Raw genomic sequence first — 111,827 nt, 5'->3', positions numbered from 1 at the left:
CACTGTCGGAGCCGTACTGGATCGACGGTGAGAGCCTGCTGATCGGTTGCAGCCTGGGCATTGCCCATGCCCGAGCCGACGCCGGTGCCGACCCGTTGATGTGGCACGCGCACATCGCGATGCAGCAGGCCAAGGGTGTGCAAGGCTGCACCTTTCATGTCTTCAACGAGCGCATCAACCGCAACGCCCGCAGCCTGGCTGACCTGGAAAGCGAGCTGCGCCGCGCGTTGCGTCGCGATGAGCTGGAACTGCATTACCAGCCGCGCCTGTGCCTGAATTCGGGGCGGATCCTGGGGCTCGAAGCGCTGGTGCGCTGGCGCCATGCCGAGCGCGGCCTGTTGCCACCCAGCGAGTTCGTGCCGCTGGCCGAACAGAGCGGGCTGATCGTGCCGCTGGGTTACTGGGTGATCTCCCGGGCCCTGCGCGACATGCAGACCCTGCGTGAAAAAGGCCTGCCGCCGCTGCACATGGCGATCAACCTGTCATTCCGCCAGTTCCAGGACAATCAGTTGCTGGCTACCCTGGGCCGCCTGATCGCCGACCGTGGCGTGGACGCCCAATGGCTGGAATTCGAGCTGACCGAAACCGCCGTGATGCGCCGCAGCGACCTGGTCAAACAGACCATGGACGCTCTGGGACGCCTGGGCGTGCGCTTCTCGCTGGACGATTTCGGCACTGGCTTCTCTTCATTCGTGCACCTGAACAGCCTGCCCATCACCCTGCTCAAGATCGATCGCAGTTTTGTCGGGGAAATGGAACAGCGCGAGGAGAACCGCAAGCTGGTTCACGCCATGATCAACCTGGCGCACAACCTGAGCCTGGAAGTGGTGGCCGAGGGCGTCGAAACGCCGGAGCAACTGGCGTTGCTGCGCAGCTTCAATTGCGATCAGGCCCAGGGCTACCTGATCAGCCACCCGCTGGCGCTGCCGGAGTTGCTGGATTATCTGATGTTCGATCAGGCCAAAGGGCGGTTGATACAGGGAATGTAAGGGGTTAACTCCCCGTAGCAGCACGGCTTGCCGGCGGGGGCGGTGTGTCAGTCGATGCATGTATTACAGAGACACCGCTCCCGCCGGCAAGCCGTGCTGCTACGGGAGGGTGTTTGCAGGTTGTTAGCCCGTTTAGCCCATCACCACCACACCCGTCGCCTCCTTGCGCAGCAACCGGGTGGTCTTGCGTTCGAACGCCCAGGTCAGTGCCACCGCCGAGCACAGCAGCCCCACCGCCAGCCCCCACCACACGCCTTCGGCACCCTGATGCGCGAGGAAGCCCAGGCTCCAGGCCAGTGGCGCGCCCACGGCCCAGTAACTGGCAAGGCCGATCAGGAACGTGGTCTTGGCATCCTTGAACCCACGAATCGCGCCCATGGCGATGGTTTGCGTGCCATCGAGGATCTCGAACCAGGCGGCAATCGCCAACAGCTTGACCGCCAGTTCCACCACACCCTGGTATTTCGGATCGTTCAGGTCCACGAACAACCCGATGACCAGATGCGGCGCGACCCAGAACAGAATCCCGAAAGTCAGCATCAGCAGACCGCCAAAGGCGATGCCCATGCGCCCGGCGGTGCGCGCCAGCAGCAGGTTTCCCGCGCCGTAATGCAGGCCGATGCGCATGGTGACCGCGTAGGAAATGCCCACGGGAATCATGAACGCCATCGACACCGACTGCAGGGCAATCTGGTGTGCAGCCATTTGCGTGCTGCCCATGGCGCCCATGCAGAAGGCGGCGAAGGTGAACAGCCCGACTTCCACCGCATAGGTGCCGCCAATCGGCAGGCCCAGGCGCCACAGCTCCTTGAGGTCGGGGCGCGACAGCTTCATCAGGTTCTTGTGGATTGGGTAGGCCGCGTACGCCTTGTGATAACGGATATACAGCGCAAGGCTCAGCGCCATGCCGTTGGTGACGATGGCGGTCACCAGCCCGATGCCCATCAGCCCCCAGTGCGGCAGGCCGAACAGGCCGTGGATGAAGGCGTAGTTGAGGGCGAAGTTGAGCACCACGCCCACCAGGCTGATCACCATCACCGGCGTGGCACGCCCCAGCGCACTGGTGAAGCCACGCAGGGCCATGAAACTCAGCAGACCGGGCAGGGCGAGCGGCAGGGTGATCAGGAATTGGCTGGCCATGTGCACGTTGGCCTCGTCCTGGCCGAAGTTGAGCAGGATCGGCTCGAGGTTCCACAGGATCAGCGCGGCCACCAGCGCCATGCCCCACGCCAGCCACAGCCCGGCCTGGGTCAGGCGGGTGGCGCCGGCGTCGTCGTTGGCGCCGCGCCGAATGGCCACCAGCGTACCCACGGCGGCCATCACGCCTACGCAAAAAAACGACACAAAGTTGTAGCTGGCCGCACCCAGGCCGCCGCCCGCGAGAGATTCGGGGCCGAGCTTGCCCATCATGACGGTGTCGGTGAAGACCATCAGCATGTGCGCCATCTGGGATGCAATCAGCGGCCCGGCCAGGCGCAGGATGATCCACAGTTCTTTGAAAGCGTGCTGATGCATGGGCGTGTCGCTCAGGAAAGAGGAGGCATTGATGAGCAGCTCATTGTCGCGATTCGGATCCAGATGCACAAAGGGATAAATCCGATCATTGGCATGAGTAAAACTCATCCTGATGTTTTTGCAGTACAGTGGTCGGTATCGACGATGCTCAAGTAGGAAAGCGCCTCATGACTCGTAGTCTCCCGCCCTTGTATGCGCTGCGTGCATTTGAAGCCGCTGCTCGACACAGCTCGTTCACCCGCGCAGCCGAAGAGCTTTCGGTGACCCAGAGTGCGGTGAGCCGACATATCCACACCCTGGAAGAGCATTTCGCCTGCAAGTTGTTTCGCCGCAACGGTCGCAACCTGCAGCTGACCGAAGCGGCCCGGGAGCTGTTGCCCGGCGTTCGCGAGGGTTTCTCGGCGCTGGAGCGGGCGTGCAGTGCGTTGATGGCAGAAGAGGGCATCCTGCGCATGAAAGCGCCGTCGACCCTGACCATGCGCTGGCTGCTGGCGCGCCTCAGCCGCTTTCGTCATTTGCAGGTCGGCAACGAGGTGCAACTGACCAGCGCGTGGATGGACATCGACGCCGTGGACTTCACCCAGGAGCCGTTCGACTGCGCCGTGTTGCTCAGTCGCGGACACTTTCCGGCGGACTGGGAGGCGACCTACCTGTTCCCGGAATTGCTGATTCCGGTGGGCTCGCCGAGCCTGCTCGATGATGCGCCCTGGGACGCCGAGCGGCTGGCCAGCGCCGAGCTTCTGCACCCAACGCCCGACCGCCGTGACTGGCGAAACTGGCTGGAACGCATGGGGTTGTCGGATCAGATATCGCTGCGTGGCGGGCAGGTGTTCGACACTCTGGAACTGGGCATGATCGCCGCCGCCCGGGGCTACGGGGTGTCGATGGGGGATCTGCTGATGGTGGCCGAGGATGTGAGCCAGCGGCGGCTGAGCCTGCCGTGGCGGACTGCGGTGGTCAGTGGTGAAAACTATTACCTGGTCTGGCCCAAGACCCGCCCCGGCGGAGAGCGCCTGCGCAGGCTGAGCGATTTCCTGCAGGCCGAGGTGCAGGCGATGGAATTGCCGGAAGTCACCATTTTAGAGTGATTGAGATAAACCCGGTCACGTAGCAGCACGGCTTGCCGGCGGGGGCGATCTCAACCATCGCGGGCAAGAGCGGTCAGCTCGGACCGTAGCAGTCCGGCTTGCCGGCGTCGGCGATCTTGATGACGCCATCGCGGGCAAGCGCGCTCCTACAGGATTGAGGTCAGCCACCCGCGCGAAACATCCGGAAATGTAGCCTCCTGTCCTAAGACCCGGTGTAGGACTCAAGTATTCTGTCTGTCAGCCGAATGTGTAATTGCAGAACGTTAGTTCCACATTGTGTCATCGATCCCATCTATTAAATCAGTCCGAATGCGTTTGCTGAGATCAGGACGATCCAGTCGTTCGGCAAGGAGTCTCCATGCCTGCGCCCCGCGCCCGAATTGCCTCACAGCTCGGCATTGCCCTGGCCATCGTCCTGGCCGTTGTCATCAGTGGCAGCACCCTGTTCGCCCTGCGTTCACTGGACTCGGCGAACCTGGCCATCCGCGAAGAACACATGGGTAGCGAAGCGCGCCTGCTCGCCGACCAGCTCACCACCTTTCACAGCACCTTGCGTGACAGCACTCAGCGCCTGAGCGGGTTGTTCGAGAAGCGCTTTAGCAACCTGAGCGTGCAGGCCGATCAGCAGATCGCCGTGGCGGGCGTGCAGACGCCGGCGCTGCTGCTCAATGGCAATGCGCTGAACAATGATTTCGCAGAAGTCGATGACTTCAAGAAGATGACCGCCGGCGTCGCGACGGTTTTCGTGCGCAGTGGCGATGACTTCATTCGCATCAGCACCTCCCTGAGCAAACAGGACGGCTCTCGCGCCATCGGTACGGTGCTCGATCACAAGCACCCGGCCTATGAAAAGCTGCTGGCCGGGCAAGGGTACGTGGGGCGCGCGCTGCTGTTCGACCGCCTGTACATGACCCAGTATTCCCCGGTGCGCGACAGCAGCGGCAAGGTGATTGCTGTACTGTTCGTAGGCTTTGACTACACCGACGCGCAGAAGGCGCAGTTCGACAACCTCAAGAGCTTCCGCATCGGCTCGACCGGCTCGCTGGCCTTGCTGGACGAGCAGAACAAATGGCTGGTGCCGCCGGCAGGCGTGAAGGATCTGGATCAGGCGAGCAATACCTTGTCCGAGCTGGTCAAGACCCCGGGCAAAGGCCGTTTCTGGCAGGACGCGGGCAACGACTTCTACACCATCGCCGAACCCTTCAAGGGCGGGCCGTGGTCGATTCTGGCGGTCATGCCCAAGGACGAAATCAGTGCCGTGACCTGGAGTGTCGGCACACAACTGGGCATCGGCAGCCTGTTGGCGATGCTGATTGCCGTGGGGGCCGCGATCTGGCTGCTGCGCAGCAAGCTGCAACCGCTGTCGGATCTGGTCCGGCAGGCCGAGGCCCTGGGCGCCGGTGATCTGTCTGCGCGCCTGAACGTCGCCCGCGATGACGAAATCGGCCAGCTGGCAGGCAGCTTCAACAAGATGGGGCAAGCGCTGGAAACCATGGTTTCGCACATCCGCACCGCAGCCCAGGAAGTCAGCGGCCGGGCCCATGCGCTGTCCGGCATGTCCGGTGGTGCGTACGAAGGCATGGAGCAGCAGTCTGGCGAGATCACCAGCATGGCCGGTGCCGTCGAAGAGTTCAGCGCGACCGCCCTGACCATTGCCGACAACATGGGCAACACCGAGCGTCTGGCCCAGGGCAATGCCCAGCAGACACGCATCGGTCGCGCGTCGATGGAAGAAGCCTCGGCTTCGCTGGAACAGATTGCAGGTTCGTTGGGCAGCACGGCGGCGGTCATCGACACCCTGGGCCAGCGTTCCCAGGAAATCGGCGGCATTGTCAGCGTGATTACCTCGATTGCCGAACAGACCAACCTGCTGGCCCTCAACGCCGCCATCGAAGCGGCGCGGGCGGGTGAGCAGGGTCGTGGTTTTGCGGTGGTGGCCGACGAAGTCCGCAACCTGGCTTCGCGCACCCGTCAGGCCACCGACGAAATCTCCGGGATGATCGCCAGCATCCAGCAGGAAACCGGCAACGCCATCAGTACCATGGAGCAGGGCAATGCGCTGATGCAGGAAGGTCTGTCGCGCAACGCCAAGGTCGCTGCAGCCCTTGCCCAGATCGACGAACAAAGCCGCTCGGCGGGCGAGCAGTTCGCCTCCATCACCACCGCGACTCAAGAGCAGAGCAACACCGCGACGCTACTCAGTGCCAACCTGCAAAGCATTGCACTGGCCAACAGCGAACAGCGTGAAGTGGTGTCGAACCTTGCGGTGACCGCGCAAGAGTTGAACTCGCTGGCGGCGGATCTGCGCAAGGAAGTGGATCGGTTTCGCTAACGCGCCGATCAAGATCCCGTAGCAGCCCGGCTTGCCGGCGGGGGCGGTGTGTCAGTTAAACAATATTTGCCTGACACACCGCCCCGCCGGCAAGCCGTGCTGCTACGGCCTGCGGCCAGAATCAAAAGCCTGAAGCGCTCATCCCGACGACGGTCGATACTGCAACGCCTCGGCAATATGGCTGCGGGATATCGCCTCCATCCGCTCCAGATCCGCCAGCGTGCGCGCCACTTTCAACAGGCGGTGCGCAGCACGCAGAGAGAGATTCAGGCGCTCGCAGGCGGTTTCAAGCCAGGCCTCGTCCTCTGCCTGCAATGCACAGTGCTTACGCAACCCAGGCAAATCGAGAAAGGCGTTGGCGCATCCCTGGCGTCTGTGCTGGCGCTCGCGAGCCTCGGACACCAGAAGCGCGGCCTTGGCGCTGGTTTCTCCGGCCTGAGGCGGGGCGTTAAGCGAGGTGACCTCGCGCGCTACAGTCAGGTGCAGGTCGATGCGGTCCAGCAAGGGGCCGGAGAGTTTGTTGCGATAGCGCTGGATCTGATCGGTGGAGCAGCGGCAGCGCCCCGTGGGTTCACCGTGATAACCGCAAGGGCAGGGGTTCATCGCGGCCACCAGTTGAAAGCGCGCAGGAAACCGCACCCGATCACGGGCGCGGGAAATCACGATATGGCCCGACTCCAAAGGCTCCCGCAATACCTCCAGCACGCGTCGTTCGAACTCGGGAAGCTCATCGAGAAACAGCACCCCATGATGCGCCAGGGTTATTTCGCCAGGCTGCGGACGGCTGCCACCGCCCACCAGGGCGGGGCCTGAAGCCGAGTGGTGAGGCTGCCGGAAGGGCCGCTGTGGCCAACTGGTCAGCGGCGCATGGCTGGCGACCGACTGGATGGCCGCGACCTCCAGCGCCTCGCGCTCGTCCAGCGGCGGCAGCAAGCCGGGGAGGCGGCTGGCGAGCAAGGTCTTGCCGGTGCCTGGCGGGCCGCTGAACAACAGGTTGTGGGCCCCGGCTGCGGCCACCAGCAGCGCACGTTTGGCGGCGGTCTGGCCCTGTACTTCGCTGAGGTCGGGATACGGCAGGCTTTGCAGGATCAGCCCGTTGGACTTGAACGGCGCAATCGGGGTGTGGCCGTTCAGATGCGATACAAGCTCCAGCAGATGACTGACCGCGATCACTTTCAGGCCCGAAGCCAGGCACGCTTCCTCGGCATTGACCGCCGGGACGATCAGCGTATGCCCCGCGTCCCGTGCTGCCAAGGCCGCAGGGAGCACGCCCTGAACCGGCCGGATCGCCCCGGACAGCGCCAGTTCGCCCAGACACTCCACGCCATCGAGCGCCAGCATCGGAATCTGCGTGCTGGCCGCCAGCAGCCCGAGCGCAATCGCTAGATCAAAGCGCCCGCCGTCCTTGGGTAAATCCGCAGGGGCCAGATTCAAGGTGATGCGCCGGGCCGGAAACTCCAGGCGACAATTGAGGATCGCACTGCGCACCCGGTCCTTGCTTTCCTTCACCGCACCTTCCGGCAGCCCGACCAGCGTCAGGCTGGGCAAACCGTTCGCCAGATGGGTTTCGACAGTGACAGCAGGCGCTTCGACGCCAACCTGAGCGCGGCTGAGAACAATGGCCAGAGACATGATCGATCCTTGAACGGCACCGCTTCCTGCGGCGTGCTCAAGGATAGTCATGAGGGTGGTGAATGGCTCGGGTGCAAGTGGTGCGGCATGTGTCTGCGCACAATGCCTCGCGGGAAAGCAGCCCTATGTGCGGGCAATGGTGCGGCGAAAAGGGGCATTCCTGTCGCTGGGGGATTATTCCTTCACCTGCCCCGCCACCTGCGCCTCAAGCTCCGCCATCTTCGCCTCCAACGCCTCCAGCCGTGCACGGGTACGGGCCAGGACGACCATCTGGCTGTCGAATTCCTCGCGGCTGACCAGGTCCAGTTTGCTGAAGCCGCTCTGCATCAGTGCCTTGAACTGGGTTTCGAACTCGTTGCGTGGCAACGGGGTTTCGCCGTTGAACATCCGCGAGGCGTGGCCGCTCAGGGCATCTAGGAAAGCTTTGGGCGCGAGCATGGTCATTTTCCGGAATCAGTGGGTGGCCAGTGTAACACGCAGCGCCTGTGGGACTTCGCCGGCGGCGCACTGCACGGTTTTCGCGCATCGGCCCGTGCATGGACGCACTGTTGTTGTGCGGATGAAATCGATGATGGCGATGTGGATATCACAGGATCGGGACCGAGGCCCGGCAAATCGTGGTTTGTGACGATGTGGCAAGGTTTCTGCTTAGTGGCATATGACCCATGCACTGATGCAGTCGCTGTGACGAATGCAGTGCGGCAAGCGGAGCAGGGAAGTGTTTCGTCAGAAGCGGTTTTCTGGAGAGGGTCGGGTCTGTTTGAGGCCTTCGACGCGTTACAAAGCCAGACACTGCGCTTAGACTTGAGACGGGTTTGTTTTCCTGGGGCAAGTCCACCAATTCGGGAGAGAGTTTCATGAAGCTAGTCACTGCCATCATCAAGCCGTTCAAGTTGGACGACGTCCGCGAGTCGCTGTCCGAAATCGGCGTGCAGGGCATCACCGTTACTGAAGTCAAAGGCTTCGGACGTCAGAAAGGCCACACCGAGCTGTATCGCGGTGCGGAATATGTTGTCGACTTCCTTCCCAAGGTGAAGATCGATGTTGCGATCGACGACAAGGATCTGGACCGCGTTATCGAAGCGATAACCAAGGCGGCCAACACCGGCAAGATCGGTGACGGGAAGATCTTCGTAGTCAATCTGGAACAGGCGATTCGCATCCGTACCGGCGAAACCGATACCGACGCAATCTAAGCCGCCAAACCCAACGCCCCAGGAGAAAACAATATGACTCTGCGTAAATTCGCAGGGCTAGGAGCCCTGTTGTCCCTCGTAACCCCTGGCTTGGCCATGGCGGCAGACGAAGTGGCAGCCCCTGTACTCAATTCCGGCGATACCGCCTGGATGCTGACCTCCACCGCGCTGGTGCTGTTCATGACCATTCCGGGTCTGGCGCTGTTCTACGGTGGCATGGTTCGCTCCAAAAACGTTCTTTCGGTGATGATGCAGTGCTTTGCAATCACCGGCCTGATCAGCATCCTGTGGATGGTCTACGGCTATAGCCTGGCGTTCGATACCACCGGTATGGAAGCCAACGTGCTGAACTTCAACTCCTTCGTCGGCGGTCTGTCGAAGGCGTTCCTGGCGGGCATCACCCCGTCGAGCATCACCGGCGCTGCCGCTCTGTTCCCTGAAGCGGTGTTCGTCACCTTCCAGATGACTTTCGCCATCATCACCCCGGCCCTGATCGTCGGCGCCTTCGCAGAACGCATGAAGTTCTCCGCGATGCTGATCTTCATGGCGATCTGGTTCACCCTGGTTTACGCACCGATCGCACACATGGTCTGGAGCGGCGTGGGCGGCCTGATGTGGGACTGGGGCGTGCTCGACTTCGCGGGCGGCACCGTTGTTCACATCAACGCCGGTGTGGCGGGTCTGGTAGCGTGCCTGGTACTGGGCAAGCGCAAAGGCTTCCCCACCACCCCGATGGCTCCGCACAACCTGGGCTACACCCTGGTCGGCGCGGCAATGCTGTGGGTAGGCTGGTTCGGCTTCAACGCCGGTTCCGCCGCTGCGGCCAACGGCACTGCGGGCATGGCGATGCTGGTCACCCAGATCGCAACCGCCGCCGCTGCGCTGGGCTGGATGTTCGCCGAGTGGCTGACCCACGGTAAGCCAAGCGCACTGGGTATCGCTTCGGGCGTGGTTGCCGGCCTGGTCGCCATCACTCCGGCTGCCGGTACCGTGGGCCCGATGGGCGCCCTGGTCATCGGTCTGGCCGCTGGCGTGGTCTGCTTCTTCTGCGCCACCAGCCTGAAACGCAAACTGGGCTACGACGACTCCCTGGATGCCTTCGGCGTGCACGGCATCGGCGGTATCCTGGGTGCGATCCTGACTGGCGTCTTCGCTGCACCTTCGCTGGGCGGCTTCGGCACTGTCACTGACATCGCCGCACAAGTCTGGATCCAGTGCAAAGGCGTGGGCTTCACGATCATCTACACCGCGATCGTTACCTTCATCATCCTCAAGGTGCTGGACGTGGTCATGGGCCTGCGTGTCACCGAGGAAGAAGAAGCGGTCGGCCTGGACCTTGCGCAACACAACGAGCGTGGCTACAACTTGTAATCATCGCTTTTGAAAAAAATGCCCGGTTTGCCGGGCATTTTTTTGTCTGGCGTTTGTCGATAGGCATGACCGGGCGCAGAAGGCGCAAGCGCTGGGCGCAATCGGCTTGAACAGGTCGCTACAGAGCCTTGCGCGGGGCTGCGGCGGCAGGATGCAGCCAAGGGTTTCTGGCTTACAGAAAACGTCACTCATTACGCGCTTTGTTTTTTTTTTCAGCGCGTTAGAATGCGCGCCGAAGGGCGGAGAACTGTATGTGGCAACAGACCAGGATCACGCTACGGGCAAGGCCTCGGGGATTTCATCTGGTAACGGAGGAAATCGTCTCACAGCTGCCCTGGCTGCGTGATTGCCGAGTCGGGCTGTTGCATTTGTGGCTGCAGCATACCTCGGCCTCGTTGACCATCAACGAGAATGCCGACCCGGCAGTGCGGCGCGACTTCGAGCGTTTCTTCAACCGGCTGGTCCCACAAGGACTCGAGGGTTATGAACATGACGACGAGGGTCCTGACGACCTGCCCGCGCACTTCAAGGCCAGTTTGCTAGGCTGCCAGTTGACCCTCCCGGTATCGGATGGACGGTTGGCGCTGGGGACATGGCAAGGTGTTTATTTAGGCGAGCATCGCGATCACGGCGGTGCCCGCAAAGTCCTCGCCACCCTTCAGGGTGAGGGGCACGACCGCTGATAATCGGCGGTAGTTGAATTTTTTCTGGCGGTCTTAGAAATTAAGCGCAGCTGGGCTATAACTAATCTGCTTTCGCAAGTCATGAGGTAGAACATGAGCGACGACGACATCGATAACGAAAGTCTTGACGACGATCTGGAAGGTGAGGACGAGGGTGAGGAGCTTGCAGCTGCTCCCGAAGACGATGGCGCGGAAATTGATGACAGTTCCGATGCCCCGGTAACCCCAACCAAAGGCAAGGCCAAGGCTGCGGTCTCGGTTGATGAACTGCCTAGCGTCGAGGCCAAGAACAAGGAGCGTGATGCTCTGGCTCGCGCGATGGAAGAGTTCCTCGCCCGTGGCGGCAAAGTGCAGGAAGTGGAGGCCAACGTGGTCGCCGATCCGCCCAAGAAGCCTGACAACAAGTACGGTAGCCGCCCTATCTGAGGGTGTCTGATGCCTGCTGGAAAAGCCCGCTGTCGCTGCGGGCTTTTTTTTGGGTGGGGTTTGGCATTCAGGTTTTCGGCTTTGAATCGTTACATTGATGCCCTTCGGGCCTATCGCGGGCAAGCGCGCTCCTACATTTGTTGCAACGTGCCGCATCTGATGGGCCGAGTTGGTAGCTTTGGTGCCAGGCATATGATCTTTACGGTCTGCCTCGAAGGCTATCCACTCGGTCCATCAGGCCATGGTACGTTGCAAAAAATGTAGGGGCGCGCTTGCCCGCGAATGCGCCCGAAGGGCATCAACGTAGCGATATCAAGCCAACCCCTAACCCCAACGCGACAACACCTCAGGTAGCTGCGTAAGGCTCTCGATTTCTGCATCGGGTCTTCTGTCGGCTTCCCACACCTTTCCCCCCGGGTTGTACCAGATCGCGCGCAGGCCGGCCTGTTGGGCGCCGGCGATGTCGTCGCCGGGGTGGTCGCCGATGTGCACGGCCTCGAAGGCCTGGGCCTTGCCGCGTTTGAGGGCCTCGAGGAACGGCGCGGGGTCGGGTTTGCCGATGCCTATGTCTTCGGCGCACAAGGCAAAGGCAAAGAAGTCTGCAAGCCCCAGGCGGCGCACGTCCGCGTTGCCGTTGGTGACCACGCCCAGGGTGTAGGAGCGGGTCAGGATCTCAAGGGTCGGCACTACTTCAGGGAAGATATCCAGCTGATGCCGTCCGTGCAGGAACACTTCGAAACTCTGATCCGCCAGGTCCTGCGCCTCGGCCTGTGGATAACCGGCATCCTCCAGCGCATGAAACAACACCCGACGGCGCAGTGCACTGATTCGGTGCTTCAAGCTCGGGTCGGCTTCGACCAGCCGCGAGCGGATTTCCCACAGATGCTCCACCGGCACAGGCCCGAGCTTGGGCGCGTGCTCGGCCAGCCAATCGCGGAGCATGGCCTCTGCGCTGACAATCACCGGTGCGGTGTCCCACAGGGTGTCGTCCAGGTCGAAGGTGATCAGCTTAATGCTCATGGTCAGAAGAATCCTTGCGTTTGGCCCTGGGGTGGGCGCTGTCATACACCGTTGCCAGGTGTTGAAAATCCAGATGGGTGTAGATCTGCGTAGTGGTGATGTCGGCGTGGCCGAGCAGTTCCTGTACGGCGCGCAGGTCCTGGGACGATTCCAGCAAGTGGCTGGCGAAAGAGTGCCGCAGCATGTGCGGGTGCAGGTTCTGCCCCAGTTCGCGCTCGCCGGCGGCCTTGACCCGCAGCTGAATCGAGCGCGGGCCCAGGCGTCGGCCCTGCTGGCTGACGAATACCGCGTCGTCCTGCGGGTTGGCCAGTGCGCGTTGTTTGAGCCACTGTTCCAGCGCCTCCCGAGCCTTTTTACCCACGGGCAGGACGCGCATCTTGCTGCCCTTGCCGAGCACCTGAACCAGGCCGTCGGCCAGATCCAGATTCTCGCAGTTCAGCCCCGTCAGCTCGGACAGCCGCAGGCCTGAAGAATAGAACAGCTCGAGGATGGCCTGATCGCGGCGGGCGATGAAATCATCCTCGACACCGCCTTCAAGCAGTTGCAGGGCGCGGTCGGTGTCCAGCGTGCGGGGCAGTCGCCGCTCGCCCTTGGGCGGCGCGAGGCCATTGGCCGGATCGTGATCGCACAGGCCCTCACGGTTGAGGTAGTGATAGAAGCCGCGCACCGCCGACAGCAGCCTCGCGATGCTGCGTGATGACTGGCCTTGTGAATGCAGGCGTGCCACCAGGCCGCGCATGGCCTGGGCGTCCAGTGCCTGCCAGCTGGTGATCTGCTGTTTTTCGCAGTAGCCCAGCACCGTGCTCAGGTCGCGGCGGTAGGCCTGCAGCGTGTGGCCCGACACTTGGCGCTCACTGCGCAGGTGCGTGCAGTAAGCGTCCAGTTGCCGTTCCATGACTAGCGGACCGAACGCAGGGCGTTGGTGAAGCGCGGCAACAGGCGGCTCAGCACGTCGGCGATGTAGCTCAGGAACAGGGTACCGACCGAACTCTTGTAGTGCTGCGGATCGCGGCTGCCGATGGCGAGCACGCCGTGCAGGCCCTGGTGGCTCAGGGAAACGATGGCGGTCGAGCCCACTTCCTTGCTCTGGTCGGCGCCGAACAGGAATTCCAGTTCGTGCTCACGCAGGGCGCCGCAAACGGTCTTGCCGCCCGACATCAGCCCGCCAATGGCCTTCTGCGCTTCGGCTGCGCTGACCCAGCGGCCAACGGTCATGGGGTTGTCGCTGAACAGGATCAGGCTGACGAAAGGCACCTGAAAGTCCTGGCGCAGGCTGTCTTCCACGGCGATGACGATTTCTTCGAGGCTGGTGGCGTCCATCAGCGCGAGAATCAGGCGACGGGTCTTTTCGAACAGGCGGTCGTTGTCCCGGGCCACGTCCATCAGTTGCGACAGGCGATGGCGCATCTCGATGTTGCGCTCGCGCAGCAGCTTGAGCTGGCGCTCCACCAGCGAGACGCTGTCGCCGCGCTGGTGGGGGATGCGCATGCTGGTCAGCAGCTCATCGTGTTCGGCGAAAAAGTCCGGGTGTTGTGCAAGCCATTTCGCGACAGCCTCGGCTTCAAGGGCGGGCGCTGCGTCATCGGCAGGCGATTCGCTGGGCAGGTCGGTTGAAGTCTGAGGCTGGTCGGTCATTGCATGCTCTCACTCATAGACGTACTTGGCCTTCATAGACCCTGACGGCGGGGCCGGTCATCAGCACGGGCTGGCCAGGGCCGCCCCACTCGATGGACAGGCGTCCGCCAGGCAGATCGATCAGCAGCGGCGAATCCATCCAGCCCTGGCTGATGGCCGCAACCGCTGCCGCACATGCGCCGGTACCGCAGGCCTGGGTTTCCCCGGCGCCACGCTCCCAGACACGCAATTGTGCGCGCTGACGATCCACGACGTGCAGGAAACCGACGTTCACCCGCGCCGGAAAGCGGGGGTGGTTCTCGATTTTCGGGCCCAGGCTGTGAACCGGTGCGTTATTGATGTCGAAAACCCGCAGCACCGCATGGGGATTGCCCATGGACACGGCAGCCAGCTCGACGCTTTCACCTTCGACATCCAGCGTGTAGCTGGTGGCCTGTTGCGGCGCATCGAACGGAATGTCGGCAGGCACCAGGCGCGGCGCGCCCATGTCGACGCTGATCTGGCCATCGTTGCGGATGTCCAGCTCGATGATGCCGCCCTTGGTTTCCACGCGAATCTGTTTCTTGGCCGTCAGGCGCTTGTCCAGCACGAAGCGCGCAAAGCAGCGCGCTCCGTTGCCGCACTGCTCGACTTCAGAGCCGTCGGAATTGAAGATCCGGTAGCGGAAATCCACGTCCGGATTGCTCGGCGCTTCAACCAGCAGCAGCTGATCGAAACCGATACCGGTGTGTCGATCGCCCCATTGCTTGGCGTGCTTGGGCAGGATGTGCGCGTGCTGGCTCACGAGGTCCAGCACCATGAAGTCGTTGCCCAGGCCATGCATCTTGGTAAAACGCAGCAGCATGGGCTTACTCCGGCAGCAGGCTTTCGCCGGCAAACAGCTCAGTCACGGTTTCACGACGACGCACTTCGAACGCCTGATCGCCATCCACCAGAACCTCGGCGGCACGCCCGCGGGTGTTGTAGTTGGAGCTCATGACGAAACCGTAGGCGCCGGCAGAGTGCACAGCCAGCAGATCGCCTTCGGCCAGTGCCAGTTCGCGCTCCTTGGCCAGGAAGTCGCCGGTTTCGCAGATCGGGCCAACGATGTCGTAGGTGCGGGTCGCGCCGTCGCGTGGCTTGACCGCCGTGACATTCATCCAGGCCTGGTACAGCGCCGGACGAATCAGGTCGTTCATGGCCGCATCGACGATGGCGAAATCCTTGTGTTCGGTGTGCTTGAGGTACTCGACCTGGGTCACCAGTACGCCTGCGTTGGCGACGATAAAACGACCCGGCTCGAACATCAGCGCCAGGTCGCGACCGGCCAGGCGCTCACGCACGGCCTTGATGTAGTCGCCGGCCAGCGGCGGCTCTTCGTCGCGGTAGCGCACGCCCAGGCCGCCACCCAGATCCAGGTGACGCAGCTGGATGCCGCAGTCGCTCAGACGGTCGACCAGGTCCAGCAGGCGATCCAGCGCATCGACGAAAGGCGACAGGGTGGTCAGTTGCGAACCGATGTGGCAATCGACGCCGATCACTTCCAGGTTCGGCAACTGGGCCGCGCGGATGTACACGTCTTCGGCCTGCTCGATGCCGATGCCGAACTTGTTTTCTTTGAGGCCCGTGGAAATGTACGGGTGGGTGCCCGCGTCAACGTCGGGGTTCACACGCAGCGAAACCGGGGCGCGCACGCCCATTTCGGCGGCCACGACCTGCAGGCGCTCCAGTTCGTCGGTGGATTCGACGTTGAAGCAATGCACGCCCACTTCAAGGGCGCGGCGCATGTCGTCACGGGTCTTGCCGACGCCGGAGAACACGATCTTGTCGCCCTGGCCGCCTGCGGCCAGCACGCGCTCCAGTTCGCCACGGGAAACGATGTCGAAACCGGCACCCAGGCGCGCCAGCACATTGAGCACGCCCAGGTTGGAGTTGGCCTTGACCGCGAAGCACACCAGGTGCGGCATGCCGCTCAGGGCATCGGCGTAGGCGCGGTATTGCGCCTCGATGTGAGCGCGAGAATAGACGTAGGTCGGCGTGCCGAACCGCTCGGCGATGGCAGACAATGCCACGCCTTCCGCGAACAGCTCACCGTCGCGGTAGTTGAAGGCTTCCATGGCTGATCCCTAGTAGGTCGAATGCTTGTGCGAGTGCGATTTGGTCTGGGCGCCAGGTGCATCGGACTGTTCGTCGTCTGGCAGATACAGTGGACCTTTCTGACCGCAGGCAGAGACCAGGCACGCGACAGCAAGCAGCGCGGCCAGTGAGGAAATCAGGCGCTTCATGGCGAAATCCTTTGGATAAGCATTAATTGCGCCCGAGTATACCCACCACCCGACAGATTGCCTATGCGCCAGGGTTCCCGTCCGGCGGGGCTTTGACGCAACCGCCGGTGTGCCTGCCGATGAACGTGCGTTTTTTGGCGCGGCAAGTCGCCGAAGGGCGGGTATGCTTTGCAATTGGCTGTAAGCGACCGTATCTTGCGTCGCTGCGCCATCAGTAGACACTTTCGAGGTTCCTGCAATGAGTTTGACCGAAGCCCGTTTTCACGACCTGGTCGATGCGACCCAAGAAAAGCTCGAAGATATTTTCGACGAGAGCGACCTGGACCTGGACCTTGAGAGTTCGGCCGGCGTGCTGACCGTGAAATTCGAGAACGGCACTCAATTCATCTTCAGCCGCCAGGAACCGCTGCGTCAGCTTTGGCTGGCCGCTGTCGCAGGCGGTTTTCACTTCGACTACGACGCCGAGGAAAAGCGTTGGGTCTGCGACAAGACCGAAGAGCTGCTGGGCGAGATGCTCGGCCGCCTGGCGCTGAAGCAGGCCGGCGTGGAAATCGACTTCGAAGCCATCGACGGCAACTGATCGTGACCACCAGCACCGCCCCCGTCCGTCCGCCCAAGCCGCTGTTCAGCAACGTCAGCCCGGCGGTGCCTTCGCCGTGCATCAGCGTGTGCCGGCTCGATGAGCAGAAAGTGTGTACCGGATGCCTGCGCCACGTCGAAGACATCCGCGAATGGCGCGCAGCAACCGACGAGCGCCGGCGCGAGATCGTGCGCCAGGCCGAGCAACGTCGGGCACAGTGATGATCTGATGGATGTATTGGCACCTGTGGGAGTGAGCTTGCTCACGAAGAGGCCGGTGCATCCATCGCATCTTCATGGTTAGAAATGACGCCTTCGTGAGCAAGCTCACTCCCACAGGGTCTCGGCGTTCGCTGATATCTTGATCGTTTCAGTTCAAGCCTCATCCATCGCATCATTCAGCGACTTCTCAAGCTCGGCCTTGTAGCGCAGGAACAGGATCGTCTGGCCGCGGGTTTCCGTCAGCACGCCGGATAGATCAAGGTCCGTGATGTAGCAACGATAGCGCTGTGGCTCGCTGCGCCGGTCAAGGATCTGCCGGGCCACGATGCTGAACAGTTGCTCGCCGAATTCCAGCTCCGAAAACTCCATGCCATCGCAGTACAGCGTGACGTTGACCTCACCCGGCGCGGCTTCCTCGACGATGGCCTGCACGTCGTAGAACGGTTTGTCGGTCCGGGTCACGGGCGCCAGCCGCTGCTCGATACGCCGCGCGCGGGCGCTCCCGTCCGGGGTGATGCGGTAGTACAGGGTTTCCAGCGCCTGCGGATCCATCGGGTTGTCCAGCGGCAGCAACGCCCCGCGGCGGTACATCAGCGATTGCAGGAAGCGCTGGATTGGCATCAGCAGGCTGGGCTCGTCGTGCCAGGGCAGGCGCTGGTGCCACAGCGCATTGTGCTCATCGAGTACGTACAGATCGGCCCAGGGCTCGCTGATGCGGTAGAACACCTGGATACATTCTGGCTGGCCGTGAGGAATGATCAGCGACAGATCGCTGTCATCCAACGCCTGCGGGTCCAGATGGATCGGGCTGTAATCGGGCAATTCCTCGCCCAGATAGTCGTACAGCGCCGGCAAGTTATCGAGCGGCACGTGAGTGACCTGGCCCGGCGTCATCTCCAGCACGTGATACTTCTGCTCGATCTGGATCAGGTAACGATGATTCAGCCGCCTGGCCAAGAGCAACTGCGCGGTATTGACCAGCTCCTCGACCCGCTGGGCGATGGCCGGGGCGCGGTTGTGGCAGAAACAGCGCACACGAATCACCGGTCTGGGCTGCGAATCGGGCAGGTGATTGAGCAGTTCGGTCAGGCAGTCGAGCAGTGCGTACGGGCCATCGAAGCGGCTGACCAGCACCTCGTTCCAGCTGTTGAGGGTGATCTGGTCGAAGGTCAGCACCAGGTTTTCCCGCACGCCTGCGTAACTGAGCGAGTCCGTGCGCTCGGTAGTCATCAGGATGTTCAGGTCCTTGTGGTGCTTGAGCGGATCGACGCCCACGTTCACCAGCAACAGGATTTCCGTCGGCACGCTGGGGCGCAACAGCGCTTCTTCACTCACCACGCCCAGTGGCATCGGCAGGCTCTGTTGCAAGGCGCCTTGCAGGTTGAACAGCTCGAATTCGGTCAGGTCACTGGTGCCGGGGTGCAGCGCCAGGCGGGTGCTGCTGTCGATCACATTGTTGCGATGACACCAGGCGAGCAGCTCCAGCAATTCGCGGCTGCGCTTGATCGGCGCGAAATGTTCCCACTCCTGGATGCCGAGATTGCCGTTGTAGAGGCCCCACTGGTACTTGCCGGGCTCAAGCTTGTTGGGCGACTGCACCAGCGTCAGGGTGTCCTCGGCCAGGTCCGGGGCGATGCCGGGATTGACGAACTCGACCTTGCCCGCCTTGCGCTCGAAGGCTGCGTAAAGCCTGCGTCCGAGCACGCTCAGGTCGCGTTTGTTGATCGAGCTGATGACGTTCTGGTTTCGGGCGAACTGGGTCAGGAAGCGGTAGCTGTAATTCAGCTCGCTGACCAGCGCCCGGCGCTCGCTGGCGACCTGGCGCACCTTCCACTGGCTGCGGCTGTCGAGCAGCGCCAGTTGGCGTTCGTCCCACTTCCATTCCCTGGCCAGCTTGTCGAGCAACTGGCGCTGCCAACTGGTGGTGCGCAGGCGCGGCAGGCCGGTGAGTTTCTTGTTCACTTTCAGGTACAGGCTGCGCCGCACCAGCTCCAGCCGCTCGGTTTCGCCGCGGCCCAGCAGGTACTCCTCGATCCGGCGGTAGACCATCATGTACGGGTCCAGCTCGTCGAGGTCGGTGCGGTTGGCGAACACCTGTTGCTTGAGGCGCATGCTCAGGCACTGCACGTTCGGATGTTCGCTGGCGTAGACCTCGGTCAGCAGCAACTTGAGCACTGACTTGTAGGGCGATTCGATCCCCTTGAACAGTTGCCACAACCCTGCGCCGATGAATTCTCCGGGCGGGATGTGGGACATGTTACCCAGGTCGATGGCCTCATCGGCCCGAATGAAGCGCTTGGACAGCAGCGTATGGGTGTATTCGGCGTAGCGGGATTCTTCGTAGACGGGCACCAGCCACCACATTGGCGTGCGCCCGGCCAGCCAGATGGCAGTGCGGTAGAACTCGTCCAACAGCAGGTAGTGCTGGGTGGTCCCGCAGTCTTCGCCGCTCAGTTGTGCGTCGCGCTCGCCCAGCACGAAGCGCTGCGGGTCGATCAGGAAAAAATGCACCTCGGCGCCCATGGTCGCTGCCCAGGCTTCCAGCGCCTGGCATTTCTTGCGCAGCTCCTGCACCTGCTCGGGGGGGAGCAGGGTGTCGTGGCAGATCCAAACGTCCATGTCGCTGTGATCGGCCTGGGCGAGTGTGCCCAGGCTGCCCATCAGGAAGATGCCGTGGATCGGTTGCGGCGCACTGCCGCGCCTTGGTCTGTAGGAAAACGAGCGGGTCAGGCGCTGGGCTTCGGCAAGGGCCTGGGCATCGGGTTCGTAATTTGAAACCCCCGCAGGCGTGGCGCCGGACACATAGCCGGGCAGCAGCGGGTGATTGACGTGAAAGAACAGCGGCAGCAGCGCCAGAACCGATTGCTGACGTGTGGACAGACCTTCATTGGCACGCGCGATCCGCCCTTCATTGAGGGTCAGGAAGCGGTTGCGTAACTGGCTGAGAACCTTGCGGTCGATGCCCTCATCCAGGTCGGGGCGGATTTCGAAACTACGCGTCATCGCGACTCAAGGCCGGCGAGCGGCACTGCTGGGGTGGCGAACTGGACGGCAGGAAGAAGGTACAGGGGCGAGCAACGGTCGTTGACGCGACTGTTAGTGTTTTTTCTGGCGTCAGAATTCTATCGGCGCAGCATCTTATAAATGAAGGGTTCGCGAAACCTTTATTTCACACATCCTGAGCAAAGGTTTCGCGAGCGGGCGACCTCAGGCCGCTTCCTGGGCGGCAGACAGGATAATGAGCAGCGATTGCGCGTGTTCGGCGGCGTCCAGCCCGAGGCTTGTGAGATAACCACCGTCGACCTGAGTGGTCAGGCCTTTGTCAAAGAGTCGTTGGGCGGCAGCGATGGCTGCAGGGGCGGCCACGTGATGGACCTTCAAGCCCTCCTGGGTATTGCGCAGATTGAACAGAGACAGGATTTCCAGTTCGGCAACCAATTCAGGGGTGAACGACATAGAGGCTCCAGACTTTTTCTAATGGATGACGCGGCGAGTGCATCGCAGACGTGACAACCCCGTTTTCGAAGCGGCAGCGGGGCATCTGGAGTGTAGTAAGCGTCTGGGGGTTTTGCAGAAAGTATCTGGCCGGTCGTCAGGTGACGTTTTGGCGCGGGGCATTGTCTTGCTCTCGTAGCAGCACGGCTTGCCGGCGGGAGCGGTGTGTCAGCCAAACATTGTTCAACTGACACACCGCCCCCGCCGGCAAGCCGCGCTGCTACGGGATTTTCGTCGTTTACTCGTCGTCTTCGAGCTTCACGCCCGGTGGCAGCTCTGGCAGGGCGCGCAGGGCTTTTTCGTACCACTCGTTGTCGAACGGGCGATCGGCTTCGAGCATGTCGTCGATTTCGAACGCCAGTACGTGGGCCATCATTTCCAGGATGTCGTCACGCTCGTAACCCACCAGCGTCAGCTTGTTGAACGTGGCCTTGGCAGCAGGCGGGTTGTCGCTCTCGATCTGGTTTTCGATCGCCTGGATCAGGGTCGATCCAGCGAATTCTTCTTCATCGTTGTCGATCTGGTCGCTCATGGCGAACTCCTCGGAAAGGTACTGCGTGTAGGAGCGCGCTTGCCCGCGACTGCGGTGTGCCTGTGACAAAGTTGTCGACTGATACACCGCTATCGCGGGCAAGCGCGCTCCTACGGGTTAGCGGGTGGCGAGCAATTGCTTGCCACGCACCACGGCCGCCTTGACCTGAGCCGGGGCGGTGCCGCCGATATGGTCGCGGGCGTTGACCGAGCCATCCAGGGTCAGCACGGCGAACACGTCCTGCTCGATCTGGTCGCTGAACTGGCGCAGCTCGTCCAGTGTCATTTCGGCCAGGTCCTTGCCGGTTTGCACGCCGTATTTCACGGCATGGCCGACGATCTCGTGGCAGTCACGGAATGGCAGGCCACGGCGAACCAGGTAGTCGGCCAGGTCAGTCGCCGTCGAGAAACCGCGCAGGGCTGCTTCACGCATGATTTCGTGCTTGGGCTTGATCGCAGGAATCATGTCGGCGAAGGCGCGCAGCGAATCACGCAGGGTGTCGGCGGCGTCGAACAGTGGCTCCTTGTCTTCCTGGTTGTCCTTGTTGTAGGCCAGCGGCTGGCCCTTCATAAGGGTCAGCAGGCCCATCAGCGCGCCGAACACACGGCCGCTCTTGCCACGCACCAGCTCAGGCACGTCGGGGTTCTTCTTTTGCGGCATGATCGAGCTGCCGGTGCAGAAGCGGTCAGGTAGATCGATGAACTGGAACTGCGCGCTGGTCCACAGCACCAGCTCTTCGGAGAAGCGCGACAGGTGCATCATGGCTACGCTTGCGGCTGCGCAGAATTCGATGGCGAAGTCGCGATCCGAAACGCTGTCCAGCGAGTTGCCGCCTACGGCTTCGAAACCCAGCAACTGGCAGGTCAGTTCGCGATCGATCGGGTAGGTGGTGCCGGCCAGCGCCGCGCTGCCCAGTGGCATGCGGTTGGTGCGCTTGCGGCAATCGACCAGGCGCTCGTGGTCGCGGCTGAGCATTTCGAACCAGGCCAGCATGTGGTGGCCGAAGGTCACAGGCTGTGCGGTCTGCAGGTGAGTGAAGCCCGGCATGATGGTTTCGGCTTCACGCTCGGCCAGGCCCAGCAGGCCTTCTTGCAGGCGAGTGATTTCAGCCAGGATCAGGTCGATCTCGTCACGCAGCCACAGGCGGATGTCGGTGGCGACCTGGTCGTTGCGGCTGCGGCCGGTGTGCAGTTTCTTGCCGGTGATACCGATGCGGTCAGTCAGACGCGCTTCGATGTTCATGTGCACGTCTTCCAGGTCCACGCGCCAGTCGAACGTACCGGCTTCGATCTCGCCTTGAATGGTCTTCAGGCCGTCGATGATGGTGTCGCGTTCGGCATCGGTCAGTACCCCGACCTTGGCCAGCATCGTGGCGTGGGCGATCGAGCCCATGATGTCGTGGCGGTAGAGGCGCTGGTCGAAAGTGACGGAGGCGGTGAAGCGTGCGACGAAGGCGTCGACGGGTTCACTGAAGCGGCCGCCCCAGGACTGGTTGGTCTTGTCGGTGCTCATGGATTCGCTCGCTGCTGTGCTGGTTACTGTGCTGATTGAGAATTCGCGTCGCCGTTTTCAAAAGGCGCGGGCGATGATAACAGCATTGCTGTTTTTTATGCCGGGCGGCTTGCCCGCAGGGGCGCGAGGGCAGAGACTGAACCCATGCAAATCGAGCGCAACAATCCGGGCCAGAGCGCTGCGGCCGGAACCGAGTTCTTCCTTCCGGAACTGTGCCTGCCCGGGGCGCTGCTGGTTCTGGTCGTGCTGGCCGAACTGCTGGTGCTGGTCCTGGTGCTGGTCGAACCCATGCATCCGGGCTTCGATTGGGTGCGCCTGGCTTTGATTTCGCTGTTCGTGCAGTGGATCGTGCTGCTGTCGGCGGCGTTGCTGTGCGGCTTGCGGCCCTGGCTCGCGCGTTTGAAGCCTGGCATCGCCGGGGCCCTGGGTTGCCTGCTGGTGGTGGCCGTGACATTGGCGTGCACCGGGGTGACTGACTATTGTCAGATCGAGGGCGCCAGTGCCGCAGACGGGGACATCGAGCGCTATCTTCGTTATTCGTTGATTGCACTCATCATGTCTGCGCTGATGTTGCGCTACTTTTATCTGCAGAGTCAGTGGCGCAAACAGCAACAGGCGGAGCTGCGGGCCAGGATCGAGTCATTGCAGGCGCGGATCCGGCCTCACTTTCTGTTCAACACGCTCAACAGCATCGCAAGCCTGGTCACCAGTGACCCGCCCAAGGCCGAGCAGGCGGTGCTGGATCTGTCGGACCTGTTTCGCGCCAGCCTGGGAAAGCCCGGCAGCCTGACCACGTGGCGAGATGAGCTGGAGTTGGCCAAACGATATCTATCGATTGAGCAATATCGACTTGGCGAGCGTCTACAGTTGGACTGGGACGTCAGTGCAATTCCCGACGATGTGCCGATTCCCCAGCTAACCTTGCAGCCATTACTTGAGAACGCATTGATCTACGGTATCGCGCCCCGCGTCGAAGGCGGGGTGGTCAGGGTCGAGGCGAACTACGAACGGGGAGTATTCATATTGCGTGTCAGTAATCCCTATGAAGAAGCCAGCCTGAGGCAGGCTTCGAGCGGCACTCAGCAGGCCTTGGCAAATATCGGCGCCCGAATCACGGCACTTTTTGGCCCTCTCGCGAGTCTGAGCGTGGAACGCCGTGACGGTCGTCACTTCACCTGTCTACGCTATCCTTGTGCGAGACTCACGCAGGAAGCCAGAGCAATATGAATGTCCTGATCGTTGATGACGAACCCCTAGCCCGCGATCGCCTGAGCCGTCTGGTTGGCGACCTGGAGGGCTATCGGGTCCTTGAACCCAGTGCCACCAATGGCGAAGAAGCCCTGACGCTGATCGACAGCCTCAAGCCCGACGTGGTGTTGCTCGACATCCGCATGCCGGGCCTGGATGGACTCCAGGTCGCAGCCAAACTGTGCGAACGCGACACCCCTCCGGCAGTGGTCTTTTGTACCGCCCATGATGAGTTTGCCCTGGAGGCTTTCCAGGTCAGCGCCGTGGGATATCTGGTCAAGCCGGTGCGCCCTGAAAACCTGCTCGAAGCCCTGAAAAAGGCCGAGCGCCCCAACCGCGTGCAACTGGCCGCCATGACCCGTCCCGCTGCCGAAAGCGGCAACGGCCCGCGCAGCCACATCAGTGCCCGAACCCGCAAGGGCATCGAGCTGATCCCGCTGGATCACGTGATCTATTTCATCGCTGACCACAAGTACGTGACCCTGCGCCACGAAGACGGCGAGGTGTTGCTCGATGAGCCGCTCAAGGCGCTGGAAGACGAGTTCGGTGATCGCTTCGTGCGCATCCACCGTAACGCGCTGGTGGCCCGCGACCGTATAGAGCGCTTGCAGCGAACGCCCCTGGGGCATTTTCAGCTGTTCCTCAAGGGGCTCAATGGCGATGCGCTGATCGTCAGCCGCCGGCATGTGGCGGGCGTACGAAAGATGATGCAGCAGCTTTGAGCCATCGCCGTTCTCTGTAGGAGCGCGCTTGCCCGCGACTGCGGTATATCTGTGCATACAGGGTTGCCTGAAACAATGCGGTCGCGGGCAAGCGCGCTCCTACATGGGATCCGGCCGGCAGGGCGAGCGACACGCCGTCGCATGGCCTGCGTGCACCGATTGAGTTCATGATGCGTGCGGATACAAGACAGTCATTCGGCCCGTCTGGGCCGAGCTGTTATCATCGGCGCATTCACTCAGTACGGATTGATCCATGTCCCTTCGCGAAATCCGCATCGCCACCCGCAAAAGCGCGCTGGCCCTCTGGCAGGCCGAGTACGTCAAGGCTCGCCTGGAACAGGCCCACCCAGGCCTGACCGTGTCCCTGGTTCCGATGGTCAGCCGTGGCGACAAGCTGCTGGACTCCCCGTTGTCGAAAATCGGCGGCAAGGGCCTGTTCGTCAAGGAGCTGGAAACCGCCCTGCTGGAAAACGAAGCGGACATCGCCGTGCACTCCATGAAAGACGTGCCGATGGATTTCCCCCAGGGGCTGGGCCTGTTCTGCATCTGTGAGCGAGAAGATCCGCGCGATGCGTTCGTGTCCAACTCCTTCGCAAGCCTCGATGACCTGCCTGCGGGCAGCATCGTCGGTACGTCCAGCCTGCGTCGTCAGGCCCAGTTGCTGGCGCGCCGTCCCGACCTGAAAATCCATTTCCTGCGCGGCAACGTCAACACGCGTCTGGCCAAGCTCGATGCCGGTGAATACGACGCGATCATCCTCGCCGCCGCCGGCCTGATTCGCCTTGGCTTCGAAGACCGCATCACCTCGGCGATCAGCGTCGAGGACAGCCTGCCCGCCGGTGGCCAGGGTGCCGTGGGCATCGAGTGCCGCACTGCCGACACCGAGCTTCATGCCTTGCTGGCGCCACTGCACCACATCGACACCGCCGTGCGCGTCACCGCAGAACGTGCGCTGAACAAGCACCTCAATGGCGGCTGCCAGGTCCCGATTGCCTGCTACGCCGTGCTGGAAAACAACCATCTGTGGCTGCGTGGCCTGGTGGGCGACCCTGCCGGCAGCCTGTTGCTTCACGCCGAAGCGCGAGCACCGCTGGCAGATGCGCAAGGCTTGGGCGTACAGGTGGCCGAAGCGCTGCTGGAGCAGGGCGCTGCGCAGATCCTCAAGGCGGTGTACGGCGAGGCGGGCGAGGAGTGAAGGGCTGGCGCCTGCTGCTGACGCGTCCGGCCGAGGAGTCCCAGGCACTGGCCCTGACCCTGGCCGAAGAAGGCATTTTCAGCAGCAGCCTGCCGCTTCTGGACATCCAGCCGTTGCCGGTTTCGGAAGAAAATCGCTCGATCATCTACAACCTCGCCGCGTACTGCGCGGTGATCGTGGTCAGCAAGCCTGCGGCCCGGCTGGGGCTGGAACTGGTCGATGAAGTCTGGCCGCAACCGCCGATGCAGGACTGGTTTGCAGTGGGTGCCGCCACCGCGCAGATTCTCGATGACTACGGCCTGCGGGTGTTCTACCCCGAGCAGGGCGATGACAGCGAAGCGCTGGTCGCTCTGCCGCAACTGCAAGCCGCCATTTCTGGCTACGATCCCAAAGTGCTGATCATGCGCGGCGAAGACGGCCGCGAATGGCTGGCCGAGCAGCTGCGTGAGCAGGGAGTTGCTGTCGATTATCTGCCGCTGTACCGTCGCTCGTTGCCGCAGTACCCGGCGTTCGTCCTGCAACAACGAGTCGAGGCGGAACGCCTGAACGGGCTGGTGGTCAGCAGTGGACAGGGTTTTGAACATCTGCGTCAGCTTGCGGGCGATGCCTGGCCGCAAGTGGCGCGGTTGCCTTTATTCGTACCGAGCCCCAGGGTCGCAGAACTTGCCCGTGAAGCCGGGGCTCAGAGCGTAGTGGACTGTCGTGGCGCGAGTGCCGCGGCCTTGCTGGCAGCGTTGCGGGAACAACCCGAACCTGCCTCTCAGGCGTAATGATCGACGAGTCGTACGACGCGATTGCGCCCAAATGCACAGGATGGATACGTGAGCGAAACAGTCTTGCCCAAAGATGACGTTGAACCGGTAATGGCCAAACCTGAGCCGTTGCAAGGTCCAGCGCAAAAAGAACCTTCCCATCGTCGCTCCGCTACGGGGCTGGCTGTACTGGCGTTACTGCTGGGCGCGGCAGGCGTTGCCGTCGGTGGCTGGAGTGTCTGGCAGCTTCGAGCGATCCAGGCCGGCCACCAGCAGCAGTCCGGGCAGTTGCAGGACATTACTGCCCAGACCCAAAGCCTCAAGCAGAGCGAAGAGCAACTGGCCGCGCGCCTGGCGCAACTGCCGCCTGCCGCGGAGCTGGAAGACCGCCGCCGTCTGGTCACCCAGCTTCAGGGCGACCAGCAGCGCCTGAGTCAGCGTCTGGAAACCGTGCTCGGCGCCAGCCGCAAGGACTGGCGCCTGGCCGAAGCCGAGCACTTGCTGCGCCTGGCCAGCCTGCGGTTGTCTGCGTTGCAGGACATCAACAGCGCTCAGGCGCTGGTGCAGGGCGCCGATGAAATCCTGCGCGAGCAGGACGATCCGGGTGCCTACGCTGCCCGCGAGCAATTGGCCAAGAGCCTGGCGGCGCTGCGCAGCGTCGATCAACCGGACCGCACCGGGCTGTTTCTGCAACTGGCCGCGCTGCGTGAGCAGGCGGTGCAACTCAATGCGCTGGCGCCTGAGTACAAGGACAAGGGCCAGTCGCTGCTCGGCCTTACCGATGGCAGCGAAGACAGCTATTGGGCCAAGTGGTGGGACAAGATTTCCCAGTACATCCGCATCGATTTCAACGCCGATAAAAACATCCGTCCGTTGCTGGCAGGCGAAAGCCTGACCCAGGTTCGCCTGGCCCTGAGCCTGGCGCTGGAGCAGGCTCAGTGGGCCGCCCTCAACGGTGAGGCGCCGGTCTACAGCAAGGCCGTGGCCGAAGCGCGCAGCGTACTGGACGCGAACTTCAATCAGGACAACCCGCAGAGCAAAGTGCTGGGCGAGCGCCTGGATGAACTGGCCAAACAGCCCGTCTCCGTCATGACCCCGGACCTGACCCAGAGCCTGGGCGCCGTGCAGGCGTATCTTGAGCAGCGCCACAAACCAGTGGGCGGCGCGCTGGAGCAGCCGGCTGACGGAGCGCAGTCCGGGAGCAAGCCATGAAGCGCGCCTATGTGATCGTCTTCGTACTGATCGTGGTGGCGGCGCTGGTGGGGCTGGCCATCTCCCGCCATGCGGGTTACGTGCTCATCGCCTACGACAGTTTCCGCTACGAATCCAGCCTGTGGGCGGCGCTGGGCTTGCTGGTGGCAATCGGTTTACTGATCTGGATCGTGCGCGGCTTGGTGACGTTGCTGACCACCTCGGGCGGGGTGGTCAATCCGTGGTCCCGACGTAACCGCAGCCGTCGCGTACAGAACGCTATCGAGCAGGGGCAGATGGACCTGGCCGAAGGTCGCTGGGCCAGCGCGCAGAAGCACCTGAGCCGCGCCGCCGAAGCCGAGCCGCAGCCTTTGCAGTTCTACCTGGGCGCAGCGCGTGCAGCCAATGAACAGGGTCGTTACGAGGACAGCGACAACCTGCTGGAGCGCGCCCTGGAGCGTCAGCCGCACGCCGAGCTGGCCATTGCCCTGAACCACGCCCAGTTGCAACTCGACCGTGGTGACAGCGATGGTGCGCTCTCGACCCTGCAAGCGATGCAGGAGCGTCATCCGCACAACCCGCAGGTGCTGCGCCAATTGCAGCGTCTGTATCGCCAGCGCGGCGAGTGGTCCGAGCTGATTCGCCTGATGCCTGAACTGCGCAAGGACAAGGTCCTGCCTGCCCAGGAACTGGCGGAACTGGAAAAGCGTGCCTGGGGCGAGAACCTTTCGCTGGCTGCGTACCGCCCGACTGGAAACGAATCCGAGGCCGCTGGCCTGCCAGCGCTGGAACAGGCCTGGCAGCAACTGACCTCGGCCCAGCGCCAGGAGCCTGCGCTCATTCTGGCGTACGCCGAACAGTTGCGTCGCCACGGCGCCGATGCCCAGGCCGAAGAGGTGCTGCGCACCGCCATGAAACGCGACTACAACAGCCATCTGGCGCGGTTGTACGGCCTGGTTCGAGGCAACGATCCGGCCCGGCAACTGCAAACCGCCGAGGGCTGGCTCAAGGGCCATTCCGACGATCCGGGTCTGCTGCTGACCCTGGGCCGTCTGTGCCTGCAAGGCAGCCTGTGGGGCAAGGCGCGGGACTATCTGGAGGCGAGCCTCAGGCTGCAGCGCAACCCTGAAGCCTGTGCCGAGCTTGCCCGGCTTCTTGGGCAACTGGGTGAAACCGACCGCAGCAACCAGCTGTTTCAAGAAGGGCTTGGCCTGCTGGATGAGCGTTTATTGGCGCGTCCGCTGCCTGCTCTCGCCCGCGCCTGACCTTTGCTTCGCTGTCACCGCAAAAGGCCCGTGTTCGGGCCTTTTTGCTGTCTTCGCGGCGCTTGGTGTAGGACGTTTCCCTAATTGCTATAAGCCTTGCCATGAATGAGCAGAGTGGCAGTTCAAATTCCTATCGTTGGAATCCGGAAATCCCTACGCAATGAAGGAAATATCCTCCTCTGGCCGCCTTGAAAGCGGGTCCGCCTTTCCTCTACCGTAGCCGCCTTCGTCTTTTGTTACGGATTTTCCATGCATCTGGCCCGCACGCGCTCTCTGTTTTTCCTGGCGTTCCTCGCCTGCGCATCGGTCGTGGGAGCTGCTTTCTATCTTGAGCGCGTCGCGTTAGGCGCACCTTGCCCGCTGTGTTTCCTGCAGCGTGGTCTGTTGCTGATCTGCTCGGGTCTGTGCCTGATTGCGGTATTGCACAAGCCCGGCATGAATGGTTGGCGCGTCTACTCCGGGGCTCTGTTCGTCTTTGCGCTGGCAGGCGCCGCGGTCGCGGCGCGGCAAGTGTGGTTGCAAGACCTGCCGGTGGACGTCCCCGCTTCCTGTGCCGAAAACCTGCAATACCTGCTCGACTCCCAGCCTTTCTGGAAGGTCGTCTACCTGATTCTCGTCGGTGGCGCGGGGTGCTCGGAAATCACCTGGTCGCTTCTGGGGATCAGTGCGCCGGAGTGGAGCCTGCTGGTTTTTTCGGGGCTTGGTCTGTTTGCGCTGTACTACCTGGTAATCGAATTTCGCCCGTTCAGATCAATGGATGTGGGGTCGGCGGATTAAACGCTTGTATGAACTTTATCGGCGACGTACCTTGAAGGCCTGGTCGAGCGGGCATAATCTGGGCCGCACGCGTCATCGGATTTAGGCTGCTGTCGACGTTTTTCAGAGCCGGTTTTCATAAGCATCAGGCCGGATCGCCAAGCGATTTCAGGCAGCGTGCCCCTGAAGGGAAGAGAGAACATCATGCTGGAAAGTTGTCAGAATGCTCAGGAACGCTGGGGCGGAGTTCACAAGCTGATCGATCGCTGGTTGCTGGAGCGCGCCGAGCTTATCAAGGCTTACGATGTTCTGGGTGCAGAGCCCCATGCCTTGTCGGAAACCACCAAGCAGCTGCAGGAATTCTGCGGCACCCTGGTCGATTATGTCTCGGCCGGTCATTTCGAAATCTACGAGCAACTGACGGGCGAGGCCAAGGCGTTCAACGATAAGCGCGGTCTTGAACTCGCCGACACGATCTATCCCCGCATCGACGTCATCACCGAAAAGCTTCTGGCCTTCAACGATCTGTGTGATGAAGGCAAATGCGTCGCGGAAAAATTCAAGGAGCTGGGTGGCCTGCTCCATGAGCGGTTCGAGCTCGAGGATTGCCTGATCGAAGTGCTGCACACGGCTCACAGCGAGTCGGCTACAGCCCAGGCCTGAGTCGGTCTGATGTAAAAAAGGGTGCCTTCGAGCACCCTTTTTTGTTGCTTGGTTTTACTGTTACTGGGAGACCCCGAGCAGCTCGATTTCGAACACCAGCGGAGTGAACGGATCGATCAGGTCGCCTGCGCCTTCGGCCCCGTAGGCTTGCGCGGATGGAATCACCAGGCGCCATTTGGCACCGACCGGCATGTCGGCCAGCGCCGTGGTCCAGCCGGCAATCACGCTGTCCAGGCGGAACCACTGAGGCTGCGGGTTCTGGTCGAAGATCGTGCCGTCAGGCAGGCGTCCGACGTACTTCACCTGCACGCGACCGTTGATGTCGGGCTTGGGGCCTGAACCGGGTGTCAGCTCGGTCATCAGGATGCCGTCGGCAAGCTGGCGCACACCCGGCTTGGCTCTCTCGCTGTCCATGAACCGGCGCTCTTCCTTGAGTGCAGCTTCGGTCTGCGGCTCGGACTGGCCGGAATTTTCAGCTTGCGTGAGCGCTGCGTCGTGGTCGCTGAGGATCTGCTCCATGCGTTCCTGTTTTATCGCCAGCGGCTTGTTCTGATACGCCTGTTGCAGGCCTTCGATCAGCGCCGGCAACTGCAGGTCCGGCGCCTCCTGGCGCAGGCGTTCACCCAGGCTCGCGCCCAGGCTGTACGCCAGGTCATGGGCATTGTCGGAGGGTGGGGCATCGGTCGCGTGAGCAAGGGGTACCAAGAGGAACAACGACATAAACAGGTAGCGCGACATGAATGCTCTCCGGCCTGGGGAGTGGCGATTATGCCAGCGCCGGGGTCCGAATGTGATGCTGTTGTGAAGGGATTTTGGCGAACGTGCAACAGACCTTAATTTGTAGTGTCAAGATGCCCTAGCGGCGTAGCGGGCAGAGGTCTAGTATGAGCCGCATTCAAATCAGTCAGGAGGAAAGTCATGTCGGCCAACAAGAAGCCAGTAAACACTCCGTTGCATTTGCTCCAACAACTCTCGAGCAGCTTGCTCGAACATCTCGAAAATGCCTGTTCCACAGCTTTGGCTGACGCCGAGAAGTTGCTCGCCAAGCTTGAAAAACAACGCGGCAAGGCGCAGGAAAAACTGCACAAGTCGCGCACCAAACTGCAAGACGCCGCCACTGCCGGCAAAGCCAAGGCGCAGGCCAAGGCCAAGGCCGGCGTCGATGAACTTGAAGCGTTGCTCGATGCGCTGAAAGATCGCCAGACCGAAACCCGCACCTACATCCAGAACCTCAAGCGCGACGCTCAGGAAAGCCTGAAGCTGGCGCAGGGTGTTGGCCGTGTGAAGGAAGCCGTGGGCAAGGCGTTGAGCGACCGTGCAGCGAAGGCACCGACCAAGGTTGCGGCTAAACCTGCTGCCAAGGCTGCCGCGAAACCAGCCGCCAAGCCAGCTGCAAAACCTGCTGCCCAAGCCGCTACTGCCAAGGCACCTGCCAAAGCCGCCGCTGCGAAAGCGCCGGTCAAAGCCGCTGCAAAACCTGTGGCCAAGGCCCCGGTGAAAGCTGCAGCCAAACCTGCTGCTAAAACCGCCGCCGCCAAACCTGCTGCTGCCAAGGCGCCTGTCGCTGCCAAAGCTGCGAGCAAGCCTGCCGCCAAACCGGCTGCAAAAGCTCCGGTTGCCGCCAAGGCTCCAGCCAGGACTGCCGCTGCAAAACCGGCCGCCAAGCCTGCCGCCGCTGCTGCTGCCAAGCCTGCCGCGAAACCGGCTGCCGCCAAGACCGCAGCCAAGCCAGCCGCTGCCAAACCTGCTGCCAAACCGGTCGCTGCCAAGCCAGCTGCTGCAAAGCCTGCGGCCAAACCAGCCGCCGCCAAGCCAGCTGCTGCAAAACCTGCAGCCAAGCCAGCTGCAAAACCAGCCGCAAAACCTGCGACACCGGCAGCCGCCAAGCCTGCGACACCTGCTCCGGCAGCATCGACTCAGGCCACCGCGCCAGCCGCTTCGGTAGCGCCTGCGACCCCCGCAGCGACCCCTGCATCGGGTTCGACGCCAGGCAGCGCTTCCTAAGTGATGTCCTCCCCGGCGTGCTGCAGAATCTGCAGCGCGTCCGGGGCATGGTGCGCGGCGTCCCCCGCGAGCGCTTCCAGCCAGGCGCCAGTCCTTTGCGCGCCTCGCTCAGGCCAGTCCTGAATCAACCGTTGCAGCCTGACCAGCAACTCTCGCTCGGCATCCAGTTCCAGCACCTTCAAACGTTCACGTAACGCGCCCAGTTCTTCATCGGTGGCGGCTGCGCTTTTCCACTGCGTGCGCAGCGCGCGCAACGGTCCTACCACCTGATCGTGCCAGGGCGACGCCAATTGTCTGATTTGTCCTGCACGCGCGCTATCGAAAGGGGTGCGGTTCTGGTCCAGCCAGACGCCACACAACAGCGCGCAGACATTGCCGCCGTGGGCTTGCAGCGCCAGACACGCCTGTTCAACACCGGGGCGTGCGTAAAAATCCAGAGTGAAACTCCATAGGTCTGCATGCATAGTCATCTACCCGTTCTGGACGAAGCTGGTAGACTCCGCCGCCATTATGATCCGACTTCAAAGCCTCACCTTACAGCGTGGTCCGCAACGTCTGCTAGAAGACGCCGAGCTGACCCTGCACGCCGGCCAGAAAGCCGGCCTGATCGGCGCCAATGGCGCCGGCAAATCCAGCCTGTTCGCCCTGTTGCGCGGGGAGCTGTCACCCGATAACGGTGATTGCTCGTTGCCCGCCGACTGGCGTATCGCCCACATGCGCCAAGAGGTCGATACCCTTGAGCGCCTGGCGGTGGACTACGTCCTGGACGGCGATATCCGTCTGCGCCAGGTACAAAATGAGCTGGCTGCCGCCGAGGCTGCCCACGACGGCGCAGCCCAGGCTCGCCTGCACTCTGAACTCGACAGCGCCGACGGTTATACCGCCGACGCCCGCGCGCGCAAATTGCTCGCAGGCCTGGGCTTCACTAACGATCAGATGGAACGGCAGGTCGGAAGTTTCTCCGGCGGCTGGCGGATGCGTCTGAATCTGGCGCAGGCCTTGATGTGTCCGTCGGATCTGTTGCTGCTCGACGAACCGACCAACCACCTGGATCTGGACGCCATTCTCTGGCTTGAAGACTGGCTCAAGGGCTATCCGGGCACACTGCTGCTGATTTCCCACGACCGCGACTTCCTCGATTCGGTGGTCGATCACATCGCCCACGTCGAACAGAAGAAAATCACCCTGTACCGCGGCGGCTACAGCGCCTTCGAACGGGCTCGCGCCGAGCGTCTGGCTCAGCAGCAGCAAGCCTTCGAGAAGCAGCAGGCGCAGCGCGCGCACATGGAAAAGTACATCGCCCGCTTCAAAGCCCAGGCCACCAAGGCCCGTCAGGCCCAGAGCCGGATCAAGGCGCTGGAGCGGATGGAAGAGCTGTCGGCGGCCCATGTGGATTCGCCGTTCAACTTCTCGTTCCGCGAGTCGGACAAGATCTCGAGCCCGCTGCTGGACCTGTCGGACGCCCGCCTGGGTTATGGCGACAAGGCCATCCTGCAGAAGGTCAAGCTGCAACTGACGCCTGGCGCGCGAATCGGTCTGTTGGGCCCTAACGGTGCCGGTAAATCCACGCTGATCAAGAACCTCGCTGGCGAGCTTGAGCCCTTGAGCGGGCGCCTGTACCGGGGCGAGAACACCACGGTCGGCTACTTCGCCCAGCACCAGCTCGATTCGCTGGACGCCAAGGCAAGCCCATTGCTGCATTTGCAGCGCATCGCCCCGACCGAGCGCGAGCAGACCCTGCGCGATTTCCTCGGCGGTTTCGACTTCCGGGGCGCGCGCCTTGAAGAGCCGGTGCTCAATTTCTCCGGTGGTGAGAAGGCCCGCCTGGCCCTGGCCTTGATCGCCTGGGACAAGCCGAACCTGTTGCTGCTCGACGAACCGACCAACCACCTGGACCTGGAAATGCGCCTGGCGCTGACCATGGCTTTGCAGGAGTTCGGCGGTGCGGTGCTAGTGGTTTCCCACGACCGCCACCTGCTCAAGAGCACCACGGACAACTTCCTGCTGGTAGCCGATGGCGTGGTCGAGGAGTTCGACGGCGACCTGGACGACTACACCCGCTGGCTGGCCGATTACCGTCAACGCAATGCACCGGTGAGCAACACCCCGGTCAATGCCGACAAGACTGACAAGAAGGCCCAGCGTCAGCAGGCAGCTGCGTTGCGTCAGCAATTGGCTCCGCACAAGCGTGAAGCCGAGAAGCTGGAAAAAGAGCTCAACACCCTTCACGAGAAACTGGCGAAGGTCGAAGCGTCCCTCGGCGACAGCGCGATCTATGAGGCCGCCAACAAAGACAAGCTGCGTGATCTGCTGGCCGAGCAGGCCAAGCTGAAAGCTCGGGAGTCGGAAGTGGAGGAGGCCTGGATGGAGGCGCTGGAGCTGCTGGAGTCGATGCAGGCGGAACTGGAAGCCTTGTCCTGATGGAGTCGTTGGCCCTGCCGGTTCCGGCGTACTGGATCGAACCGATTCTGGTGACGCTGCAGATTCTGCTGATCCTGTTGATCGGCTACACGTTGCAGCGCTTCGTCGCACGCTTCCTGACGCGCATTGCCGAGCGCTATCCGTTGCTGCCGCCGGAGCTGCTGGTGATGGTGCGCGGCGGCCTGCGCTGGCTCATCATGGGCACGGCGCTGGTGGCGGTGCTGGGTCGTCTCGGGGTTTCGGCCTCGGTGTTGTGGGCGGCGCTTTCAGGGTTCGTCGCGGTGGCTGCGGTGGCGTTCTTCGCCATGTGGAGCGTGCTGTCGAACCTGCTGTGTGCGGTGTTCATCTTCACCATGGGGCCGTTTCGCATCGGCGATGTGGTGGAGCTGGTGGACACCACCGACAAGCCTGGCATCAAGGGCCGGGTCACGGCCATCAACCTGATGTTCACCACGCTGGTGGAGCCGGCCGAACTGGGCGGCACGCTGGTGCAGGTGCCCAACAGCCAGTTCTTCCAGAAGTCGATCCGCCGCTGGCGGGGCAATGACGGCACGCCGATCATCTCGGGCGAAAAGCGCGCGGGCGAACAGGGCCAGGCCTGACACACCTGCACAGCTATCTGCCAAGTCGCCGCAACAGTTAGAAATAATTGGTCTTCGGGCCGCAGAAACCTTAGGTTAAGGCAACGTTACATTCTTGCCTGAGGTGCGCAATGTCGCTCGAAACATGGCTGGCCTTCTTCGCCGCCTGCTGGGTCATCAGTCTTTCGCCGGGAGCCGGTGCCATTGCGTCGATGTCCAGCGGCCTGCAATACGGTTTCTGGCGCGGTTACTGGAACGCGCTGGGGCTGCAACTGGCGCTCATCGTTCAGATCGCAATCATCGCTGCGGGGCTCGGTGCGGTACTCGCGGCTTCGTCGCTGGCGTTCACGCTGATCAAATGGTTCGGTGTGGCGTATCTGGTGTACCTGGGCATCAAGCAATGGCGCGCGCTGCCCACCGACCTGTCCGATAACGCGGGCATCCGCCCGATTGGCAAGCCGCTGGCGCTGGTTGCCCGGGGCTTTCTGGTGAACATCAGCAACCCCAAGGCGCTGGTGTTCATGCTGGCGATCCTGCCGCAATTCATCGACACCCACCTGCCGCTGCTGCCTCAGTACCTGACCATCACCGTGACCATGGTGGCGGTGGACCTGACCGTCATGGCCGGTTACACAGGGCTGGCCTCGAAGGTGCTGCGCGCCCTCAAGACCCCCAAGCAGCAACGCCGCATGAACCGCACCTTTGCCGGTTTGTTCGTCAGTGCCGCGGCCTTCCTGGCGACCTTGCACCGCGCATGACCCCGTAGGAGCGCGCTTGCCCGCGACCGCGATGTGTCAGTGCCGGATGTGCTGGCTGACCGGACGCCATCGCGGGCAAGCGCGCTCCTACAGGCGCGTGGCGTACCGTGCCTCTCGCGCTGCAGGATTTTCGGTGTTTGGCCATGGGGCGGTTGATGCATCACACCTGACAGCAGTTTGGCAAAGAACCTGTAGGAGTGAGCTTGCTCGCGATAGCGGTGTGTCAGACACCGTACTCATCACAGACATAACGTTATCGCGAGCAAGCTCACTCCTACAGGAAACGTGGTCGCCGCAGGGTCGTGGTGTGTATGGCAAAGTTGCCCTGCGCATAACCCTGTAGGAGCGCGCTTGCCCGCGACTGCGGTGTGTCAGTGCCGGATGTGCTGGTGACCGGACGCCATCGCGGGCAAGCGCGCTCCTACAGGCGTGCGGCGCGGCGTGCCTCGGGGAAAACCGCACCACCGTAGCAGTCCGGCTTGCCGGCGATAGCGATTCCAAGGGCGCCATCGCCGGCAAGCGGAGCGCCGCCCGGCCGGACTGCTGCGGGATCATCACCCGACGTTCTGCTTCAGCGCAGGATTTTCGGCGCTTCGTCGCGGGGCAGGTTGTTGCGCGACGGTGGCAGCTCCTGGGAGTACTCCACTTCACCGCGCAGTTGCTCACGCAATTGACGCGCGACGTCCATGCCAATCGACTTCGACACTTCCTTCACTACGCGGCCGCGGTTGGGCGTGACGCGCAGGTCGTTGCCGTTCACCAGCTTGGTGTCCTGGCCTTCGCCCATGGCCGTGAAGGCCGAGGTGATTTCGAAGGTGCGGGTGTTGATCAGGCTGAAATCACCTACCAGCGTCAGGCCCAGCACCGCCGAGTGAGCGTTGGTGTTGGCGATCTCGTTGACGTCCTGATGGAAGTCGATGTCCGAGACGGTGCCAAACAGCACGTAGTCGGCGCCCTTGAAATTGCCGTTCTTGATCCGCTTGATGACGTCATAAACGTCCTCCTTGGACCCTGCGGTGTACGGCGTGCCCTGCACCAGCTGGAACATCCCGGACTTTAGAATCTCGCCCTTGATGTCGCCGCTGAATTTACGCAGCTCGCCCTGCTCGATGTAGGTGTTGCGGGCTTCGTATTCGCTGTAGCTGGCCGAGCCGCTGGCACTGTACCGGTTGGCCTGGAAGCTGGTCTGCGCCGACACCGTGTGGATGTACTGCTCCACCTGCTGTTCGAAGGCCATGTCCGTGACCGCGACTTTCGGGGCGGCCTGGGCGCCAACGGCGCACAGCAGGCCAAGAATGCCGATCCATGCACGCATTGCTTAGCGCTCCGTGGTCTTGCGGATTTCTTTCTCGTCCATCCACTCAGCGATGCCGCTTTCGACATCGATCAGTTGCAGGCTGAATTTGTAGAAGACGTCCTTGTAGTCGCTGCTGCGCTTGACGATGGAGCTGATGGAGCCTTCCAGGCGGTATTTGGCCGCGACCATGTTGCCGGTCTTGCTGACTGTGGATTTCTTGTACAGGCCGCTCTGGTTCTGCAGCTTCAGTTGATCGACCTGGCTCTGCATGTCGGTGTTGTCGCTGGCGAAACGGGCGGTCCCGGACTTCATCAGCTGGGTCTTGATGGTGGTGGTGATCTCGCGGGTATCGATGTACTCGCTGGTCTTGTTCTTCACGTCATAGACCTGCACCACCGGACGGCCTTGCAGGGTGCCGGACTGGGCCAGGGAGCGGGTCATGCTCTCGGCGATCATTTGCAGGTCGGTCGAGCCGAATTCGTTGGTCACGGTTTCGACAGCCTTGGTGTCGCCGTAGCTGATGTTCTTGCTGCCCAGGGTGGGCGAGTTGTTGGCGCAACCGGTGGCCAGCAGGGCGACGGCGGCGATGAGCGAGAGGCGAATGGAAAACATGTTCAGGATCTCTTGGGCCAGGCGAATGTTGAGCGATTAAGGGGTTTTGACTTCAAGGCGGAAGTCAGTGGCCTTCGGCACCGGGGCGATGGCCGGCAGAAAGCTGCTCTGGGTGCCGTACAGCGTCAGGCTCTTCCAGGCCTCGGGTTCGGCAACGGGGAAGCCGTCGTTGCCCAGCCACGCGAAGCGGTAGTACATCGTCTTGTTGTAGCTGCTGGTGTTGTGCAGCGAGACGTTGACGGTCATGAAGCCGTTTTCCCGCGCAACGCGCATCGGGCCGATCTCGATGTTCTTCAGATCACCCATGGCAACCACCTTGCTGGCGGCACTGCCAGGGGCCGGCGGCGGCGGGGTGGCGCAACCGGCGAGTAGGGCGAGGGCCATCACGCCCAGAATCTTGCAACGCATGAACTATCTCCGGTCAGGGTTTGTTGGCGGCCACGGCCTGCGGCAGGCTCGACGGGATCACGTGGGCGGCCAGGCCGTCGGTGTAGACCTGGTTGCCGACGGCGCGCAGGGTGACGACTTGATAAGGGCGGTCGATCTTGACCTGTACATGGGTGCCGCCCAGCGAGGAGGGCAACACGACCTGATGCTCGCCCTGTTTGAGGCGCATGCGGGCCACCAGGGTGTTGTCCGGCAGGGTGCGCCAGGTGCGGGTGTCCGCGCCTTCGACCACCGCCGAGGCGATGCCCACTGCCAGGCCCGCCAGAGGGCTGGTCTCGTTGAGCTTCTTCTGGGTCACGCCACGGGTGATGGCGCGCACGGTGGTGCGCACGATGATGCCCGGCATGTCGTCACGCAGGGCGCGGCGGGACATCGCCGAGATGCTGTTGAGCGACGTCAGGTTGACCTGCTGGCCGTCCAGGCCGATCTGGTTGAAGAACGGCGTGGAGTTGTCCGGCTTGATGACCGGGAACGACAGCGGGGTGATCACGATGTTGTTGCTGATCGGCAGCGGCAGCGGGATGCGCACCGAGTCACGGGCCGGGGCGAAACCGGACTGCACCACGATCAGCACTTCGCTGCCGTCGGTGGCGGTGTTCTTGCTGCCGGCGGCGTCGAGGTTCAGCAGCGCCTGATCCAGCAACGGGGTGTTCGGCCGCAGCTCGGCCGCCTGGCGGTAACCCGGCGCGGCCAGGTCCTTCTCGCCCAGCGCTTCATAGACAAAGCCTGCCAGGTAATGGCTGAACGCACTCTGGTAGCTGTTTTTCAGGCCGACGACTTCCGGCGCATCGAGGGATTCGACCGGATAACCCTTGAGGTCCTTGTACTGGGTGGCGACGCCCTGGGTCTTGGCCTCGTCCTCGCTCTTGAGGTACTGCTTGTCACGCAGCTCGGCGATGACGGCCTCGCGCTCGTGAGTCTTCTTGATCTCGGTGCGCGCGCCTTCGAAGTCGTTCTTGGCCAGCAGGTTCAGGGCCATCTGGGTGGTCAGCATGACCTTTTCGTAGTCGTAGCCTTCGTAGCGACGAACCTTGTCGTTCACCAGGTAGCTGCCGAACTGGGCCAGGTACTTGCCGCTGTCGAGTTTGACCGAGTCTTCCCAGGCGATCACCGTCTGGTCGGCACGGCCCCACGCCGCCTGGCTGCCCGCCAGGTCGCCCTTGGAGCGCAGCAGTTCGCCTTTCTCGAAGTAATAGAGCAGGTCTTTGTCTTCGCCGGTGTTGTTCTTTTCCAGCAGGGTCAGCGCGCCATCGACATTGCCGCTGGTGAGCTGCTGGTTGGTTTGTTGCAGCTCGCTGTCGTAGTTGCGAAACGCGGCACAGCCGGTCAGTTGCACAGCCGTGATCAGCGCGAGTGCAGTCAGAGCGCGGGAAGACATCAAGATCAATCCTTGAAAAAAGCCGGCCTGGCTTGATTGAGCCAGTGAAGGCGGGTCCGTTCGAGAGGCTGGGAAGCCCGGTTGAGCGGCAGGGCGGATGATGGCCGTCTGCCATAGTGCGCCGGGATTATAAGGAGGACTCAGGCTAAAACAATGGCTTTTTGATAGCTCACAACGGTTTCGGATCCATCTGACAAGTGGTTCACAATTCTGCCAATGGGCTCAAAGTCGCTCGCAGGCCCCTGATCGCGAGCCTATTTCCCGCAAAAAGCCCCCACATCGCGCCATATCGCTTGAGTGCGCGGCGGCAGACATGAACAATAACAACCCTTCGCATTCCTATTTGAGATTCACTCATGCTTTCCCATTCACGCTTCATGGCCTGCCTGGGCATGGCGCTGCTGACGCTGTTCAGCGTGGCCACCCGGGCCGACTCGGTCGATGGCGCCGCCCAGGCCCTGCACCTGTTCAACTACGTCAGCGCCGATTACCCGGCGACGGTGGCGGACGGCAAGGTCATCGATGAAGCCGAATACCATGAACAGGTCGAGTTCCTCGGCGCCGTGCAGGATCTGATCGCGGCATTGCCCGCCCGTGCTGAGCAGGCGGAGCTTGCCCAGGGCACCAAGGCGCTGCTCGAAGCGGTGGAGCAGAAGCAGGACGGTGCTCAGGTCGCCCGCCAGGCGCGCCAGCTGGGCGCGAAACTGGCCGTGGCCTACGAGGTGAGCCAGGCGCCGATCATCACGCCGGACGCGGCCCGTGGCGCGCCGCTGTACGCGCAGTATTGCTCGGTGTGCCACGGTGATGCAGGGGCGGGCGATGGCCCGGCTGCGGTGGGCATGAGCCCGGCGCCGGCGAACATGCGTGACGCGGCGCGGTTCGATCGCCTGAGCCTGTATGACGTCTACAGCACGCTGGGATTGGGGATCGAAGGCACCGACATGCCGTCCTTCGCCGATCAGCTCGATGATCGCCAGCGCTGGGACGTCGCGACCTACATCGCCAGCTTTACCGCCGACGCCAAGGCCGAAGCGGTCAAGACCTTCAACCTCGCGGACCTGGCCCGCCAGACCCCGGCCGAAGTGCTCGCCGCCGAAGGCCCGCAGGCCGCTGCCGCCTTCCGCGCCCAGCGTGCCCAGCCGCCGCAGGTTCAGCGTGGCCCTGCGCAGTTGCTCGACTACACCAGCGCGACGCTGGACAAGAGCCTGGCGGCCTACCGTTCCGGTGACCGCGAGCAGGCCTATGACCTGTCGGTTGCAGCTTACCTGGAAGGCTTCGAGCTGGTGGAGAGCTCGCTGGACAACGTCGACGCCAACGTGCGCAAGGATACCGAGAAGGCCCTGATGGCCTATCGGCAGTCACTGCAGGACGGCTTGCCGACCGAACAGGCGGCGCAGCGGCTGGAGACGGCCAAGGTCAAGCTCAAGGAATCTGCCGGTTTGCTGGGCAGCGATGGCCTGAGCACGTCGCTGAGCTTCATCTCTGGCTTGCTGATCCTGCTGCGCGAAGGCCTGGAAGCGATTCTGGTGCTGGCGGCGATCCTCGCGTTCCTGCGCAACACCGGCCAGCAGTCGGCGGTGCGCAGCGTCAACGTCGGCTGGGGGCTGGCCTTGCTGGCAGGCCTGGGCACCTGGGCGCTGGCGGCTTACGTGATCGACGTCAGCGGCTCCCAGCGTGAGCTGCTCGAAGGTGCGACGGCGCTGTTTGCGGCGGTCATGGTGCTGTGGCTGGGTGTGTGGATGCACGACCGGCGTCATGCGGCGGCCTGGCAGGACTACATCAAGAGCAGCCTGGTGGGCGGCGGCGGGCGCTTCGGTTTTGCGGTGCTGGCATTCTTCTCGGTGTATCGCGAGCTGTTCGAGGTGATCCTGTTCTACGAAACCCTGTGGCTTCAGGCAGGGCCTGCGGGACACAACGCTGTGCTGGCGGGCGGTGCGACTGCACTGGTGCTGCTGGTGGGCCTGGCGTGGGTGATCCTGCGTGGTTCGGCGAAACTGCCGCTGGCGATGTTCTTCAGCATCAATGCCGCGTTGTTGTGCGCGCTGTCGGTGGTGTTCGCCGGGCACGGGGTCAAGGCGTTGCAGGAGGCGGGCATCTTCGGCACGCGTCCGGTGCCGTTCTTCGAGTTCGACTGGCTGGGGATTCACGCCGATGCGTATTCGCTGGCGGCGCAGGCGGTGGCGTTGATCGCGATTGCGCTGTTGTACGGGCGCAGTTGGCTGGCGGAAAAACGCCGCGCCGAGACTGCTTGAATAACCTGTAGGAGCGCGCTTGCCCGCGACGGCGGTGTGTCAGACCCGTATTGGTCACCAGACACACCGCCATCGCGGGCAAGCGCGCTCCTACGATCGGGAGAGAATCTATGCGCGTATGGATCGATGCCGACGCCTGCCCCAAGGCAGCGCGGGATCAAGTGGTCAAATTTGCCCTCAAGCGCCAGTTCGAAGTGGTGCTGGTGGCCGGGCAGGCCGTGCCACGGCCGTCGTTCGCGCTGGTAAAGCTGATCGTGGTGCCCAGTGGGCCGGATGCGGCGGATGATTACCTGGTCGAGCATGCCGTGCCTGGGGAACTGGTGATCTGCAGCGACGTGCCGCTGGCCGACCGGCTGGTGAAGAAGGGCGTCGCTGCACTGGACCCGCGCGGGAAGGAGTTCGACGCGCAGAACATGGGCGAGCGTCTGGCCGTGCGCAACCTGTTCACCGACCTGCGCGAGCAGGGGCAGGTCGGGGGTGGGCAGGGTGCCTATGGTGATCGCGAGAAGCAGGCCTTTTCCAACTCGCTGGACCGGATCCTCACGCGCCTGGCCCGCGGCTGATTCGCCCTCCGGCCGTAGGAGCGCGCTTGCCCGCGATCGGCTGCGAAGCAGTCGTAAACCCAGTGCATGCGGTGCGTCAGGTGTAGAGCGTTTGCCGGTTTGCTGCCGCTTCGCGCCAGATCGCGGGCAAGCGCGCTCCTACGGGTAGAAGCTGACTCAGGCCTCGCTTTCTTGCGTCAACTCCAACACCCGATCCACCAGCTTGTTGATCCCTGACGCCGCTTCGCTTATGGACGTGGCCACCATGTAGGCCGGGGTGCTGACCAGTTTGCGGTCTTTGTCCTCGACGATGTCGGCCACGTCGCATTCCTGATGCTTGCCGCCCATCCGGGTGATCTGCGCGGCGGTGTCCGGGCAGTTGCCCACTGTGCAGGTCACGCCGGGGCCGTAGATCTTCGCGGCCAGCGCCGGGGACACGCAGATCAGTCCGATGGGTTTGCCGGCCTCGGCGAAAGCTTCGGCCATGGCCAGCACTTCTGCCTGAACCTTGCAATTAGCGCCTTCGGCAGCAAAGTTCGACAGGTTTTTCGCCGCGCCGAAGCCGCCGGGAATGATCAGCGCATCGAACTCGGTGATGTCAGCCTCGCGGATATCTTCGATGGCACCACGGGCGATTCGGGCCGATTCGACCAGCACGTTGCGGGTTTCGCCGGTTTCTTCGCCCGTCAGGTGGTTGATCACATGATGCTGGGCGATGTTGGGCGCGAAGCATTTCACCTCGGCGCCGCGCTGGTCCAGGCGCAGCAGGGTCAGCACGCTTTCATGAATTTCCGCGCCGTCCTGGACGCCGCAACCGGAAAGAATGACGGCCACTTTCTTGCTCATGCTGTGCTCCCTCTCGTGGGTTTTCCCGGCGTGGGCGAGTCGCTCGCCGCGCCAGTGATGTCGTCAAATGTCTACTAATTTGTCATCTGTTGCCATAGGGTTTTGCCAAGGGCAGGCCTAATCTCTGACGTTTTATCGCAGGGGGCGTTCATGGATTTCATTTTGTACGCAGTGCCGTTTTTCTTCGTGCTGATTGCCGTGGAACTGCTGGCCGACCGCTGGCGCAAGGTCAGCAACTACCGGGTCGCCGACGCCATCAACAGCCTGAGCACCGGCGTGCTCTCGACCACCACGGGTCTGTTGACCAAGGGCGTGGGTCTTGTGACCTATGGCTTTGCGCTCAAGCATCTGGGCCTGTGGCAACTGTCTGCCGACAGCCTGTGGGTCTGGGTCATGGCGTTTGTGCTCTATGACCTTTGCTACTACTGGCTGCACCGCATGGGCCACGAGCGCAACATTCTGTGGGCCGCGCATTCGGTTCATCACCAGAGCGAGGACTACAACCTCTCCACGGCCCTGCGCCAGACCAGCACCGGCTTTCTGCTGAGCTGGATCTTCTACCTGCCGCTGGCTGTGATCGGTGTACCGCTGGTGGTGTTCGTGGCCGTAGCGTCGCTCAACCTGCTGTACCAGTTCTGGGTCCATACCCGGCACATCCCCAAGCTTGGCTGGTTCGAGTGGTTCTTCGTCACGCCGTCCAATCATCGCGCCCACCATGCGCAGAACCTTGTCTACATGGATCGCAACTACGGCGGGGTGTTCATCGTCTGGGACCGGCTATTCGGCACCTTCCAGGAGGAGCTGGACAGCGAGCCGCCGGTCTTCGGGGTGACCACGCCCCTTCGAAGCTGGAACCCGCTGTGGGCCAACGTGCAGTTCTACGCGCAACTGCTGCAGGATGCGCGGCGCACTCGCTCATGGCGCGACAAGCTGCGGATCTGGTTCATGCCCACCGGTTGGCGGCCCGAGGATGTTGCCGCCAGTCATCCGCTGCACAAGGCCGATCTTGCCCAGTTTCGCAAATTCGAGGTGCCGTTGAGCCTGGCTGCGCAGGTATACATAGGGGTGCAGTTTTCGCTGTACACGCTGCTGGGCAGCTACCTGCTGTCCAATGGCGAAGTGTTGCCGTGGCCTGCGCTGATCGTCGGCTGGGCGTGGGTCGCGTTGGGGCTGTTCGTGTTTGGCGCTGCGCTGGAGAATCGGCCGGCGGCGTTGAAACTGGAAGGTGTTCGCCTGGCAGCGAATCTGCCGCTGATGGCGCTGGCGCCTGTGGTGGGCCTGTGGCCGGGCACTGCGCTGGGGTGGGTTGTGCTGCTCAGTTACACCCTGGCGAGCGCAATCGCAGTGTATTGCGCTCGGGGGCACTTCACTCGTCTGGCCGGTCCTTGACGTCGACCGCCGCCGGCACGGCCAGCTTGGCCTCACGGGCGATGCGTGCGTTCTTGATGCGGCGGCGGATCCACAGCAGGCCGCCGATCACCAGCAGCGCGCCGAGCACCCACAGCTCGTACTTCTTGACGTTGCCCAGCAAGCCTTCCAGCACTGCGCCGAACTTGTAGGCAGCCGCGCCCAGCGCTGCAGCCCAGATCGCCGCGCCAATGCCGTTGAGCAGCAGGTAGCGTCCCGGCGGATAGCCGGACAGGCCAATGGCAACAGGCATGACCGTGCGCAGGCCGTAGACGAAGCGGAAGCTCAAGACCCAGATGTCCGGATGCTTGCGAATATGCTCCAGGGCCCGGTCACCGAGCATCTGCCAGCGCGGTTTGCGTGCCAGCAACTTGCGGCCATGTTTGCGCCCCATGAAATACCAGAGCTGGTCGCCTGCGTAGCTGCCGAAGAAGGCAACCACCACGACCAGGTTGATGTCCATGTACCCACGGAACGCAAGAAATCCGGCGAGGACCAGAATCGTCTCGCCTTCGAAGAAGGTTCCGAGGAAAAGGGCGAAGTAGCCAAATTCTTGTAAAAAATGCTGGAGCATCATATGGGTGCTGGCGAAATGAACGCGCAGCCTAACTCGCCGAAGACATCTAGGAAAGTGTGGAAATGTGTCTCGGCGTTAAAGTTTCCTACAAGCTAAAGAGAATCGTCGTCTAGGAAGCGGGTTTAGCGTCCTGCATGCTCAGAGGAAATGTATCTGTCATGTAAGAGTCATAATGCTGGCTTATAACTGTCACGTTTGCCCGCTCGTAGCCTCAGTGACCGGTCTGCGATACTGTTCGTCACTGATTTCATCGCGGGGTTTATAGCGCGAACGGCACATTCCTACGCCAGCCGTTTACGCAGCCCAACTGACACAGGGCATTTGCCTTACAGGATTAGTCATGAGCACCGAAGGATCTACCGAAGCCGCAGTTGAACTTGAACCTCAGGCCGTGACGCAGGAAATCACTGCCATGGTCGAACCGACCATCGAGGTAGTGCCCGCGCCCGAGCCGCACCCTCCGGTCACTCCGGCGATCGTGATTCCCAACCTGGACGACAGCAGCCTCTACATCCATCGCGAGCTGTCGCAGTTGCAGTTCAACATTCGCGTCCTTGAGCAGGCGCTGGATGAGTCCTACCCGCTGCTCGAACGCCTCAAGTTCCTGCTGATCTTCTCCAGCAACCTGGACGAATTCTTCGAAATCCGCGTCGCCGGCCTCAAGAAGCAGATCACCTTCGCCCGTGAACAGGCCGGTGCCGACGGCCTGCAGCCGCACCAGGCGCTGGCGCGCATCAGCGAACTGGTCCATGGCCATGTGGACCGCCAGTACGCGATCCTCAACGACATCCTGCTGCCTGAGCTGGAGAAGCATCAGGTCAGCTTCATCCGTCGCCGCTACTGGACCGCCAAGCTCAAGACCTGGGTTCGCCGCTATTTCCGCGACGAGATCGCGCCGATCATCACCCCGATCGGCCTGGACCCGACGCACCCGTTCCCGTTGCTGGTGAACAAGTCGCTGAACTTCATCGTCGAGCTCGAAGGCATCGACGCCTTCGGTCGCGACTCGGGCCTGGCGATCATTCCTGCGCCGCGCCTGCTGCCGCGCATCATCAAGGTGCCGGAAGAAGTCGGCGGCCCTGGCGACAACTACGTGTTCCTGTCGTCGATGATCCACGCTCACGCCGACGACCTGTTCCAGGGCATGAAGGTCAAGGGCTGCTATCAGTTCCGCCTGACCCGTAACGCCGACCTCGCGCTCGACTCCGAAGACGTCGAAGACCTTGCCCGCGCCCTGCGTGGCGAGCTGTTTTCCCGTCGCTACGGCGATGCGGTGCGTCTCGAAGTGGCCGACACCTGCCCTAAACACCTGTCCGACTACCTGCTCAAGCAGTTCAACCTGAGCGAGACCGAGCTGTATCAGGTCAACGGTCCGGTGAACCTGACGCGCCTGTTCAGCATTACCGGCCTGGACAGCCACCCGGAACTGCAATACACGCCGTTCACCCCAGCGATCCCGAAGCTGCTGCAGAACAGCGAAAACATCTTCAACGTCATCAGCAAGCAGGACATTCTGCTGCTGCACCCGTTCGAGTCGTTCACACCGGTGGTGGATCTGCTGCGCCAGGCCGCGAAAGACCCGCACGTTCTGGCCGTACGCCAGACCCTGTACCGCAGTGGCGCCAACTCGGAAATCGTCGATGCGCTGGTGGATGCCGCGCGTAACGGCAAGGAAGTGACGGCGGTCATCGAGCTGCGTGCGCGCTTCGACGAAGAATCCAACCTGCAACTGGCCAGCCGCCTGCAAGCGGCCGGTGCGGTGGTGATCTACGGCGTGGTCGGCTTCAAGACCCACGCCAAGATGATGCTGATCCTGCGCCGCGAGGGCGGTGAGATCCAGCGCTACGCGCACCTGGGCACCGGTAACTACCACGCCGGCAACGCCCGCCTGTACACCGACTACAGCCTGCTGACCTCGGACGACGCGCTGTGCGAAGACGTGGGCAAGCTGTTCAGCCAGTTGATCGGCATGGGCAAGACGCTGCGCATGAAAAAACTGCTGCACGCGCCGTTCACCCTGAAGAAAGGCATGCTCGACATGATCGCCCGCGAAACCCAGTTCGCGGCCGAGGGCAAACCTGCGCACATCATCGCCAAGTTCAACTCGCTGACCGATCCGAAGATCATCCGTGCGCTGTACAAGGCCAGCCAGACCGGCGTTAAGATCGACCTGATCGTGCGCGGCATGTGCTGCCTGCGTCCGGGCGTGCCGGGCGTCTCGCATAACATTCAGGTGCGGTCGATCATCGGCCGCTTCCTGGAGCACACCCGGGTGTTCTACTTCCTCAATGGCGGCGACGAGCAGATGTTCCTGTCCAGTGCCGACTGGATGGAGCGCAACCTGGACAAGCGCGTGGAGACTTGCTTCCCGGTCGAGGGCAAGAAGCTGATTCTGCGGGTGAAGAAGGAAATCGAAGGGTATCTGACGGACAACACCCACGCCTGGATCCTGCAACCGGACGGGCGCTACGTGCGCAGCACCCCGACCGGCAACCAGAACGCCCGCAATGTGCAGGCGTCGTTGCTGGAGAAATTGAGCAACCCGGTCCTCAGCGTACGCTGAGGACGATGCCGACTCGGGTCAGCCACTCCGCTTCCAGCGCGAAGTCGGCCTGAGTCAGCTGGTTGTTTTCCAGCCAGCCATCGGGGAACAGCACGTCGAGCTGGTTATCGAGGGCGGTCAACACAGGCTGCGGCATCTCTTGGGTGCCGCGAATGTGGTGGAACAGGATCGCGAAACGCAGCAGCACGCACAGACGAATCAGCTTCACGCCTTCATCGCCAAACTCGGCGAACTTGTCCTTGGGAATATTGCGACGATGGCCGCGCACCAGCAGCGCGAGCATCTGTTGGTCTTCGCGCGAGAACCCTGCCAGATCCGAGTGCTCGATCAGGTAGGCGCCGTGCTTGTGGTAGTGGTAGTGGGCGATGTCCAGGCCCACCTCGTGCACCTTGGCGGCCCAGGTCAGCAGGTCGCGGTACATCTCGTCTTCCAGCCCCCACGCCGCAGCCACCTGGTCCAGCGCGGACAGTGCTTTGCGCTCGACGCGTTCGGCCTGCTCCAGATCGACGTGATAACGGTCCATCAGCGAGGTCAGGGTGCGTTCGCGCACGTCTTCGTGGTGATGACGGCCCAGCAGGTCATAGAGCACGCCTTCACGCAGCGCGCCATCGCAGTGGTCCATGCGTTGCAGGTCGAGGGCGTCGAAGATGGCTTCCAGAATCGCCAGGCCCGCCGGGAAGATCGCGCGGCGATCAGGCTTGATGCCGTCGAAGTCGATCTTGTCCACTTCGCCCAGCTTCATCAGCTTGCGCTTGAGCCATGCCAGGCCTTCGGCATTCACTTCACCGGTGCCATGGCCGCCAGCCTTGAGGGCCAGGCCGATGGCGCGGATGGTGCCGGACGAGCCGATGGCTTCATCCCAGGTCAGGCGGTGCAGGGCATGCTCGATGCTCATAATCTCGAGGCGCGCGGCGGTGTAGGCCTGGGCGTAGCGGGCCGGGGTGATCTTGCCGTCCTTGAAGTAGCGCTGGGTGAAGCTCACGCAGCCCATCTGCAGGCTTTCACGCAGTAATGGTTCGAAGCGCTGACCGATGATGAATTCGGTACTGCCGCCGCCGATGTCCGCCACCAGGCGCTTGCCCGGGGTGTCGGCCAGGGTGTGGGACACGCCCAGGTAGATCAGACGCGCTTCTTCACGGCCAGAGATGACCTCCACCGGATGGCCGAGGATTTCTTCGGCGCGGTGGATGAAGTCATTGCGGTTGCGCGCTTCGCGCAGGGCGTTGGTGCCGACGATCCGCACGGCGCCCGGTGGCATGCCGTTGATCAGCTGGGCAAAACGCTTGAGGCAATCGAGCCCGCGCTGCATGGATTCTTCGTTGAGCTGGCGCTCGTCGTCGATCCCGGCGGCCAACTGCACTTTCTCGCCAAGCCGCTCAAGGATGCGGATTTCGCCTTGGTGAGCCTTGGCAACAACCATATGAAAGCTGTTGGAGCCCAGGTCGATCGCAGCGATCAGCGAGAGGTTTGGTTCGGTGGATGGCGGCATGGTCAAAAGTCTCGGTCGTTAACCCCGACATCGTGCCACGAACGGCCATCGTCGCCAAACGAGTTGGCATCAATCGCCGCAAATCGCCGTAGGAGCGCGCTTGCCCGCGATTGCGGTGTGTCAGTAAGGTTTCTGTTTCATGACAAAACGCCATCGCGGGTTGCGACTGGAGTGCGCCCAGGTCAATCGCTGTAGGAGCGCGTTTGCCCGTGACGGCGGAGGATCGTTCACCACTGCGTTGTCTGACCTGACGCCATCGCGGGCAAGCGCGCTCCTACAGGGCCGGTGAGGTAATCAGGCGTGCTCGACCGATCCGATGAAATTCGCCAGCTCAGGCGTTTTCGGATTGGCCATCAATTCCCGAGGGTCGCCTACCTCGTGCACCTTGCCCTGGTGCATGAACACCAGCTTGTCACCCACTTCCCGGGCAAAACGCATTTCGTGGGTCACCATGATCAGGGTCATGCCGTCTTTGGCCAGCTCGCGCACCACGCTCAGCACTTCGTTGACCAGCTCCGGATCCAGCGCCGAGGTGATTTCGTCGCACAGCAAAACCTTCGGCGACATCGCCAGCGCCCGAGCAATGGCCACGCGCTGTTGCTGGCCGCCGGACAGCCGATCCGGAAAGGCATCGAACTTCTCGCCCAGACCCACGCGAGCGAGCATTTCCTTGGCCAGTTTCGCGGCCTCGGCCTTGGAAGCCTTTTTGACCACCTGCGGCGCGAGCATCACGTTCTCGCCGACGGTCAGGTGCGGGAACAGGTTGAACTGCTGAAACACCATCCCGACCTTCTGCCGCAGGCTGCGCAGATCCGCACGGGCCGCGTCCAGATACTCGCCGTCCACCTCGATCACACCATCGTTGATCGACTCCAGGCCATTGAGCGTGCGCAGCAAGGTGCTTTTGCCCGAGCCGCTGCGGCCGATGATCGCCACGACCTGGCCTTCCTCGACGCTCAGGTCGATGCCTTTGAGCACATGGTGATCGCCGTAGTACTTGTGCAGGGCGGAAATTCTAAGCAGAGGCATGAAGTCTCCTTTCCAGATAGCGCGCGCTGAGCGACAGCGGATAACAAAGCAGGAAGTAGCCCAGGGCGACGAAGCCGTAGACCATGAAAGGCTCGAAGGTGGCGTTGGCGAGCATGCCGCCGGTCTTGGTCAGTTCGGTGAAGCCGATGATCGAGGTCACGGCGGTGCCTTTGACCACCTGCACCGAAAAGCCCACGGTCGGCGCCACGGCAATGCGCAACGCCTGGGGCAGGATCACGTAACGCAACTGTTCGAAAGGCGTAAGTGCGAGGCTCGCCGAGGCTTCCCACTGGCCATTGGAGATCGACTCCACGCAACCACGCCAGATTTCGGCCAGATACGCGCTTGTGAACAGCGTCAGCGCCAATGCCGCCGCCACCCACGGCGAGATGTCCACACCCAGCAATGCCACGCCGAAGAACACCAGAAACAGCTGCATCAACAGCGGCGTGCCCTGAAACAGCTCGATGTAGCCGCGGGCGAGGGCGCGCAGGAAAGGCGTGTCGCTGATGCGCAGCGTCATCACCAGCAAGCCGATCACGCCACCGCCAATGAACGCCACCAGCGACAGCGCCAGCGTCCATTGCAGCCCCGTGAGCAGGTTGCGCACGATGTCCCAGAGAGTGAATTCCATCAGTGATTCCTCGCGATGTAGCGACGCCCGATCCAGGCCAGCAACTGACGAATCAGCAGTGCCATGGCGAGGTAGATCAAGGTAGTAATGATGTACGTCTCGAAGGCGCGGAAGTTGCGCGACTGAATGAAGTTGGCGGCGAAGCTCAACTCTTCAGTGGCAATCTGCGAACAGACCGCCGAACCCAGCATCACGATGATGATCTGGCTGCTCAGCGCAGGCCACACCTTGCCCAGCGCGGGCACCAGCACCACGTGACGGAAGGTTTCGAAGCGCGTCATCGCCAGCGCCGCCGAGGCTTCCAGCTGTCCGCGAGGAATGGCCTGCACGCCGGCGCGGATAATCTCCGTGGAGTACGCGCCAAGGTTGATCACCATCGCCAGCACCGCCGCCTGCCATTCGGAAATCTTCAGCCCCAGTGACGGCAGGCCGAAGAAAATAAAGAACAGTTGCACCAGAAACGGCGTGTTGCGGATCAGCTCGACATAGACCCCGAACAGGGCCGAGAACGGCTGGATCTTCCAGGCCCTGACAATCGCGCCGACGATGCCGACGCTGACCCCAAGCAATGTACCGATGGCCGTCAGCTCCAGGGTGAACAAGGCGCCGCGCAGCAACAGGTCAGCGTTTTGCACAACCGGTATGAAGTCGAACTGATACGCCATCTAGAGGGCCTCGAATCAGAGATCGGCTGGCAGCGGTTGCTTGAGCCAGGTTTGCGAGTTCTTCTCCAGCGCGCCGTCCTTCTTCGCGGTTTCCAGAATCTCGTTGACCTTGGCCAGCAGCTCAGGCTGCCCTTTGTTCACGCCCACGTAGACCGGCGAATCCTTGAGCTTCACTTTCAGCGCCGGGATGCGCTTGGGGTTCTTCTCGCTGATCGCCACCATCACCACGTTGCCGCTGGCGATCAGGTCAGTCTGGTTGGCGAGGTAGGCGGCGATGGTCGAGTTGTTGTCCTCGAAGCGCTTGATGGTGGCTTCCTTCGGCGCGACGGCGGTCAGCTCGATGTCTTCGATGGCGCCGCGGGTGACGCTGATGGTCTTGCCCTTGAGGTCGTCGACCCCGGCAATCGATGCGTCAGGCGGGCCGAACACCGCGAGGTAGAAGGGCGCATAGGCTCGGGAGAAGTCGATGACCTTCTCGCGATCCGGGTTCTTGCCCAGGCTGGAAATCACCAGATCGACCTTGCCGGTGGTCAGGAACGGAATGCGGTTGGTGCTGTTGACCGGCGTCAGTTCCAGTTTGACCTTCAATTGATTGGCGATCAGTTGCGCGGTGTCGATGTCCAGGCCGCGGGGTTTCATGTCCGGGCCTACGGAGCCGAAAGGCGGGAAGTCCTGGGGCACGGCGACTTTCAAGACGCCGCGGGCGGTCACGTCATCCAGGCCATTGGCGTGGGCGGGGGCCTGGCCGAGCATGAGGCTGGCAAACAGGGCGGCGAACAGTGCGCTGTAACGCTGGGTCATGGACATCTCCGGATCGAACTAATGGGAAGGCGAATCGGGGTTTGATGTCATGCGCCAGTGCACAGCCCATGCCAGTCGATCAAACGCGACCAAGGAATGCGGGCTGCAGGGGTGATGTGGTCTAACTGGTCTGAACAGTTGGCAAAGCGCGCGCCCCGTCTTGGAGCGGCTGTGAGCGGCGAAGCACCCGGCTTGGGCGTCGCTTGCCGAATCCTTGCGATGGCGATACAAGAGGGTCTTACCTTTGGTTGCCGCGTTCCGATTGCCATGCATTCCAGCCCCGTTGCAGTACCCGAAGCCGCCTTCCAGGCGATCCGCAAACTGATCACCGAGCAGGGCTACGGCCCCGGCGACAGCCTGCCTTCGCAGCGCGATCTTGCTGTCCGGCTGGGCGTGAGCCGGGCGTCCCTGCGCGAGGCATTGTCGTCACTGAGCGCCTTGGGCGTGGTCAGCGTGCAGCCCGGCAAAGGCGTGTTCGTCCAGGCGATCGTTGAACCACAACAGAGCACCCATGGTTTTTCCTGGCCACACGCCGCCCATGCGTCACCGGCAGAAACCTTTCAATTGCGTTATGCGCTGGAGGGGTTCGCTGCGGGGCTTGCAGCAGTCACGCTGACCGCCGATGAGCGAGACGCGCTGGAAGACAACGTCGAAGCCATGCGCCTTGAGCTCAAAGCGGGGGATTTTGAGTGTGCGTCAAAGCTGGATTTCGACTTTCACCGCCGAATCTTGGTCGCCAGCGGCAACCAGGCGATCCTCGACATCATCACCGCCAGCGCCGACATCTTCCTTGAAAGCCAGAAACTGCCTTTCATCCGGCCCGGGCGCGCGATGGAAACCTGGCAGGAGCACCGCAAGATCCTCCGCGCCCTGGCCCGCAATGCCTCGGGGCCGGCACAAAAGGCCATGCAGGAACACATCAGAGGCGCTGCCCTGCGCACCGGCATCGTCTTCGTCGCCCCCTCGGCCTGACCGATTCTCGCCGCGAACCGTGGGAGCGAGGCTTGCCCGCGAAGGCGTCGGGACAGACATCGTCGATGTCGACTGACACACCGCTTTCGCGGGCAAGCCCGCTCCCACAGATGGTCGTCGTACTTTGTGGCCTGTGAACAACCCCGTGCTGCTACGGATGGTCGTACCGTTGGGCGGAGCGGTCGGCTCGGGTTCCTTGTGGCGCGACTAAACTCAAGACACTGCCGGAAGGAGCATGGAGGCAGTCAGTTGTTCGCATGGACGAAAAAGGAGTTTTTCTCATGAGCGAGTTGATCAAGATTACGGATGCTGATTTCGATGAAACGGTAGAGGGGTCCGATGTTCCGGTGTTGGTGTTCTTCACCGCTGTGTGGTGCGGCCCGTGCAAGATGGTTCTCCCTGGTCTCCAGGCGTTGAAGGATGGGTATCAGGGGAAGGTGTTGTTCTGCGCGATGGACGCCGACGAGAATCCCAAAGCCGTAGCAAAGTTCGGTATCAGAAGTGTTCCCGTCGTGCTCATCTTCAAAAATGGCCCCGGATCCGTGATCCTTGGCAGCCAGATCGGATCAGTGCCCAAGGAAATATTCGCAACTTTCATTAACAAGTATGTAGGCTAAATCCCACTCGGCACCAGGTCTGACAACAGCTGTCGGTGCCAACCCTCACTCTATTTCCGCACGCAAATCGATCACTATAACCCTGAACCCCGTAGCAGCACGGCTTGCCGGCGGGAGCGGCGTGTCAGACGACTCATCATTCACAGGCACACCGCCCCGCCGGCAAGCCGTGCTGCTACGGGTCGGATGTGTGCGGGGTCACTTCAATAAAGCTAGTCATTACGCTCCATAGCAAGAGACAATCGCCAGCGCCTTCCTGTCACGGCTTGACGCAGTTATGATGGGCCACGTTTTTTTGCCTATGACCTCGGAGAAATCTCATGAGTAGCGACCTTATCAAACACGTCAGCGACGCGAGCTTCGAAGCCGATGTCCTGAAGGCACAAGGCCCTGTGCTGGTAGATTACTGGGCTGAGTGGTGTGGCCCTTGCAAAATGATTGCCCCGGTTCTGGACGATATCGCCGGCACCTACGAAGGCAAGCTGACCATCGCCAAGCTGAACATCGACGAAAACCAGGAAACTCCGGCCAAGCACGGCGTTCGTGGTATTCCTACCCTGATGCTGTTCAAGGACGGCGAAGTCGCGGCGACCAAGGTCGGCGCACTGTCCAAGTCCCAGCTGCAAGCATTCCTCGACGCCAACATCTGATGGCGCTAAAGCCCCGCAAATTGCGGGGCTTTTTTCTGGCGTTGCACTAGACGCTCGGAAAATCAAGTGGTACATTCGGCCCCGCAACGGCTTCTCCGTTGCCCCCTGCTAGCCGTCGCCGACGCTCTCCTTTCGATTTGTACGCGATCCTGTCGCCTTCTCTGCGGCGCGGCCTCATTAAGCCAAAAGCTTAATTTCCCCCTCCATACATGATTACGTCATTCCTATATGAACCTGACTGAACTCAAGCAAAAGCCTATTACCGATCTGCTCGAAATGGCCGAACAGATGGGCATAGAAAATATGGCCCGTTCGCGCAAGCAGGATGTGATCTTCTCCCTGCTGAAGAAGCACGCTAAAAGCGGCGAGGAAATCTCGGGTGATGGCGTGCTGGAGATCCTCCAGGATGGCTTCGGCTTCCTCCGCTCTGCAGACGCTTCCTACCTCGCCGGCCCAGACGACATCTACGTCTCGCCGAGCCAGATCCGCCGCTTCAACCTTCGCACTGGCGACACCATCGTTGGCAAGATTCGCCCACCGAAGGAAGGCGAGCGTTACTTCGCACTGCTCAAGGTCGACACCATCAACTTCGACCGTCCAGAAAACGCGAAGAACAAGATTCTGTTCGAAAACCTGACGCCGCTGTTCCCGACAGTGCGCATGAAGATGGAAGCCGGTAACGGTTCCACCGAAGACCTCACCGGTCGTGTCATCGACCTGTGTGCCCCGATCGGCAAAGGTCAACGTGGTCTGATCGTTGCGCCGCCGAAGGCGGGCAAGACCATCATGTTGCAGAACATCGCGTCGAACATCACCCGTAACAACCCCGAAGTCCATCTGATCGTCCTGCTGATCGATGAGCGTCCGGAAGAAGTGACCGAAATGCAGCGCACCGTGCGCGGCGAAGTGGTTGCCTCCACCTTCGACGAGCCACCAACCCGCCACGTGCAGGTTGCCGAGATGGTGATCGAGAAGGCCAAGCGCCTGGTCGAACACAAGAAGGACGTGGTCATCCTGCTCGACTCCATCACCCGTCTGGCTCGTGCCTACAACACCGTGATCCCGAGCTCCGGCAAGGTGCTGACCGGTGGTGTTGATGCTCACGCGCTGGAAAAACCGAAGCGTTTCTTCGGTGCGGCTCGTAACATCGAAGAAGGCGGCTCGCTGACCATCATCGCCACCGCGCTGGTTGAAACCGGCTCGAAGATGGACGAAGTGATCTACGAAGAATTCAAAGGCACCGGCAACATGGAACTGCCTCTGGATCGCAAGATCGCTGAAAAGCGCGTCTTCCCGGCCATCAACATCAACCGTTCCGGCACCCGCCGCGAAGAGTTGCTGACCGCCGACGACGAACTGCAGCGCATGTGGATCCTGCGCAAGCTGCTGCATCCGATGGATGAAGTCGCTGCCATCGAATTCCTGGTCGACAAGCTGAAACAGACCAAGACCAACGATGAGTTCTTCCTGTCGATGAAGCGCAAGTAAGCTGCTGAACGGCTGTAGAAAAGTGGTGTCCCTTTGGGGCACCATTTTTTTGGTTTCAATATTTGAAAAAGCGGGACAAGGAGCGTCATGCATACCTTTGGCAATCGTCGGGACATCGACGGGCTGCGGGCTCTGGCTGTCATTCCGGTAGTGCTCTACCACTTCGGTTTTGGCGTCTTCAGCGGCGGCTTTGTTGGCGTCGATGTGTTTTTCGTCATCTCCGGTTTTCTGATTACCTCGATCATCTTTCGGGAAATCAGCGCCGGACGCTTCAGCTTTGTCGATTTCTGGGCGCGTCGGGCGCGCCGGATCATCCCCGCCCTGAGCGTGATGATGCTCGCGGCACTGCTGGTCGGCTGGCTGCTGATGCCCGCCAACGACTACTCGCAACTCGGCCGCGCGGTGCGCTATCAGGCGATGTTCGTCTCCAACATCCTGTTCATGCGCCAGGACGGCTACTTCAACCCCGCCTCCGATTTCAAACCGCTGCTGCATACCTGGTCGCTCTCGGTCGAAGAGCAGTACTACATCCTGTTTCCGTTGCTGATGGTGTTGCTGACCCGCTTCCTGCGGCATTGGCGCTGGATGCTGTTCGGTCTTCTGCTGGTGTCGTTTGCGCTCAACGTCTGGGTCATCAAACGCCAGCCTGATGCGGCGTTTTTCCTGCTGCCGATGCGCGCCTGGGAATTGCTGTGCGGTGCAATGCTGGCGGTGTTGCCCGCGCCTCGACACGCGCCATCGGCCAAGACCTGTCGGTGGGTAAGCCTGGCCGGGCTTGCGGCGGTGCTGTACGCGATTTTCGGTTTCGACAAGTACACGCAGTTCCCGGGCTGGGCGGCGTTGCTTCCGGTGCTCGGCGCCACGGCGATGATCTGGGCCAACGGCCACGCGCCTACGCTTGTGGGGCGGCTGTTGAGCCTGCCGGTGATGGTGGGCGTCGGCCTGATTTCCTATTCCTGGTACTTGTGGCACTGGCCGGTTTTCGTCTACGCCAACGCCGTTTCTGTCGATGGCATGCAGGCGCTGGAGGCCGGTGGCTGGGTCGTGCTCAGCCTGGTGCTGGCGTTTTTGAGCTGGCGGCTGGTCGAATTGCCATTCCGCGAAAAGCGGATTCTGGCCGGGCGCAAGCAGGTGCTGGGCGCGGGCCTTGCGGCGCTGTTGGTCATCGGCGCGGCGGGGCAGGTAGTACGCGACGCCGACGGCATGCCGCAACGCCTCTCCGGTCAGGCGCAGCAGTATGCCCAAAGCCGGAACTGGCAACTGGGGCAGAAAGAGTGCCTGCTGCAGCGCAAAAGTGAAGATCTGACCAAGGTCTGCCGCTTTGCCGATGACGGTAATGCGCCGCCCGTGCAACTGGTGTGGGGAGACAGCCACGCCGCCGCGCTGATGCCGGCCATCGCCGCTGACGCCCGGCGCTATGAAACGCCGGTGTGGCTGGCGAGCCTGTCCGGTTGCCTGCCGATACAGGGGCACGAAACTCGTCAGCAATGCCAGGATTTCAATCAGGTGACCCTGCAATCGATTCGCGAAAACAAGATTCGCGACGTGGTGCTGGCCGCGCGCTGGAGCCTCTATCTCTATGGCGAGGAGGATGGCGACATGCAGCACGTGCTGTACCGCAATGACAGCCGTCGCATTGCCGAGCAACAGGTGGCCAAGGATCTGAGCGCCATGGTGCGCAGCGTGCGCGAGACCGGCGCGCGGGTGTGGATCTTCAAGGAAGTGCCGCTGCAACGTCAGGGCACCGTGGCGCGGCTGGCCAGCCTCGCCATGGTCGGGCGTTCGGCCGAGCGCCTGGGGCGTCCGATCGCCGAGCATGAGGCGCGTCAGCAGTTTCTCGATGCGCTGTTCAGCCAGTTGAGCAGGGAAGATGCCCAGGTCCGCGTGCTGGACCCCGCAACCTTGATGTGTCCGGGTGGCATCTGCCGCGCCGAATTCGACGGCTATTCCCAGTACATGGATGAAAATCACCTCTCCGATCAGGGCGGGGAGCGCATGACCTCCCTGCTGGCGCCCATTTTCCTCCGTGAAAACCTGTCCAAAGGCGGATGAATGCACGCCAGGTGGCTGCTGTCGGCCGCCAGAGCAGGTAGGATGTGCATCTATTTGTTAAGTGGCCGGGTTAATGAAATTCAAGGATCTACGGGATTTCGTGCAGCAGCTTGAGCAGCGCGGAGAGTTGAAACGCATCCAGGTACCCATTTCTCCGGTGCTTGAGATGACCGAAGTCTGCGACCGGACCCTGCGCAACAAGGGCCCGGCCTTGCTCTTCGAGAACCCGACCGGCTTTGATATCCCGGTGCTCGGCAACCTTTTCGGCACGCCCGAGCGCGTGGCCATGGGCATGGGCGCCGAGTCCACCGACGAGCTGCGGGAAATCGGCAAGCTGCTGGCCTTCCTCAAGGAGCCCGAGCCGCCCAAGGGGCTGAAAGACGCCTGGTCGAAGCTGCCGATCTTCAAGAAGGTCATCTCCATGGCGCCCAAGGTCGTCAAGGACGCCCCGTGCCAGGAAGTGGTCATCGAAGGCGATGACGTCGACCTGGGCATGCTCCCGGTACAGACCTGCTGGCCCGGCGACGTCGGCCCGCTGATCACCTGGGGCCTGACCGTCACCAAGGGCCCGAACAAGGAGCGCCAGAACCTGGGCATCTATCGCCAGCAGGTGATCGGCCGCAACAAGGTCATTATGCGCTGGCTCAGCCATCGCGGCGGCGCGCTGGATTTCAAGGAATGGTGCGACAAGCACCCTGGCCAGCCATTCCCGGTGTCCGTGGCGCTGGGCGCAGACCCGGCGACGATTCTCGGCGCCGTGACGCCAGTTCCCGACAGTCTTTCGGAGTACGCCTTCGCCGGCCTGTTGCGGGGTAATCGCACCGAGCTCATCAAGTGCCGAGGCAATGACCTGCAAGTGCCGTCCAGCGCCGAGATCGTGCTCGAAGGCGTGATTCACCCCGGCGAAATGGCCGATGAGGGGCCGTACGGCGACCACACCGGCTATTACAACGAGGTCGACCGCTTCCCGGTGTTCACCGTCGAGCGCATCACCCACCGCATCAAGCCGATTTACCACAGCACCTACACCGGCCGTCCGCCGGATGAGCCAGCGATTCTGGGCGTGGCGCTGAACGAGGTGTTCGTACCGATCCTGCAGAAGCAGTTCCCGGAGATCACCGACTTCTACCTGCCGCCAGAAGGCTGCTCGTACCGCATGGCCGTCGTGACCATGAAAAAACAGTACCCGGGCCATGCCAAGCGCGTGATGCTGGGTGTCTGGTCGTTTTTGCGACAGTTCATGTACACCAAGTTCGTTATTGTCACCGACGACGATATCAACGCGCGGGACTGGAACGACGTCATCTGGGCAATCACCACGCGCATGGACCCCAAGCGCGACACGGTGATGATCGACAACACGCCCATCGACTACCTGGACTTCGCCTCGCCGATTTCAGGCCTTGGCTCGAAGATGGGCCTGGATGCCACCCACAAGTGGCCAGGTGAAACCACCCGCGAATGGGGCCGCGCCATCGTCAAGGACGAAGCCGTCACGCGTCGTATCGACGAACTCTGGAATCAGCTGGGAATAGATTGATGCGTGTAACCTTGCAGCCGTCGGGCGCAGTACTTGAGACATTGCCCGGCGAGCGGATCCTCGATGCAGCCCAGCGCCTGGGTTATGAATGTCCACAGAGCTGCCGCAACGGCAATTGCCACATCTGCTCGGCGTTGCTGGTTGAAGGCAGTGTCGTACAGGTGGGCGAGCTGCATGGCCACGGCGAGATCTACACCTGTCTGGCAGTGCCGCAGGAAGATTGTGTCGTGGTGTGGGACAGCGTCCTGCCATTGGGCGAGCTGCCGGTGCGCAAGTTCGCCTGCCAGGTTACCGAATGCGTCGAAGTCGGCGGCGATGTGTGGCGGGTGATGTTGCGCGCCCCGGCCGGCAAGCCGCCGCGCTACCACGCCGGGCAATACCTGATGATTGCCCGCGACGACGGCGAGAAATCCGCGTTCTCCATGGCTTCCGCCCCGGAAAGCGGGCGCGACCTGGAGCTGCACGTATTGGCCCGCGAAGCCAGTGCGCAAAATCTGATCAAACAGTTACAGCGTGACGGCATGGCGCGGGTGGAGTTGCCGTTTGGCGACACCCACCTGGGCGAACTGCCTGACGGTCCGCTGGTGTTGATCGCGGCGGGCACCGGCATGGGCCAGATGCACAGCCTGATCGAGCACTGCCGCTCCAAGGGCTTCCCGTACCCAGTCCATGTGTACTGGGGCGTGCGTCGCCCCGAGGATTTCTACGAGCTCAAGCACTGGGACGAGTGGAAAACCCTCGACAACCTCTACCTGCATCAGGTGGTCAGCGACCTCTGCGGTTGGGAAGGGCGCTGCGGCATGCTGCACGAGGCGGTCTGCGAGGACTTCCCGGATCTCAAATCCATCCAGGTCTATGCCAGCGGATCGCCGGCCATGGTCTACTCGACGCTCGACGCCCTCGTGGTTGCCGGCATGGACGCGCAGCAGATGCGCGCCGATGTGTTCGCCTACGCGCCTCGGTCCTGAGGCGCTTTCTAGAACCGTAACCCGACGTTGGCCATCGCAGCGGAACTGCCCAGCAGCACCAGTTCTGCGGTGACCGGCTTGATGCTGATGCCGACGGCCGGAATAAGCGCCGGGGCGACTCCAAATCGGTTCAACGGGATCTTGTCGCGGTATTTGCCCTTGTAGCCATGCAGCAGGCCCCCGCTGAGCTTGGCGTAGAACGGATGGTCAGTGCTGTCGAAGCGTTTGCCGCCATAAGCATAGACCGACCGCTGGCCGAACGAGTTACGAAAGGTTGCGGCGCCATACAGCCATCCCGACTCTTCATTGCGCTCCACGCCGATCAGGTTTTGCCGGTTGGTGTGCTCAGGGGAGGGCGAGAAGTGTCGGGTATAGACGCTGGTCTGCAGTTGCCAGAAGCCCCTGTCGTCGTGATCGGCATGGGCCGGGCTTAGCCATATGGCGCTGCCCAGCAGCAGTGGCAGGACTCTACTGAATGTATTCACGTGTCGTTCCGTTAATCGCCAGCGCGCACTGGGCGCGAACGCGCGGATTTATACGTAAGCCCCATTTGGCGCGTAAGTTGAAGTTTCCGATGGTTGCGTAGGAAACGTCCTAATCTGCCGACCGACAAATGGTCGTCACGCTGCAGGCCGCATCCTGCCGGGCGGCGCGGCGGCTGGAGTGCGAATTGCATCTCTGATCGGGTTGATTCGGCTTTTCTGGCGTGACGGATTGCGTCAGGGTTGAGTCTGATAGTCATGCAGTTGCGAACGCTGCGTTCAGCGCGTGTGCAGGCGTTTAGCATTACACTGGCCTTGAGTTGGCCAGCGAGGAGCCAGAGGGTGAATCAAATCAATAGCTTGGTGGCAGCCGTCCATGAGGGTCTGGGGCTGAGTTATCCACCTGTTATCGACCTTGGCCCCAAACTGACCCACGAGCAACTCCTGGCCTCCATGCACGCCACCCTGTCTCGCCACGAAGGCGGTCCCATCTGGCTGTTCGCCTACGGATCACTGATCTGGCGCCCCGAGTGCTCCGCCGTGGAGCGTCAGCGCGGTCGGGTGCATGGCTACCATCGCGGCCTGTATCTCTGGTCCCACGAACATCGCGGCACACCCGAGCAACCCGGCCTGGTCTTCGGTCTGGATCGCGGCGGCTCGTGCAGTGGTTTCGCCTATCGGCTGCCCGAAGAAAACATCGAGCAGTCCCTGCTGGCGCTGTGGGAGCGGGAGATGCCGTATCCCTCCTATCGCCCGCACTGGCTGAGTTGCCGCCTCGAAGACGGCACCAAGGTCCAGGCCCTGGGCTTCGTGCTCGAACGCCACCTGCCCAGCTACGCCGGCAACCTGCCCGACAGCATCCTGACCCAGGTTCTGGCCAACGCCGCCGGCCGCTACGGCACCACCTGGGAATACGTCGAACAAACCATCCACGCCCTGCGCACCCACGCCATGCCGGACGTGAGCCTGGAAGAGCGCTTCAAGCGGTGCAGGCCGGTTTTGTTGGCGGTTTAAGGAGATTGGTATGAAGGATCGGTGTTCATCAGCGCTCTCAACGGTCGAGTCACGGAACTACCCGTAATTCCTGCGCCAAGACAGTCTGTGGGAGCGGGCTTGCCCGCGAATGTGTCAGCCATGATGACTCGATGGTGACTGACCCACCGCCTTCGCGGGCGAGCCCGCTCCCACAGGTGGGTCTTATGAGGTGGCCTTCATGCCCCGTAGCAGCACGGCTTGCCGGCGGTGGCGTCCGTTGAATCGCCACCGCAGGCATCGGACAGCCGCCCGACCGTGCTGCGATATCAAGCCCAGCGGCCTTAAGCCACAGCTTCCCGCGACTGGCTCGCCACCCGCGTGTGGCGCAGGGTCGGTGCCATGAAGACGATTGACAGCACGCACGCCGCGATCAGTATCACGAATCCGCCATCCCAGCCGAAATGGTCGACGGTGTAGCCCATCAGCGCACTGGCCGCGACTGAGCCGCCCAGATAGCCGAACAGGCCGGTGAACCCTGCCGCAGTTCCTGCCGCCTTCTTCGGTGCCAGTTCAAGGGCCTGCAGACCGATCAGCATCACCGGGCCATAGATCAGGAAGCCGATGGAAACCAGCGCGATCATGTCGATGGTTGGGTTACCGGCCGGATTGAGCCAGTACACCAGGGTCGCCACTGTCACCAGCAACATGAACACGATTCCGGTCAGGCCACGGTTGCCACGGAAGATCTTGTCCGACATCCAGCCGCACAGCAGCGTCCCCGGAATGCCGGCCCATTCGTAGAAGAAGTAGGCCCAGGACGTCTTGTCGACATCAAAATGCTTGGCTTCCTTGAGGTAGGTCGGCGCCCAGTCAAGCACGCCATAGCGCAGCAGGTAGACGAACACGTTGGCCAGCGCGATGTACCAGAGCATCTTGTTGCGCAGCACATACTTGACGAAGATTTCCTTGGCGCTGAACTCCTCCTCGTGGCTCGCATCGTAGCCTTCCGGGAAGTCATTCTTGTACTGCTCCACCGGCGGCAAGCCCACTGATTGCGGGGTGTCGCGCATGGTAGCGAAAGCGAACAGCGCCACGAACAGCGCCACCGCAGCCGGTACATAGAATGCGGCGTGCCAGTCGTTGGTCCAGCCCAGGCCCAGCAGGAACAGCGGACCGATCAGGCCGCCACCGACGTTATGCGCCACGTTCCACACCGACACCACGCCGCCGCGCTCCTTCTGCGACCACCAGTGCACCATCGTCCGCCCGCTCGGCGGCCAGCCCATGCCCTGCGCCCAGCCGTTGATGAACAGCAGGATGAACATGATCGTCACGCTCGACGTCGCCCAAGGCGCGAAACCGAACACGAACATCACCGCCGCAGAAACCAGCAGGCCAAACGGCAGGAAGTAACGGGGATTGGAGCGGTCCGACACCAGCCCCATCAGGAATTTCGACAGGCCATAGGCAATCGCGATCGCCGAAATCGCCACCCCCAGCTCACCCCGGGTGTAGCCCTGATCGATCAGGTACGGCATGGCCAGCGAGAAGTTCTTGCGTAGCAGGTAGTACCCCGCATAGCCAAAGAAGATGCCTGCGAAAATCTGCCAGCGCAGACGACGGTACGTACTATCGACGCGCTCGGCAGGCAGCGGGGCCTGATGCGCGGCAGGGCGGAAAAAGGCAAACATCGAACACTCCAGTGGCTTTTGTTTTGTTATGCGAATCCGAATATTACATTTTCATTACAGAAAATAGGAAGGTTTCTCAACGCTGAAAGTTCCGGATTCAGGCGATTTGCCGTGTTGTATTACGAACATGACGCAGATGTGTATTTCTGGATTTCACGTTTCAGATTCGTCCTACTTGGGAACAGGAATCGTTCCCCTTATGCGCGCTGTCACACCGCCATACCATCGCCGCCATCTGCCGCAGAGCGTCTGGAGTCGAGGTGAAGGTGAAAGTGAAGTGGTTATGCAAGCTCTCCGGGATTGTCGGGCTCAGCGCGCTGCTGCTTGGCGGCGCGTATGCCAGGGGCGAAACCCATCCCCAGTTCGATCGGTACATATCCCCGGCTTATCCCTCCGCTCTACGCGGCGGCAAGCTGTTCTCGAGTGTCCGGGTTCACTACGAAATCCACCACGACGGCACGCTGAGTGGCATCAAGGTCGTGGAGCAGACCGACCAGAAAACGGCAGATGCCGTTGTCTCCGCGGTCAGACGCTGGCGCTTCAAGCGTTGGGAGGTATCGCAAGAGATGCCGGCGGTGATCGGTGAGTCCGTCCAGTACCTGTTCGATCAGGAGCGGCGGGAGAAGCGCTTGCGAATGGTGATTTCGTGGGAAAGGAGGCAGGAATCATGAAGGGATTGATCTTGTGCGTTGCACTCAGCCTGAGCGCCATGGCGCATGCCGGCGAATTCAAACTCGAATATGAAAAACAGCCTCACGCGGTTTACCCGGCAAGCCTCTATCGCGCAGGTGTTTCCGGGGTGGTGCGTGTGGAGTTCACGGCAAACAACGATGGCTCGATCACCGACATTGAAGTGCTGCAGAGCTCCTACCGCGAATTTGCCGAGTCGGCGATACGCGCCGTTTCCCGCTGGCGGCTCAAGCCGTGGCTGGTCGATGCCAGCAGCCCGGCAACGATCCGAGTGCAGACGGATGTGTATTTCGCGGCCAAGGGCGACAGCCGTGAACTGATGGCGCGCATGCGCAGCCGTGTGCGGTCGTTGAGCTGCGCCAGGATCAACAAGGAGGCCGACTACCTCAAACAACACATCCCCGAGGAGTATGCAGTGGAGATCCCCACGTTTCGCCATACCCGCCAGTTGCTGGCGCGCAAGGCTCATAACGAGAAGCTGTCGTTTGCAGCTGACAGGGAAATCGATGAGCAGTTTGTAAGCGCGATGCCGGGGATACTGAGTGCGTGTCGGGAGCGCCCGGAGCTTGAATATCTGGATTTGTTGCCGGAGGCGATCAGGGTGCGGATCTAGGCAGGCGATCTAGCATCCCCCGCCTGGTTGGCGGGGGATGTCGTGGGCTCGTCACCTCACCCCAACCACCACCTTCCCAACCGCTTTCCTCTGCCCCAACGAATCAATCGCTTCCCCCGCCCGCTCCAGCGGATAAACCTTCGACACCAACGGTTTCAATTTCCCTTCGCCGTACCATTTGAACAGTTGCCGGAAGTTCGCCGCGTTGTCCTGTGGTTGGCGCTGGGCGAAGGAGCCCCAGAAGACGCCGACGACCGAGGCGCCTTTCAACAGCGCGAGGTTGACGGGCAGTTCCGGGATGCGGCCGCTGGCGAAGCCGACGACGAGCAGGCGGCCGTTCCAGGCGATGGCGCGCACGGCCTGATCGAAGAGGTCGCCGCCGACGGGGTCGTAGATCACATCGACGCCGTTGCCGTTGGTGAGGCGTTTGAGTTCGTCCTTGAGGCTGCTTTCGCTGTAGTTGATGAGTTCGTCGGCGCCGGCGTTTCTGGCGACTTCCAGTTTGTCGGCGCTGCTGGCGGCGGCGATGACGCGGGCGCCCATGGCTTTGCCGATTTCCACCGCGGCCAGGCCCACGCCGCCCGAGGCGCCGAGCACCAGGAGTGTTTCGCCGGGTTGCAACTGGGCGCGCTGTTTGAGGGCGTGCATGGAGGTGCCGTAAGTCATGCTGAATGCGGCGGCGGTGGTGTAGTCCATTGCCTCGGGGATAGGCAGGACGTTGTACCCGGCCACCGCGATCTGTTCGGCGAAGCTGCCCCAGCCGGTGAGGGCCATGACCCGGTCGCCGACCTTGAGGTGGCTGACTTTTTCACCCACCGCGCTCACCACGCCCGAGGCTTCGCCGCCGGGGGAAAAGGGGAAAGGCGGCTTGAACTGGTATTTGCCTTCGATGATGAGGGTGTCGGGGAAGTTGACCCCGGCGGCGTGCACGTCGAGCAGGATTTCGTTCTTTTTCGGTTCCGGGGTGGCGACGTCTTCCAGCACCAGATTTGCGGCGGGACCGAAGGCTTTGCAGAGCACGGCTTTCATCGGGGCTATTCCTTTTCCAGTGATGGCCGATAAGTGTAGGTAGAGGGGTTTTGGGGTCAATGAGCATGACCCGGCCTGATAGACCTACATAAGCCGCAGAGCCCTGTAAGCTATGGCGCACCGGATTAGAGGAGTGGGATTTTGAAAGCGAAAGCGTGGATTCTGATGCTGTTGACGTTGTCGATGCCTGTTGTGGCAATGGCCAACGAAGAGGGTGGCGAGAAAGATGACCCGAACAAGGTTTCCTATGTGGCCCTGACCCCGCCGTTCGTGGGCAACTATGCGCTCGATGGCGGGCCGAAGCTGCACGTGTACAAGGCTGACGTGGCCTTGCGCGTGACCGGCGCCGAGGCGCAGAAGCTGGTGAAGGCCAATGAGCCGCTGATTCGCAATCAGTTGGTGGCGCTGTTCACCCAGCAGACGATCGAGTCCATGAGCAACGTCGATGCCAAGGAAAAGCTGCGTCAGGAAGCCCTGAAGCAGACCCAGCAGGTGTTGAGCCAGGAGACTGGCAAGCCTGTGGTGGATGATCTGTTGTTCAACAACTTCATCGCGCAGTGATGCAGTGAACTTCCCGTAGCAGTCCGGCTTGCCGGCGTCGACGGCCCTTTGATCGCTGACGCCGGCAAGCCGGACTGCTACGGGGCGATGTCGTTGGCGGTTGAATTTTTTCAGCGCAAGGCCAGCACCGCAGCCCATTCTTCCGGCGTGACGGGCATGACCGAAAGGCGGCTGCCTTTTTGCACCAGGGGCATTTGCTCAAGGGCGGCCTGTTGTTTGAGGTAGCCCAGGCCCAGCACCTTGGGGAAAATCTCGACGAAGGCGACGTTGATTGCGCTCCAGGGGTTTTTGTCCTGGCTGGCCTTGGCGTCGAAGTAGTGGCTGGTGTTGTCCAGCGCCGTGGGGTCGGGATACGCGGCTTCGACGATTTTGCCGATGCCCGCGATGCCCGGTTCAGGGCAGCTCGAATGATAGAAGAAGAATTCGTCGCCCACCGCCATGGCGCGCAGGAAGTTGCGTGCCTGGTAGTTCCGGACCCCATCCCAGCGGGCCTCGCCCAGTTTTTTCAGGCCTGCGATGGACAGCTCGTCAGGCTCGGATTTCATCAGCCAATAGGCCATTTTTGATGCTCCTGAATGGGGTTTGGACAGGTTGTCCGACGCTTTCGTGACAAACCGACAGTCGGTTGACGCCAGTATTTGCGTGTTGGGTCACGTTGTTGGAGAATGCCGCCACTTCAAGCGCTACACCGCTACGCGGCCCTATTTTCAGAGGCAGTGGATGCCGGGTTTTGATTTGCCAAAGGGGGGCAATCAATGCAACGCAAGCCGGATTTACTATGGATTTTGGTCATTTTGTTCGGCTTGGGCATTGTCACCACCGGTTACGCGCAAAGTCTCTGGTCAGCCAAGACCGATGCACCGGTTGAAATCACCCAGCAACAGCAGCCGTATCGCCGCTAGCTCCCCCGGACACACCGCTTGTAGGAGCGCGCTTGCCCGCGACGGCGGTGTGTCAGTTACAAATCCATATCTGACACATCGCAATCGTGGGCAAGCGCGCTCCTACAAGCTGTCAGGCCATATACCAGCGCTTGTCCGATACTGTTCCTTGTAGCGGTACATCCCAACTGGCAACCGCCAGCTTTCCGACTTTCTGACACTCATGGGCCATGCCCAGCAGCACTGGCTTCTGCCAGGCCTTGCGGCGTGCCTGATACGCCAGGCTGCGGTCGTAGAATCCGCCGCCCATGCCCAGCCGGCCGCCCTGGTCATCAAAACCCACCAATGGCATCAGAATCAGGTCCAGCGCCCAGATCTTGCGCTGCTGGCGCGGGTTGATGTGCGGCTCGGGAATGCGAAACCGATTGGGACGAAATTTATCCCCGGGCCTCACACGCTGAAACACCATCTTGGTCCGTGGCCAGGCGCTGAGCACCGGAAGATAGGTCGCCTTTCCGCGCCGTTGTGCTTCACGCAGCAGCAGGCGCGGGTCGATTTCACCGTCCATCGGAAGGTACAGCGAAACATGCCGGGAACGTCGAAAAAGCGGGTTTTGCGCCAGTTGCCGGTACAAGCCCTGTGCCGCTCGTCGCTGTTCTGCGCGGTTGAGCGCGCGGCGGGCCTTGCGTAGAACGCGGCGTAACTGAGGGCGGGAGAGGGTGGACGAATCGTTCAGGGAGGCTGCGCCAGAAGAGGTCATGCAGGCGGGTCCGTGCGATTTGAAGGAGTGACCGTGCGATCACGATCTCCATTGCCAGACAGGGCGCCTGGCAATGGATAGAGAATTCGAGACTCCCCGACGAACCGCTGTCGGTGTAGCCCTTGAACCCGAAAGTTCAAGGTGGAGATTGCAGGAGGTTTTAAGGCTTTCCGTCGAGCGGACATGCACACCAACCCCAACGTGCAACCCCCGTGGTTGTGCGTATCGGCTCAGGGACATGACCGACTGGCAAGCACTCCAGGGAGCGGTCGCAAGTATACCCAATCATGTCCGAACAATCAGCCTTGTGCTTTATCCGAATCCGTGGCAAGGACCAGGTCCACACGCTCGAGAAGGTCGCGAACCTGCTCGCGAGTCGAGCCGTTGGCCTGGGTCTGCGGCAGTTCCTGTTTGTGCAACAGGTCATGAGTAATGTTCAGGGCGGCCATCACGGCAATGCGGTCGGCGCCGATCACTTTGCCGCTGCTGCGGATCTCGCGCATCTTGCCATCCAGGTAGCGGGCGGCGCTGACCAGGTTGGTGCGCTCCTCCTGAGGGCAGATGATCGAATACTCTTTGTCGAGAATTTGAACGGTGATGCTGTTGCCATTACTCATGAGTCTTGCTCCAGGGCCTTGAGGCGCGAAATCATGGACTCGACCTTTTGCCGGGCGATTTCGTTCTTTTCAATGAGGTGAGCGCGTTCCTCGCGCCAGGATTTTTCCTGAGCTAATAAGAGTCCGTTTTGACTTTTTAGTTGCTCGACACGATTGATCAATAACTCCAGTCGGGCCATCAGCGCATGCAGGTCGTTGTCTTCCATTGTTTTCCACTGATTATTTTCAGATGAGTGGTGCAGGTGCTGGCGTCTGGATCGCCTCGAAATTCGCCTGGATAGCTTGGGTGCGTCTGCCGGTGCTACGATACAAGGCCTCCATTCTAGACATTGCGCCGCTTGGCGCCTAGTTGCCATGCCTAAACAGAATTCCCCGTATACCGGTTTTGCGACCCTGCTCAGCAGCGCAGGCCACCCCGTTTCCCCCGCCGAGTTGCACGGCCTGTTGCTGGGCCGCAGTTGCGCCGGCGCAGGCTTCGATGCCGAGGAGTGGATCGCCGATGCGATTCTGCTGCTGGAAACCGAACCTGAAGCCAACGTTCGCCAGGCCCTGATCGGCCTGCAGGAGATGGTCAAGGGCGAGCTGACCGGCGATGACATGGCTGTCGTGCTGCTGCTTCCCGGCGACGACGAACCCCTGGCCGACCGTACGGCCGCCATGGGCCAGTGGTGCCAGGGCTTTCTCAACGGCTTCGCCCGTGTCGGCGGTCAGTCGCTGAGCGAAGACGCCCGCGACGTCCTGCAAGACCTGGCCGCCATCGCGCAAATCCAGGACACCCTGGAAGAGTCCGAAGACGGCGAGAGCGATTTCATGGAAGTCATGGAATACCTGCGCGTCGCGCCGCTGCTGCTGTTCACCGAGTTCAACAAGAAAGCGGAACCTGAAGCCAAACCTTCCCTGCATTGATTGCCCACTGCCGCGAACCGGTCGCTGGCGCCTGAGCGCGTCAGTGGCCGGAGCGCTCATCCGGAGGACCGTACTTGCCCATGATCCATATCCCGAAAGCCGAATATGCCCGTCGCCGCAAAGCCTTGATGGAGCAGATGGAGCCCAACAGCATCGCCATTCTGCCGGCGGCTGCCGTGGCCATTCGCAATCGTGATGTCGAACATGTGTACCGTCAGGACAGCGACTTTCAGTACCTGAGCGGCTTTCCCGAGCCCGAGGCTGTGATCGTGCTGATTCCCGGGCGCGAATACGGCGAGTACGTGCTCTTCTGTCGCGAACGCAACCCCGAGCGCGAGCTGTGGGACGGTTTGCGCGCAGGACAGGACGGCGCCATCCGCGATTTCGGCGCCGACGATGCATTCCCCATTACCGACATCGACGACATCCTGCCGGGCCTGATCGAAGGCCGCGACCGGGTGTATTCGTCCATGGGCAGCAACCCCGAGTTCGATCGCCATGTGATGGAGTGGATCAACGTCATTCGCTCCAAGGCGAACCTGGGTGCGCAGCCGCCCAAGGAATTCGTTGCGCTGGATCACCTGCTTCACGACATGCGCCTGTATAAATCCGCCGCGGAAGTGAAGGTGATGCGTGAGGCCGCGCAGATTTCTGCCCGTGCCCACGTGCGTGCGATGCAGGCCAGCCGTGCGGGCCTTCACGAGTTCAGCCTGGAGGCCGAGCTCGACTACGAATTCCGCAAGGGCGGGGCAAAGATGCCGGCCTACGGCTCCATCGTCGCTTCGGGCCGCAACGCCTGCATCCTGCACTATCAGGAGAATGACGCACCGCTCAAGGATGGCGACCTGGTGTTGATCGACGCCGGCTGCGAGATCGACTGTTACGCCAGCGATATCACCCGGACCTTTCCGGTCAATGGCAGGTTTTCTCCCGAGCAGAAGGCGATCTACGAGCTGGTGCTCAGGTCCCAGGAAGCGGCGTTCGCAGCGATCAAGCCGGGCAACCACTGGAACCAGGCTCACGAGGCGACGGTTCAGGTCATCACCCAGGGCCTTGTGGAGCTTGGGTTGCTACAGGGCGAGGTCGATGAACTGATCGCCAGCGAAGCGTACAAAGCTTTCTATATGCATCGCGCCGGGCACTGGCTGGGTATGGACGTGCATGATGTCGGCGAGTACAAGGTCGGCGGCGAGTGGCGTGTGCTGGAAGTCGGCATGGCGTTGACGGTCGAGCCTGGCATTTACGTGGCGCCGGACAACCAGAACGTCGCAAAGAAATGGCGCGGGATTGGTGTACGAATCGAGGACGATGTCGTGGTGACCAAAAAAGGCTGTGAAATCCTGACCGGCGGTGTGCCCAAGACGGTGGCCGAGATCGAGGAACTGATGGCTGCTGCGCGGGTGGAAGTCGCATGAGCCGCTTCAATCTGGCCATCGTCGGCGGCGGCCTGGTTGGCGCCAGCCTGGCGTTGGCGTTGCAGGCAGGTGCCAAGGCGCGGGGCTGGAAGATCGTGATGATCGAGCCTTTCGCTCCCGGCGACAGTTATCAGCCGAGCTACGACGCGCGTTCCTCTGCGCTGTCTTTTGGCGCGCGGCAGATCTACGACCGGCTCGGCCTGTGGCAGCAGATCAGCCGTCGCGCCGAGCCGATCCTGCAGATTCAGGTGTCCGACAAAGGCCGCTTCGGCGCGGCGCGGTTGTCTTCGATGGAAGAAGGTGTGCCAGCACTGGGCTATGTGGTCGAAAACGCCTGGCTGGGCCAATGCCTGTGGCAGGGCCTGGACAAGGATGTGGTCAGTTGGCGCGTGCCGGCGGAAGTGAAACAGATGCAGGCGCTGCCCGATGGCTATCGCCTGACCTTGAACGACGAAACCCAGATCGAATGCGACCTGGCGGTGCTGGCCGACGGTGGCCGTTCCAGCCTGCGCGAGCAACTGGGCATCGCGGTCGACAGCACGCCCTATGACCAGAGTGCGTTGATCGCCAACATCACCCCCGGCGAGGCTCATTGCGGACAGGCGTTCGAGCGCTTCACCGATGAAGGCCCGATGGCATTGCTGCCCCTGCCGGAGAACCGCTGCGCGCTGGTCTGGACCCGCACCGGCAATGATGTGCAACGGCTGATGTCACTGGACGACCGCAGTTTTCTCAACGAATTACAGGGCATCTTCGGCTATCGCCTGGGTGCGCTGAAACAGGTGGGTGTGCGTCATACCTACCCGCTGTCGCTGATTCAGGCGCAGGAACAGGTGCGCTCCAATCTGGTCGTGCTCGGCAACGCGGCTCATAGCCTGCACCCGATTGCCGGGCAGGGTTTCAACCTGTCACTGCGCGATGCGGCGTCGCTGGCCGAAGCGCTGCTCGCCAGCGACGCGCGCCCCGGCGATCTGGCGACCCTGCAGGCTTATCGCGACCGTCAGTTCATGGATCAAAAGCTCACCGTCGGTTTCTCCGATCAGGTCACCCGCCTGTTTGGCAGCCGCCAGCCGGTGATTACCGCTGGCCGCAACATCGGCCTGCTTGGCCTGGACCTACTGCCGTCGGCCAAGAGCTGGTTCGCCCGCCAGGCCATGGGGCTGGGGACGCGAGCGGATGTCTGACTCTATTTTTCATTGCTGGCATTTGCCACACGCGAGAACGATTTAAAGCATGGAAACGCGCGCAGATCTGCTGATTGTCGGGGCTGGAATGGTCGGGAGCGCGCTTGCGCTGGCCCTTCAGAACAGCGGGTTGAACATTCTGGTGGTCGACGGCAGCCCGTTGAGCGTCAAACCCTTCGACCAGGACGCGCCTTTCGAGCCGCGGGTCAGTGCCTTGTCGGCGGCCAGCCAGCGCATCCTTGAACGGTTGAATGTCTGGGACGGCATCGTCTCGCGACGCGCCAGCCCGTACGGCGAGATGCACGTGTGGGACGGCAGCGGCACGGGCAAGGTGCACTTCTCGGCGTCCAGCGTGCACGCCCAGGTGCTGGGGCATATCGTGGAAAACCGCGTGGTCCAGGATGCGTTGATCGAGCGTCTGCACGATTGCGATATCGGCCTTTTGGCCAACGCACGGCTGGAGCAGATGCGCCGCTCCGGCGATGACTGGCTGCTGACCCTGGCCGATGGCCGTACCTTGCGCGCGCCGCTGGTGGTGGCGGCCGACGGCGCCAATTCGACCGTGCGACGCATGACCGGCACCGCGACCCGCGAATGGGACTACATGCACCACGCCATCGTGACCAGCGTTCGCACGGCACAATCCCACCGCAGCACTGCCTGGCAGCGCTTTACCGATGAAGGTCCGCTGGCATTCCTGCCGCTGGAGCGTAACGGCGAGCATTGGTGTTCGATTGTCTGGTCGGTGACCCCGGCTGAGTCCGAGCGCTTGATGGCGCTGGATGAGGAGACCTTCTGCCGGGAACTGGAGAGGGCATTCGAGGGGACTTTGGGACAGGTCGTTTCAGCCGATCCGCGAGTATGTGTGCCGTTGCGTCAGCGACATGCCAAACGCTATGTGGCCGAAGGGCTGGCTCTGATCGGTGATGCCGCGCACACCATCCACCCGCTGGCGGGGCAGGGCGTGAACCTGGGTTTCCTGGATGCTGCGGTGCTGGCCGAAGTGCTGCACAACGCCGCCGAGCGAGGCGAGCGCCTGGCCGATCAGAAGGTGTTGAGCCGCTACGAACGCCGCCGCATGCCGCACAACCTGGCGTTGATGGCGGCGATGGAAGGCTTCGAGCGACTGTTCCAGGCCGATCCGCTGCCGGTTCGCTGGCTGCGTAACACCGGGTTGAAAATGGTGGACCAGTCGGCCGAGGCCAAGGCGATGTTTGTTCGTCAGGCGTTGGGTTTGACCGGGGATTTGCCGGAGTTGGCCAAGATCTGAGGGTTTGCAACATCTCGTAACGGCTCCGCACGGATTTCGTTGATGAGATTCACTACCATTTCGCCTCATTCCGCAAAGACGAGACCTCAGCATGCAGGCGAGCAAGCGACTTCTGGCTGCCCTGGCATTGGCCGTGCTCGGCAATACCGCCCAGGCTGCCGACGAAGTGGTGGTGTATTCCTCCCGTATCGATGAACTGATCAAACCCGTATTCGACGCCTACACCGCCAAGACCGGCGTGAAGGTGAAGTTCATCACCGACAAGGAAGCGCCGCTGATGCAGCGCATCAAGGCCGAAGGGCAGAACGCGACCGCCGACCTGCTGCTCACCGTTGACGCCGGCAACCTCTGGCAGGCCGAACAGATGGGCATCCTGCAGCCGTTTACCTCGCCTGTGATCGACAGCAACATCCCGCCGCAATATCGCTCCTCCACTCACAGCTGGACCGGCCTGAGCCTGCGCGCGCGGACCATTGCCTACTCCACGGACCGGGTCAAACCCGAAGAGCTGACCACCTACGAGGCCCTGGCTGACAAGCACTGGGAAGGCCGCCTGTGCCTGCGCACCGCCAAGAAGGTCTACAACCAGTCGCTGACCGCCACGCTGATCGAAACCCACGGCGCCGAGGCTTCAGAGAAGATCCTCAAGGGTTGGGTCAACAACCTGTCCACCGACGTGTTTTCCGATGACATCGCCGTGCTTGAGGCGATCAACGCCGGGCAGTGCGACGTCGGCGTGGTCAACACCTACTACTATGGCCGTCTGCACAAGCAGAACCCGGACCTGGCCGTGCGTCTGTTCTGGCCCAACCAGTCGGACCGTGGGGTGCACGTGAACCTCTCGGGCATCGGCCTGACCAAGTACGCACCGCATCCGGAGGCCGCCAAGGCGCTGGTGGAGTGGATGACCGGGCCTGAGGCACAAGCCATTTTCTCCGGCACCAACCAGGAATTCCCGGCCAACCCGAACGTCGCGCCGTCGGAAGAGGTCGCGAGCTGGGGGTCGTTCAAGGCCGACACCATCCCCGTGGAAGTCGCCGGCCGCCGCCAGGCCGAAGCCATCCGCATGATGGATCGCGCTGGCTGGAATTAACGAACACGCCTGTAGGAGCGCGCTTGCCCGCGACGGCGGAGTGTCTGACGTTACATCTTCAGATGACACACCGCAGTCGCGGGCAAGCGCGCTCCTAAAGGTCCTGGTAAATCTGAGATATCCCCCTTGGCCCATCCCGCCCAGCGTCGCTGGTACCCCCTGGTCTTCACCATCGCCGCACTGGTGTTTCTGCCGCTGAGCGTGTTGCTGTTCTCCTGGCAGACCATCGATCACGAAATCTGGTCCCACCTGTGGGAAACCCAGATGCCGCGCCTGCTGGGCAACACCCTGACGTTGGTGCTCGGCGTGGGCGTAGGCGTCACGCTGTTGGGCGTCAGCCTCGCCTGGCTGACGGCCCTGTGCGAGTTTCCCGGCAGGCGCTGGCTCGACTGGGCGCTGATGCTGCCCTTTGCCATTCCTGCCTACGTGCTGGCCTTCGTCTTTGTCGGCCTGCTGGACTTCGCAGGCCCGGTGCAAACCCTGATGCGCGAGTTGTTCGGCAGCGGTCTGCGCATGCCACGGGTGCGTTCGACCGGCGGCGTGATCATCGTTCTGGTGCTGGTGTTCTATCCCTACGTCTACCTGCTGGCACGCACTGCATTTCTCGCCCAGGGCAAGGGCCTGATGGAGGCGGCGCGAATTCTCGGGCAATCGCCCTGGCAGGCGTTCTGGCGAGTGGCATTGCCCATGGCGCGACCTGCGATTGGCGCCGGTGTGGCACTGGCGTTGATGGAAACCCTGGCCGACTTCGGCGCCGTGTCGGTGTTCAACTTCGACACCTTCACCACCGCGATCTACAAGACCTGGTACGGCTTCTTCAGCCTGTCGAGCGCGGCGCAACTGGCGAGCCTGCTGCTGCTCGCGGTGATGCTGGTGCTGTACGGCGAGCAACGGGCGCGGGGCGCCAGCCGGCCGAGTAACGAGCGACCCAGGGTCAAGGCGCTGTATCACCTGAAGGGCATCAAGGCGCTGGCGGCCACTGGCTGGTGTGGCCTGGTGTTCGCCTGCGCGTTCGTGGTGCCGCTGCTGCAGTTGATCGTCTGGGTCTGGCAGCGCGGGCGGTTCGATCTGGATGAGCGCTACACCGGGTTGATTGTTCACACCCTGTATCTTGGAGGGATCGCGGCGCTGGTGACCGTGAGCGTGGCGATGATCCTGGCGTTCGCCCGTCGCCTGGCACCGACCCGCGCCATCCGCTCGGGCGTGAGCCTGGCCAATATCGGGTACGCGTTGCCGGGCTCGGTGCTGGCGGTGTCGATCATGCTCGCGTTCAGTTATCTGGATCGTGAACTGGTGGTGCCGCTTTCCACCTGGCTGGGCGGGGCGGGCAAACCGCTGCTGCTGGGCAGCCTTGCCGCCCTGGTGCTGGCGTATCTGGTGCGCTTCATTGCCGTGGCCTACGGGCCGCTGGAAAGCAGCCTGGCGCGCATTCGCCCGTCATTGCCGGAAGCTGCCCGCAGCCTTGGTGTCAGTGGGCCACGTTTGTTTTTCAAAATTTATCTGCCGCTGCTGGTGCCGGGGACCCTGAGCGCAGCGCTGCTGGTGTTCGTCGATGTGCTCAAGGAAATGCCCGCCACCCTGCTGATGCGCCCGTTTGGCTGGGACACACTGGCGGTGCGGATTTTTGAAATGACCAGCGAAGGCGAGTGGGCGCGTGCCGCTTTGCCGGCGCTTACGTTGGTTCTGGTCGGTTTACTACCGGTAATTGGCCTAATCAGACGTTCGGCCAGACCCATCGGCTAGGTGCGGGGTCACAGCCTTGCGGCTACAATGCGCCGCAATCGACGTGGTCTGTCAGACAATTCTGTAAGTTCGCAAAGGTTTCATACCCCAAGTCACGGGGGACTTGCCTGCGTTCTGACCGATTGCGTCTTCGCCAAGCCCGGAAGGAGGAACCCCATGGGACAGCGTACGCCCCTATTCGACTTGCACCTCGCGCTCGGCGCGAAGCTGGTCGATTTTGGTGGTTGGGATATGCCGTTGCACTACGGCTCGCAGGTCGAGGAACACCATCAGGTGCGCCGCGATTGCGGGATTTTCGATGTGTCGCACATGCATGTCATCGATGTGTCGGGCAGTGGCGCCAAGCCCTGGCTGCAACATCTGCTGGCTAACGACGTCGGCAGATTGCAAAGCACGGGACGCGCCCTCTACAGCGCCATGCTCGACACCCGCGGCGGTATTGTCGACGACATGATCGTCTACCTGACCGAAGACGGTTATCGTCTAGTGGTCAACGCCGCCACCGGTGCCAAGGACATGGCCTGGATGAACGCTCACCTGGCCGGCTTCGATGTGCAACTGACCCACCGTTCGGAACTTGCGATGCTGGCCATTCAAGGCCCCCACGCACGGCACAAGATCGCGGAGCTGGTAACCCAGGCCCGCGCCGAACTTATCCACACCCTCAAGCCATTTGAAGGTCGCCAGCAAGGCGACTGGTTCATCGCGCGCACCGGCTACACCGGCGAAGACGGACTGGAAATCATCCTGCCGAGCGATCAGGCCTGCAGCTTTTTCAACGACATGGTCGGCGCCGGCATCTCGCCGATCGGCCTCGGCGCCCGCGACACGTTGCGCCTTGAAGCCGGTATGAACCTTTATGGTCAGGAAATCGACGAACAGGTTTCACCGCTGATCTCCAACATGGCCTGGACCGTGGCGTGGACGCCCGAGGACCGCGACTTCATCGGCCGCAAGGCGCTTGAGGCGGAAAAGGCCAAAGGCGTGGAATCGAGGCTGGTGGGGCTGGTGCTGGAAGAACGTGGTGTTCTTCGCGCCCATCAGGTCGTCCGAATAGCGGAAGTTGGCGAAGGAGAGATCACCAGTGGTAGTTTCTCTCCTACGCTAAGCAAGTCGATTGCGCTGGCGCGCGTACCGATGGCGACTGGCGACCGTGCCGAGGTGGAGATTCGCGGCAAGTGGTACCCGGTCCGAGTGGTTCAGCCGACGTTCGTGCGCCACGGCAAGGCCTTGATCTGACCTTTGTTTTTGCAAGCCATCCCTGGCGGGTTTCTCCGCTGACCTGATGATGTATAGAGGATAAAAAATATGAGCAATATTCCCGCCGACCTGCGTTTTGCCGAAAGCCACGAGTGGGCGCGTCTGGAAGCTGATGGCACCGTGACCGTGGGTATCAGTGACCACGCGCAGGAAGCGCTGGGTGACGTGGTGTTCGTTGAACTGGCCGAAGTCGGCAAGACCTTCGCAGCAGGCGATCAGGCGGGCGTCGTTGAGTCGGTGAAAGCCGCTTCCGACATCTATTCGCCGATTGCCGGTGAAGTCATCGCGGTCAACGAAGAACTGGACGGCTCCCCTGAGTCGCTCAACAGCGACCCGTACGGCGCCTGGATCTTCAAGCTCAAGCCAGCCAATGCCCAGGCGGACCTGAACAAACTGCTGGACGCTGCCGGCTACAAGGCCGCCATCGGCGAATAAGCCGTGCTCTTGTAGGAGCGCGCTTGCCCGCGACTGCGGTGTGTCAGGCCATCACAGGATATCTGGCATACCGCCTTCGCGGGCAAGCGCGCTCCTACGGTGTAATCACGGCGTTGGACTTTTCTCCACACAACCGCCAATCCCTTTCTAGACTCTAAAGCTCTGCCCGTTGCGGCTTTAGTCGTCCAAAAAGAGAGAGGCCGTCATGTCTACGTCGCCATCCCTTGGCCAGTTACACGACCCCAACAGCTTTCTGCGTCGCCACCTTGGCCCCGATGCCGCCGAGCAGCAGGCCATGCTCGACGCCCTTGGCGTTGCCAGCCGAACCGAATTGATCGAACAAACGGTGCCGCCGGCCATCCGTTTCAATCGCGCACTGGACTTGCCTGCCGCCTTGAGCGAAGAAGCCGCCCTGGCCAAACTCAAGGCCCACGCCGAGCGCAACCAGATCTGGACCAGCCTCATCGGCATGGGCTACCACGGCACCCTCACGCCTAACGTCATCCTGCGCAACGTGTTGGAAAATCCTGGCTGGTACACCGCCTACACGCCTTATCAGCCTGAAATCGCCCAGGGCCGGCTCGAGGCACTGCTCAATTTCCAGCAGATGACCATCGACCTCACGGGCCTGGCCATGGCCAACGCCTCCCTGCTCGATGAAGCCACGGCCGCAGCCGAAGCCATGGCGCTGTCCCGGCGCATCTCGAAATCGAAAAGCAACACCTTCTTCGTCGACGAAAACTGCCATCCCCAGACCCTGTCCGTGGTGCAAACCCGCGCCGAAGGCTTCGGTTTCGAACTGGTGGTCGATGCTGTGGATAACCTTGCGAGCTACCAGGTGTTCGGCGCGCTGCTGCAATACCCCGACACTCACGGCGAGATCCGCGACCTCAAGCCCTTGATCGAACAATTGCACGTGCAACAGGCGCTGGCCTGCGTGGCGGCGGACCTGTTGAGCCTGTTGCTGCTGACGCCGCCCGGTGAAATGGGCGCCGATGTGGTGTTTGGCTCTTCGCAGCGCTTCGGGGTGCCCATGGGCTACGGCGGGCCTCATGCAGCCTATTTTGCCTGTCGGGAGGAGTTCAAGCGGGGGATTCCGGGGCGCATCATCGGCGTCTCCAAGGATGCACGGGGCAATGTCGCGCTGCGCATGGCCCTGCAGACCCGCGAGCAACATATCCGTCGCGAGAAGGCCAACTCCAACATCTGTACCGCGCAGGTGCTGCTGGCCAATATCGCCAGTTTTTATGCGGTGTACCACGGCCCCGAAGGCCTGAAACGCATCGCACAGCGGGTGCATCGTCTGACCGCCATTCTCGCCGCAGGCCTTGAACGCAAGGGCGTGAAGCGGCTCAACCAGCACTTCTTCGACACCCTGACGCTGGACGTTGGCGGCGCGCAGACGGCGATTCTGGAAAGTGCCAGCGCGGCGTGCTTCAACCTGCGGATTCTTGGCGACGGCAGGCTGGGCGTGAGCCTGGACGAAAGCTGCGATGAGCACACGGTGGATAAGCTGCTGGATATCTTCTGCGGCGCCGATCATGGGCTGAACGTCGCCGATCTTGATGCCGAGGCGCTGGGCGACGGCATTCCCCCCAACCTTGCGCGCACTTCGCCTTATCTGACTCACCCGGTGTTCAGCGCCCATCACAGCGAAACCGAGATGCTGCGCTACCTCAAGCAACTGGAAAACAAGGATCTGGCCCTCAACCAGTCGATGATCCCGCTGGGCTCCTGCACCATGAAGCTCAACGCCACCAGTGAAATGATCCCCATCACCTGGCCTGCATTCGCCAACCTGCATCCTTTCGCGCCGGTGGAGCAGGCCACGGGCTACAAGGCGATGATCGATGAGCTGGAATCCTGGTTGTGCGCGATCACAGGGTTCGATGCGATCTGCATGCAACCCAACTCCGGCGCTCAGGGCGAATACGCGGGGCTATTGGCGATTCACAAGTACCATGAGAGCCGCAAGCAGGGGCAGCGGGACATCTGCCTGATTCCGTCATCGGCCCACGGCACCAACCCGGCGTCGGCGCAGATGGCGGGCATGCGGGTGGTGATCGTCGAGTGTGACGATGCCGGTAACGTCGATCTGGAGGACCTGAAAGCCAAGGCCCAGGAGGCCGGGGACAAGCTGTCCTGCCTGATGGCGACCTATCCCTCGACCCACGGTGTTTACGAGGAAGGCATGCGTGATATCTGCGAGGTTATCCACAAGCACGGCGGGCAGGTGTACATGGACGGCGCGAATCTCAACGCGCAAGTCGGTCTGGCCAGGCCTGCGGACATCGGCGCGGATGTCTCGCACATGAACCTGCACAAGACCTTTTGCATCCCCCATGGCGGCGGCGGGCCGGGGATGGGGCCGATCGGGGTGAGGGCGCACCTGGCGCCGTTCGTGGCCAACCATCCGGTGATCCCGCTGGAGGGGCCCAACGCGCAGAACACAGCGGTCAGTGCCGCGCCTTGGGGCAGTGCGAGTATCTTGCCGATCAGTTGGATGTACATCGCGATGATGGGGCCGCAACTGGCCGATGCCAGTGAAGTGGCGATTCTTTCCGCGAACTACCTGGCGCAGCAGCTCACCGGCGCGTTTCCTGTGCTTTATACCGGGCGCAATGATCGCGTGGCCCATGAGTGCATCATCGACTTGCGTCCGATCAAGGCCGACACCGGCATCAGTGAGGAGGATGTCGCCAAGCGTCTGATGGACTACGGGTTTCACGCCCCAACCATGTCGTTTCCGGTGCCGGGGACGCTGATGATCGAACCCACGGAGAGCGAATCCAAGGCCGAACTGGATCGCTTCATCGAGGCAATGCTGAGCATTCGTGCGGAGATCACTCAGGTGCAGAAGGGCGTCTGGCCAGCCGAAGACAACCCGCTCAAGCGTGCGCCGCATACCCTGGAAGATGTCATCAATGGCTGGGACAGGCCCTACACCCTTGCCGAGGCGATCACGCCGACTGCGCACACGCGTCAGCACAAGTACTGGCCAGCGGTGAATCGGGTCGACAATGTCTACGGGGATCGAAACCTGTTCTGCGCCTGTGTGCCGGTGGATGATTACCGGTAGTACCTGGGCTTAACCCACGTAGCAGTCCGGCTTGCCGGCGACAGCGATGTTGAGATCGCCGACGCCGGCAAGCCGGACTGCTACGAAGGGTGTAGGCGTTAAAAAACGTTACTCTTCAGCAACGAGATTCTTCGCCAGAATCGCGTTGGCCAGGTCCATGTCCGAGGCGTTCAGGCCTGGGTTGTCCTTGCGTACCTGGTCCAGCGCTGCTTCCAGGTATGGGCCACGGATTGCGCCATCGCTGGCGACGAAGCTACCGGCGTCATCCTGAGCCGCAACGATCAGCTTGTGGTGGCGGAACGTGAGGTACGTCGAGCCAGTGGTGGCGCCGGACGAAATGATGTCTCGCAGAAAGCCGTCAGCCATGGCTGAACCGACCGGCAGGGAGAGCAGGGCTAACGTGGCTACAGCAAGTTTAAGACGCATGACGGGTTACTCCGACTTTGGTTGTTCTGAAATGATTTGATACGCCCAAGGTCGATGTAGTTCCATTTCGCCCCACTCATACTGCTTCCACTTTGAGGATCGCGCCGTCCTGGGCGATCACCTTGACCTGCATGCCCACGGCGGTATCCGGCCCTACGACCATCCATACGCCATCGCCCACCTTGATCTTGCCGCGACCGCCGACGATGGCGTCGTGAACAGTGAAAGTGCGGCCGATCAGCTCGGAGCCGCGCATGTTCAAACCTGGCTGGTCGGACTTGCGCAACACGCTGCGCTGGCGTCGCCACCAGTACAGCGCGGTCAGCACCGACAGCACGGCGAACAGCAGGAACTGCACCTCCCAGCTCATTGCCGGGATGATGTAGGTGAGAATTCCGACGCCCGCCGCGGCCACGCCAATCCAGAGCAGATAACCGCCTGCACCGAACACTTCCAGGATCAGCAGGACGGTGCCCAGCCCGAGCCAGTCCCAGAACGACAGATTTTGCACGTAGTCCCACATGGCTCAGACTCGCTTGCCGGCTTCAGGCCTGCTCTTGTCGGCAGCGCCTTTGTCGAAGGTGGCCTTGACGATTTCACCGATACCGCCGACCGCGCCGATCATCTGGCTGGCTTCCAGTGGCATGAGGATGACTTTGCTGTTGTTGGCTGCCGCGAGCCTGCCCAGCGCGTCGATGTATTTTTGTGCAACGAAGTAGTTGATCGCCTGCACGTCACCGGCGGCAATGGCTTCGGATACCACCTGAGTCGCACGGGCCTCGGCTTCGGCCTGGCGCTCGCGGGCTTCGGACTCCAGGAAAGCGGCCTGGCGTTCGCCTTCTGCCTCCAGGATCTGCGCCTGTTTCTTGCCTTCGGCGGTGAGAATCGCCGAGGCGCGCAGGCCTTCGGCTTCGAGAATCTGTGCGCGCTTGATCCGTTCGGCTTTCATCTGGCCGCTCATTGCTGCCATCAGGTCGGCAGGCGGACTGATGTCCTTGATCTCGATGCGGGTGATCTTGATGCCCCATGGCGCGGTGGCTTCATCGACGATGCGCAACAGGCGCTCGTTGATCGAGTCTCGCTGGCTGAGCATGGCGTCCAGTTCCATGGAGCCGAGTACGGTACGGATGTTGGTTTGCAGCAGGTTGCGGATCGCGTGCTGCAGATTGTTCACTTCGTACGCAGCCTGGGCGCAGTTGACCACCTGATAGAAACAGACGGCGTCGATCTGCACCGTGGCGTTATCGGAGGTGATGACTTCCTGTGGGGGGATGTCGAGCACGGTCTCCATCATGTTGACCTTGTGTCCGACGCGGTCCATCACCGGCACGATGATGTTAAGGCCCGGCTTCAGGGTGTTGGTGTAGCGGCCAAAGCGTTCGACCGTCCATTGATAGCCCTGCGGCACCACCTTGAAACCCATGAACACGATGGCGATGGCCAAGGCGACGAAGAGTAAAACCACACTACCGATTTGCATAACCTATCCCTGTTGAACAATGGTTGGAGTTCTGTACCGATTCTACCCTGTGTAGTGGCGATAAACATTGGGGGAACGTGCCGGGGTGTTGCAGCAGCGCCCTCAAGATCGCCCCCGCCGGCAAGCCGTGCTGCTACGGAACTGCGCACCCCGATCCGTAGCAGCACGGCTTGCCGGCGGGAGCGGTCTTGAGGGTGACGCTCAGCGCTGTTCGCTCTGAGGCGTGACGCGCAGCACTTCTTCGACGGTGGTCATGCCGGACGAAACCTTTTGCGCACCCGACAGGCGCAGGCTGCGCATGCCGTCCTTGAAGGCCTGCCGGCGCAGGGCCGTGAGGTCCAGGTCGGCGGTGATCAGGGATTTGACCGCATCGGACATCAACATGATTTCGTAGACCCCCGCACGCCCGCGATACCCCGTGTCACGGCACTCCGCGCAGCCAACCGCGCGATGGGCGCCGCTCGGTACCGGCGCCTGCCAGGGCCGCGTCAGGGTCTGCCAATCCACTTCATCAAGCTCGATGGGCGCCTTGCAATGGGGGCACAAGGTACGCACCAGACGCTGGGCCATCACGCCAAGAATCGTCGCCTTGAGCAGGTAATGCGGCACGCCCAGTTCCAGCAGGCGGCTGATTGCGCTCGGCGCGTCGTTGGTGTGCAGGGTCGACAGCACCAGGTGCCCGGTGAGCGCGGCCTGAATCGCCATTTCGGCTGTTTCCAGGTCGCGAATCTCGCCGATCATGATGATGTCCGGGTCCTGCCGCATCAGCGCGCGCACGCCACTGGCGAAGGTCAGGTCGATATTGTGCTGGACCTGCATCTGGTTGAAGGCCGGCTCCACCATCTCGATAGGGTCTTCGATGGTGCAGAGGTTGACCTCCGACGTCGCCAGCTTCTTGAGTGTGGTGTAGAGCGTGGTGGTCTTGCCGGAACCGGTCGGGCCGGTCACCAGGATGATGCCGTTGGGCTGATAGGTCATGCCCTCCCAGCGCCGCAGATCGTCACCGGAGAAGCCCAACTGGTCGAAATCCTTGAGCAGCACTTCGGGGTCGAAGATCCGCATCACCATCTTCTCGCCGAATGCCGTAGGCAAGGTCGAAAGTCGCAGCTCCACTTCGCCGCCGTCGGGCGTCTTGGTCTTGACCCGGCCGTCCTGCGGCTTGCGCTTCTCGGCTACGTTCATCCGGCCCAGGCTTTTCAGGCGGCTGGTCACCGCCATCGTCACCTGCGGAGGGAACTGATAGACGTTGTGCAGCACGCCGTCGATGCGAAAGCGCACCGTGCCGGCCTCCCGGCGTGGCTCGATGTGGATGTCACTGGCGCGCTGCTGGTAGGCGTACTGGAAGAGCCAGTCGACGATGTTGACGATGTGCGCGTCGTTGGCGTCGGGCTCCTGATCGCTGGCGCCGAGCTTGAGCAACTGCTCGAAGTTGCCCAGCGAGCTGACTTTCTGGTCGGTGGCGCTGGCACCGCTGACCGACTTGGCCAACCGGTAGAACTCGACCGCCAGCTTCTGCACGTCGGCCGGGTTGGCTACCACGCGCTTGATCGGCATTTTCAGCACGTGCATCAGGTCCGCTTCCCAGGCCTTCACGTAGGGCTGGGCGCTGGCGATGGTCACGGCTTCGCGATCAACGGCCACTGCGAGAATCTTGTGACGCTGGGCGAAGGCGTAGGACATCAGCGGCGTGACGGCCGCGACATTGATCTTCAGCGGGTCGATGCGCATATAGGGCTGGCCCGATTGCTCGGCCAGCCAGGCCGTGAGGGTTTCAAGGTCGAGCTTCTTGCCGGGGCGACGCAGGTTGTCGAACTGCTGCGCGGCGATGAATTCCAGCGGGTGGGTTTGCAGGTTCTGCGCAGTGCGGCGCAGGGTCAGCGCGTATTCGGCGTTGTCCTGGTCGAGGTACCCCTGCGCGACGAGATCGCGCAGGACTTCATTCAGATCCAGCCAGCGGTCCTGGGAAGATGAGGCAAGGACGGACATGCGGGCTCCTTTGGACGAGACGGCTTACTTCGTTGGTAAGCAAGAGTAGTCCCAAGCGTGCCAGTTGTTGCGTCCTGCAGGTAGTGAAGCGTTGCCAATATTTTCAGCGTACTCAACCGACCGCCAGTGAGACGGGCTCGGATAGGACGTGAAAATCCTCCATCGGTTCCAGTTCCACTGAACAAACATTGATCAGATTGCGCATTTTTTCGCCAATCACCTGGGCTCGGTGCCACGTCAGCCCGTCGACTTCCGCCTGGATCATCAGCATGCCTTCCTGCTGCAACACGCTGACTTGTTGCGGAATCAGGTATTGCATGGCGAACAGGTTCAGCACCCGGCAGATCAGGTCTGGCTCGGCCTCGGCAAGGATCTGGTAACGCGAACGGCAGTGGGCATTGCTGACGGACCAGGCATCGTGACGAAGCGGCGCGGCGTTGACGGCTTGCAGGTGGGACATGCTGAACTCTCCTGTTTTCGCTGTCCGATGGGCTGACGGCAGCGAGCTGTTTGAGTGAGAGAAAGTCTTGCATGCTGAAACGGGAATTTCTGGTCTATGATCGGTTGATCAACGGCCATTTCGACTAGATTATGCGTCGATTGTTGAATCCGAGAATATCCTATGCAAATTGAACTGGATGCCTATGACCGCAAGATCCTGGCGCTGCTGCAGGAGGACGCTTCGCTGTCCAGCGCGCAGATCGCCGAGCAGGTGGGCCTGTCCCAGTCGCCGTGCTGGCGCAGGATTCAGCGGTTGAAGGATGAGGGGGTTATCCGGCGCCAGGTGACGCTGCTGGATCGCAAGAAGATCGGCCTGAATACGCAGATCTTCGCCGAAGTGAAGCTCAACGCCCACGGACGTTCGAATTTCACCGAATTCACCGAGGCGATTCGCGGCTTTCCGGAAGTGCTGGAGTGTTACGTGCTGATGGGGTCGGTGGACTTTCTGCTGCGCATCGTCACGCCGGACATCGAAGCGTACGAGCGGTTTTTCTTCGAGAAGCTGTCGCTGGTGCCGGGGATTCAGGAGGTGAACTCGACGGTGGCGCTGTCGGAGATCAAATCGACCACGAGTTTGCCCGTGTCCCGGTAATCCTGTAGGAGCGCGCTTGCCCGCGATGGCGGTATGTCTGACGACAATCAGATTCAGATCTGACGCCGTCGCGGGCAAGCGCGCTCCTACAGGGTTGGGCGTTGCTTAGATCTTCAGCAGCGTCTTCCACGCCTTGCTTTGCAGCACGGTAATGGTCTGCTGTTCGCGGGCATCGAGGACTTCGTCGGTGATGTCCAGCTGCGCCAACTCTTCAAGCTTGTTCAGCTCGCCGTACAGACGGTCCAGCTCCGGCAGTTCCAGGGTCTGGCGGGCGCGGTGCAGCCAGACCTGGATGCGCTCGATACGTGGCAACTGCTCGGCCAGGTCTTCAGGCTGCTGCTGATAGCGCGCAAGGTTCAGCGCGGTGGCTTCATCGCCCAGGAAACGCGGCAGCCAGCTGCTGAGCATCGCGTTGCCCTGGCGGTTGCCACGGTTGGTGCGCTCCACGGTCCAGCTGCGCTCCATCAGCCAACGCGAGGTGGTCAGCGAGAACAGGCCCCAGCGGGGGTCTTCCAGCTCTTCGATGAACTGCTCATGGGCAGCAGCACGGACATCAGGATCGTCCTGGCCGGCCTGCACCAGCGTGCGCCAGTCTTCGAGCAGGGCGTCCAGCGCCGCGCGCAGGTCGTGGGTCGAGGCGCGTGGGGCGGCCTGGCCCAGGCTGCCGGTGAGGGCACGCAGCTCGGCGAGCATCTGCACCCAGTCTTGCAGCAGGCTCCAGTGACCGTTGAAGCGGTATTGCTCGGCCAGACGCTGGCTGCTGCCCAGCAGGAACCAGGCCAGCGCGCTGTAGGCATCGTCCATGGAGGTTTCGGCGTGCAGCTCGGGAACCGGCAGCTTGATCGAGTAGCTGCTGGCGTCGAACAGGCGATAACCGCGCTCGGCCTTGCTGATGTCGCATGGCATCAGTGGCAGCTTCTCGGCAAGCTCGGCGGCCAGTTCCAGCAGGGCGGCCGGTTCGCCTTCGCGCAGTTCCAGCTCCAGCTCGCAGATTTCTTCCTTCTGCTTGCCGACGATCACGTTGCCCAGGTCCAGCGCCGCCTCGATCACCACCTTGGACTTGCCACGGCCCCAGGCAATCTCGGCCTTTTCGCGGACGAAATCGGTGGTGAACAGCGGCTTGATGGTCTTCTTGTCCAGGTCGGCCAGTTGCTCGGGCCAGCATTCGCCGTCGAGCTTCTTCAAGTCCAGCTTGGCCTTGGGCAGGTCCCAGTTGTACTCGTTGCGCTCGGACAGGCCGGCAACGCTCTGGCCGCGGGTCTTGAGGGTCTGGATGATCGCGTCGCCGTCACGGCGCAGGCGCAGGGCGACCTTGGCGTGAGCCAGTTCGCGCTCTGGGGTGTCGAAGTACTGGTTGAACAGCTCCAGACGCTCCCAGCCGCTCTTGTTGCGTTTCTTCAGCAGCGGGTGCTCGCGCAAGGCGGTGAGGGTTTCGCGGCTGACGCGGAGTTTGATTTCGGTTTCTTTCTGCATGGCCGGAGAATCCAGGAGCTGTATGACTGATAACAGGAGACGCAGCCGGAATCGACACAGCTGCGTGGGTCGTGCAGTGTACAGGACATCACCCGTGACCGTTTATTCCAGCTGCTCGAACACCCTATGATGTTCGACAACCTGCACCCAGGAGTCGCCTATGCCATTGCCGTCCATGAAAGAGCAGTTCGCGGCCCTGATCGCCGCGCCTTCGGTGAGCTGCACGCAACCTGCGCTGGACCAGTCCAACCGCGCCGTCATCGACCTGCTGGCCAGCTGGCTGGGCGATCTGGGTTTTGCCTGCGACATCCAGCAGGTCAGCCCCGGCAAATTCAACCTGCTGGCCACCTACGGCAGCGGCCCCGGCGGCCTGGTGCTGTCGGGCCACAGTGACACCGTGCCCTATGACGACGCGCTGTGGAAGACCGATCCGCTGAAGCTGACAGAAGTCGACGGCAACTGGGTAGGACTGGGTAGCTGTGACATGAAAGGCTTTTTCGCGCTGGCGATCGAGGCCCTGCAACCCTTGCTGGACAAGCCGTTCAAGCAGCCGCTCATCATCCTGGCGACTTGCGACGAGGAAAGCTCGATGTCCGGCGCCAAGGCCCTCGCAGCGGCCGGTGGCGTGCTGGGCCGCGCTGCGGTGATCGGCGAGCCCACGGGCCTAAAGCCGATTCGCCTGCACAAGGGCGTGATGATGGAGCGCATCGAGATTCTGGGCCGCAGTGGCCATTCGTCGGATCCGAGCCTTGGCCACAGCGCCCTCGAAGCGATGTATGACGCCATCGGCGCCCTCAAGGGCCTGCGCCAGCAGTGGCAGACACAGTTCAGCAATCCGCAGTTCAGCGTTCCGCAACCGACCATGAACTTCGGCTGCATCCACGGTGGCGACAACCCCAACCGCATTTGCGGCCAGTGTTCACTGGAGTTCGACCTGCGCCCGCTGCCGGGCATGGACCCGGAAATGCTGCGCGCCGCCATTCGCCAGAAGCTGCAGCCCCTGGCCGAACAGCATCAGGTGCAGATCGACTACGCGCCGTTGTTCGCCGAAGTCTCGCCGTTCGAGCAAAGCGCCGATGCGGAACTGGTGCGGGTGGCCGAGCGTCTGACAGGGCATACCGCAGAAGCGGTGGCATTTGGCACTGAAGCGCCTTATCTTCAGCGCCTGGGCTGTGAAACCATCGTGTTGGGCCCGGGAGACATCGCCTGCGCGCACCAGCCCGGCGAATATCTCGAAATGTCACGTTTGCAGCCTACAGTGCGTCTACTGCGTGAATTGATCCAGCATTACTGCCTGGCTACACCTTGAATGCGGCCCTTGAATGCTGTCCATTGAGTGCTGTCACCTGAGCCAGCCAGAACCCAGAACCAGAAGGAGACTACGCGTGTTGCGATGCCTGTTCCGACGATAAAGCTCATGCCGCTGTGAGTGTTTTCACCCTTCGTCCATTTTTCTACAGGCCCTTTTGAAGATGCCCGATTACGTCAATTGGCTACGCCACGCGTCTCCCTATATCAATGCTCACCGCGACTGCACCTTTATCGTCCTGCTGCCGGGCGACGGCGTCGCGCACCCCAACTTCGGCAACATCGTCCATGACCTGGTGCTGCTGCACAGCCTGGGCGTGCGTCTGGTGCTGGTCCACGGTTCGCGCCCGCAAATCGAAAGCCGCCTGGAAGCGCGGGGCATCACCCCGCATTTCCACCGCGACCTGCGGGTGACCGACTCGGCCACGCTGGAATGCGTGATCGATGCGGTCGGCGCGCTGCGTATCGCCATCGAGGCCCGGCTGTCGATGGATATGGCTGCTTCGCCCATGCAGGGCTCGCGCCTGCGGGTGACCGGTGGCAATTTCGTCACGGCGCGCCCGATTGGCGTGCTCGAAGGCGTCGACTATCAGCACACCGGCGAGGTGCGCCGCATCGACCGCAAGGGTATCAATCGCCTGCTCGATGAGCGTTCCATCGTGCTGCTGTCGCCCTTGGGCTATTCGCCAACGGGCGAGATTTTCAACCTGGCCTGCGAAGACGTCGCGACCCGCGCGGCGGTGGATCTGGGGGCGGAGAAGCTGCTCCTGTTCGGCGCTGAATCCGGCCTGATGGACGAGCAGGGCCGGCTGGTGCGTGAATTGCGTCCGCAGCAAGTGCCGGCGCACCTTCAGCGTCTGGGCAACAACTATCAGGCCGAGCTGCTGGATGCGGCGGCCCAGGCCTGCCGTGGCGGCGTGGCCCGCAGCCACATCGTCAGTTACGTCGAGGACGGCGCGCTGCTGTCCGAGCTGTTCACCCGCGCCGGTGGCGGTACGCTGGTCGCCCAGGAGCAGTTCGAACTGGTGCGCGAGGCGTCGATTGGCGATGTGGGCGGCCTGATCGACCTTATCACCCCGCTGGAAGAGCAGGGCATTCTGGTGCGCCGCTCCCGCGAGGTGCTGGAGCGCGAGATCGAGCAGTTCAGTGTGGTCGAACGCGAAGGGCTGATTATCGCCTGTGCGGCGCTGTATCCGATTGCCGATTCCGAGGCGGGGGAGCTGGCGTGTCTGGCGGTGAACCCTGAATACCGCCACGGCGGACGCGGCGATGAGTTGCTCGAACGCATCGAGGAGCGGGCGCGGGCCCAGGGCCTCAAGACCCTGTTCGTGCTCACCACCCGCACCGCGCACTGGTTCCGCGAGCGGGGCTTCGAGCCAAGCAGCGTGGACCGCCTGCCGAGCGCGCGGGCGTCGCTGTACAACTATCAGCGTAATTCGAAGATTTTCGAGAAGGCGATCTGACGCAGAGGTGATCCCAGACCGGGTCAATCACCTGGTCTGGAATATGGCCCTTGTAGGAGCGCGCTTGCCCGCGACTGCGATTTTGCCGGGCACATCGTCGGTGCCTGACACTCTGCTATCGCGGGCAAGCGCGCTCCTACAATTCCAGTGATCACTGTATCAATTACTGATCGCCAGAATGCTCGCCTGATAAGCCCCGACGAAGGTGTCGAAGTCCACCGGCTCTTCGGTCTGTTCCATCTCGGACTGCTGCGCCAGCGACTCGCGAGCCCTGGTTTCGAAGTCCGTCTGATCCTCGACACTCAACGGCTGGCTACGGAAGTGCTCGGCGTGCACCTGCGCCTGGCGCAGGGAGAAGGCGGTAAAGCCTTCCTTGTGCTCGCTCATCGCGGCCAGCACCTGTGCCGACGGCGTCAGCGACGCATCGGCGACCTTGGCGCGCTGGGCGGCCAGGGATTTGGCGTGCTCGTCGATGCCCTGGCTCTTGTCCAGCAGCGCAATGATCGGCTCGATCTTGTCCAGCAACTCGTCGGCCCAGACCTTCAGGTCGATGGTCGAGGTATTGCGGCTCAGTTGCAGCCCCGGACGGCGACCTTCCTTGACCACTGTCAGGAAGTTACTGCTGGCATTACCGCACTCGCAATCGGCCAGTTGTGGGCTTTCCTGCAGAGCGCAGAACAGCACGAAGGCGTCGATGAAGCGCGACTGTTGCAGGTCGATGCCCACTGGCAGGAACGGGTTGATGTCCAGGCAGCGTACTTCGACGTACTGCACGCCACGGGCCATCAGCGCCTGAATCGGACGTTCGCCCGAGTAGGTGACGCGTTTGGGGCGGATGGTCGAGTAGTACTCGTTCTCGATCTGCAAAACGTTGGTGTTGAGCTGAATCCACTCGCCATCCTTGTGCGTACCGATTTCGACATACGGCGCGTAGGGCGTTGCCACCGCTTTGCGCAGGCTGTCGGTGTAGGTCAGCAGGTCGTTATAGCAAGGCGTCAGGTCAGCCTGGGCGTTGCTCTGGTAACCCAGGTCGCTCATGCGCAGGCTGGTGGCGTACGGCAGGTACAAGGTGTCTGCGTCGTACTGTTCGAGCTGGTGCGAACGGCCACGCAGGAAGCTGGCGTCCAGCGCCGGCGATGCACCGAACAGGTACATCAGCAGCCAGCTGTAGCGACGGAAATTGCGAATCAGGCCAATGTAGCTCTCGGACTGGAAGTCGCGATCGCTGCCCTGGAAGCCTTCGGTCTGGCGCAGCAGCGGCCAGATGGCCTCCGGCAGCGAGAAGTTATAGTGGATCCCGGCAATGCATTGCATCGTCTTGCCGTAGCGCAGCGCCAGGCCCTGGCGGTACACGTACTTGAGCTTGCCGATGTTGGAGGTGCCGTAATACGCGATCGGGATGTCTTCCTCGGCCGGCAGCGGGCACGGCATCGAAGGGCTCCAGATGTACTCGTTGCCCAGCTTGCTGTAGGCGAAGCGGTGGATTTTCTCCAGGCTTTCGAGGGTATCTGCAGGGTTGCTCAGCGCCGGGGTAATGAACTCCAGCAGCGATTCGGAGTAATCGGTGGTGATCTGTTCGTTGGTCAGCGCAGAGCCCAGTGCTTCGGGATGCGGCGTCTGGGCCAGGCGACCTTCGCCCGTCACGCGCAGGCATTCACGCTCGATACCATGCAAGCACTTCTCCAGGAGGGAGAGGTTGGGCTGCTCGCCAAGCAGAGCCAGGCGGCGGTTGAGAAGTTCGCTCAAGTTGGAATTCCTTCACGCGTCAGTCGGCCCTATATGGGGGCGATATGGCGGTCTACAAGGGTGAAGAAAGGAACTGGCGTTTTCGCCTCGTTTTTGGTCCGAACGCCTGAGTCCGTCGCTGTCGGTTCCTGCAGGTCTGCCTGCAGGAACTGCCAGAATAATTTCGGCACTGCTGTCCATCTCGGAACCAGTGCACAGATTCTGCGCCGAAATTAACCCATATTCCTATCGGACAGCTAGACGATCGCGAACGTGCCTTGCGCTTTAGCGACCAGTTTGTCGGCCTGGCGCACCTCGGCTTCGACGACCAGCGTGCGTCTTCCTGCGTGCAGGACGGTGCCGATACAGGTGACTTCACCGTCCGGCACGCCGCGCATGTAGTTGATCTTGCATTCAACGGTAACGCTTTGCTTGTCGAAACCATGGGAGCTGGAACAGGCCAGCCCCATGGCGATATCGACCAGGCTGAACAGCGCGCCGCCGTGCATCACGTTGCCACGGTTGCGCAGGTGTGGCTCCAGCGCCAGGGTCACCTCGGCGACACCGTCGCCCAGGCGCACCAGCTTGCAGCCCAGCGTCTTGAAGTAGGCGCTTTCGGTCAGACCTTGCGGAATATCCATCAGCGCTTCTTCAGTTGTTTGGCGTTGGCGAAGAGTGAAGCCATGGCGTTGTTGGCCGGGGCTGCGGTCGCGGTTTCCTTGCGCGGTGCACTGCTCTGCTGCTGACGCGGCGATGAGCCTGGACGCGGGCCACGGGCGCCGTCGATCTTCTCGCCCGGGGTGTCGCTCATGCGCATCGACAGGCCCACGCGTTTGCGCGGAATGTCGACTTCCATGACCTTGACCTTGACCACGTCACCGGCTTTCACCGCTTCGCGAGGATCCTTGATGAACTTCTCCGAAAGCGCAGAGATATGCACCAAACCGTCCTGATGCACGCCGATGTCGACGAACGCACCGAAGTTGGTCACGTTGGTCACCACGCCTTCGAGGATCATGCCCAGTTGCAGGTCCTTGAGGTCTTCGACGCCTTCCTGGAACTCGGCGGTCTTGAACTCCGGGCGCGGGTCGCGGCCCGGCTTTTCCAGTTCCTGAAGGATGTCGGTGACGGTCGGCAGGCCGAAAGTCTCGTCGGTGAATTTCTTCGGATCCAGACGCTTGAGGAAGCTGGCGTCGCCGATCAGCGAGCGGATGTCGCGGTCGGTTTCAGCGGCGATGCGTTGCACCAGCGGATAGGCCTCAGGGTGCACCGCGGACGAATCCAGCGGATTGTCACCGTTCATGACGCGCAGGAAGCCTGCGGCCTGTTCGAAGGTCTTCTCGCCCAGGCGCGGGACTTTTTTCAGCGAAGCGCGAGTCTTGAAGGCGCCGTTCTCGTCACGGTGGTTGACGATGTTCTGCGCAAGCGTGGTGTTGAGGCCGGAAATGCGCGCCAGCAGGGCGACCGACGCGGTGTTCACGTCCACGCCCACGGCGTTCACGCAGTCCTCGACAACCGCGTCCAGGCCCCGCGCCAGCTTGAGCTGGGAAACGTCGTGCTGGTACTGGCCGACGCCGATGGATTTCGGATCGATCTTCACCAGCTCTGCCAGCGGATCCTGCAGGCGACGGGCGATGGATACCGCGCCACGGATCGACACGTCCAGGTCCGGGAATTCCTTGGCCGCCAGTTCCGAGGCCGAATACACCGAAGCGCCTGCCTCGGAGACCATGATCTTGGTCATCTTCAGGCCTGGGTATTTCTTGATCAGTTCGGCGGCCAGCTTGTCGGTTTCGCGGCTGGCGGTGCCGTTGCCGATGGCGATCAGGTCAACCGAGTGCTTGGCGCACAGGGCGGCCAGCACAGCGATGGTCTGGTCCCACTGGTTTTTCGGCACATGCGGGTAAACGGTGGCGTGATCCAGCAGCTTGCCGGTGGCATCGACCACGGCCACCTTGCAGCCGGTGCGCAGGCCAGGGTCCAGGCCCAGGGTCGCGCGCGGGCCTGCGGGGGCGGCCAGCAGCAGGTCGTGCAGGTTGTGGGCGAACACGTTGATGGCTTCGGTCTCGGCGCCGTCGCGCAGCTCGCCCAGCAGGTCGGTTTCAAGGTGCGAATAGAGCTTGACCTTCCACGTCCAGCGCACCACTTCGCCCAGCCATTTGTCGGCAGGGCGGTTCTGGTTCGACAGGCCGAAACGCTCGCCGATCATCAGCTCGCAAGGATGCAGGGTGCCTGGCAGTTCCTCGCCGACCTTCAGCGCCGAGCTGAGGATGCCTTCGTTGCGGCCACGGAAAATCGCCAGGGCGCGGTGCGACGGCATGCTCTTGAGCGGCTCGTCGTGTTCGAAATAGTCGCGGAATTTCGCGCCTTCTTCTTCCTTGCCAGCCACCACTCGGGCACTGATGACCGCTTCCTGCTTGAGGAAACCGCGCAGTTTTTCCAGCAGCGTGGCGTCTTCGGCGAAGCGCTCCATGAGGATGTACTTGGCGCCTTCGAGCACGGCCTTGGTGTCGGCGAAGCCTTTTTCGGCATCGACGAAGCGCGCAGCTTCGGTTTCAGGTGTCAGCGTCGGGTCGTTGAACAGGCCGTCCGCCAGTTCGCCGAGGCCCGCTTCCAGGGCGATCTGGCCCTTGGTGCGGCGCTTCTGCTTGTACGGCAGGTACAGGTCTTCGAGGCGGGTCTTGGTGTCGGCCAGCTTGATGTCGCGGGCCAATTCAGGGGTCAGCTTGCCTTGCTCTTCGATGCTGGCAAGGATCGCCACGCGGCGGTCTTCGAGTTCACGCAGATAGCGCAGGCGCTCTTCCAGATGACGCAGTTGCGTGTCATCGAGGCTGCCAGTCACTTCTTTACGGTAGCGAGCGATGAAGGGCACGGTAGAGCCTTCATCCAGTAGCGCGACGGCCGCTTCGACCTGTTGCGGGCGGACACCGAGTTCCTCGGCGATGCGGCTGTTGATACTGTCCATAAAACCACCTGGCAAATGTATGTGCAAAAAATCCAGCTGCTGGCGAACCGCCGTGAGCGGGTGTTGCCTGACCTTGAGGGCGGCGCATTATACCCAGTGAACCCGGATATGGGGACCGGCCCGTCAGCTGCGGTAAAACCCTTGTAGAAGCCCCGCCCGCGATAGCCCCGCAGCCGCGAGGCAGAGCATCAGTGGCAGCCCAGGAAAAATCTGCTAACAATGCACACGGTGCGCGTAGCAGCAGCTACGCCATAATGCGCGCCGAGATCAAAGGAGCATCCAATGAGCAGCACTGCACAAACGGCTGAAGGCGAGAAAATCCTCATCGTCGATGATGACCCGGGCCTGAGCAGCCTGTTAGAACGCTTTTTCACCAGCAAGGGCTATCGCGCCCGTGCGGTGGCCAACGTGGAGCAAATGGACCGACTGCTGGCTCGCGAAGTGTTTCACCTCGTGGTCCTGGACCTGATGCTGCCGGGCGAGGATGGCCTGTCGGCATGCCGTCGTCTGCGCGCCTCCAACAACCAGATTCCCATCATCATGCTCACCGCCAAGGGCGACGAGCTGAGCCGCATCAAGGGCCTTGAGCTCGGCGCTGACGATTACCTGGCCAAGCCTTTCAACCCTGACGAGCTGATGGCCCGCGTCAAGGCGGTGTTGCGTCGCCAGTCCGCGCCTGTTCCCGGAGCACCGGCCAGCGAGGACGAAACCGTTACCTTCGGCGACTACGAGCTGTCCCTGGCAACCCGTGAGCTCAAGCGCGGCGATGAAGTGCACATGCTCACCACCGGTGAGTTCGCGGTGCTCAAGGCGCTGGTCATGCATGCCCGCGAGCCATTGACCCGGGACAAGCTCATGAACCTGGCCCGTGGTCGTGAATGGGATGCGCTGGAGCGGTCCATCGACGTCCAGATTTCCCGCCTGCGGCGCCTGATCGAAGTGGACGCTGCCAAGCCGCGCTACATCCAGACGGTCTGGGGTGTGGGCTATGTATTTGTGCCGGACGGCGCCAACAAGTAACAAAGGTCGAGTCGACAGATTGCCCGTCGGGTGCGTTGCGCACCCGCAAACGCCAACCAGTCACCCTGACGTTTCCAGACGGAATCGCCGGAGTGCCTGGTTTTGCTGTCTCTTGTCATCCGCGAAAATTCGCGAGCCTGGCTCGCTCCTGCAAAGTGTGTAGCTGCTGCCATGAAGACGCCGCTCTGGTTCCCGCAAAGTTTTTTCTCTCGCACCCTGTGGCTGGTGCTTATCGTGGTTCTGTTCTCCAAGGCACTGACGCTGGTCTATCTGCTGATGAACGAGGACGTGCTTGTGGACCGCCAGTACAGCCATGGCGTTGCCTTGACCTTGCGGGCCTACTGGGCGGCGGATGAAAGCGACCGGCAGACCATCGCCGACGCGGCGGGCCTGATTCGCGTGGTTGGCGGTGGCGTTCCGGAAGGCGAGCAGCACTGGCCGTACTCCGAGATCTACCAGCGGCAGATGCAGGCGGAGCTTGGCGCAGACACCGAGGTGCGACTGCGGGTGCATGCGCCTCCGGCGTTGTGGGTGCGTGCGCCGAGCCTGGGCGATGGCTGGCTGAAGGTGCCGCTGTATCCGCACCCTCTGCGTGGCCAGAAAATCTGGAGCGTGCTGGGCTGGTTCCTGGCAATCGGCCTGCTGTCCACGGCCTCCGCGTGGATTTTTGTCAGCCAGCTCAACCAGCCGCTCAAGCGCCTGGTGTTCGCCGCCCGCCAGTTAGGGCAGGGGCGCAGCGTGCGCCTGCCGGTCAGCGATACCCCCAGCGAAATGACCGAGGTCTACCGCGCCTTCAACCAGATGGCCGAAGACGTCGAGCAGGCAGGGCAGGAGAGGGAGCTGATGCTAGCCGGGGTATCCCACGACTTGCGCACACCGCTCACGCGGCTGCGGCTGTCACTGGAGCTGATGCCCAAGGACAACGAATTCATGGATGGCATGGTTCGCGACATCGAAGACATGGATGCGATCCTGGATCAGTTTCTGGCGTTCATCCGCGACGGGCGCGACGAAGAGGTCGAGGAAGTCGATCTGGTGGAGCTGGTCAACGAAGTGGTCGCGCCTTACAACACGCCGGTGGAGCAGGTGCGCCTGTGCCTTGAGTCCATTCCGCCCTTTGCGTTGCGCCGTGTTTCGATGAAGCGCCTGCTCGCCAACCTCATCGGCAATGCCATGCATCACGCAGGGGATGGTGTTGAGGTGGCGGCCTACGTGTCCGGCGACAGCGGCGCTCCTTACGTGGTGCTCAGCGTCATGGACCGCGGCCTGGGCATCGATCCGTCGGAACTGGAAGGCATCTTCAACCCCTTCACCCGCGGCGACCGCGCCCGCAGCGGCAAAGGCACCGGCCTGGGGCTGGCGATCGTCAAGCGCATCGCCGCGATGCACGGCGGCAATGTCGAACTGCGTAATCGTTCGGGAGGCGGGCTGGAAGCGCGAGTCAGGCTGCCGTTGGGGTTGATGTTGCCAAGGGATGCGGTTTGACCCGCATGCCTGTGTAGGAGCGCGCTTGCCCGCGACTGCGGCGTGACAGTCACCGCGAGGGTGTCTGGATTGACGCAGTCGCGGGCAAGCGCGCTCCTACAGGCGGGTGCCGCAGCGGGTTTGGCCGAGGGACGTGCGGATCACCCCTTGCCCTTGGTCCGCGTCATGTGCGGGCCGCCGTTTTTCTCGATGTATTGAATGATCATTCCCGCCACGTCCTTGCCTGTGGTGGCCTCGATGCCTTCCAGGCCCGGCGAGGAGTTCACTTCCATCACCAGTGGCCCGTGGTTGGAGCGCAGGATGTCGACCCCGGCCACGCTCAGGCCCATGACCTTGGCGGCGCGGATGGCCGTCATGCGTTCTTCGGGGGTGATCTTGATGAGGCTGGCCGTGCCGCCACGGTGCAGGTTGGAGCGGAACTCGCCGGGTTTGGCCTGGCGCATCATCGAGGCGATGACCTTGTCGCCCACCACGAAGCAGCGGATGTCCGCACCGCCCGCTTCCTTGATGTACTCCTGCACCATGATGTCCTGCTTGAGGCCCATGAACGCCTCGATCACCGATTCCGCAGCCGTGGCGGTTTCGCACAGCACCACGCCGATGCCCTGGGTGCCTTCCAGCACCTTGATGACCAGCGGAGCGCCATTGACCATCTGGATCAGGTCGGGGATGTCGTCGGGGGAGTGGGCAAAGCCGGTCACCGGCAGGCCGATCCCGCGGCGGGACAGCAGCTGCAGCGAGCGAAGCTTGTCTCGCGAGCGGGCGATGGCGACCGATTCGTTGAGCGGGAACACGCCCATCATTTCGAACTGACGCAGTACCGCGCAGCCATAGAAGGTCACCGAGGCGCCGATGCGCGGGATCACCGCATCGAAACCTTCCAGTGGCTTGCCCCGGTAGTGGATCTGCGGCTTATGACTGGCGATGTTCATATAGGCGCGCAGGGTATCGATCACAACGACCTCGTGGCCTCGCTGGATACCGGCTTCGACCAGGCGACGAGTTGAATACAGACGCGGATTTCGCGAAAGCACAGCGATCTTCATGCAACACCTGTGACAGAGGAATTTGAGGCCGGAAATACCGGTTTGTCCTGAACATAAGTAACGCCCGGATTGACCACCAGCTGGCCGTCGATCAGAGCCTTGGAACCCAATAACAACCGATACCGCATGGCCTTTCGGCACGCCAGCGTGAATTCGACGGGCCAGACCCGGTCACCCAGCGCCAGCGTGGTGCGAATCACATACCGCACCTGAGCCTGCCCGTTGGAACTCTTGATGGTTTTCATCGCCACCAGTTGCGCTTCGCATCGGCGATGGCGCAACTGCACGACGGTGCCAAGGTGGGCGTTGAAGCGCACCCACTTTTCTCCATCGCGTTCGAAGGGCTCGATTTCCGTGGCGTGCAGGCTTGAGGTGCTGGCCCCGGTGTCGATCTTCGCGCGCAGCCCGGCGACGCCCAGATGGGGCAGCGCCACCCATTCGCGAAGGCCGATGACTGTGAGATGGTCGAATGTTTTCAAAGCGATCCCGTACGTTTGAGCGTTCTGCCCACAATAGCTTGGCGAAGACGAGTGTGCATGCCCTCACATGTGTGCGGAGGATTCTACCCAACGCTTGCGATTACTGCGTGCTCGACATTGCGTAGTACAGTTCTGACTATCACGTAATTGAGGAATTCAGATGACACAGAAGTCAGACGAGGACGACAAGGTTCGTCTGGACAAATGGCTTTGGGCCGCGCGCTTCTTCAAGACCCGCGCACTGGCCAAGGCGGCCATAGAAAGCGGCAAGGTGCATTGCCGTGGAGAGCGTTGCAAGCCGGGCAAGGAGCCGCGCATTGGCGACGAGTTCCAGATTCGAGCCGGCTTCGATGAGCGCACGGTCGTCGTCAAGGCGCTGTCCATCGTGCGCCGCGGCGCGCCGGAGGCACAGTTGCTCTACAGCGAAACCCCGGAAAGTGTGGCCAAACGTGAGCAGGCGGCCGAGATGCGCAAGGCGGGCAGCCTGGGCGTGACAACGGACGGCAGGCCGACCAAGAAGCAGCGCCGACAATTGTTTCAGTTTCGGTCAGGGGATGATTGAAGTCGCGCCTGCCAATTCGTAGCAGCGCGGCTTGCCGGCGGGGGCGATTTCAATGACGCCCCGCCGGCAGGCCGTGCAGCTACAAGTCGTCGGCGGTTACAACTGCGCGCCCGGCTTCATGATCGCCAGGCATTTGAACAGCGGAATCCGCCCGAACAGATTGAAGATCGGCGCCGTCGCTCGCAGCACAAAGCCGGTGGCGACCGCCGCGAACGGGGTGTAGCAGCTCCAGGCCAGCGCCAGCAGGGCGATCAATACGCCGCCGATGTAGTCATCCTGGCCCCAGTGCGCACCCGCGACCAGGCGCGGCATCATGAACAGCAACGCCAGCGCCCAGATCACTACGCGTTGGCTAACGGTGCGGCTGAAGAGGGTCATGAACATTGCCCAGATCAGCAGGACCGAAGCGTGGTCGCCCGGAAAGCTCTGGCTCGAACGGTCCTTGAGCTGCCATTTGTCTTCCAGCGTCGGGAAGATCTCGCTGAGCTTGATCGCGTCGGGAATCACAACCGATGCGCTGTCATGCTGCAGGGACGTGTGGTCGATGATCTTGGAAAACACGGTGCGGATGATCAGCAGCAGGATCAGCGTCAACACGAAGCCGATCAATGCAGCCCGTGCCTGCACCGCCTTGAACACCCAGTCGCCCTTGATGAGCAGCATCAACAGAATCAGGCCGACGACGATATCGAACGGGCGCATACTGGCGACTGTCCAGGTCCACAACCAGGCCTTGTTCTGTACCAGTGGTCGGTTCAGCAGATGGAAAAACCATTCGTCGAACTGCGTGAGTGCCGCATGGCCTGTGGGCCAAATCCACACCAGCAGCAAGACGAGCGCTACCAGATGACACAGCAAGAATTTTTTGGCGTTCCACTTGGGTTGGAACAGCGCTGGATAGTCCATAAAATAACCCCATCGAAATGGCAATGCGGCACAGGTTAGTGCGAAACCGCGTTTTATAGGCGCTTGTCATCACTTTGTCATTAATTCAGATACCTTTTTCCCATGCATGAATTCCCGGATATCGATTACACCCAGCGTTTCATCTTCGATGAGAGCGACGTTCGCGGCGAGCTAGTGGCGCTCGAGCGCAGCTACGCGGAGGTTTTGGCCAAGCACCCGTACCCTGAGCCGGTCGCGCAATTGCTCGGCGAAATGCTCGCAGCGGCTGCCTTGCTGGTGGGCACCTTGAAGTTCGACGGTTTGCTGGTGCTCCAGGCCCGCTCCCTCGGCCCGGTGTCGCTGCTGATGATCGAGTGCTCCAGTGAGCGCGAGCTTCGCGGTATTGCCCGTTACGACGAGAGCCTGGTCACGCCAGGCGCGACGTTGCAGGACCTGATGCCCGACGGCGACCTGACCATGACCATCGATCCGCGCCAGGGCAAACGCTACCAGGGCATCGTGGGTCTGGACGGGGTCGATCTGTCGGCCTGCCTGTCCGAATACTTCGTGATGTCCGAGCAGTTGCCTACGCGCTTCTGGATCAAGGCTGACGGCAAGCGGGCCCGTGGCATGCTGCTCCAGCAGCTGCCACCGGAAAAACTCCGCGAGCCCGAAGAGCGCGCGGCCAGTTGGCAGCACGTCAACACGCTGGTCGACACACTGACTGCCGAAGAGCTGCTGAGCCTCAACAACGAGACCGTTCTGCACCGCCTGTTCCACGAAGACGCCGTGCGCATGTTCGATATTCAGCCGCTGGTGTTCCGTTGCAGCTGCTCGCGCGAGCGGTCGGCCAACGCGCTGGTCAGTCTTGGTCTGGAAGATGCACAGCAATTGGTGGTCGAGCACAACGGTACCGTCGAGATCGATTGCCAGTTCTGCAATCAGCGCTATTTGTTCGATGCAACAGATGTAGTGCAGCTGTTCGCAGGCGGCGGCGTCGATACCCCTTCCGACACTCGCCATTGATGTAGTGCCAAGGCCGGGCTGAATGGTTTCTGCCCGGCAGGCTTGGCTCTCCTTTATGTAGTTCTGACAGGAGGGCCCTACCTTTTTTGGGCTTTTCTGGCATAATCCGGCCACTTTTTAGCTGTAGTAGTCAGGGTTTTTCTACTACAAAACGTTTGGAGCACTCGGCCAGCGGGCCGACGGGGAATCTCATGACGCAAGCCAATAACGCCGTTCACACCGATCTCAGTGTTGACGATCTGGTTAAAGAAGCCCTCAGTCGCGGTGAAGGCGTACTGTCCGATACCGGCGCACTCGTCGTGGAAACCGGCCATCGCACTGGCCGTTCGCCAGTCGACCGTTTCATCGTTGAAGAACCGACTACACAGGAAGCAATTGCCTGGGGTCCGATCAACCGCAAATTCCCTGCCGACAAATTCGATGCCCTGTGGGCCCGTGTCGAGGCGTTCAACAACGCCCAGGAACATTTCGTTTCCCACGTGCACGTAGGCGCTGCGGCCGATCACTACCTGGCCGTGAAAATGACCACCCAGACTGCCTGGCAGAACCTGTTCGGTCGTTGCCTGTTCATCAACCCGGCTCAGTACAACCCGGCCGGTCGCGAAGAATGGCAGATCCTCAACGTTGCCAACTTCGAGTGCGTGCCTGAGCGTGACGGCACCAACTCCGACGGCACCGTCATCATCAACTTCGCACAGAAGAAAGTCCTGATCGCGGGCATGCGTTACGCCGGCGAAATGAAAAAGGCCATGTTCTCGGTACAGAACTTCCTGCTGCCGGCGTCCGACGTGCTGCCAATGCACTGCGCCGCCAACATCGGCGAAGAAGGCGACGTGACGCTGTTCTTCGGTCTGTCGGGCACCGGCAAGACCACCCTGTCGGCCGACGAAAGCCGTTACCTGATCGGTGACGACGAGCACGGCTGGGGCGAAGGCGTTGTCTTCAACATGGAAGGCGGTTGCTACGCCAAGTGCATCGACCTGTCCGAGAAGAACGAGCCTGTCATCTGGAAAGCCATCAAGCATGGCGCAGTGCTGGAAAACGTAGTTCTGGATGCCAACAAGCACGCCGACTACGCCGACAGCAGCCTGACCCAGAACAGCCGCGCCGCCTACCCGCTGGAGCACGTTGAAAAGCGCTCCGAAGCGAACCTGGGCGGCGAGCCAAACGCCGTGATCTTCCTGACCTGCGACCTGACCGGCGTTCTGCCGCCTGTGTCGATCCTCAGCGAAGAACAAGCGGCCTACCACTTCCTGTCGGGCTACACCGCGCTGGTCGGTTCGACCGAAATGGGCTCGGGCGCCGGCATCAAGTCGACGTTCTCCACCTGCTTCGGCGCGCCGTTCTTCCCGCGTCCGGCTGGCGAATACGCAGAGCTGCTGATCAAGCGCATCCGCGGCTTCGGCTCCAAGGTCTACCTGGTCAACACCGGCTGGACCGGCGGCGGCTACGGCGTGGGCAAACGCTTCAACATCCCGACCACCCGTGGCGTCATCGCAGCCATCCAGAGCGGCGCGCTGATCGGTGCTGAAACCGAGCACCTGGACACCGTCAACCTGGACGTGCCGAAGTCGGTACCGGGCGTCGAAACCGTACTGCTCAACCCGCGCAACACCTGGGCTGACAAAGCGGCCTACGACGAAGCCGCCAAGGCCCTGGCCGGCCTGTTCATCGAGAATTTCAAGAAGTTCGACGTGAGCGACGCCATCAAGGCAGCGGGTCCGAAGTTGTAAGATCGGATTCAGCCGAACAAGAAACCGCCCTTCGGGGCGGTTTTTTATGGGCGCGGCGGCCTCGAAACCGCCATCGCCGGCAAGCCGTGCTGCTACGGATTCAATGGTGTAACACAAACCGCGCATCCCCCCACCACCCCGTAGCAGCACGGCTTGCCGGCGGGGGCGGCTTTGGGATCGGTATCGCCGGTAAGTCAGACTGGGCAGGGCTCAGCCCGCTTTTTCAGTCGCCGGAAAGTCCTGGGTGATGTCGAAGCTGCCTTTGGCAACGACGCTCTTGGCGTTGCACAACCCGGCGTCGAACCCTGGATGACGTTCGCCGTGCTCGGCGGCGTAGGCGGCGGCTTCCCGGGTGCAGTCGTCGGACGGCTGCTCGGGTGACAGGGCGGCGTTGAACTGGAAGGTACCAATCAGGCGATAGCGGTCCAGCAGCTTGTTGCCCGACTCAAGCTTTTCGATCTTGCTGAAATCGAGTTTCACGTTGCTGTTGGCACCGCTCTTGTCGGCGTCGTAGTACTGGTAGTAGGAACCAGTATCGTAGGAGGCGCTGTTTTCGTCGTGGGCGACTTCCACGCGGCCACCCTGAAACATGATGGCGTGCTTTTCCTGATCGGGATCTTCAAAAGAGAAGCCCACCACCGGCCCGATGCTGACTTCGTTGCGGTCGCCGTCGGCTTCCTGGTCGGCGCTCAGGGTCAGCCAGTTGGCGCCGGGCTGCTTGCCCGGCAGGAACCCTACACCTACCGCGTCGCCATGGGCCTCGTAATGCAGGTTCATGGCGCCGCTGACATCCACCGTCATTGATTTGGACAGCCCGCGAGCGTCGGCAGTGGCGCTCGCGGCTTTTCCGGCGCTCTTGTCACCGCAACCGGCGAGCGTGGCCATCAAGGCGGTGAATAACAGGGGCAGGTAATGGGTGCGGGTCATGACGTCTTCCTGAAGTGATCGGCGTTGGGGCCTCTGCTTGGCGAAACGTATGACCATCGAAACAGGATTTTGTCGAATCCCTTCGGCAAATCTTTGCGTGAAGCACCAGGTTCTCCTGGGGTGTGCGACTAGGGCCTGTAAGTCCGCGCCGCTTCGCAGAATTGCTCTTGTGCCAATTTGTTTTTTTCGTCCTTGTCCTTGGCCACGCGTTTGGTCCAGTCGCTGCACATGTCCTTGAAGTAGGGTTCGGCAGCACGACGGCATTCGCGGTATTCGACGCTGTCGCTCTTGAAGTTCATGCACACGCTGCTGTTTTCGACGTGGTGGTTGTAGATTCGATAACGCGCCTCGTAGCGGTTGCGGCCGTCAACTTCACGTATCAGCACGCCCGCCACTTCGTATTGCCGGCCGGTTTCGGCCTTGGGCTTGGCTGCGGCGGATTTGTACTGCGCCATGTAGCGATCCGAGACCATGCCCTGGGGGCGAGGCGCGTTGTAGTCGGTGGCTTGGCCGTCGCCGAAGCGGCAATTGATGACGTCGCGGTCGATCACGTTGCCTTCTTTCAGGCAGTCATCCAGCGGTTTGGAGGCAACAGGCTGGGGTGTCGTGTCCAGCCGTGGCGCCACGTAGACCACCTGCTCAGTGGTGCGGATCGCGGGTTCAGGCGCCATGGTCTCCGGCTCGCTCGGAGCCTGGAGCGTCAAGGACGGGTCAACAGCCGTCGCAACTGCCTTCCTTGGTTGGAGCATCTGCGTGAGCAGGTAAACGATCGCCAGCAGCAGGGCGACGCCAATCAGCAGGGTCCCCAGGGGCAAGGGTCTTTTTTGCTGTGGGACTTTTCGTTTGCCTGGATGCGATCCGAGTACGACATCGAACTGGTCGGGTGTCAGGCGCTGTATCACGGTCTGCCCGTCGTCCTTGGGCGGTTGGTTGGGTTGCATGGCCTCTCCCTGGCGGATGTCGCGTTTTCTAGATGATCTTGGGACATGAGCGCACGGGCGCATTCGACCGTGGTTTTGTGTTGCGGGAGGTTAAGCGGCGTGATGTTGTTTTGCTAGTGCCCGGTATCGAAGTTGTGTGAGGAATGTATCCTGATCGACATTTGTGTCACGGCCTTGAGCAATCACAGAGGGATGCATGATGAGCCAGACCCCGCAACGCACCGACTACCGCCACTTCCAGCCCATCACCACGCGTTGGCATGACAACGACATCTACGGCCATGTGAACAACGTGACGTACTACAGCTTCTTCGACAGCACCGTGAACAGCTACCTGATCGAACGCGGCGGGCTGGATATTCATGAGGGGGGCGTGGTGGGATTCGTGGTCAGTTCTTCGTGTGACTACTTTGCCTCGATTGCCTACCCGGACCTGATCGAGGTCGGTCTGCGGGTGGGCAAGCTGGGCAACAGTTCAGTGCAATACGAGCTGGCGATTTTCAGGGCGGGAGAAGAGGAGGCCTGTGCGGCCGGGCGCTTCGTGCATGTGTTCGTGGATCGCCAGTCGAACCAGCCGGTGGCCATTCCCGCAGAAATGCGTGAGGCGCTGGAACATCTGACGGTCTGAAACGACAACCGGCCGCGTAGTCGGCGGCCGGTGGTCATGTGCGATAGCTGCTTTGCGGATCAGCGATGACGCCAGCCGCGATGACGACCGTGGTCGTGGTGACGGTGGCCGCGGTCATGGTCGTAGTAACGACGGTCACCGCGATAGCCACGGCGGTTGTCGTCGTCACGACGGCTCTGCTCGCCCATGTAGTTACCCAGTGCGCCACCGGCACCGCCGCCGGCTGCTGCGCCGATCAGGCTGCCGGTGCTGCCACCGACGCTGCGGCCGATCACGTTGCCGCCCGCAGCGCCCAGGCCACCGCCAATGGCAGCTTCGGCACGGTTGTGGCGGTTGGCGCCCACTGCGCCACCTGCAGCGCCGCCCAGGCCTGCGCCGATGGCGGAGCCAGTGCTGCCGCCGATCTGCTGGCCGACAACCGAACCCAGTACCCCACCCAATGCGCCGCCCACACCGGCGTTCAGGTTATCGCCAGCCGAGGCGAAACCAGTGGCCAGCGAGAGGGACAACAACAGAATCGAGGAATACTTCATGTATGTGTGCTCGTAGGGATGACGACGCGATCCTGCAATCATGAAGAAAATGTCACAATCGAATTCCGACGAGTAACACGACTTGTATACAAATATCTAAGTTATTGTTTTTGATCGGGAACTTAATCTATTTTGCCCGGTCATAGACTACTTCACACAGGCCTGAATCATGCGATTCGGGCCTTTTTTGTGGGCGAACGGAATTCAAATGTACAGGGCGGGATACACAGAGTCATGCGGATGAGTGACTGACCTGTGGGAGCGCGCTTGCCCGCGACGGCGGCGTGTCCGCACCGGATTCGGTCATGACACACCGCTGTCGCGGGCAAGCGCGCTCCTACAAGGAATGGCGTTCGGCGTTAGATGATTCGCGCCGTTTCGCTATGCCGCTCCAGCTTGATCGCCACGAACTTCGACGTCGGCGTATGGCTGCCTTCGCCAATGCTTTCCAGCGGCACCAGCGGGTTCACTTCCGGGTAGTAGGCAGCGGCCTGGCCGGCCGGGATATCGAACGGCAACAGGGTGAAGCCCTTGACCCGGCGCTCGATGTCGTCGCCCCAGATCGACACGATGTCGGCTTTCTGGCCGGGCACGAAGCCCAGGCGGATGATGTCGGCTTCGTTGAGGAACATCACGTCACGCATGCCCTTCACACCGCGATAACGGTCGTCCAGGCCGTAGATGGTGGTGTTGTACTGATCGTGGGAGCGCATCGACTGCATGATCAGGTCCGGCACGATGCCCTTGGCGCGAATGCTTTCGTGCAGCAGGTCCTGCGGCAACTGGTTGGACTTGAAGGTGGCCCGTGCGCTTGGCGTGTTCCATTTGCGCGAACCGGCGGTGCTGCCCAGGTAGAAGCCGCCCGGATTCTTGATCTTCTCGTTGAAGTTCTGGAACGCCGGAATGGTGTCGGCGATCAGGTCGCGGATGCGGTCGTAATCTTCCACCAGCCACAGCCAGTCCACCGGCTGCTTGCCCAGGGTCGCGTTGGCGATACCGGCCAGGATCGCAGGCTCCGAGCGCATGTGGCGCGACAGCGGCTTGAGCTGGCCGTTGGAGGCGTGAACCATGCTGAAGGAATCTTCCACGGTGACCGCTTGCGGGCCTTCGGCCTGCATGTCGATGTCGGTGCGGCCGAAGCACGGCAGGATCAGCGCTTCCTTGCCGTGGGTCAGGTGGCTGCGGTTGAGCTTGGTGCTGATTTGCACGGTCAGGTCGCAGTTGCGCAGCGCTTCGAAGGTGCGGTTGCTGTCTGGCGTCGCCTGGGCGAAGTTGCCGCCCAGGGCGATGAAGACTTTGGAGCGGCCTTCGAGCATCGCATGGATGGCCTCGACCACGTTGTGGCCGTTCTCGCGCGGCACCTTGAACTGGAAGCGTTTTTCCAGGGCATCGAGGAAGAACGCCGGTGGGCGCTCGTTGATGCCCATGGTGCGGTCGCCCTGAACGTTACTGTGGCCACGCACCGGGCACAGGCCAGCGCCAGGCTTGCCGATGTTGCCGCGCAGCAGCATCAGGTTGGCGACTTCCTGAATGGTCGGCACCGAATGGCGATGCTGCGTCAGGCCCATCGCCCAGCACATGATGACGTTCTTGCTCTTGGCGTACATGCGCGCCGCCAGCTCGATGTCTTGCAGCGACAGCCCCGACTGCTCGACGATGAACTCCCAGGAGGTGTCGTCGACCACGGCCAGGTAGTCCAGCACGCCGTGGGTGTGCTCGTTGAGGAAGGCGTGGTCGAACACCGCAGGCCCATTGGTGGCCTGGGCTTCGCGTTCCCATTGCAGCAGGAACTTGGCCATGCCGCGCAGCATCGCCATGTCGCCACCCAGCGATGGGCGGAAGAAGGCAGTGTTGGTCGGTTCCGAACCGTTGCTGAGCATTTCCAGCGGATGCTGTGGATGCTGGAAGCGCTCAAGACCGCGCTCCTTGAGCGGGTTGATGCACACCACCTGAGCGCCGCGCTGGACTGCTTCGCGCAGCGGTTCGAGCATGCGCGGATGGTTGGTGCCCGGGTTCTGGCCGAAGACGAAAATCGCGTCCGAGTGTTCGAAGTCATCGAAGGTCACGGTGCCTTTGCCGACGCCAACGCTCTGCGAGAGCGCGACGCCACTGGCTTCGTGGCACATGTTCGAGCAGTCGGGGAAGTTATTGGTGCCGTAGGCGCGCACGAACAGCTGATACAGGTACGCCGCTTCGTTGCTGGCCCGACCCGAGGTGTAGAACTCGGCCATGTTCGGGCTTGGCAGATTGTTCAAGTGTTTGGCGATCAGGGCGAAAGCGTCGTCCCAGGCGATGGGCTTGTAACGATCGGTTTCGGCGTCGTAGACCATAGGCTCGGTCAGGCGGCCCTGATATTCGAGCCAGTAGTCACTCTGTTCCAGCAAGGCGCTGACGCTGTAGCGGGCGAAGAAGGACGGGTCGACGCGGCGCTTGGTGGCCTCCCAGTTGACCGCCTTGGCGCCGTTTTCACAGAACTTGACCATGCCGCTTTCAGGCGAGTCACCCCATGCGCAACCCGGGCAGTCGAAGCCGCCGTTCTGGTTGGTCTTGAGCATCATGCGCAGGTTTTTCAGCGCGTTGTCGCTGGTGAGCCAAGCTTTACTGACGCTGATCAACGCGCCCCATCCGCCAGCCGGGCCCTTGTAAGGCTTGTAGCGCGGGATCGGGGTCTTGTCGGCTTGTTTGTGCATGCTCACGCTTTACTCTCCAAGGCAGGGCTGAAGACCCTAGGGGCGCTGTGTTTGGGCAGATGAATGAGGTTAAGGTTGTGACGGCGGGCCCACTGCACTGCCAGCCCGGTGGGCGATGACAGGCTGACCAGGGTCTGGATCCCGGCACGCAAGACTTTCTGGATCAGTTCAAGGCTGCAACGGCTGGTGACGATGGCCAGGCCCCCGGTGCTGGGGATGTTCTGGCGGATCAGGGCGCCGATCAGTTTGTCCAGGGCGTTGTGCCGGCCGATGTCTTCCCGGCCCATCAGCATTTCGCCCCGTTCGTTCATAAAAATAGCCGCATGGACGGCACCGCAATACGCGCCCAGCGGCTGAAACTCGTTCATACGTTCACGCAGGCCCGTGAGCCATTCGGCTGGCGGCAGCGGGGCGCCGGGCAGCACGTTCAGCTCAGGCAATGCCTGCTCCACCGCTTCCACGCCGCACAGCCCGCACCCGCTGGTCCCCGCCAGTTGCCGACGCTGGGTCTTGAGGTTCCAGAAGGCGCGGCTGGCGATCTCGACCTCGGCGGTTTGCGCAGAACCGCAACCGCCGAGCTTGATGTCGTAGATCTCGTCAGGCGACTCGATGATCCCGCTGCCAATGCTGAACCCGACGATGAAGTCTTCAAGATCGGTCGGGGTGACCAGCATCACTGCCTGGCTGATGCCGTTGTAGGCAATCGCCAGCGCCACTTCCTCAGCGAGCAGGTTCGGCTCGCTGGCGTCACCTTCCAGGTTCGAGAAGCTGTAGGACTGACTTGCGGCAGGCGCGGGCAGTGATTTTGCGGGCGCCGTGCCTTCCGTTTTCTTGGGAGGCATGGGGGATGACCGGCAGTGTATGAAGGCCTTAAGCCTATTCCACCGGTGGTATGACGTCTAATCGCTAGTACTGATGTCTTGATAGATGACGTCGATCAAGATGGCTCGGTCATTTTGTGATACAGGCCAAAGCAGGCTTCAGCCAATGCCGAGCGGGGTGCCGAGCGGCGCATGATCAAGCCCAGGCGCGCCAGGGTGGTGGCCTGTTCGATCGGTTGCAGGCGCAGGTGATCGGCCAGGTTTTCCAGCCCGCCGTCCAGCGGCATGATCGCGCAGCAGAAGCCCTCGTTCACGGCTTGCAACAATTGATGCACGGCGTCGGTCTGGATCAGCGGTTGGGGTTGCAGGCCGCGGCTATGGAAGTTGTGGTCGATGGACTGGCGAAAGTGCATCCCGCTGGTGAGCATGCCCAGCGGCAGTTCGATCAGGCTTTCCCAGCTCAGGGGCGCGTCGCCAAAGCTGAAGTGGCGCGGATCGTACATCAGCCCCATGCGGGTCTCGGCCAGTTCCAGCGATTCGAAACGCTCGGTGTCCAGCCGGTCCAGGTACGAGACGCCCAGGTCCAGCCGGTTGCTGGCCAACTGGTCGAGCATCTGCTCGGAACTCAACGACGACAGCTCGAAGCGCATGTGCGGGTGTGCGGCATGCATGCGTTGCAGCAAGGGCAGCGGGTCGAAGTTCGACAGCGGCACCACGCCCAGGCGCAGTGTACCGACGAGATTGCCGCGACAGGCCGCCGCTTCGGCCTGCAAGCCGTCATAGGCCGCCAGCACCGTGCGCGCCCAGGCCAGCACGCGCTCGCCCGGAGCGGTGAAGCCCTCGAAGCGTTGCCCGCGGTTGACCAGCGGCAGGTCCAGCTCTTCTTCCAGGCTGCGAAGGCGCATGGAGAGGGTCGGCTGGGTGATGTGGCAACGCGCAGCCGCCTGCCCGAAATGACGGGTTTCGTCCAGGGCGATCAGGAACTTCAGCTGCTTGATATCCATTGTCACTCCGCAAGGCAAAGGGCTGGCCGGAGGGATTCTAACGTGCAGGGCGGCCCGATGGGGTGGCGAATGTGTAAGGGGGTCATTGGTCGGATGCAGCAGGCAGCCGGCAGGATGGGGCTATGGTTGGAATTCGGACATCAATAAATGCAGGGAGAAACATCATGAGCATTTTCAGTTTTCTGAAGGAAGCGGGCGAAAAGATCCTCGATGCGCTGACCCCGGGAAACGCCAATGCTGACGAAGTCCTGAAGAAGCATATTTCAGAGGTTGGTCTGGGTAATCCGAATATCACGGCAACCGTGGAGGGCGACAAGGTAACGCTCACGGGCGAGGTCGCCAGCCAGGAAGAGAAGGAAAAGATCATTCTGGCGGCGGGCAATATCGCAGGCGTTGGCAGCGTTGAAGATCAGATCACGGTGACCGGCCCGGCGGCCGCACCGGCGAGGTTCGTGACGGTGGAGAAGGGCGATACGCTCAGTGCCATTTCCAAACGTGTGTACGGCGACCCGAACAAGTATCAGAAGATTTTCGAGGCCAACAAGCCGATGCTCAAGGATGTGAACAAGAT

Annotated in this window: 107 protein-coding genes, 1 other RNA gene and 1 pseudogene (2 of these 109 cut by a window edge); 57 read left to right on the top strand and 52 right to left on the bottom strand. The window is 62.0% G+C overall.

The window, feature by feature from the left end; all coding sequences use genetic code 11:
* Positions 1-989, top strand: partial view of a putative bifunctional diguanylate cyclase/phosphodiesterase gene (locus ACIPOO_RS09480; protein WP_400606113.1) — the 3' portion only. 682 nt of this gene lie to the left of the window's left edge; the window shows 989 of its 1,671 coding nt (coding positions 683-1,671); its start codon lies off the left edge, out of view; its stop codon occupies positions 987-989.
* Between the two features lie 132 nt (positions 990-1,121).
* Here the strand turns inward: ACIPOO_RS09480 and ACIPOO_RS09475 are convergent, their stop codons facing one another.
* Complete coding sequence (locus ACIPOO_RS09475) at positions 1,122-2,504, bottom strand: NorM family multidrug efflux MATE transporter (protein ID WP_400606110.1); 1,383 nt, start codon at positions 2,502-2,504, stop codon at positions 1,122-1,124.
* A gap of 167 nt (positions 2,505-2,671) precedes the next feature.
* On the opposite strand from ACIPOO_RS09475, the gene ACIPOO_RS09470 reads away from it, so the two are divergent.
* From ACIPOO_RS09470 to ACIPOO_RS09460, 3 genes and pseudogenes are all read left to right on the top strand, one after another.
* Positions 2,672-3,592: a LysR substrate-binding domain-containing protein gene (locus tag ACIPOO_RS09470; RefSeq protein ID WP_400606107.1), complete on the top strand. Its 921-nt coding sequence runs from the start codon at positions 2,672-2,674 to the stop codon at positions 3,590-3,592.
* 358 nt (positions 3,593-3,950) lie between these two features.
* Positions 3,951-5,069: pseudogene (locus ACIPOO_RS09465) on the top strand (Cache 3/Cache 2 fusion domain-containing protein); the annotation flags it as partial.
* Positions 5,064-5,924, top strand: a complete 861-nt coding sequence (locus tag ACIPOO_RS09460) for a methyl-accepting chemotaxis protein (RefSeq protein ID WP_400606369.1) — start codon at positions 5,064-5,066, stop codon at positions 5,922-5,924. The pseudogene ACIPOO_RS09465 and the gene ACIPOO_RS09460, both read left to right, overlap by 6 nt.
* Positions 5,925-6,062: 138 nt before the next feature.
* On the opposite strand, the gene ACIPOO_RS09455 is transcribed toward ACIPOO_RS09460, so the two are convergent.
* Both ACIPOO_RS09455 and ACIPOO_RS09450 read right to left on the bottom strand, forming a co-directional pair.
* The gene (locus ACIPOO_RS09455) at positions 6,063-7,556 is read right to left on the bottom strand and encodes a YifB family Mg chelatase-like AAA ATPase (protein WP_400606105.1); all 1,494 of its coding nucleotides are present in this window, start codon (positions 7,554-7,556) and stop codon (positions 6,063-6,065) included.
* Positions 7,557-7,730: 174 nt separating this feature from the next.
* Positions 7,731-7,994 carry an accessory factor UbiK family protein gene (locus ACIPOO_RS09450; RefSeq protein ID WP_274133076.1) on the bottom strand — a complete coding sequence of 88 codons (264 nt, stop codon included), beginning with the start codon at positions 7,992-7,994 and terminating at the stop codon, positions 7,731-7,733.
* A 419-nt stretch (positions 7,995-8,413) separates the two neighbouring features.
* Between ACIPOO_RS09450 and glnK the strand changes: the two genes are divergently transcribed.
* From glnK to sutA, 4 genes are all read left to right on the top strand, one after another.
* On the top strand, positions 8,414-8,752 hold the full coding sequence (gene glnK / locus ACIPOO_RS09445) for a P-II family nitrogen regulator (RefSeq protein ID WP_002555808.1): 339 nt from the start codon (positions 8,414-8,416) through the stop codon (positions 8,750-8,752).
* Between the two features lie 33 nt (positions 8,753-8,785).
* Positions 8,786-10,123 carry an ammonium transporter gene (locus ACIPOO_RS09440; protein ID WP_274133075.1) on the top strand — a complete coding sequence of 446 codons (1,338 nt, stop codon included), beginning with the start codon at positions 8,786-8,788 and terminating at the stop codon, positions 10,121-10,123.
* Between the two features lie 251 nt (positions 10,124-10,374).
* Entirely contained in the window at positions 10,375-10,806 is a 432-nt protein-coding gene (locus ACIPOO_RS09435) for a secondary thiamine-phosphate synthase enzyme YjbQ (RefSeq protein ID WP_274133074.1), read from the top strand.
* Positions 10,807-10,899: 93 nt separating this feature from the next.
* Positions 10,900-11,232, top strand: coding sequence for a transcriptional regulator SutA (gene sutA / locus ACIPOO_RS09430; RefSeq protein ID WP_274133073.1), 333 nt, complete (start codon positions 10,900-10,902; stop codon positions 11,230-11,232).
* Positions 11,233-11,556: 324 nt separating this feature from the next.
* Here sutA and ACIPOO_RS09425 read toward each other — a convergent pair whose 3' ends face one another.
* The 6 genes from ACIPOO_RS09425 to ACIPOO_RS09400 are packed head-to-tail and all read right to left on the bottom strand — an operon-like array spanning position 11,557 to position 16,151.
* Complete coding sequence (locus ACIPOO_RS09425; RefSeq protein WP_400606100.1) at positions 11,557-12,252, bottom strand: HAD family hydrolase; 696 nt, start codon at positions 12,250-12,252, stop codon at positions 11,557-11,559.
* Positions 12,242-13,147, bottom strand: a complete 906-nt coding sequence (gene xerC / locus ACIPOO_RS09420) for a tyrosine recombinase XerC (RefSeq protein ID WP_400606098.1) — start codon at positions 13,145-13,147, stop codon at positions 12,242-12,244. Before xerC ends, ACIPOO_RS09425 begins: the two co-directional genes overlap by 11 nt.
* A 2-nt stretch (positions 13,148-13,149) precedes the next feature.
* Positions 13,150-13,887: a DUF484 family protein gene (locus tag ACIPOO_RS09415; protein ID WP_274133067.1), complete on the bottom strand. Its 738-nt coding sequence runs from the start codon at positions 13,885-13,887 to the stop codon at positions 13,150-13,152.
* 13 nt (positions 13,888-13,900) lie between these two features.
* Complete coding sequence (gene dapF / locus ACIPOO_RS09410; RefSeq protein WP_274133066.1) at positions 13,901-14,731, bottom strand: diaminopimelate epimerase; 831 nt, start codon at positions 14,729-14,731, stop codon at positions 13,901-13,903.
* A gap of 4 nt (positions 14,732-14,735) precedes the next feature.
* The gene (lysA, locus tag ACIPOO_RS09405; RefSeq protein ID WP_400606093.1) at positions 14,736-15,983 is read right to left on the bottom strand and encodes a diaminopimelate decarboxylase; all 1,248 of its coding nucleotides are present in this window, start codon (positions 15,981-15,983) and stop codon (positions 14,736-14,738) included.
* A gap of 9 nt (positions 15,984-15,992) precedes the next feature.
* Positions 15,993-16,151: a lipoprotein gene (locus ACIPOO_RS09400; protein WP_274133063.1), complete on the bottom strand. Its 159-nt coding sequence runs from the start codon at positions 16,149-16,151 to the stop codon at positions 15,993-15,995.
* 238 nt (positions 16,152-16,389) lie between these two features.
* Between ACIPOO_RS09400 and cyaY the strand changes: the two genes are divergently transcribed.
* Complete coding sequence (gene cyaY, locus ACIPOO_RS09395; protein WP_274133062.1) at positions 16,390-16,731, top strand: iron donor protein CyaY; 342 nt, start codon at positions 16,390-16,392, stop codon at positions 16,729-16,731.
* Positions 16,731-16,952, top strand: coding sequence for a DUF1289 domain-containing protein (locus tag ACIPOO_RS09390; RefSeq protein ID WP_400606367.1), 222 nt, complete (start codon positions 16,731-16,733; stop codon positions 16,950-16,952). The genes cyaY and ACIPOO_RS09390 overlap by 1 nt, the downstream gene beginning before the upstream one ends.
* 153 nt (positions 16,953-17,105) lie before the next feature.
* On the opposite strand, the gene ACIPOO_RS09385 is transcribed toward ACIPOO_RS09390, so the two are convergent.
* The 4 genes from ACIPOO_RS09385 to argH form a co-directional block, all read right to left on the bottom strand.
* Positions 17,106-19,955: a class I adenylate cyclase gene (locus ACIPOO_RS09385; RefSeq protein WP_400606090.1), complete on the bottom strand. Its 2,850-nt coding sequence runs from the start codon at positions 19,953-19,955 to the stop codon at positions 17,106-17,108.
* Between the two features lie 204 nt (positions 19,956-20,159).
* A complete protein-coding gene (locus ACIPOO_RS09380; protein WP_274133059.1) occupies positions 20,160-20,408 on the bottom strand; it encodes a TIGR02647 family protein in 249 nt (82 codons plus the stop codon).
* A gap of 277 nt (positions 20,409-20,685) precedes the next feature.
* A complete protein-coding gene (locus tag ACIPOO_RS09375; protein ID WP_274133058.1) occupies positions 20,686-20,979 on the bottom strand; it encodes a hypothetical protein in 294 nt (97 codons plus the stop codon).
* 117 nt (positions 20,980-21,096) lie between these two features.
* Positions 21,097-22,491: an argininosuccinate lyase gene (gene argH / locus ACIPOO_RS09370; protein ID WP_400606086.1), complete on the bottom strand. Its 1,395-nt coding sequence runs from the start codon at positions 22,489-22,491 to the stop codon at positions 21,097-21,099.
* Between the two features lie 144 nt (positions 22,492-22,635).
* On the opposite strand from argH, the gene ACIPOO_RS09365 reads away from it, so the two are divergent.
* The 8 genes from ACIPOO_RS09365 (at position 22,636) to rsd (ending at position 30,283) form a co-directional block, all read left to right on the top strand.
* Positions 22,636-23,718: a sensor histidine kinase gene (locus tag ACIPOO_RS09365; RefSeq protein WP_400606084.1), complete on the top strand. Its 1,083-nt coding sequence runs from the start codon at positions 22,636-22,638 to the stop codon at positions 23,716-23,718.
* Positions 23,715-24,461, top strand: coding sequence for a LytTR family DNA-binding domain-containing protein (locus ACIPOO_RS09360; RefSeq protein WP_274133053.1), 747 nt, complete (start codon positions 23,715-23,717; stop codon positions 24,459-24,461). Before ACIPOO_RS09365 ends, ACIPOO_RS09360 begins: the two co-directional genes overlap by 4 nt.
* Positions 24,462-24,714: 253 nt before the next feature.
* Entirely contained in the window at positions 24,715-25,656 is a 942-nt protein-coding gene (gene hemC, locus ACIPOO_RS09355) for a hydroxymethylbilane synthase (RefSeq protein WP_400606081.1), read from the top strand.
* A complete protein-coding gene (locus ACIPOO_RS09350; RefSeq protein ID WP_400606078.1) occupies positions 25,653-26,426 on the top strand; it encodes a uroporphyrinogen-III synthase in 774 nt (257 codons plus the stop codon). The genes hemC and ACIPOO_RS09350 overlap by 4 nt, the downstream gene beginning before the upstream one ends.
* 51 nt (positions 26,427-26,477) lie before the next feature.
* Positions 26,478-27,620 carry a uroporphyrinogen-III C-methyltransferase gene (locus ACIPOO_RS09345; protein ID WP_400606075.1) on the top strand — a complete coding sequence of 381 codons (1,143 nt, stop codon included), beginning with the start codon at positions 26,478-26,480 and terminating at the stop codon, positions 27,618-27,620.
* Entirely contained in the window at positions 27,617-28,864 is a 1,248-nt protein-coding gene (locus ACIPOO_RS09340; protein ID WP_400606073.1) for a heme biosynthesis protein HemY, read from the top strand. Before ACIPOO_RS09345 ends, ACIPOO_RS09340 begins: the two co-directional genes overlap by 4 nt.
* Positions 28,865-29,113: 249 nt before the next feature.
* Complete coding sequence (locus tag ACIPOO_RS09335) at positions 29,114-29,641, top strand: disulfide bond formation protein B (protein WP_274133048.1); 528 nt, start codon at positions 29,114-29,116, stop codon at positions 29,639-29,641.
* A 183-nt stretch (positions 29,642-29,824) separates the two neighbouring features.
* Complete coding sequence (gene rsd, locus ACIPOO_RS09330) at positions 29,825-30,283, top strand: sigma D regulator (protein WP_400606365.1); 459 nt, start codon at positions 29,825-29,827, stop codon at positions 30,281-30,283.
* A 60-nt stretch (positions 30,284-30,343) separates the two neighbouring features.
* Here the strand turns inward: rsd and ACIPOO_RS09325 are convergent, their stop codons facing one another.
* Positions 30,344-31,021, bottom strand: a complete 678-nt coding sequence (locus tag ACIPOO_RS09325; RefSeq protein ID WP_274133046.1) for an FKBP-type peptidyl-prolyl cis-trans isomerase — start codon at positions 31,019-31,021, stop codon at positions 30,344-30,346.
* Positions 31,022-31,201: 180 nt separating this feature from the next.
* Here ACIPOO_RS09325 and ACIPOO_RS09320 point away from each other — a divergent pair, with 180 nt between their 5' ends.
* Positions 31,202-32,287: an AlgP family protein gene (locus tag ACIPOO_RS09320; RefSeq protein WP_400606069.1), complete on the top strand. Its 1,086-nt coding sequence runs from the start codon at positions 31,202-31,204 to the stop codon at positions 32,285-32,287.
* Here the strand turns inward: ACIPOO_RS09320 and ACIPOO_RS09315 are convergent.
* Complete coding sequence (locus ACIPOO_RS09315) at positions 32,284-32,751, bottom strand: TIGR02444 family protein (protein WP_400606363.1); 468 nt, start codon at positions 32,749-32,751, stop codon at positions 32,284-32,286. The genes ACIPOO_RS09320 and ACIPOO_RS09315 overlap by 4 nt on opposite strands.
* Before the next feature lie 46 nt (positions 32,752-32,797).
* Here ACIPOO_RS09315 and ACIPOO_RS09310 point away from each other — a divergent pair, with 46 nt between their 5' ends.
* The 3 genes from ACIPOO_RS09310 (at position 32,798) to ACIPOO_RS09300 (ending at position 36,047) form a co-directional block, all read left to right on the top strand.
* Positions 32,798-34,708, top strand: coding sequence for an ATP-binding cassette domain-containing protein (locus tag ACIPOO_RS09310; protein ID WP_400606067.1), 1,911 nt, complete (start codon positions 32,798-32,800; stop codon positions 34,706-34,708).
* On the top strand, positions 34,708-35,310 hold the full coding sequence (locus ACIPOO_RS09305) for a mechanosensitive ion channel domain-containing protein (RefSeq protein WP_400606065.1): 603 nt from the start codon (positions 34,708-34,710) through the stop codon (positions 35,308-35,310). The genes ACIPOO_RS09310 and ACIPOO_RS09305 overlap by 1 nt, the downstream gene beginning before the upstream one ends.
* Positions 35,311-35,420: 110 nt before the next feature.
* Positions 35,421-36,047, top strand: a complete 627-nt coding sequence (locus tag ACIPOO_RS09300; protein ID WP_400606062.1) for a LysE family transporter — start codon at positions 35,421-35,423, stop codon at positions 36,045-36,047.
* Positions 36,048-36,618: 571 nt separating this feature from the next.
* Here the strand turns inward: ACIPOO_RS09300 and ACIPOO_RS09295 are convergent.
* Genes ACIPOO_RS09295 through ACIPOO_RS09280 form a run of 4 tightly spaced genes read right to left on the bottom strand, consistent with a single transcriptional unit; the run spans position 36,619 to position 39,781 of the window.
* Positions 36,619-37,362 (bottom strand): penicillin-binding protein activator LpoB, encoded by a 744-nt coding sequence (locus tag ACIPOO_RS09295; RefSeq protein WP_400606060.1) that lies wholly within the window; start codon positions 37,360-37,362, stop codon positions 36,619-36,621.
* A gap of 3 nt (positions 37,363-37,365) precedes the next feature.
* Positions 37,366-37,956: a penicillin-binding protein activator LpoB gene (gene lpoB / locus ACIPOO_RS09290; protein ID WP_274133039.1), complete on the bottom strand. Its 591-nt coding sequence runs from the start codon at positions 37,954-37,956 to the stop codon at positions 37,366-37,368.
* Between the two features lie 36 nt (positions 37,957-37,992).
* Positions 37,993-38,364: a YcfL family protein gene (locus tag ACIPOO_RS09285; RefSeq protein WP_274133038.1), complete on the bottom strand. Its 372-nt coding sequence runs from the start codon at positions 38,362-38,364 to the stop codon at positions 37,993-37,995.
* A 13-nt stretch (positions 38,365-38,377) separates the two neighbouring features.
* Positions 38,378-39,781 carry a COG3014 family protein gene (locus tag ACIPOO_RS09280; protein ID WP_400606058.1) on the bottom strand — a complete coding sequence of 468 codons (1,404 nt, stop codon included), beginning with the start codon at positions 39,779-39,781 and terminating at the stop codon, positions 38,378-38,380.
* 356 nt (positions 39,782-40,137) lie between these two features.
* Between ACIPOO_RS09280 and ACIPOO_RS09275 the strand changes: the two genes are divergently transcribed.
* A complete protein-coding gene (locus tag ACIPOO_RS09275; RefSeq protein ID WP_400606056.1) occupies positions 40,138-42,033 on the top strand; it encodes an FTR1 family protein in 1,896 nt (631 codons plus the stop codon).
* 110 nt (positions 42,034-42,143) lie between these two features.
* Positions 42,144-42,596: a YaiI/YqxD family protein gene (locus ACIPOO_RS09270; RefSeq protein ID WP_274133035.1), complete on the top strand. Its 453-nt coding sequence runs from the start codon at positions 42,144-42,146 to the stop codon at positions 42,594-42,596.
* A 156-nt stretch (positions 42,597-42,752) separates the two neighbouring features.
* Here ACIPOO_RS09270 and elbB read toward each other — a convergent pair whose 3' ends face one another.
* On the bottom strand, positions 42,753-43,421 hold the full coding sequence (elbB, locus tag ACIPOO_RS09265) for an isoprenoid biosynthesis glyoxalase ElbB (RefSeq protein WP_400606054.1): 669 nt from the start codon (positions 43,419-43,421) through the stop codon (positions 42,753-42,755).
* 150 nt (positions 43,422-43,571) lie between these two features.
* Here elbB and ACIPOO_RS09260 point away from each other — a divergent pair, with 150 nt between their 5' ends.
* The gene (locus tag ACIPOO_RS09260; protein ID WP_274133033.1) at positions 43,572-44,810 is read left to right on the top strand and encodes a sterol desaturase family protein; all 1,239 of its coding nucleotides are present in this window, start codon (positions 43,572-43,574) and stop codon (positions 44,808-44,810) included.
* On the opposite strand, the gene ACIPOO_RS09255 is transcribed toward ACIPOO_RS09260, so the two are convergent.
* Positions 44,788-45,405, bottom strand: coding sequence for a DedA family protein (locus tag ACIPOO_RS09255; RefSeq protein WP_274133032.1), 618 nt, complete (start codon positions 45,403-45,405; stop codon positions 44,788-44,790). The genes ACIPOO_RS09260 and ACIPOO_RS09255 overlap by 23 nt on opposite strands.
* Before the next feature lie 340 nt (positions 45,406-45,745).
* Here ACIPOO_RS09255 and ppk1 point away from each other — a divergent pair, with 340 nt between their 5' ends.
* Positions 45,746-47,968 carry a polyphosphate kinase 1 gene (gene ppk1, locus ACIPOO_RS09250; RefSeq protein WP_274133031.1) on the top strand — a complete coding sequence of 741 codons (2,223 nt, stop codon included), beginning with the start codon at positions 45,746-45,748 and terminating at the stop codon, positions 47,966-47,968.
* On the opposite strand, the gene ppx is transcribed toward ppk1, so the two are convergent.
* The 5 genes from ppx to ACIPOO_RS09225 all read right to left on the bottom strand — a co-directional run bounded on the left by ppx (position 47,955) and on the right by ACIPOO_RS09225 (position 52,586).
* Positions 47,955-49,457, bottom strand: a complete 1,503-nt coding sequence (gene ppx, locus ACIPOO_RS09245) for an exopolyphosphatase (protein WP_400606051.1) — start codon at positions 49,455-49,457, stop codon at positions 47,955-47,957. The two genes, ppk1 and ppx, sit on opposite strands and share 14 nt — an antisense overlap.
* A gap of 294 nt (positions 49,458-49,751) precedes the next feature.
* Positions 49,752-50,486, bottom strand: coding sequence for an amino acid ABC transporter ATP-binding protein (locus ACIPOO_RS09240; RefSeq protein WP_274133028.1), 735 nt, complete (start codon positions 50,484-50,486; stop codon positions 49,752-49,754).
* On the bottom strand, positions 50,473-51,123 hold the full coding sequence (locus ACIPOO_RS09235; protein ID WP_274133128.1) for an amino acid ABC transporter permease: 651 nt from the start codon (positions 51,121-51,123) through the stop codon (positions 50,473-50,475). Before ACIPOO_RS09235 ends, ACIPOO_RS09240 begins: the two co-directional genes overlap by 14 nt.
* A complete protein-coding gene (locus ACIPOO_RS09230) occupies positions 51,120-51,785 on the bottom strand; it encodes an amino acid ABC transporter permease (RefSeq protein WP_274133027.1) in 666 nt (221 codons plus the stop codon). The genes ACIPOO_RS09235 and ACIPOO_RS09230 overlap by 4 nt, the downstream gene beginning before the upstream one ends.
* A 15-nt stretch (positions 51,786-51,800) precedes the next feature.
* Positions 51,801-52,586: a transporter substrate-binding domain-containing protein gene (locus ACIPOO_RS09225; RefSeq protein WP_400606048.1), complete on the bottom strand. Its 786-nt coding sequence runs from the start codon at positions 52,584-52,586 to the stop codon at positions 51,801-51,803.
* Between the two features lie 267 nt (positions 52,587-52,853).
* Between ACIPOO_RS09225 and ACIPOO_RS09220 the strand changes: the two genes are divergently transcribed.
* The 7 genes from ACIPOO_RS09220 to ACIPOO_RS09190 all read left to right on the top strand — a co-directional run bounded on the left by ACIPOO_RS09220 (position 52,854) and on the right by ACIPOO_RS09190 (position 60,873).
* Positions 52,854-53,558: a FadR/GntR family transcriptional regulator gene (locus ACIPOO_RS09220; protein WP_274133025.1), complete on the top strand. Its 705-nt coding sequence runs from the start codon at positions 52,854-52,856 to the stop codon at positions 53,556-53,558.
* A gap of 281 nt (positions 53,559-53,839) precedes the next feature.
* Positions 53,840-54,175 carry a thioredoxin family protein gene (locus tag ACIPOO_RS09215; RefSeq protein ID WP_400606046.1) on the top strand — a complete coding sequence of 112 codons (336 nt, stop codon included), beginning with the start codon at positions 53,840-53,842 and terminating at the stop codon, positions 54,173-54,175.
* A 320-nt stretch (positions 54,176-54,495) separates the two neighbouring features.
* The gene (gene trxA, locus ACIPOO_RS09210; protein WP_166594126.1) at positions 54,496-54,825 is read left to right on the top strand and encodes a thioredoxin TrxA; all 330 of its coding nucleotides are present in this window, start codon (positions 54,496-54,498) and stop codon (positions 54,823-54,825) included.
* Between the two features lie 228 nt (positions 54,826-55,053).
* Positions 55,054-56,313, top strand: coding sequence for a transcription termination factor Rho (gene rho, locus ACIPOO_RS09205; RefSeq protein ID WP_027979976.1), 1,260 nt, complete (start codon positions 55,054-55,056; stop codon positions 56,311-56,313).
* 87 nt (positions 56,314-56,400) lie between these two features.
* Complete coding sequence (locus tag ACIPOO_RS09200; protein WP_400606043.1) at positions 56,401-58,365, top strand: acyltransferase family protein; 1,965 nt, start codon at positions 56,401-56,403, stop codon at positions 58,363-58,365.
* Between the two features lie 73 nt (positions 58,366-58,438).
* Complete coding sequence (ubiD, locus tag ACIPOO_RS09195) at positions 58,439-59,905, top strand: 4-hydroxy-3-polyprenylbenzoate decarboxylase (RefSeq protein WP_274133022.1); 1,467 nt, start codon at positions 58,439-58,441, stop codon at positions 59,903-59,905.
* Positions 59,905-60,873, top strand: coding sequence for a CDP-6-deoxy-delta-3,4-glucoseen reductase (locus tag ACIPOO_RS09190; RefSeq protein WP_400606040.1), 969 nt, complete (start codon positions 59,905-59,907; stop codon positions 60,871-60,873). Before ubiD ends, ACIPOO_RS09190 begins: the two co-directional genes overlap by 1 nt.
* Before the next feature lie 8 nt (positions 60,874-60,881).
* Here the strand turns inward: ACIPOO_RS09190 and ACIPOO_RS09185 are convergent, their stop codons facing one another.
* Positions 60,882-61,337, bottom strand: coding sequence for a sn-glycerol-3-phosphate transporter (locus ACIPOO_RS09185; RefSeq protein WP_274133127.1), 456 nt, complete (start codon positions 61,335-61,337; stop codon positions 60,882-60,884).
* 360 nt (positions 61,338-61,697) lie between these two features.
* Here ACIPOO_RS09185 and ACIPOO_RS09180 point away from each other — a divergent pair, with 360 nt between their 5' ends.
* Positions 61,698-62,369, top strand: coding sequence for a gamma-glutamylcyclotransferase (locus ACIPOO_RS09180; protein WP_400606038.1), 672 nt, complete (start codon positions 61,698-61,700; stop codon positions 62,367-62,369).
* A 302-nt stretch (positions 62,370-62,671) separates the two neighbouring features.
* Here ACIPOO_RS09180 and glpT read toward each other — a convergent pair whose 3' ends face one another.
* Complete coding sequence (glpT, locus tag ACIPOO_RS09175) at positions 62,672-64,021, bottom strand: glycerol-3-phosphate transporter (protein WP_400606034.1); 1,350 nt, start codon at positions 64,019-64,021, stop codon at positions 62,672-62,674.
* A 260-nt stretch (positions 64,022-64,281) separates the two neighbouring features.
* Between glpT and ACIPOO_RS09170 the strand changes: the two genes are divergently transcribed.
* Positions 64,282-64,692 (top strand): energy transducer TonB, encoded by a 411-nt coding sequence (locus tag ACIPOO_RS09170; RefSeq protein WP_400606031.1) that lies wholly within the window; start codon positions 64,282-64,284, stop codon positions 64,690-64,692.
* Positions 64,668-65,324 carry an energy transducer TonB gene (locus ACIPOO_RS09165; protein WP_400606029.1) on the top strand — a complete coding sequence of 219 codons (657 nt, stop codon included), beginning with the start codon at positions 64,668-64,670 and terminating at the stop codon, positions 65,322-65,324. The genes ACIPOO_RS09170 and ACIPOO_RS09165 overlap by 25 nt, the downstream gene beginning before the upstream one ends.
* A 51-nt stretch (positions 65,325-65,375) precedes the next feature.
* On the opposite strand, the gene ACIPOO_RS09160 is transcribed toward ACIPOO_RS09165, so the two are convergent.
* The gene (locus ACIPOO_RS09160; RefSeq protein WP_400606027.1) at positions 65,376-66,353 is read right to left on the bottom strand and encodes an NADPH:quinone oxidoreductase family protein; all 978 of its coding nucleotides are present in this window, start codon (positions 66,351-66,353) and stop codon (positions 65,376-65,378) included.
* 165 nt (positions 66,354-66,518) lie between these two features.
* Here ACIPOO_RS09160 and ACIPOO_RS09155 point away from each other — a divergent pair, with 165 nt between their 5' ends.
* Entirely contained in the window at positions 66,519-66,914 is a 396-nt protein-coding gene (locus ACIPOO_RS09155) for a flagellar basal body-associated protein FliL (RefSeq protein ID WP_274133125.1), read from the top strand.
* A 110-nt stretch (positions 66,915-67,024) separates the two neighbouring features.
* On the opposite strand, the gene ACIPOO_RS09150 is transcribed toward ACIPOO_RS09155, so the two are convergent.
* The gene (locus ACIPOO_RS09150; protein WP_400606024.1) at positions 67,025-67,474 is read right to left on the bottom strand and encodes an EVE domain-containing protein; all 450 of its coding nucleotides are present in this window, start codon (positions 67,472-67,474) and stop codon (positions 67,025-67,027) included.
* A gap of 195 nt (positions 67,475-67,669) precedes the next feature.
* Between ACIPOO_RS09150 and ACIPOO_RS09145 the strand changes: the two genes are divergently transcribed.
* Positions 67,670-67,816: a hypothetical protein gene (locus ACIPOO_RS09145; RefSeq protein WP_274133007.1), complete on the top strand. Its 147-nt coding sequence runs from the start codon at positions 67,670-67,672 to the stop codon at positions 67,814-67,816.
* Between the two features lie 112 nt (positions 67,817-67,928).
* Here ACIPOO_RS09145 and ACIPOO_RS09140 read toward each other — a convergent pair whose 3' ends face one another.
* The 4 genes from ACIPOO_RS09140 to ACIPOO_RS09125 all read right to left on the bottom strand — a co-directional run bounded on the left by ACIPOO_RS09140 (position 67,929) and on the right by ACIPOO_RS09125 (position 69,378).
* Complete coding sequence (locus tag ACIPOO_RS09140; protein WP_400606022.1) at positions 67,929-68,555, bottom strand: 5-formyltetrahydrofolate cyclo-ligase; 627 nt, start codon at positions 68,553-68,555, stop codon at positions 67,929-67,931.
* A gap of 89 nt (positions 68,556-68,644) precedes the next feature.
* A non-coding RNA gene (ssrS, locus tag ACIPOO_RS09135) (6S RNA) lies at positions 68,645-68,823 on the bottom strand.
* Between the two features lie 31 nt (positions 68,824-68,854).
* Positions 68,855-69,172 carry a cell division protein ZapA gene (locus tag ACIPOO_RS09130; RefSeq protein WP_274133006.1) on the bottom strand — a complete coding sequence of 106 codons (318 nt, stop codon included), beginning with the start codon at positions 69,170-69,172 and terminating at the stop codon, positions 68,855-68,857.
* Positions 69,169-69,378 (bottom strand): TIGR02449 family protein, encoded by a 210-nt coding sequence (locus ACIPOO_RS09125; protein ID WP_274133005.1) that lies wholly within the window; start codon positions 69,376-69,378, stop codon positions 69,169-69,171. The genes ACIPOO_RS09130 and ACIPOO_RS09125 overlap by 4 nt, the downstream gene beginning before the upstream one ends.
* A 148-nt stretch (positions 69,379-69,526) precedes the next feature.
* Between ACIPOO_RS09125 and ACIPOO_RS09120 the strand changes: the two genes are divergently transcribed.
* From ACIPOO_RS09120 to gcvP, 9 genes are all read left to right on the top strand, one after another.
* Positions 69,527-70,078, top strand: coding sequence for a YecA family protein (locus tag ACIPOO_RS09120; protein ID WP_274133004.1), 552 nt, complete (start codon positions 69,527-69,529; stop codon positions 70,076-70,078).
* Between the two features lie 80 nt (positions 70,079-70,158).
* A complete protein-coding gene (gene pepP, locus ACIPOO_RS09115; RefSeq protein ID WP_400606360.1) occupies positions 70,159-71,493 on the top strand; it encodes a Xaa-Pro aminopeptidase in 1,335 nt (444 codons plus the stop codon).
* Entirely contained in the window at positions 71,490-72,677 is a 1,188-nt protein-coding gene (gene ubiH, locus ACIPOO_RS09110; RefSeq protein ID WP_400606018.1) for a 2-octaprenyl-6-methoxyphenyl hydroxylase, read from the top strand. The genes pepP and ubiH overlap by 4 nt, the downstream gene beginning before the upstream one ends.
* Positions 72,678-72,726: 49 nt before the next feature.
* Positions 72,727-73,947 carry a 2-octaprenyl-3-methyl-6-methoxy-1,4-benzoquinol hydroxylase gene (locus ACIPOO_RS09105; RefSeq protein ID WP_400606016.1) on the top strand — a complete coding sequence of 407 codons (1,221 nt, stop codon included), beginning with the start codon at positions 72,727-72,729 and terminating at the stop codon, positions 73,945-73,947.
* 91 nt (positions 73,948-74,038) lie between these two features.
* Positions 74,039-75,040, top strand: coding sequence for an extracellular solute-binding protein (locus ACIPOO_RS09100; protein WP_400606014.1), 1,002 nt, complete (start codon positions 74,039-74,041; stop codon positions 75,038-75,040).
* A gap of 126 nt (positions 75,041-75,166) precedes the next feature.
* Complete coding sequence (locus ACIPOO_RS09095) at positions 75,167-76,783, top strand: ABC transporter permease (protein WP_400606011.1); 1,617 nt, start codon at positions 75,167-75,169, stop codon at positions 76,781-76,783.
* A 156-nt stretch (positions 76,784-76,939) separates the two neighbouring features.
* Positions 76,940-78,022: a glycine cleavage system aminomethyltransferase GcvT gene (gene gcvT, locus ACIPOO_RS09090; RefSeq protein ID WP_274132994.1), complete on the top strand. Its 1,083-nt coding sequence runs from the start codon at positions 76,940-76,942 to the stop codon at positions 78,020-78,022.
* 69 nt (positions 78,023-78,091) lie between these two features.
* Positions 78,092-78,478, top strand: a complete 387-nt coding sequence (gene gcvH / locus ACIPOO_RS09085) for a glycine cleavage system protein GcvH (protein WP_400606009.1) — start codon at positions 78,092-78,094, stop codon at positions 78,476-78,478.
* A 205-nt stretch (positions 78,479-78,683) separates the two neighbouring features.
* Positions 78,684-81,557 (top strand): aminomethyl-transferring glycine dehydrogenase, encoded by a 2,874-nt coding sequence (gene gcvP / locus ACIPOO_RS09080; protein WP_400606006.1) that lies wholly within the window; start codon positions 78,684-78,686, stop codon positions 81,555-81,557.
* Between the two features lie 108 nt (positions 81,558-81,665).
* Here gcvP and ACIPOO_RS09075 read toward each other — a convergent pair whose 3' ends face one another.
* The 5 genes from ACIPOO_RS09075 to ACIPOO_RS09055 form a co-directional block, all read right to left on the bottom strand.
* Entirely contained in the window at positions 81,666-81,983 is a 318-nt protein-coding gene (locus ACIPOO_RS09075) for a DUF2388 domain-containing protein (RefSeq protein WP_274136770.1), read from the bottom strand.
* 76 nt (positions 81,984-82,059) lie between these two features.
* Positions 82,060-82,506 (bottom strand): NfeD family protein, encoded by a 447-nt coding sequence (locus ACIPOO_RS09070; protein WP_400606002.1) that lies wholly within the window; start codon positions 82,504-82,506, stop codon positions 82,060-82,062.
* Between the two features lie 3 nt (positions 82,507-82,509).
* Positions 82,510-83,463, bottom strand: a complete 954-nt coding sequence (locus ACIPOO_RS09065) for an SPFH domain-containing protein (RefSeq protein WP_274136772.1) — start codon at positions 83,461-83,463, stop codon at positions 82,510-82,512.
* Between the two features lie 201 nt (positions 83,464-83,664).
* Positions 83,665-85,449, bottom strand: coding sequence for a GspE/PulE family protein (locus tag ACIPOO_RS09060; protein ID WP_274136773.1), 1,785 nt, complete (start codon positions 85,447-85,449; stop codon positions 83,665-83,667).
* Positions 85,450-85,561: 112 nt separating this feature from the next.
* Entirely contained in the window at positions 85,562-85,909 is a 348-nt protein-coding gene (locus ACIPOO_RS09055; RefSeq protein ID WP_400606000.1) for a hypothetical protein, read from the bottom strand.
* Positions 85,910-86,071: 162 nt separating this feature from the next.
* Between ACIPOO_RS09055 and ACIPOO_RS09050 the strand changes: the two genes are divergently transcribed.
* Entirely contained in the window at positions 86,072-86,542 is a 471-nt protein-coding gene (locus ACIPOO_RS09050) for an Lrp/AsnC family transcriptional regulator (protein ID WP_274136775.1), read from the top strand.
* 105 nt (positions 86,543-86,647) lie between these two features.
* Here ACIPOO_RS09050 and ACIPOO_RS09045 read toward each other — a convergent pair whose 3' ends face one another.
* The gene (locus ACIPOO_RS09045; protein ID WP_274136776.1) at positions 86,648-88,015 is read right to left on the bottom strand and encodes an inorganic triphosphatase; all 1,368 of its coding nucleotides are present in this window, start codon (positions 88,013-88,015) and stop codon (positions 86,648-86,650) included.
* Positions 88,016-88,175: 160 nt separating this feature from the next.
* Between ACIPOO_RS09045 and argE the strand changes: the two genes are divergently transcribed.
* Complete coding sequence (gene argE, locus ACIPOO_RS09040; protein WP_400605997.1) at positions 88,176-89,324, top strand: acetylornithine deacetylase; 1,149 nt, start codon at positions 88,176-88,178, stop codon at positions 89,322-89,324.
* 163 nt (positions 89,325-89,487) lie between these two features.
* The gene (gene argA, locus ACIPOO_RS09035) at positions 89,488-90,786 is read left to right on the top strand and encodes an amino-acid N-acetyltransferase (RefSeq protein ID WP_274136778.1); all 1,299 of its coding nucleotides are present in this window, start codon (positions 89,488-89,490) and stop codon (positions 90,784-90,786) included.
* 159 nt (positions 90,787-90,945) lie between these two features.
* On the opposite strand, the gene gshA is transcribed toward argA, so the two are convergent.
* From gshA to ACIPOO_RS09020, 3 genes are all read right to left on the bottom strand, one after another.
* A complete protein-coding gene (gene gshA, locus ACIPOO_RS09030; protein ID WP_274133273.1) occupies positions 90,946-92,532 on the bottom strand; it encodes a glutamate--cysteine ligase in 1,587 nt (528 codons plus the stop codon).
* 236 nt (positions 92,533-92,768) lie between these two features.
* Positions 92,769-93,152, bottom strand: coding sequence for a PaaI family thioesterase (locus ACIPOO_RS09025; RefSeq protein WP_274133272.1), 384 nt, complete (start codon positions 93,150-93,152; stop codon positions 92,769-92,771).
* Positions 93,152-95,476, bottom strand: a complete 2,325-nt coding sequence (locus ACIPOO_RS09020) for a Tex family protein (RefSeq protein WP_274133270.1) — start codon at positions 95,474-95,476, stop codon at positions 93,152-93,154. The genes ACIPOO_RS09025 and ACIPOO_RS09020 overlap by 1 nt, the downstream gene beginning before the upstream one ends.
* 282 nt (positions 95,477-95,758) lie before the next feature.
* On the opposite strand from ACIPOO_RS09020, the gene ompR reads away from it, so the two are divergent.
* Both ompR and ACIPOO_RS09010 read left to right on the top strand, forming a co-directional pair.
* Positions 95,759-96,496 carry a two-component system response regulator OmpR gene (gene ompR, locus ACIPOO_RS09015; protein ID WP_274133268.1) on the top strand — a complete coding sequence of 246 codons (738 nt, stop codon included), beginning with the start codon at positions 95,759-95,761 and terminating at the stop codon, positions 96,494-96,496.
* Positions 96,497-96,667: 171 nt separating this feature from the next.
* Positions 96,668-97,981: an ATP-binding protein gene (locus tag ACIPOO_RS09010; protein ID WP_274133266.1), complete on the top strand. Its 1,314-nt coding sequence runs from the start codon at positions 96,668-96,670 to the stop codon at positions 97,979-97,981.
* 140 nt (positions 97,982-98,121) lie between these two features.
* On the opposite strand, the gene rimK is transcribed toward ACIPOO_RS09010, so the two are convergent.
* Positions 98,122-99,027 carry a 30S ribosomal protein S6--L-glutamate ligase gene (rimK, locus tag ACIPOO_RS09005; protein ID WP_093465889.1) on the bottom strand — a complete coding sequence of 302 codons (906 nt, stop codon included), beginning with the start codon at positions 99,025-99,027 and terminating at the stop codon, positions 98,122-98,124.
* Entirely contained in the window at positions 99,024-99,479 is a 456-nt protein-coding gene (locus ACIPOO_RS09000) for an ATP-dependent zinc protease (RefSeq protein WP_274133278.1), read from the bottom strand. The genes rimK and ACIPOO_RS09000 overlap by 4 nt, the downstream gene beginning before the upstream one ends.
* A 187-nt stretch (positions 99,480-99,666) precedes the next feature.
* On the opposite strand from ACIPOO_RS09000, the gene ACIPOO_RS08995 reads away from it, so the two are divergent.
* Entirely contained in the window at positions 99,667-100,068 is a 402-nt protein-coding gene (locus tag ACIPOO_RS08995) for an RNA-binding S4 domain-containing protein (protein ID WP_274133262.1), read from the top strand.
* 96 nt (positions 100,069-100,164) lie between these two features.
* On the opposite strand, the gene ACIPOO_RS08990 is transcribed toward ACIPOO_RS08995, so the two are convergent.
* Positions 100,165-100,974: a phosphatase PAP2 family protein gene (locus tag ACIPOO_RS08990; protein ID WP_400605991.1), complete on the bottom strand. Its 810-nt coding sequence runs from the start codon at positions 100,972-100,974 to the stop codon at positions 100,165-100,167.
* A gap of 102 nt (positions 100,975-101,076) precedes the next feature.
* On the opposite strand from ACIPOO_RS08990, the gene hslO reads away from it, so the two are divergent.
* Together hslO and ACIPOO_RS08980 are read left to right on the top strand one after the other, a co-directional pair.
* Complete coding sequence (gene hslO / locus ACIPOO_RS08985) at positions 101,077-101,979, top strand: Hsp33 family molecular chaperone HslO (RefSeq protein WP_274133259.1); 903 nt, start codon at positions 101,077-101,079, stop codon at positions 101,977-101,979.
* 191 nt (positions 101,980-102,170) lie between these two features.
* Positions 102,171-103,712 carry a phosphoenolpyruvate carboxykinase gene (locus ACIPOO_RS08980; RefSeq protein ID WP_274133257.1) on the top strand — a complete coding sequence of 514 codons (1,542 nt, stop codon included), beginning with the start codon at positions 102,171-102,173 and terminating at the stop codon, positions 103,710-103,712.
* A gap of 210 nt (positions 103,713-103,922) precedes the next feature.
* Here the strand turns inward: ACIPOO_RS08980 and ACIPOO_RS08975 are convergent, their stop codons facing one another.
* Both ACIPOO_RS08975 and ACIPOO_RS08970 read right to left on the bottom strand, forming a co-directional pair.
* Entirely contained in the window at positions 103,923-104,639 is a 717-nt protein-coding gene (locus tag ACIPOO_RS08975; RefSeq protein WP_274133255.1) for a hypothetical protein, read from the bottom strand.
* Between the two features lie 128 nt (positions 104,640-104,767).
* Complete coding sequence (locus ACIPOO_RS08970) at positions 104,768-105,580, bottom strand: hypothetical protein (protein ID WP_400605987.1); 813 nt, start codon at positions 105,578-105,580, stop codon at positions 104,768-104,770.
* A gap of 196 nt (positions 105,581-105,776) precedes the next feature.
* Between ACIPOO_RS08970 and ACIPOO_RS08965 the strand changes: the two genes are divergently transcribed.
* Positions 105,777-106,208 carry an acyl-CoA thioesterase gene (locus ACIPOO_RS08965; RefSeq protein ID WP_400605985.1) on the top strand — a complete coding sequence of 144 codons (432 nt, stop codon included), beginning with the start codon at positions 105,777-105,779 and terminating at the stop codon, positions 106,206-106,208.
* A 59-nt stretch (positions 106,209-106,267) separates the two neighbouring features.
* Here ACIPOO_RS08965 and ACIPOO_RS08960 read toward each other — a convergent pair whose 3' ends face one another.
* From ACIPOO_RS08960 to ACIPOO_RS08945, 4 genes are all read right to left on the bottom strand, one after another.
* Positions 106,268-106,741: a glycine zipper domain-containing protein gene (locus ACIPOO_RS08960; protein ID WP_274133251.1), complete on the bottom strand. Its 474-nt coding sequence runs from the start codon at positions 106,739-106,741 to the stop codon at positions 106,268-106,270.
* Between the two features lie 359 nt (positions 106,742-107,100).
* Positions 107,101-109,431 (bottom strand): FdhF/YdeP family oxidoreductase, encoded by a 2,331-nt coding sequence (locus ACIPOO_RS08955; protein WP_274133276.1) that lies wholly within the window; start codon positions 109,429-109,431, stop codon positions 107,101-107,103.
* A 2-nt stretch (positions 109,432-109,433) separates the two neighbouring features.
* Positions 109,434-110,273 (bottom strand): formate dehydrogenase accessory sulfurtransferase FdhD, encoded by an 840-nt coding sequence (gene fdhD / locus ACIPOO_RS08950; protein ID WP_400605983.1) that lies wholly within the window; start codon positions 110,271-110,273, stop codon positions 109,434-109,436.
* A gap of 95 nt (positions 110,274-110,368) precedes the next feature.
* Entirely contained in the window at positions 110,369-111,256 is an 888-nt protein-coding gene (locus ACIPOO_RS08945; protein ID WP_274133247.1) for a LysR family transcriptional regulator, read from the bottom strand.
* 164 nt (positions 111,257-111,420) lie between these two features.
* Between ACIPOO_RS08945 and lysM the strand changes: the two genes are divergently transcribed.
* Positions 111,421-111,827: the 5' portion of a peptidoglycan-binding protein LysM gene (gene lysM / locus ACIPOO_RS08940; RefSeq protein WP_274133245.1), read on the top strand. Its footprint extends 34 nt past the window's final position; only the first 407 of its 441 coding nucleotides appear in the window; the start codon lies at positions 111,421-111,423; its stop codon lies beyond the right edge, outside the window.

Source organism: Pseudomonas sp. NPDC090201, assembly GCF_044746825.1.
Lineage (GTDB): Bacteria > Pseudomonadota > Gammaproteobacteria > Pseudomonadales > Pseudomonadaceae > Aquipseudomonas > Aquipseudomonas putida_AD.
The sequence above is the reverse complement of the archived record's forward strand: the minus strand, read 5'-3'. Positions and strand labels throughout refer to the sequence as shown.

Excerpts from the sequence above, each read along its gene's own strand:
- ACIPOO_RS09475 (WP_400606110.1), bottom strand. The coding sequence starts at position 2,504 with ATGCATCAGCACGCTTTCAAAGAACTGTGGATCATCCTGCGCCTGGCC.
- ACIPOO_RS09470 (WP_400606107.1), top strand. The coding sequence starts at position 2,672 with ATGACTCGTAGTCTCCCGCCCTTGTATGCGCTGCGTGCATTTGAAGCC.
- ACIPOO_RS09460 (WP_400606369.1), top strand. The coding sequence starts at position 5,064 with ATGGGGCAAGCGCTGGAAACCATGGTTTCGCACATCCGCACCGCAGCC.
- ACIPOO_RS09455 (WP_400606105.1), bottom strand. The coding sequence starts at position 7,556 with ATGTCTCTGGCCATTGTTCTCAGCCGCGCTCAGGTTGGCGTCGAAGCG.
- ACIPOO_RS09450 (WP_274133076.1), bottom strand. The coding sequence starts at position 7,994 with ATGCTCGCGCCCAAAGCTTTCCTAGATGCCCTGAGCGGCCACGCCTCG.
- glnK (WP_002555808.1), top strand. The coding sequence starts at position 8,414 with ATGAAGCTAGTCACTGCCATCATCAAGCCGTTCAAGTTGGACGACGTC.
- ACIPOO_RS09440 (WP_274133075.1), top strand. The coding sequence starts at position 8,786 with ATGACTCTGCGTAAATTCGCAGGGCTAGGAGCCCTGTTGTCCCTCGTA.
- ACIPOO_RS09435 (WP_274133074.1), top strand. The coding sequence starts at position 10,375 with ATGTGGCAACAGACCAGGATCACGCTACGGGCAAGGCCTCGGGGATTT.
- sutA (WP_274133073.1), top strand. The coding sequence starts at position 10,900 with ATGAGCGACGACGACATCGATAACGAAAGTCTTGACGACGATCTGGAA.
- ACIPOO_RS09425 (WP_400606100.1), bottom strand. The coding sequence starts at position 12,252 with ATGAGCATTAAGCTGATCACCTTCGACCTGGACGACACCCTGTGGGAC.
- xerC (WP_400606098.1), bottom strand. The coding sequence starts at position 13,147 with ATGGAACGGCAACTGGACGCTTACTGCACGCACCTGCGCAGTGAGCGC.
- ACIPOO_RS09415 (WP_274133067.1), bottom strand. The coding sequence starts at position 13,887 with ATGACCGACCAGCCTCAGACTTCAACCGACCTGCCCAGCGAATCGCCT.
- dapF (WP_274133066.1), bottom strand. The coding sequence starts at position 14,731 with ATGCTGCTGCGTTTTACCAAGATGCATGGCCTGGGCAACGACTTCATG.
- lysA (WP_400606093.1), bottom strand. The coding sequence starts at position 15,983 with ATGGAAGCCTTCAACTACCGCGACGGTGAGCTGTTCGCGGAAGGCGTG.
- ACIPOO_RS09400 (WP_274133063.1), bottom strand. The coding sequence starts at position 16,151 with ATGAAGCGCCTGATTTCCTCACTGGCCGCGCTGCTTGCTGTCGCGTGC.
- cyaY (WP_274133062.1), top strand. The coding sequence starts at position 16,390 with ATGAGTTTGACCGAAGCCCGTTTTCACGACCTGGTCGATGCGACCCAA.
- ACIPOO_RS09385 (WP_400606090.1), bottom strand. The coding sequence starts at position 19,955 with ATGACGCGTAGTTTCGAAATCCGCCCCGACCTGGATGAGGGCATCGAC.
- ACIPOO_RS09380 (WP_274133059.1), bottom strand. The coding sequence starts at position 20,408 with ATGTCGTTCACCCCTGAATTGGTTGCCGAACTGGAAATCCTGTCTCTG.
- ACIPOO_RS09375 (WP_274133058.1), bottom strand. The coding sequence starts at position 20,979 with ATGAGCGACCAGATCGACAACGATGAAGAAGAATTCGCTGGATCGACC.
- argH (WP_400606086.1), bottom strand. The coding sequence starts at position 22,491 with ATGAGCACCGACAAGACCAACCAGTCCTGGGGCGGCCGCTTCAGTGAA.
- ACIPOO_RS09365 (WP_400606084.1), top strand. The coding sequence starts at position 22,636 with ATGCAAATCGAGCGCAACAATCCGGGCCAGAGCGCTGCGGCCGGAACC.
- ACIPOO_RS09360 (WP_274133053.1), top strand. The coding sequence starts at position 23,715 with ATGAATGTCCTGATCGTTGATGACGAACCCCTAGCCCGCGATCGCCTG.
- hemC (WP_400606081.1), top strand. The coding sequence starts at position 24,715 with ATGTCCCTTCGCGAAATCCGCATCGCCACCCGCAAAAGCGCGCTGGCC.
- ACIPOO_RS09340 (WP_400606073.1), top strand. The coding sequence starts at position 27,617 with ATGAAGCGCGCCTATGTGATCGTCTTCGTACTGATCGTGGTGGCGGCG.
- ACIPOO_RS09335 (WP_274133048.1), top strand. The coding sequence starts at position 29,114 with ATGCATCTGGCCCGCACGCGCTCTCTGTTTTTCCTGGCGTTCCTCGCC.
- rsd (WP_400606365.1), top strand. The coding sequence starts at position 29,825 with ATGCTGGAAAGTTGTCAGAATGCTCAGGAACGCTGGGGCGGAGTTCAC.
- ACIPOO_RS09325 (WP_274133046.1), bottom strand. The coding sequence starts at position 31,021 with ATGTCGCGCTACCTGTTTATGTCGTTGTTCCTCTTGGTACCCCTTGCT.
- ACIPOO_RS09320 (WP_400606069.1), top strand. The coding sequence starts at position 31,202 with ATGTCGGCCAACAAGAAGCCAGTAAACACTCCGTTGCATTTGCTCCAA.
- ACIPOO_RS09315 (WP_400606363.1), bottom strand. The coding sequence starts at position 32,751 with ATGCATGCAGACCTATGGAGTTTCACTCTGGATTTTTACGCACGCCCC.
- ACIPOO_RS09310 (WP_400606067.1), top strand. The coding sequence starts at position 32,798 with ATGATCCGACTTCAAAGCCTCACCTTACAGCGTGGTCCGCAACGTCTG.
- ACIPOO_RS09305 (WP_400606065.1), top strand. The coding sequence starts at position 34,708 with ATGGAGTCGTTGGCCCTGCCGGTTCCGGCGTACTGGATCGAACCGATT.
- ACIPOO_RS09300 (WP_400606062.1), top strand. The coding sequence starts at position 35,421 with ATGTCGCTCGAAACATGGCTGGCCTTCTTCGCCGCCTGCTGGGTCATC.
- ACIPOO_RS09295 (WP_400606060.1), bottom strand. The coding sequence starts at position 37,362 with ATGCGTGCATGGATCGGCATTCTTGGCCTGCTGTGCGCCGTTGGCGCC.
- lpoB (WP_274133039.1), bottom strand. The coding sequence starts at position 37,956 with ATGTTTTCCATTCGCCTCTCGCTCATCGCCGCCGTCGCCCTGCTGGCC.
- ACIPOO_RS09285 (WP_274133038.1), bottom strand. The coding sequence starts at position 38,364 with ATGCGTTGCAAGATTCTGGGCGTGATGGCCCTCGCCCTACTCGCCGGT.
- ACIPOO_RS09280 (WP_400606058.1), bottom strand. The coding sequence starts at position 39,781 with ATGTCTTCCCGCGCTCTGACTGCACTCGCGCTGATCACGGCTGTGCAA.
- ACIPOO_RS09275 (WP_400606056.1), top strand. The coding sequence starts at position 40,138 with ATGCTTTCCCATTCACGCTTCATGGCCTGCCTGGGCATGGCGCTGCTG.
- ACIPOO_RS09270 (WP_274133035.1), top strand. The coding sequence starts at position 42,144 with ATGCGCGTATGGATCGATGCCGACGCCTGCCCCAAGGCAGCGCGGGAT.
- elbB (WP_400606054.1), bottom strand. The coding sequence starts at position 43,421 with ATGAGCAAGAAAGTGGCCGTCATTCTTTCCGGTTGCGGCGTCCAGGAC.
- ACIPOO_RS09260 (WP_274133033.1), top strand. The coding sequence starts at position 43,572 with ATGGATTTCATTTTGTACGCAGTGCCGTTTTTCTTCGTGCTGATTGCC.
- ACIPOO_RS09255 (WP_274133032.1), bottom strand. The coding sequence starts at position 45,405 with ATGATGCTCCAGCATTTTTTACAAGAATTTGGCTACTTCGCCCTTTTC.
- ppk1 (WP_274133031.1), top strand. The coding sequence starts at position 45,746 with ATGAGCACCGAAGGATCTACCGAAGCCGCAGTTGAACTTGAACCTCAG.
- ppx (WP_400606051.1), bottom strand. The coding sequence starts at position 49,457 with ATGCCGCCATCCACCGAACCAAACCTCTCGCTGATCGCTGCGATCGAC.
- ACIPOO_RS09240 (WP_274133028.1), bottom strand. The coding sequence starts at position 50,486 with ATGCCTCTGCTTAGAATTTCCGCCCTGCACAAGTACTACGGCGATCAC.
- ACIPOO_RS09230 (WP_274133027.1), bottom strand. The coding sequence starts at position 51,785 with ATGGCGTATCAGTTCGACTTCATACCGGTTGTGCAAAACGCTGACCTG.
- ACIPOO_RS09225 (WP_400606048.1), bottom strand. The coding sequence starts at position 52,586 with ATGACCCAGCGTTACAGCGCACTGTTCGCCGCCCTGTTTGCCAGCCTC.
- ACIPOO_RS09220 (WP_274133025.1), top strand. The coding sequence starts at position 52,854 with ATGCATTCCAGCCCCGTTGCAGTACCCGAAGCCGCCTTCCAGGCGATC.
- ACIPOO_RS09215 (WP_400606046.1), top strand. The coding sequence starts at position 53,840 with ATGAGCGAGTTGATCAAGATTACGGATGCTGATTTCGATGAAACGGTA.
- trxA (WP_166594126.1), top strand. The coding sequence starts at position 54,496 with ATGAGTAGCGACCTTATCAAACACGTCAGCGACGCGAGCTTCGAAGCC.
- rho (WP_027979976.1), top strand. The coding sequence starts at position 55,054 with ATGAACCTGACTGAACTCAAGCAAAAGCCTATTACCGATCTGCTCGAA.
- ACIPOO_RS09200 (WP_400606043.1), top strand. The coding sequence starts at position 56,401 with ATGCATACCTTTGGCAATCGTCGGGACATCGACGGGCTGCGGGCTCTG.
- ubiD (WP_274133022.1), top strand. The coding sequence starts at position 58,439 with ATGAAATTCAAGGATCTACGGGATTTCGTGCAGCAGCTTGAGCAGCGC.
- ACIPOO_RS09190 (WP_400606040.1), top strand. The coding sequence starts at position 59,905 with ATGCGTGTAACCTTGCAGCCGTCGGGCGCAGTACTTGAGACATTGCCC.
- glpT (WP_400606034.1), bottom strand. The coding sequence starts at position 64,021 with ATGTTTGCCTTTTTCCGCCCTGCCGCGCATCAGGCCCCGCTGCCTGCC.
- ACIPOO_RS09160 (WP_400606027.1), bottom strand. The coding sequence starts at position 66,353 with ATGAAAGCCGTGCTCTGCAAAGCCTTCGGTCCCGCCGCAAATCTGGTG.
- ACIPOO_RS09155 (WP_274133125.1), top strand. The coding sequence starts at position 66,519 with ATGCTGTTGACGTTGTCGATGCCTGTTGTGGCAATGGCCAACGAAGAG.
- ACIPOO_RS09150 (WP_400606024.1), bottom strand. The coding sequence starts at position 67,474 with ATGGCCTATTGGCTGATGAAATCCGAGCCTGACGAGCTGTCCATCGCA.
- ACIPOO_RS09145 (WP_274133007.1), top strand. The coding sequence starts at position 67,670 with ATGCAACGCAAGCCGGATTTACTATGGATTTTGGTCATTTTGTTCGGC.
- ACIPOO_RS09140 (WP_400606022.1), bottom strand. The coding sequence starts at position 68,555 with ATGACCTCTTCTGGCGCAGCCTCCCTGAACGATTCGTCCACCCTCTCC.
- ACIPOO_RS09130 (WP_274133006.1), bottom strand. The coding sequence starts at position 69,172 with ATGAGTAATGGCAACAGCATCACCGTTCAAATTCTCGACAAAGAGTAT.
- ACIPOO_RS09125 (WP_274133005.1), bottom strand. The coding sequence starts at position 69,378 with ATGGAAGACAACGACCTGCATGCGCTGATGGCCCGACTGGAGTTATTG.
- ACIPOO_RS09120 (WP_274133004.1), top strand. The coding sequence starts at position 69,527 with ATGCCTAAACAGAATTCCCCGTATACCGGTTTTGCGACCCTGCTCAGC.
- pepP (WP_400606360.1), top strand. The coding sequence starts at position 70,159 with ATGATCCATATCCCGAAAGCCGAATATGCCCGTCGCCGCAAAGCCTTG.
- ubiH (WP_400606018.1), top strand. The coding sequence starts at position 71,490 with ATGAGCCGCTTCAATCTGGCCATCGTCGGCGGCGGCCTGGTTGGCGCC.
- ACIPOO_RS09105 (WP_400606016.1), top strand. The coding sequence starts at position 72,727 with ATGGAAACGCGCGCAGATCTGCTGATTGTCGGGGCTGGAATGGTCGGG.
- ACIPOO_RS09100 (WP_400606014.1), top strand. The coding sequence starts at position 74,039 with ATGCAGGCGAGCAAGCGACTTCTGGCTGCCCTGGCATTGGCCGTGCTC.
- gcvT (WP_274132994.1), top strand. The coding sequence starts at position 76,940 with ATGGGACAGCGTACGCCCCTATTCGACTTGCACCTCGCGCTCGGCGCG.
- gcvH (WP_400606009.1), top strand. The coding sequence starts at position 78,092 with ATGAGCAATATTCCCGCCGACCTGCGTTTTGCCGAAAGCCACGAGTGG.
- gcvP (WP_400606006.1), top strand. The coding sequence starts at position 78,684 with ATGTCTACGTCGCCATCCCTTGGCCAGTTACACGACCCCAACAGCTTT.
- ACIPOO_RS09075 (WP_274136770.1), bottom strand. The coding sequence starts at position 81,983 with ATGCGTCTTAAACTTGCTGTAGCCACGTTAGCCCTGCTCTCCCTGCCG.
- ACIPOO_RS09070 (WP_400606002.1), bottom strand. The coding sequence starts at position 82,506 with ATGTGGGACTACGTGCAAAATCTGTCGTTCTGGGACTGGCTCGGGCTG.
- ACIPOO_RS09065 (WP_274136772.1), bottom strand. The coding sequence starts at position 83,463 with ATGCAAATCGGTAGTGTGGTTTTACTCTTCGTCGCCTTGGCCATCGCC.
- ACIPOO_RS09060 (WP_274136773.1), bottom strand. The coding sequence starts at position 85,449 with ATGTCCGTCCTTGCCTCATCTTCCCAGGACCGCTGGCTGGATCTGAAT.
- ACIPOO_RS09055 (WP_400606000.1), bottom strand. The coding sequence starts at position 85,909 with ATGTCCCACCTGCAAGCCGTCAACGCCGCGCCGCTTCGTCACGATGCC.
- ACIPOO_RS09050 (WP_274136775.1), top strand. The coding sequence starts at position 86,072 with ATGCAAATTGAACTGGATGCCTATGACCGCAAGATCCTGGCGCTGCTG.
- ACIPOO_RS09045 (WP_274136776.1), bottom strand. The coding sequence starts at position 88,015 with ATGCAGAAAGAAACCGAAATCAAACTCCGCGTCAGCCGCGAAACCCTC.
- argE (WP_400605997.1), top strand. The coding sequence starts at position 88,176 with ATGCCATTGCCGTCCATGAAAGAGCAGTTCGCGGCCCTGATCGCCGCG.
- argA (WP_274136778.1), top strand. The coding sequence starts at position 89,488 with ATGCCCGATTACGTCAATTGGCTACGCCACGCGTCTCCCTATATCAAT.
- ACIPOO_RS09025 (WP_274133272.1), bottom strand. The coding sequence starts at position 93,152 with ATGGATATTCCGCAAGGTCTGACCGAAAGCGCCTACTTCAAGACGCTG.
- ACIPOO_RS09020 (WP_274133270.1), bottom strand. The coding sequence starts at position 95,476 with ATGGACAGTATCAACAGCCGCATCGCCGAGGAACTCGGTGTCCGCCCG.
- ompR (WP_274133268.1), top strand. The coding sequence starts at position 95,759 with ATGAGCAGCACTGCACAAACGGCTGAAGGCGAGAAAATCCTCATCGTC.
- ACIPOO_RS09010 (WP_274133266.1), top strand. The coding sequence starts at position 96,668 with ATGAAGACGCCGCTCTGGTTCCCGCAAAGTTTTTTCTCTCGCACCCTG.
- rimK (WP_093465889.1), bottom strand. The coding sequence starts at position 99,027 with ATGAAGATCGCTGTGCTTTCGCGAAATCCGCGTCTGTATTCAACTCGT.
- ACIPOO_RS08995 (WP_274133262.1), top strand. The coding sequence starts at position 99,667 with ATGACACAGAAGTCAGACGAGGACGACAAGGTTCGTCTGGACAAATGG.
- ACIPOO_RS08990 (WP_400605991.1), bottom strand. The coding sequence starts at position 100,974 with ATGGACTATCCAGCGCTGTTCCAACCCAAGTGGAACGCCAAAAAATTC.
- hslO (WP_274133259.1), top strand. The coding sequence starts at position 101,077 with ATGCATGAATTCCCGGATATCGATTACACCCAGCGTTTCATCTTCGAT.
- ACIPOO_RS08980 (WP_274133257.1), top strand. The coding sequence starts at position 102,171 with ATGACGCAAGCCAATAACGCCGTTCACACCGATCTCAGTGTTGACGAT.
- ACIPOO_RS08975 (WP_274133255.1), bottom strand. The coding sequence starts at position 104,639 with ATGACCCGCACCCATTACCTGCCCCTGTTATTCACCGCCTTGATGGCC.
- ACIPOO_RS08970 (WP_400605987.1), bottom strand. The coding sequence starts at position 105,580 with ATGCAACCCAACCAACCGCCCAAGGACGACGGGCAGACCGTGATACAG.
- ACIPOO_RS08965 (WP_400605985.1), top strand. The coding sequence starts at position 105,777 with ATGATGAGCCAGACCCCGCAACGCACCGACTACCGCCACTTCCAGCCC.
- ACIPOO_RS08960 (WP_274133251.1), bottom strand. The coding sequence starts at position 106,741 with ATGAAGTATTCCTCGATTCTGTTGTTGTCCCTCTCGCTGGCCACTGGT.
- ACIPOO_RS08955 (WP_274133276.1), bottom strand. The coding sequence starts at position 109,431 with ATGCACAAACAAGCCGACAAGACCCCGATCCCGCGCTACAAGCCTTAC.
- fdhD (WP_400605983.1), bottom strand. The coding sequence starts at position 110,273 with ATGCCTCCCAAGAAAACGGAAGGCACGGCGCCCGCAAAATCACTGCCC.
- ACIPOO_RS08945 (WP_274133247.1), bottom strand. The coding sequence starts at position 111,256 with ATGGATATCAAGCAGCTGAAGTTCCTGATCGCCCTGGACGAAACCCGT.